Origin of the sequence: Mucilaginibacter sp. 3215, from assembly GCF_050433785.1 — a bacterium.
Taxonomy (GTDB): Bacteria; Bacteroidota; Bacteroidia; order Sphingobacteriales; family Sphingobacteriaceae; genus Mucilaginibacter.
Genome location: NZ_JBNPWO010000003.1, coordinates 345,466 through 460,808 on the forward strand (window position 1 = coordinate 345,466; position 115,343 = coordinate 460,808).

Annotated in this window: 66 protein-coding genes and 1 riboswitch (2 of these 67 only partly in view); of the genes, 12 read left to right on the forward strand and 54 right to left on the reverse strand. The window is 44.5% G+C overall.

Features of this window, described 5'->3' with window-relative positions; translation table 11 throughout:
- The 12 genes from ABIC84_RS07955 to ABIC84_RS08010 all read right to left on the reverse strand — a co-directional run.
- On the reverse strand, positions 1 to 1,676 hold the 5' portion of the coding sequence (locus tag ABIC84_RS07955) for a prolyl oligopeptidase family serine peptidase (protein WP_426581051.1). It extends 622 nt beyond the left edge of the window; the window shows 1,676 of its 2,298 coding nt (coding positions 1-1,676); its start codon is at positions 1,674 to 1,676; its stop codon lies beyond the left edge, outside the window.
- Between the two features lie 677 nt (positions 1,677 to 2,353).
- The gene (locus ABIC84_RS07960; RefSeq protein WP_426581053.1) at positions 2,354 to 3,757 is read right to left on the reverse strand and encodes an aminopeptidase P family protein; all 1,404 of its coding nucleotides are present in this window, start codon (positions 3,755 to 3,757) and stop codon (positions 2,354 to 2,356) included.
- 90 nt (positions 3,758 to 3,847) lie between these two features.
- A complete protein-coding gene (locus tag ABIC84_RS07965; protein WP_429263229.1) occupies positions 3,848 to 5,332 on the reverse strand; it encodes an aldehyde dehydrogenase (NADP(+)) in 1,485 nt (494 codons plus the stop codon).
- A gap of 196 nt (positions 5,333 to 5,528) precedes the next feature.
- Complete coding sequence (locus ABIC84_RS07970; RefSeq protein ID WP_429263230.1) at positions 5,529 to 7,751, reverse strand: putative Ig domain-containing protein; 2,223 nt, start codon at positions 7,749 to 7,751, stop codon at positions 5,529 to 5,531.
- A 26-nt stretch (positions 7,752 to 7,777) separates the two neighbouring features.
- Positions 7,778 to 9,211: an APC family permease gene (locus tag ABIC84_RS07975; RefSeq protein ID WP_429263231.1), complete on the reverse strand. Its 1,434-nt coding sequence runs from the start codon at positions 9,209 to 9,211 to the stop codon at positions 7,778 to 7,780.
- Positions 9,212 to 9,283: 72 nt separating this feature from the next.
- Positions 9,284 to 11,083 (reverse strand): DUF885 family protein, encoded by a 1,800-nt coding sequence (locus ABIC84_RS07980; RefSeq protein WP_429263232.1) that lies wholly within the window; start codon positions 11,081 to 11,083, stop codon positions 9,284 to 9,286.
- Between the two features lie 39 nt (positions 11,084 to 11,122).
- Positions 11,123 to 12,025, reverse strand: coding sequence for an AraC family transcriptional regulator (locus ABIC84_RS07985; RefSeq protein ID WP_091162996.1), 903 nt, complete (start codon positions 12,023 to 12,025; stop codon positions 11,123 to 11,125).
- Between the two features lie 428 nt (positions 12,026 to 12,453).
- Positions 12,454 to 13,698 carry an NAD(P)/FAD-dependent oxidoreductase gene (locus tag ABIC84_RS07990; protein ID WP_426581064.1) on the reverse strand — a complete coding sequence of 415 codons (1,245 nt, stop codon included), beginning with the start codon at positions 13,696 to 13,698 and terminating at the stop codon, positions 12,454 to 12,456.
- Positions 13,699 to 13,876: 178 nt separating this feature from the next.
- Entirely contained in the window at positions 13,877 to 14,878 is a 1,002-nt protein-coding gene (locus ABIC84_RS07995) for a 4-hydroxyproline epimerase (RefSeq protein WP_429263233.1), read from the reverse strand.
- A gap of 6 nt (positions 14,879 to 14,884) precedes the next feature.
- On the reverse strand, positions 14,885 to 15,823 hold the full coding sequence (locus ABIC84_RS08000; protein ID WP_426581068.1) for a dihydrodipicolinate synthase family protein: 939 nt from the start codon (positions 15,821 to 15,823) through the stop codon (positions 14,885 to 14,887).
- Positions 15,824 to 15,945: 122 nt separating this feature from the next.
- Complete coding sequence (locus ABIC84_RS08005; RefSeq protein WP_426581070.1) at positions 15,946 to 17,343, reverse strand: SusD/RagB family nutrient-binding outer membrane lipoprotein; 1,398 nt, start codon at positions 17,341 to 17,343, stop codon at positions 15,946 to 15,948.
- A gap of 25 nt (positions 17,344 to 17,368) precedes the next feature.
- The gene (locus ABIC84_RS08010; protein ID WP_426581072.1) at positions 17,369 to 20,398 is read right to left on the reverse strand and encodes a SusC/RagA family TonB-linked outer membrane protein; all 3,030 of its coding nucleotides are present in this window, start codon (positions 20,396 to 20,398) and stop codon (positions 17,369 to 17,371) included.
- Between the two features lie 347 nt (positions 20,399 to 20,745).
- Between ABIC84_RS08010 and ABIC84_RS08015 the strand changes: the two genes are divergently transcribed.
- From ABIC84_RS08015 to ABIC84_RS08035, 5 genes are all read left to right on the forward strand, one after another.
- Positions 20,746 to 23,115, forward strand: a complete 2,370-nt coding sequence (locus tag ABIC84_RS08015; protein ID WP_429263234.1) for a beta-L-arabinofuranosidase domain-containing protein — start codon at positions 20,746 to 20,748, stop codon at positions 23,113 to 23,115.
- A 27-nt stretch (positions 23,116 to 23,142) separates the two neighbouring features.
- Positions 23,143 to 25,545: a glycoside hydrolase family 127 protein gene (locus ABIC84_RS08020; RefSeq protein WP_429263235.1), complete on the forward strand. Its 2,403-nt coding sequence runs from the start codon at positions 23,143 to 23,145 to the stop codon at positions 25,543 to 25,545.
- 154 nt (positions 25,546 to 25,699) lie between these two features.
- Positions 25,700 to 25,879, forward strand: coding sequence for a histone H1 (locus tag ABIC84_RS08025; RefSeq protein ID WP_090532015.1), 180 nt, complete (start codon positions 25,700 to 25,702; stop codon positions 25,877 to 25,879).
- Between the two features lie 281 nt (positions 25,880 to 26,160).
- Positions 26,161 to 26,742 carry a cupin domain-containing protein gene (locus ABIC84_RS08030; protein ID WP_429263236.1) on the forward strand — a complete coding sequence of 194 codons (582 nt, stop codon included), beginning with the start codon at positions 26,161 to 26,163 and terminating at the stop codon, positions 26,740 to 26,742.
- Between the two features lie 68 nt (positions 26,743 to 26,810).
- Entirely contained in the window at positions 26,811 to 27,653 is an 843-nt protein-coding gene (locus tag ABIC84_RS08035; RefSeq protein WP_426581080.1) for a hypothetical protein, read from the forward strand.
- A gap of 81 nt (positions 27,654 to 27,734) precedes the next feature.
- Here the strand turns inward: ABIC84_RS08035 and ABIC84_RS08040 are convergent, their stop codons facing one another.
- The 21 genes from ABIC84_RS08040 to fbp all read right to left on the reverse strand — a co-directional run bounded on the left by ABIC84_RS08040 (position 27,735) and on the right by fbp (position 66,956).
- On the reverse strand, positions 27,735 to 29,573 hold the full coding sequence (locus ABIC84_RS08040; protein ID WP_429263237.1) for a beta-galactosidase: 1,839 nt from the start codon (positions 29,571 to 29,573) through the stop codon (positions 27,735 to 27,737).
- Positions 29,574 to 29,622: 49 nt separating this feature from the next.
- Positions 29,623 to 32,055: a glycoside hydrolase family 2 TIM barrel-domain containing protein gene (locus ABIC84_RS08045; protein WP_429263238.1), complete on the reverse strand. Its 2,433-nt coding sequence runs from the start codon at positions 32,053 to 32,055 to the stop codon at positions 29,623 to 29,625.
- A 19-nt stretch (positions 32,056 to 32,074) separates the two neighbouring features.
- Positions 32,075 to 33,580, reverse strand: coding sequence for a glycoside hydrolase (locus ABIC84_RS08050; RefSeq protein ID WP_429263239.1), 1,506 nt, complete (start codon positions 33,578 to 33,580; stop codon positions 32,075 to 32,077).
- 84 nt (positions 33,581 to 33,664) lie between these two features.
- Complete coding sequence (locus ABIC84_RS08055; protein WP_429263240.1) at positions 33,665 to 35,167, reverse strand: RICIN domain-containing protein; 1,503 nt, start codon at positions 35,165 to 35,167, stop codon at positions 33,665 to 33,667.
- Positions 35,168 to 35,235: 68 nt separating this feature from the next.
- On the reverse strand, positions 35,236 to 36,936 hold the full coding sequence (locus ABIC84_RS08060) for a RagB/SusD family nutrient uptake outer membrane protein (protein WP_429263241.1): 1,701 nt from the start codon (positions 36,934 to 36,936) through the stop codon (positions 35,236 to 35,238).
- A gap of 9 nt (positions 36,937 to 36,945) precedes the next feature.
- Complete coding sequence (locus ABIC84_RS08065) at positions 36,946 to 40,128, reverse strand: SusC/RagA family TonB-linked outer membrane protein (protein ID WP_429263242.1); 3,183 nt, start codon at positions 40,126 to 40,128, stop codon at positions 36,946 to 36,948.
- A gap of 463 nt (positions 40,129 to 40,591) precedes the next feature.
- A complete protein-coding gene (locus ABIC84_RS08070) occupies positions 40,592 to 44,779 on the reverse strand; it encodes a hybrid sensor histidine kinase/response regulator transcription factor (protein ID WP_429263243.1) in 4,188 nt (1,395 codons plus the stop codon).
- A gap of 173 nt (positions 44,780 to 44,952) precedes the next feature.
- Complete coding sequence (gene idi / locus ABIC84_RS08075) at positions 44,953 to 45,495, reverse strand: isopentenyl-diphosphate Delta-isomerase (protein WP_429263244.1); 543 nt, start codon at positions 45,493 to 45,495, stop codon at positions 44,953 to 44,955.
- 179 nt (positions 45,496 to 45,674) lie between these two features.
- Positions 45,675 to 47,111: a SusD/RagB family nutrient-binding outer membrane lipoprotein gene (locus ABIC84_RS08080; RefSeq protein WP_429263245.1), complete on the reverse strand. Its 1,437-nt coding sequence runs from the start codon at positions 47,109 to 47,111 to the stop codon at positions 45,675 to 45,677.
- Between the two features lie 6 nt (positions 47,112 to 47,117).
- On the reverse strand, positions 47,118 to 50,300 hold the full coding sequence (locus ABIC84_RS08085) for a SusC/RagA family TonB-linked outer membrane protein (RefSeq protein ID WP_429263246.1): 3,183 nt from the start codon (positions 50,298 to 50,300) through the stop codon (positions 47,118 to 47,120).
- Between the two features lie 334 nt (positions 50,301 to 50,634).
- The gene (locus ABIC84_RS08090; protein WP_429263247.1) at positions 50,635 to 51,204 is read right to left on the reverse strand and encodes a TlpA family protein disulfide reductase; all 570 of its coding nucleotides are present in this window, start codon (positions 51,202 to 51,204) and stop codon (positions 50,635 to 50,637) included.
- Positions 51,205 to 51,322: 118 nt separating this feature from the next.
- A riboswitch (SAM riboswitch) is annotated at positions 51,323 to 51,436 on the reverse strand.
- Positions 51,437 to 51,765: 329 nt separating this feature from the next.
- Positions 51,766 to 52,554, reverse strand: a complete 789-nt coding sequence (locus ABIC84_RS08095) for an isocitrate lyase/PEP mutase family protein (RefSeq protein ID WP_429263248.1) — start codon at positions 52,552 to 52,554, stop codon at positions 51,766 to 51,768.
- Between the two features lie 180 nt (positions 52,555 to 52,734).
- On the reverse strand, positions 52,735 to 53,115 hold the full coding sequence (locus ABIC84_RS08100) for a YybH family protein (RefSeq protein WP_429263249.1): 381 nt from the start codon (positions 53,113 to 53,115) through the stop codon (positions 52,735 to 52,737).
- A 71-nt stretch (positions 53,116 to 53,186) separates the two neighbouring features.
- Positions 53,187 to 54,002, reverse strand: a complete 816-nt coding sequence (locus ABIC84_RS08105) for a DUF6597 domain-containing transcriptional factor (RefSeq protein ID WP_429263250.1) — start codon at positions 54,000 to 54,002, stop codon at positions 53,187 to 53,189.
- A 238-nt stretch (positions 54,003 to 54,240) separates the two neighbouring features.
- On the reverse strand, positions 54,241 to 56,382 hold the full coding sequence (locus tag ABIC84_RS08110; RefSeq protein ID WP_429263251.1) for a family 43 glycosylhydrolase: 2,142 nt from the start codon (positions 56,380 to 56,382) through the stop codon (positions 54,241 to 54,243).
- Positions 56,383 to 56,418: 36 nt separating this feature from the next.
- Complete coding sequence (locus ABIC84_RS08115) at positions 56,419 to 58,401, reverse strand: alpha-L-arabinofuranosidase C-terminal domain-containing protein (RefSeq protein WP_429263252.1); 1,983 nt, start codon at positions 58,399 to 58,401, stop codon at positions 56,419 to 56,421.
- 14 nt (positions 58,402 to 58,415) lie between these two features.
- The gene (locus ABIC84_RS08120; protein ID WP_429263253.1) at positions 58,416 to 59,306 is read right to left on the reverse strand and encodes a family 43 glycosylhydrolase; all 891 of its coding nucleotides are present in this window, start codon (positions 59,304 to 59,306) and stop codon (positions 58,416 to 58,418) included.
- Between the two features lie 339 nt (positions 59,307 to 59,645).
- Positions 59,646 to 60,818, reverse strand: a complete 1,173-nt coding sequence (locus tag ABIC84_RS08125) for an acyltransferase family protein (protein WP_429263254.1) — start codon at positions 60,816 to 60,818, stop codon at positions 59,646 to 59,648.
- Positions 60,818 to 63,031: an alpha-N-acetylglucosaminidase gene (locus tag ABIC84_RS08130; protein WP_274989788.1), complete on the reverse strand. Its 2,214-nt coding sequence runs from the start codon at positions 63,029 to 63,031 to the stop codon at positions 60,818 to 60,820. The genes ABIC84_RS08125 and ABIC84_RS08130 overlap by 1 nt, the downstream gene beginning before the upstream one ends.
- A gap of 277 nt (positions 63,032 to 63,308) precedes the next feature.
- Positions 63,309 to 65,786 carry a TonB-dependent receptor gene (locus ABIC84_RS08135; RefSeq protein ID WP_429263255.1) on the reverse strand — a complete coding sequence of 826 codons (2,478 nt, stop codon included), beginning with the start codon at positions 65,784 to 65,786 and terminating at the stop codon, positions 63,309 to 63,311.
- A 126-nt stretch (positions 65,787 to 65,912) separates the two neighbouring features.
- Positions 65,913 to 66,956 (reverse strand): class 1 fructose-bisphosphatase, encoded by a 1,044-nt coding sequence (gene fbp / locus ABIC84_RS08140; protein ID WP_426581118.1) that lies wholly within the window; start codon positions 66,954 to 66,956, stop codon positions 65,913 to 65,915.
- A gap of 417 nt (positions 66,957 to 67,373) precedes the next feature.
- Between fbp and ABIC84_RS08145 the strand changes: the two genes are divergently transcribed.
- Genes ABIC84_RS08145 through ABIC84_RS08175 form a run of 7 tightly spaced genes read left to right on the forward strand, consistent with a single transcriptional unit; the run spans position 67,374 to position 76,995 of the window.
- A complete protein-coding gene (locus ABIC84_RS08145; protein ID WP_426581120.1) occupies positions 67,374 to 68,540 on the forward strand; it encodes an iron-containing alcohol dehydrogenase in 1,167 nt (388 codons plus the stop codon).
- A gap of 7 nt (positions 68,541 to 68,547) precedes the next feature.
- Entirely contained in the window at positions 68,548 to 69,480 is a 933-nt protein-coding gene (locus ABIC84_RS08150) for a dihydrodipicolinate synthase family protein (RefSeq protein WP_426581122.1), read from the forward strand.
- Entirely contained in the window at positions 69,477 to 70,517 is a 1,041-nt protein-coding gene (gene pdxA / locus ABIC84_RS08155; protein ID WP_426581124.1) for a 4-hydroxythreonine-4-phosphate dehydrogenase PdxA, read from the forward strand. Before ABIC84_RS08150 ends, pdxA begins: the two co-directional genes overlap by 4 nt.
- Positions 70,518 to 70,520: 3 nt before the next feature.
- A complete protein-coding gene (locus ABIC84_RS08160) occupies positions 70,521 to 71,687 on the forward strand; it encodes a four-carbon acid sugar kinase family protein (RefSeq protein ID WP_426581126.1) in 1,167 nt (388 codons plus the stop codon).
- A complete protein-coding gene (locus ABIC84_RS08165) occupies positions 71,684 to 73,249 on the forward strand; it encodes a sodium:solute symporter (RefSeq protein WP_426581128.1) in 1,566 nt (521 codons plus the stop codon). Before ABIC84_RS08160 ends, ABIC84_RS08165 begins: the two co-directional genes overlap by 4 nt.
- Positions 73,250 to 73,258: 9 nt before the next feature.
- Entirely contained in the window at positions 73,259 to 74,680 is a 1,422-nt protein-coding gene (locus ABIC84_RS08170) for a sialate O-acetylesterase (protein WP_429263256.1), read from the forward strand.
- A 2-nt stretch (positions 74,681 to 74,682) separates the two neighbouring features.
- Entirely contained in the window at positions 74,683 to 76,995 is a 2,313-nt protein-coding gene (locus ABIC84_RS08175; protein ID WP_429263257.1) for a DUF5703 domain-containing protein, read from the forward strand.
- Positions 76,996 to 77,633: 638 nt separating this feature from the next.
- Here the strand turns inward: ABIC84_RS08175 and ABIC84_RS08180 are convergent.
- From ABIC84_RS08180 to ABIC84_RS08280, 21 genes are all read right to left on the reverse strand, one after another.
- Positions 77,634 to 79,676 carry an aceric acid hydrolase gene (locus ABIC84_RS08180; protein WP_429263258.1) on the reverse strand — a complete coding sequence of 681 codons (2,043 nt, stop codon included), beginning with the start codon at positions 79,674 to 79,676 and terminating at the stop codon, positions 77,634 to 77,636.
- Between the two features lie 4 nt (positions 79,677 to 79,680).
- Positions 79,681 to 83,022 (reverse strand): glycosyl hydrolase, encoded by a 3,342-nt coding sequence (locus ABIC84_RS08185; RefSeq protein ID WP_429263259.1) that lies wholly within the window; start codon positions 83,020 to 83,022, stop codon positions 79,681 to 79,683.
- The gene (locus ABIC84_RS08190; RefSeq protein WP_429263260.1) at positions 83,019 to 86,327 is read right to left on the reverse strand and encodes a glycoside hydrolase family 2 TIM barrel-domain containing protein; all 3,309 of its coding nucleotides are present in this window, start codon (positions 86,325 to 86,327) and stop codon (positions 83,019 to 83,021) included. Before ABIC84_RS08190 ends, ABIC84_RS08185 begins: the two co-directional genes overlap by 4 nt.
- A complete protein-coding gene (locus ABIC84_RS08195; RefSeq protein ID WP_429263261.1) occupies positions 86,324 to 88,522 on the reverse strand; it encodes an alpha-L-rhamnosidase C-terminal domain-containing protein in 2,199 nt (732 codons plus the stop codon). The genes ABIC84_RS08190 and ABIC84_RS08195 overlap by 4 nt, the downstream gene beginning before the upstream one ends.
- A 2-nt stretch (positions 88,523 to 88,524) precedes the next feature.
- Positions 88,525 to 90,114 carry a sodium:solute symporter family transporter gene (locus ABIC84_RS08200; RefSeq protein WP_429263262.1) on the reverse strand — a complete coding sequence of 530 codons (1,590 nt, stop codon included), beginning with the start codon at positions 90,112 to 90,114 and terminating at the stop codon, positions 88,525 to 88,527.
- Between the two features lie 8 nt (positions 90,115 to 90,122).
- Positions 90,123 to 91,202 (reverse strand): Gfo/Idh/MocA family protein, encoded by a 1,080-nt coding sequence (locus ABIC84_RS08205; protein ID WP_426581144.1) that lies wholly within the window; start codon positions 91,200 to 91,202, stop codon positions 90,123 to 90,125.
- 2 nt (positions 91,203 to 91,204) lie between these two features.
- Positions 91,205 to 91,918, reverse strand: a complete 714-nt coding sequence (locus ABIC84_RS08210) for an L-rhamnose mutarotase (protein ID WP_429263263.1) — start codon at positions 91,916 to 91,918, stop codon at positions 91,205 to 91,207.
- Positions 91,915 to 93,837: a hypothetical protein gene (locus tag ABIC84_RS08215; protein WP_429263264.1), complete on the reverse strand. Its 1,923-nt coding sequence runs from the start codon at positions 93,835 to 93,837 to the stop codon at positions 91,915 to 91,917. Before ABIC84_RS08215 ends, ABIC84_RS08210 begins: the two co-directional genes overlap by 4 nt.
- A gap of 9 nt (positions 93,838 to 93,846) precedes the next feature.
- Positions 93,847 to 94,731: a sugar phosphate isomerase/epimerase family protein gene (locus tag ABIC84_RS08220; protein ID WP_429263265.1), complete on the reverse strand. Its 885-nt coding sequence runs from the start codon at positions 94,729 to 94,731 to the stop codon at positions 93,847 to 93,849.
- A 3-nt stretch (positions 94,732 to 94,734) separates the two neighbouring features.
- A complete protein-coding gene (locus ABIC84_RS08225; RefSeq protein WP_429263266.1) occupies positions 94,735 to 96,135 on the reverse strand; it encodes an acetylxylan esterase in 1,401 nt (466 codons plus the stop codon).
- Between the two features lie 298 nt (positions 96,136 to 96,433).
- The gene (locus tag ABIC84_RS08230) at positions 96,434 to 97,564 is read right to left on the reverse strand and encodes a sialidase family protein (protein ID WP_429263267.1); all 1,131 of its coding nucleotides are present in this window, start codon (positions 97,562 to 97,564) and stop codon (positions 96,434 to 96,436) included.
- A 7-nt stretch (positions 97,565 to 97,571) separates the two neighbouring features.
- Positions 97,572 to 98,297, reverse strand: a complete 726-nt coding sequence (locus ABIC84_RS08235; RefSeq protein WP_429263268.1) for a DUF3826 domain-containing protein — start codon at positions 98,295 to 98,297, stop codon at positions 97,572 to 97,574.
- Positions 98,298 to 98,310: 13 nt separating this feature from the next.
- Positions 98,311 to 101,067, reverse strand: a complete 2,757-nt coding sequence (locus ABIC84_RS08240; protein WP_429263269.1) for a family 78 glycoside hydrolase catalytic domain — start codon at positions 101,065 to 101,067, stop codon at positions 98,311 to 98,313.
- Positions 101,068 to 101,070: 3 nt separating this feature from the next.
- Positions 101,071 to 103,857 (reverse strand): glycoside hydrolase family 2 protein, encoded by a 2,787-nt coding sequence (locus ABIC84_RS08245; protein ID WP_429263270.1) that lies wholly within the window; start codon positions 103,855 to 103,857, stop codon positions 101,071 to 101,073.
- Positions 103,858 to 103,865: 8 nt separating this feature from the next.
- Positions 103,866 to 105,293, reverse strand: coding sequence for a sialate O-acetylesterase (locus tag ABIC84_RS08250; protein ID WP_429263271.1), 1,428 nt, complete (start codon positions 105,291 to 105,293; stop codon positions 103,866 to 103,868).
- Between the two features lie 26 nt (positions 105,294 to 105,319).
- Positions 105,320 to 107,155, reverse strand: coding sequence for a six-hairpin glycosidase (locus ABIC84_RS08255; RefSeq protein WP_429263272.1), 1,836 nt, complete (start codon positions 107,153 to 107,155; stop codon positions 105,320 to 105,322).
- Positions 107,148 to 108,098, reverse strand: coding sequence for a glycoside hydrolase family 43 protein (locus ABIC84_RS08260; RefSeq protein WP_429263273.1), 951 nt, complete (start codon positions 108,096 to 108,098; stop codon positions 107,148 to 107,150). Before ABIC84_RS08260 ends, ABIC84_RS08255 begins: the two co-directional genes overlap by 8 nt.
- A complete protein-coding gene (locus tag ABIC84_RS08265) occupies positions 108,099 to 109,481 on the reverse strand; it encodes a glycoside hydrolase family 140 protein (RefSeq protein WP_429263274.1) in 1,383 nt (460 codons plus the stop codon).
- 469 nt (positions 109,482 to 109,950) lie between these two features.
- On the reverse strand, positions 109,951 to 113,043 hold the full coding sequence (locus tag ABIC84_RS08270; protein WP_429263275.1) for a DUF6298 domain-containing protein: 3,093 nt from the start codon (positions 113,041 to 113,043) through the stop codon (positions 109,951 to 109,953).
- A gap of 272 nt (positions 113,044 to 113,315) precedes the next feature.
- The gene (locus ABIC84_RS08275; RefSeq protein WP_429263276.1) at positions 113,316 to 114,977 is read right to left on the reverse strand and encodes a polysaccharide lyase; all 1,662 of its coding nucleotides are present in this window, start codon (positions 114,975 to 114,977) and stop codon (positions 113,316 to 113,318) included.
- A 62-nt stretch (positions 114,978 to 115,039) separates the two neighbouring features.
- Positions 115,040 to 115,343, reverse strand: partial view of a RagB/SusD family nutrient uptake outer membrane protein gene (locus ABIC84_RS08280; protein ID WP_429263277.1) — the 3' end only. The gene runs 1,505 nt beyond the window's last position; 304 of the gene's 1,809 nt are visible here — the last part of the coding sequence; the start codon falls outside the window, past its right edge; it ends in the stop codon at positions 115,040 to 115,042.

A 115,343-nucleotide genomic window follows, 5' to 3' on the forward strand; every position in this document is an offset into this window, starting at 1 on the left:
ATTTCGTTAACAACCGAAAAGCTTTTAGGAACAAATGAATCCTGCGGACCGGCATAAATGTTTTCAATTACCGGATAGCTTTTGTTAGGATCCATATTTGCCGGGCGATATACCACGCCCCAGATATCCGTCTTTCCATCCCTTGCCTTGGCAACAAACACTTCAGGGAGTTTGACGCCGGCAGCTAAAAGACCGGTCAAATCGGCATGTTCAAGCGCCATAACCGTTTTCAGGTCGGCAGTGTTTTTGATCACAATGCGGGGAGCTATATTAACTTCCGAATACGTATCGATGTAATATTTTCTATCGGGCGAAAAGCTTAGGCTATGGTTGCCCTTTTCGGGCGTTAGGTCAACAAGGTTTTTACCATCAAAACCAATGCGGTAATAGTGCATGAAATAAGGATCTTCACCTGCATTTTTACCGCTTCCCTTAAACCAGATCTGCCTTTTCTTAACGTCAACGCTGTCAATATCACGTACTACCCAATCGCCTTTGGTTACCAGCTTTTCTTTGCCGCTCAATTCATCAACCAGGTAAATATGACGCCATCCGTCCTTCTCGGTGATCCACACAATCTCATGCATTTTCGAGGCATAATAAGTGTAGATCCTTTGTTCATAAATAAAAGTATTTGTTTTTTCATCAATGATGCTGCGGGTTTTGCCGGTAGTAATATCTACCTCAATAACCCTGAAACGCTGGTGGCCCCGATCTGCTTTTTCATAGGTAAAATAACGGCTGTCGCCATCGCGCCAATGCAATCGAGGCGCACCAAAAAAATCTATCTTTTCAGCATCGGTTTTTATCGCGCTTTTATCGGTGATATTGAATATATACTGCTGATACGCGGTAAACTCATCGCCCGGCTGGTCATACTCGTGCGATTTCAGTACCGCCCGCGTAGTCCCCGGCACCGAACTGAGCAGGTAATAAACTTCTTTTGTTTTTTTTGGGTCGATACGATAGCCGACAATGTGCTTACTATCCGGCGACCAGCTCAATTCGCCGTAAGGTTTATCTAAATTACCATCAGTAGTTAACTTGATTTCAGTTGCGTTCTTTAACGACTTAACAATAATGTTTCCGCCTTTTACAAAGGCTGTCCATTGCTTATCGGGCGATACAGAATCGGTAGTAGCATTTTCCCAACGGTAATGGCGCTCCTGCAGCGGTTTCTCGTTATCATAACTTTGGTGTACGGTGTCGGTAGTTTTGTTACATTGCAGTGTGCTCAGATCGCACTTAAGCCAGGTATTATTTGTTTTAAAGGTAGCCTGCTTTTTATCAGCGCTAAAAAACATATCGTCAATTTTAAAGTTACTATCCTTTATGGTTTTGCCTGTTATTTTGCTTACCTCCGGGCTTAGCTGGCTGCTTTCAAAAATGGTTTTCTTAGTCCCTTTTTCAGGATCAACCAAAACATAAGCGGTTTGGTTGCCTGCTATTCTTTTGCCGTACCAGAACTGATTACCATCCACCTGCCAATTGGGTTTAACGTTGGCAACATAGGGGATCTTTTTTAAGGCAGAATCAAGCGCATCGGCCGCTTTGTAGTTTTGCAGTACTTCTGCGTGGGTGGGGTAATATGGAGTAGCTTTTTGTTGAGCTTCGGCTGATTGACCTGCAGCCCCTAAAAAAATGGTTAACAGTAAATATTGGTGGTACCTTGTCATAAGTTATAGTGTTAGGTAAAGTTACTCAACACCAAACGATTTGTATTTCCATAAATTAACACATCATAGCAGGCATTTAACAAATCGGCCCGCACCTTCCGGATGCGGCCCGATTTGTTTGGTTAATCCCTTTTTGCAAGTTCAAGCGCCCTTCGCTTAAATTATAAAATAACTAAACGTCCACGGCAAAGCCGGTAAGGCAGTCGAGGGGGTTAACAGGGTTAACAAAAATTCGATTTTTACATTATAAAAATCTGAAAATCAATTTATTAATCAACAGACAGGGTTACCCCTAAATCCACCGCTTAGTTGAAGCTGGGTGGCCGACAGCTTAAGAGATTAAACAAACAAAGGATTTAAAAAATCTTATGCAAGTTCAAGCGTCCTTCGCTTGAATTAAAATTTAAGGTAAGCGTCCACGCTTACTTATTTTAACGTTTTACTTAAGCGTAGACGCTCAATCAAAGCAAACGACCAAGCGTGGACGCTTGACCGTGCGGGTAGTATTCATTGCCGTTGGTTTTAACCAACGGAACATAAGCAATCAAATAAAAGGCTTTAGTAAAATCCAATTGAAGAGTTTGGGGCTAAAGCCCGGGTCGTTTATTCTTTTTCACCGTTGGTTAAAACCAACGGCAATGAATAACAGATATAGATTTACCGATTAGCAGATTTCTCTATCCTCTTAAAGCCTCAATTTCTTCCCGTGTTTTAGGCAAATATTTACCTAATAACTGGCTACATGTATCCGTTATTAAAAAGTTATCCTCGATACGGATACCGCCGAAATCACGATAGGTATTCAACACATCGTAATTAATAAACTCAGCGAATTTCTTTTCGGCCTGCCAACGATCTATCAGTTCGGGGATGATATAGATACCCGGCTCTACGGTAAGCACATAACCTGCTTCCAGTTCGCGGCCTAACCTCAATGATTTTAGACCGAAAACAGCAGTTTCCTTTTTCAAGGTATCGGTATAGCCAACGTATTGCTCGCCTAAATCTTCCATATCGTGGGTATCCATACCCAGCATGTGACCTAAGCCGCATTGAAAAAACATAGCATGTGCCCCGGCAGCAACAGCCTCTGCAGGATCACCTTTCATCAGGTTTACCGCTTTCAGGCCCTCGGTCAGTTTCTGACAAGCTTGTATATGCACATCTTTGTACCGTACGCCCGGTTTCAGCATACTGATGGCATGATCCATTGAATTTAAAACCACATCATACAACTCCCTTTGGCGGGTACTGAACTGCTTGCCTACCGGGAAGGTACGCGTTAAGTCTCCACCGTAGTGCATGGCGTTTTCGGCACCGATATCGCTTAATACCATATCGCCCTCTTCCAGGATATTGCCGTAGTAATGCGTATGCAACGTTTGACCGTGTTTAGTGATGATAGCCGGGTAACCTAAGCGTGAATCATTGGCTATGGCCACTTCATGCGCTTTGGCAACCAGTTCATACTCCCTGATACCCGGACGGGCATATTTCATTACTGCCAGTTCCATGTCAACGCTTATGGATACGGCTTTCTCTATCTCGGCAACCTCAAGCGGGGTTTTGATCACCCTTTGGGCTATTACGGCTTTCACCAGTTGCAATGAAACGCGACCAGCCACATCTTCCAGACTGGTATTTAACCAATCGGCCAGTTTGATTTTATTTTCCGGGCGATAAAGCGGCAGGATATGAACCGGGCGGCTACCAGTAACCGCCTTGTGGATATAATGCTTTACATCGGCATAAGGCCTTGTTTGAGAAACGCCAACCAGCGCGGCCATTTCACTAACAGATGGCAAAGTACCTGTCCAGACGATATCATCAATGGTAAGGTCGTTTCCAAATATCACTTCCTCACCTGTATCGGTGTCAATGATAGCTGCTAAACCCGCTACATCAAGCCCGAAGTAATATAAAAAGCTGCTATCCTGCCTAAACAGGTAGGTATTGTCTTTATAGTTCATGCTGCTATCCTCGTTTCCTAACAAAACGAGGATGCCGTTAGCGCCCATGCTTTGTTTTAAAACATTGCGGCGCTGTACGTAAACCTGCTGATCAAAAAGTTGAAGTTTCATAATGCAAAATTAAACATGCCGGCTCTGTTCAGGAACCGGCATGTGCAAGTATAATTTAAATTTGATTATCTGATGATGATTAACGGCTCACTATTTCTTCCATTCGCCATCACACAAGCGCCAGATATTTGTTGGGTTGGCCTGTTGTAAAGCTAAAGGCAATAATGAATCCGGGCAGTTTTGGTAGCAAACCGGGCGAACCCATCGCTTAGCAGCATTGACACCTACGGCAGTGAAACGGCTATCGGTAGTGGCCGGGAACGGACCACCATGCACCATACTGGCACAAACTTCAACACCTGTTGGTACGCCGTTAAACAATACCCTGCCCGCTATGGTCGGCAATAATTGCAATAGGTTGGAGTGGCCCGCAAAATCCTCATCGGTGCCCATTACAGTGGTAGTGAGTTGACCTGATACTGATTTTAATACTTTGATCAGTTCCTGCTCATCTTTGCAAACTACCATTAATGAATATGGCCCGAACACCTCTTCGTGCAATAAATGATTTTCAAGGAAAGTTTCGGCGCTTACGAGGGCGATGGTTGGCTGAGCCTCAATGTCAATAGCTTCAGTAGCTGATTTTACTACGCTCGTTATGCCTTCCTGCTCCAAAGCAGCATGGCTCTTTTTTTCGTAAGCAGAATGGATGCCGGCATGCAGCATCTTGGCTGGTTTAATACCTTCGATACCATTACCCAACGACTTATAAAAATTATCAAGGCCTTCACCTTCAATAGCAAGCATTAAGCCCGGATTGGTACAAAACTGACCAACACCTAAAGTAATGGAACCTGCATATTGTGCAGCCAGATCGGCGGCATTTTTATTTAGAGTATCCGGTAAAAATATAACCGGGTTTATGCTGCCCATTTCTGAAAATACCGGGATAGGCTTTTTGCGTTCTGATGAATATTGCAGCAATGCCAGTCCGCCAACAGTTGAACCTGTAAAGCCAACGGCAGCGGTATCATCTGCCTGAACCAATGCTTTACCGCTTTCAAACGAAGTGCCGTGCACATGTTGAAAAACATGCTTGGGCATATTGCTGCTCGCTATCGCTTTTTTAATAGCCTGGTAAACCATTTCAGACGTTTCGGCATGGGCAGGGTGGGCTTTTACCACTACCGAACAACCTGCACCCAGCGCGCTTGCAGTATCGCCACCGGCGGTTGAATAAGCGAATGGGAAATTACTTGCACCAAAAACAACTACCGGCCCCAGCGGAACAAGCATTTTTCGGAGATCCGGGCGTGGCAATGGTTTTCTATCAGGTAAGGCGGTATCAATACTCGCCTCAACCCAGCTGCCTTCGCGCAGCATCCCTGCAAACATGCGCAGCTGACCGGTGGTACGGGCACGCTCGCCGGTTAAACGGGGTAGCGGGAGGTTGGTTTCTTCGGATGCTTTTTGCAGCAGGGCGTCGCCTACTGCTTCTATTTCATCAGCAATAGCTTCTAAAAACAGGGCCTTTTGTTCGGCGCTTGTTTTTTGGTAAGCCTCAAACGCGCTTTGCGATTGCTGCATGATGATATTTATTTCTTCGGTGCTTTCTTCTTTAAAGTTGTTAGCCATGCCAGATATTTTAGTAAAAAACGAGGGCTTACGCCACTATTTTGCGCAAGCAAATATATTTAACCTTTTTATGATGTGCACTGAACATTCCTAACCAGTTATAGCAGGATTTTATCTTATTTACACATCGCAATCTCAAAACAGATTAAAAAACGGTCAAGACGTCCGGTATTCAACAAGCAGATAATAGTCTTGTTTACATCAATTTATAAAACCTTACCCCATGCGCGGGGATATTACATGATATAGCGGTAATATTTTTGGCGAGATCCTTTTGCTGCCAGAGATCCCGCACTATTTTAACCTTGCCCATATGGATTTTCTTAAAATCAAGCGTATACTTCGCGTATTTTTCACCAAGATTGAAAACACCTATAGCCTTGCTGCCATCTGCCAGTTGTTTAACCCAAACCTGAATTTGCTTATCATTAATCATGCGTACGGCCTGATTGCCTGCCACATCCTGATCAATGGCAATTACCTCTCGATTTTTTAACAGGTTGAGGGTAAACTCATCAAGCTTATCCATGTCACAGCCAATAAGCAGGGGTGCCGATAAAAGGCTCCATAAGCTCATGTGGGTATATTGCTCATAAGGGGTCAGATTGGTTTGGTGCAGATTTTCGCCCCAACCCACCCTGCCTAAAATAAGCATATCGGGGTCGTTCCAGCCTCCCGGCCCGGCATAGGCCGCGTTATTGGTTTGGCTAAAACCGATGCCGTAAAGGCTTTCCCAGGTATCGGTAATGTCCTCGGTTGTACGCCATAGGTTGCCATTCATTTTTGTGCCCCACTTCCAAACATCTTTGATACCGTACTGGCAAATGCTGTAAATAATATCCCGTGGTTGCTTTGCCAGTTCATCGCGCATGACCATGTATGGCTTTTGCTGGACGAACAGCGTTGTGTCACCTGCCGTTTGGTCGGAATAGCTGCACAGATCGTATTTTAGATAATCTACGCCCCAATTAAAATAGGTGGCAGCATCCTGCCCTTCATGCCCTAACGAGCCCAGGTATCCACCACAGGTTTTAGCACCTGGCGATGAATAAATACCAAACTTTAATCCCTGTTGATGAAGGTATGTACCAAGGGCTTTCATATCCTGAAATTTTTCATTTGCGGCTATTTCTCCGTCTGGCTTTCTTGCAGGCGCCTGCCAGCCATCATCCACATTAATCGAGTTCCACCCGTAATCGGTAAGACCTTTATCAACCATGGCTTTCGCCGATAGCCTCACCTTTACGTCGCTCACATTTAATCCCCAGCAATTCCAGCTGTTCCAGCCCATGGGTGGGGTAAGAGCCAATAACTTGCCCGATTTAATAGTTAGTGTCCGTTCACTTCTTCCTAAAGTATTGCTTACGGAAACTGAGACTTTGTAATCTCCTGATTTTGGTGCAGTACCGGTTATAATTCCCGTTTTATCATCCAACGATAAACCTTGAGGCAAATTCTTAACCATATATTTCAACGGCTTTTGCCCGCTTGCTGCAATTTTATAAAGTACCGGCGAGCTGGGATGAACGCCTAAAACCGAAGATCCATTAATCATTGGCTTTAAGGATGCTTTAGGAGTAAGTAAATACGGCGCTATTTCGGCAAAGGCTTTGGTCTTGCCCGATGCTGCTTCGGTAAACTCGTAAAACAGTTTAATGCCTTCACGATGCGGGAAGGTAAGCGTATAGGTTTCCTTACCCAACGACGGCAGATTTGCATTTACAGTTTTTTCAGCGATTGTTTTTTCAGTAACCTCATCGATTATCTTATAGTGAAACTTGCCTGTGATATTGGTTTTAAAGCTATTGACTACAGTTAATTTTCGTACCGACTGTGCATTTGGTAAAAAGCTAATGTCTGTTTGGGTAAAAACAATACCGTCAAATTTTTCCAACATATCAATGTAAGGATTTCCCATAAAAATACCCCCCGAGCCGCCGCCGTCATATACTTTAATGGCTATGATATTTTCTCCGTCCCATTTAATAGCCGCGTCATTTGCAGCAACGCAATAATTACGCACGGCAGGCCATTTACTTACATAACCGCCCTTATCCTCGGGAAAAGCTCCGGTTTTGCCGATCAGTTTGCCGTTAAAGTAAGTTTCATCGGCATCGTTAACATGGGCAAGGAATACCCGCAAGCTATCGGCCCACACGGCCTGCTTTTTTAATGAAGATGGAATTACCACATGAATGCGGTACCAGGCAAAGCCATGATAATCCGGGTAGCCCTGCTCCTGCCATACGTCGCCAACTTTAATATTTTTCCAATTGGTATCGCTGGAGCCGGCTTCTTTCCAGGCGGCATCATTCCCGGTAGAGAACTTTGCAGTGCTCAGCTTAATAAAATTTCCGTTTTGAGCATGAACTGCTATGGCAATAGTTATAAGCCATAGCAGCGATAAGATCTTTTTCATGAATTGATATAGTGAATGTTCCTGATCTATACACTTTCAACCGGGAGTTCGGCGCTTTTGCGTTGTTTACTGCCACTTATCAGGTAGTAAACCGGGATGCCCGTTAAAGTAATGATTAAGCCAGGGTACGTATAAGCAGGCTTATATTTGATCAATAACAGGCAAAAAGCAATACCCATGATGATATAAATAACGGGGAGTACCGGGTAGCCAAATGCTTTATAAGGCCGCTCGGCATTGGGCATTTTTTTGCGGAGGATAAAGATCCCGATGATGGTAAGCACGTAAAAAACAACCACCACAAACGAGATCATATCCAGTAAATCACCGTACTTGCCGCTCAGGCTCCACAGGCAGGCAAAAACACACTGCAACCACAAACCAAAACCCGGTACCGAGTTTTTATTAAGCGTACCCACTTTTTTGAAGAAAAGCCTGTCTTTAGCCATGGAGTAGTAAACCCTCGCTCCCGACATGATAAGCCCGTTATTACAACCAAAGGTTGATACCATGATGAGCAAGGCAATGATCACCGTGCCCGAACTGCCAAAAATATGCTGCGAAGCAACTACGCCTACCCTATCCTTATCGGCACTGGCAATGTCATGCAGGGAAAGTACGCCGGTATACATCACATTGGTTAAAATGTAGATCACCGTTACGATCAACGTACCCAGCGCCAGACTTAAACCGATATTCCTTTTCGGGTTTTTGATCTCGCCGGCAATAAAAGTAACGTTGTTCCAGGAATCGCTGCTGAATATGGAGCCCACCATGGCCGATGCTATTGCGCCCAGAGCAGCAATGGTGGTGTACGAAGCAATAGAACCATTTGCGCTGAGGCTATGCATGCTCCAGGCATTTTTCCAGTTCTCGTTCCATACCGAAGCTTTTAAAGAAAACAGACCAAACACAATTAAACCCAGCAAGCTCAGCAGCTTGGCCATGGTGAAAATAGTTTGCACAATTTTGCCGCTATTAACACCCCGGGTATTAATATAAGTTAAAAATACGATCACTAAAATGGAAAGCAGTTGCGCCGGTGATATGGTAACGAAACCCAGATCAATAGCAACAAGGCTTTCACTCAATTGGGGGATGAGATAAGCTGTAAACTTGGCAAAGGCCACGCCCACGGCCGCAATAGTAGCCGTCTGGATCACCGTGAAAAAACTCCATCCGTATAAAAAACCAACTAACGGACTGTAAGCTTCCTTCAGGTAAACATACTGGCCGCCCGCCCTTGGGAACATCGCACTCAATTCGCCATAACTTAAGGCAGCAGTGAGGGTCATAAAACCGGTGATAAGCCACACAAATAGCAGCCAGCCTGCACTGCCCACATTGCGGGTAATATCCGCGCTCACAATAAAAATACCGGAACCTATCATACTGCCCGCCACCAGCATGGTGGCATCCATTAACCGCAACGAAGGCTTAAAAGAAGTGCTGTTCTCCATATGTTTTATATAAAAGCTTAAAGCTAAAGGCACAAGGCTTAAAGCTGATAACCTTATTAATAGTTTTTGTGATTATTTAGCTCCGAAATCGTAGAACTTCCAGCTTGTTGTAAAATCTTTAGTTAATGCCTGGTTAGTTAACGTTGCACGAAGCATCTCAACCGGGATCAGGTTTTCTTTAATTGTGGCATCATGAAATTGCTTGTAAGTCATCTTACCGCTGTCAACCAGTTCTTTCCTCAATTCTGTCAACTGTAAACCACCCAGTAGGTAGGCTACCTGGTAAAGCGGACTATAGCCGCCTTCAAACGAGCGCCTTACCTCGCCCGCAGCGTTGGCACGTTCATGTCCCACACGGTCAACCAAAAAGTCGATACATTGCTGCGGTGTCCAGTTGCCTAAATGGTAGTTGAGCGAAAATATGATCCTCGCGCAACGGTGCATGCGCCAGAATAGCATACCAACACGTTCTTCGGGGGTTTTAGCAAAACCTTTATCATATAACAACAGCTCCCAGTACAACGCCCAGCCTTCAACCGCAAATGGGGTACCGAAATCCTGACGATAGGCTTTGTAGCGGCTGTTCATAAAATATTGCAGGTTATGACCGGGGATCAATTCATGCTGCACAGTTCCTCTTGAAAAATATGGATTGTTGCCGCGCATGCTCATCAGTCTGTCGTCATATTGCATGGTATTGGTTGGGTACGAGATACTGATTTCCTTTCCGCCTGTAAAAAACGGGTTAACCAATTGCCTTTGCGGCGACATCATTACCATGCCCCAGGTTTCTTCGGCCAGTGGCGGTATCGTGATCAAGTCGCGCTCTTTGATAAAGCTTAGCGCATCGTTATATAATTTAACAATTAGTTCGGGCTGATGGCCTACCGGTACGTAGCTGTTCTTTACTTTTTCGAGGGCTTTCTTCCAGTCGCTGCCAAAACCCATTTCCTGAGATGCTTTCAGCATTTCCTTATCGCACCAGGCAAACTCCTTGTTGGCAAGCTTGATAAGCTCTTCGGGCGTGTAAGGGATCATTTCGGCTTGCAGCTGGTTAATCAGCTCTTGCCTGCCAATGGGTACGCCTTTGATACCGCTGCTATCGCTTTTTTGGCTGGTGTTCAGCTTTCCTTTACTAATGGCTAACTCGCTGTACCTTTCCAGCGCATTATCAACGGCCCTATACGGCTCAGGTACCCACCAGGTAAACCATGGATCGTATTTATTATAAAAACCAAAAAAGTCCTTTAAACGACCTTTTAAGCCCACTAATGCAGCTTTGGTCATTTTTGCTACAGGCATATCTACCGAAGGAAGTTTATGATACGCCGTCGTATCTGCTTTAAGTTCTTTCAAGATCTTATTTAGATCGCCTGCAACCTTTTCGCCATCCACAAACGTTCCGCGGCGGCGTTTTTGTTCAAGCGCGTAGATCTCATTGGCGAATGAAATGTATTTTGCAGCCTGGCTGTACAGGTCATCTTCTTTCTTCAGATCTTTCAGATCAAAGTTGATGCGTTTTTTCAGCAGGATATAATCAACCTTGCCATAAATACTCAGGGCGTTAAAATCGGTTTGATCAAGTTGTTTCAGATAATCATTATCAACTTCAGTTAATCTTTTACGTTGTTCGGGCGAATTAAGCACATCCTGCTTATACTGATCTTCACCGCGCTCATTAACGTTGTAGGGTGAATAGAAGTCGCGAATGGCATTTATATCCTGCCCATATCTGATAATGGTACCGGCAATTTCGCTGGTTTGTTCATACAAATTGCTTGCCGGGGTTGTCTGCGCATTTGCAGTCAGAGCAGCAAAAGTAAGGGCATAAAAAGCCAAACCTTTTATGGTTGTTTTAGTATTAATTAGCACGATATATTTTGGTTTGAGGTAAGAAAATTAAAGCAGCTATTAGCTTGCAGCCCTGTTCAGGCTGATGAGGTTGTTGTTATATGAATCGAGATAGCCGCGTGGCGAATTACCAATTACGCATTTAAACACCCGGTTAAAGTTGGTTATACTTTTAAAACCACACTTATAAGCTACCGTATTGATGCTTTCAAATTTATGTGCGATCAATTTTTTGCAGGCCTCATTGATCCTGATCTCGTTCAGGAACGAAATAAAAGTATGACCGGTATGCTTTTTAAAATATCTGCAAAACGACTCCGGCGTCATATAGGCTACCTTAGCAACATCCTCAAGCGTAATAGGCTCGCTGTAGTGCTGCATGATGTAGTTATAGATATTACCAATCCTGATCCCCTCGTTTTCTGTGATGCCCGGCAGGTTACCATATGTTGATAAAGGATCCAACTTGCTCTTGATATTGGTAAGCCCTTTGAGCAGATGAAAAAACTGGATCAGCTGATCGGGACCTGAAGCCTTTTGCAGCGCGATCATAATCTGCGATACTTTGTCAACAACAGAATGCGGCAATTTAAACCCCTGCTGGTGCTGCTGCATAAATATCAGGCTTGGCTTTAACTCAGGTAAATTAAACAGCGGCGCCAAAGCCCCTTCCGGGTTAAAAAATATGGTAAGCGCTTCTATTTGTTTGTTGGCATTGGGCGCAAAGTATTCGGGGTTACTTTTAAACACATGCGGCAGGTTAGCCCCTATTAAAAACAAATCGCCTGCAGAGTAATCATGCATGTTATTTCCTGCAATCAAAGTCCCCTCACCCTGTTGGATCCAGGTAAGCTGAATTTCTTTATGACGGTGCAGGTAGGGGTAATGGTAAGGCAAGCTAACCTTTTCTGCTATCACACTTTTATCGTGCGGAACCGGGATAGTAAATTGTAAAACTTTCATCTGCTACTTGATTATCACTTGTTGAATTTACAATTACTTAACTTAATTTGCTAATAAATGAAGTTAAAAGGATAAAATACGGGCAATATTTGATAATTTATGGTTGATACAGGTGCCAAAATTGACCGAGAAACCGCTTTTTATCCAACAAATAGAAAGTAAATTAAATGTTATATAAACAATTAAAATCAAAATTATAGGCACCACAGCCACTATTTGGCCGAATAAAATATTTTTAATTGTACAGAATACAACTATTGTACATTCTACACTAACTATGCATTTTACGCAGAAAACCCATTTTTTAACCTGTTTTTTATGATGCAGGTAATAAAACAAGCTCCTGTTAACGCAAAAAAACCGCTCATCAGGGGTGAATGAGCGGTTCCGTTTTCCGGCAAAACCGGAAGGGTAATCAATTGTTTAAATTAAGATCTTTCAGGGGCAAATTCTTTAATATCGATAGAGCTTGGTTTGCCCGAAATAATTTCATTTGCCAGCAATCCGGTTGCTGCCCCCAGGCTAAGCCCCATCATACCATGACCGGTAGCCACAGTAAGGTTGCTATATTGTTTGCTCCTGCCGATGTATGGTAATCCATCGGCAGATGAAGGCCGGAAACCGAACCAAATGTCCTTTTGTTCGGGAACAGCAGGTTTTAAACCAGGAAAGTATTTTGGCACCGATTCAACAATACCTTTAACACGGTTCATGTTGATACGGTCGTTGATCTTGTCAAGTTCCATAGTACCACCATAGCGTAAACCACCATTCATTGGGGTGATGGCAACCCTGGCTTCGGCCAGCAGTGCGGGGATGTGCATGGTGTCGCTATCGTCTTTTACGTTAAATGAATAACCTTTGCCCGGCATCAGCAATATTTTTAAACCCAACAATCTGCCAATGGCCGGCGACCATGAGCCGCCTGCAATAATATATTCATCTGCTGTAAATTCTTCATTTCCTGCCAATACCTTACTTACTTTACCAACTTTGGTTTCAATTTTAGTAACCTCTTTATTGGTAAGCAATTTTACGCCAACAGCTTTCAGATGTTTGATCAACGCAGCCATCAGTTTATTTGGCGAAAGATGGGCATCGCAACGGTAATGTACCGCGCCCAACACATCAAGCTCAAGCTTTGGTTGCAGTTTTTTACAATCATCAACACTAAGCACGGCCATATCCAAACCTAATTCCCTGCCCTTTTCGGCCATATGCGCCTCTTCCTCGCCGGCTTTTTCGGTTTTGTAAAACATCAGGATACCTTTTTTAACCAGGTCAAAATCAAAGCCTGGCTCTTTGCTCAGATCTTCATAAAGCTTTTTGCTGAGCAGGGAAAGCTCCGTTAAAGGAACAGCCGATTTTTCAACGTGCGCGGCATTCGCTTTCTTTAAAAATTTTAATCCCCATGACATCAGTTCAGGGTTTAAAGATGGCTTTACGTAGAACGGACTTTTGCTGTTAAACATCCACTTAATGCCCTGCGAAACCATACCCGGAGTTGCCAGCGGAATAAAATGGCTCGGCACTATCATTCCCGCGTTACCATATGAGCAACTGTCTGTCATGTCGCCTTTATCAAGCACAGTAACCTCATGCCCGGCCTTTTGTAAATAATAAGCCGAACTAAGCCCTACTATCCCACCTCCTATTATCAGCACCTTTGCCATTTTTATTTTAAGCTGAAAGCTTAAGGCGAAAAGCCGAAAGCTTTTATTTAGAAAATTATTAATTAAAAGAGTTAAACACCAACGTCATTGCGAGGAACGAAGCAATCCCCGAACTATACAGGACGGACCTGCTAATCGGGGATTGCTTCGTTCCTCGTAATGACGCTTTGGCATATCGCTATATCACATGGAAACCATGAGCATACGGATCGTCATCATCTATTTTGATGGTATTGTAGCCATAAACTTTAGCCCAGCCTTCTACACTTGGTATAATGGCGTCGATATCATTGATCTTCACCACGTCCTCAACCCTGCCGGTAAATTTACTGCCTATGATGCTTTCATGAATAAAAGACTCACCTACTTTCAATTTACCTTTGGCAAACCACTGCGCCATACGGGCCGAAGTACCGGTTCCGCAAGGCGACCTGTCGATAGCTTTATCACCGTAAAACACGGCGTTACGTGCAGTAGCATCTTCAGATAGTGTAGCACCCGCCCAAAGGATATGTGTACAGGTATTAATTGTAGGATCCTGTGGATGCACAAACTGGTATTTTTCGTTAATACGTTTACGCAACACCTGGCTCCAGGCAATCAGTTGACCAGCTGTATAATGCTCGATGCCTTTAAAATTAGGCTGAGGATCAACAATGGCGTAATAGTTACCACCATACGAAACGTCGATAGTAAGTGTGCCAAGGTCAGGGCACTCAACCTCTAAATCAGTCGCAGCAAGATATGCGGCCACATTTCTGAGTTTTACCGAAGTTACCTTTTTGCCCTCCTGCTTGTACTCAATCAATACAAGCCCGGCAGGTGCTTCCATGCGTACAATACCCGGAGTTTTAGGTTGGATCAACCCTTCCTCAATAGCTATGGTAATTGTGCCGATAGTTCCGTGACCGCACATTGGCAAACAGCCGCTTGTTTCGATAAACAAAACAGCAATGTCATTTTCCGGGTCATGAGGCGGATACAGGATACTGCCCGACATCATATCATGACCGCGGGGTTCAAACATCAGGCCCGTCCTGATCCAGTCGTACTCCTTTAAAAAGTGCTGACGTTTCTGGCTCATGTTGTCGCCTTTTAGCGTTGGGCCGCCGCCGGCCACCAACCTTACGGGATTACCGCAGGTGTGTGCATCAACACAAAAGAAAGTTTTACTTGCCATATGCAATTATAACGCTACCTCAGTCAATTTACCCCAGCTTCCAACAGGCAATTCGGGCCTTGCAGCAAGTGCATCATTAATAATTTTTTGAACTTTTTCGCGCTCAGCACCAATTAACGGCAAACGTGGCGCACGTACATTTTCGGTACCTATACCGGTTGCAACCTCGGCCAGTTTAATGTATTGCACCAATTTAGGGTGGATATCCAGCTCAAGCACAGGTAAAAACCAACGGTAAATGGCCAAAGCCTCATCATACCTTTTTGCTTTAACCAAACGGTAAATAGCAACAGTTTCTTTAGGGAAAGCGTCAACCAAACCGGCAACCCAACCATCAGCGCCCATCACAAGACTTTCCATAGCCAGGGGATCAACACCGGTAAAGATCTTGAACCTTTCGCCAAAACGGTTGATCATACGGGTAACGTTTGATACATCGCGGGTTGATTCTTTTACCGCCTGGATATTATCATAAGCAGCAAGTTGTTCAAACATATCTAAAGTAACCTCAATCTTATAATCAACAGGGTTATTGTAGATCATGATCGGCAGTTCGGTACTTTTTGCAATAGTTGTAAGGTAAGCAACGGTTTCGCGGGCTTCGCTATTATAACGCATAGGCGGCAGCAACATCAGGCCGTCGGCACCTTTATCAAATGCTTTTTGAGCATAAGCAACAGCCGCTTTAGTGGTTTGCTCGGCTATGTTTAATATAACCGGAACTTTTCCTTTAACAAACTCAACGGTGTGGGCAAGCAGCGCGAATTTTTCGTCGTCGCTTAAAACGCTTGCTTCGCCTAATGAGCCGCCTAATATAAATCCGTCAACACCGGCCTCAAGCTGGGCGTTCAAGTTTATATCAAAAGCATCAAAATCAAGTTCGTCATTATCTGTAAATTTAGTAGTTACTGCAGGGAGTACGCCTTTCCAATCAAAAGTTATCATTGTATATTATTTTTCACAAAATTAAGATAGTACTTATTATCGTTTATTTAACAATTTAGCAGACACTAACCGTATTTTAACCTATAATGTCACTTACCGGCAAAGTGCCTGCTAAATAATGCCTATTGTGCATCCCACCAAACCCTGTCGGTAAGCTTAGCGCTTTGTACCGGCTGCGGGTTTGAGGTCATTTCCGACTGCGGATACAACACCCTGCGCGGAATATCCGACAATGCATTTTTTACTTTGGTTAAGGCCGGATAGCCTGTACGCCTCCAATCGGTATAGTTCTCCATCGACAGGAAGTTAGCTATAACCTTTTCTTCAATAATAAGCTGCATGGCATTGGCACTGGTCAATGTTCCTCTTGAAGCTAAATAAGTATTTACATCAGCATCAGCAATACCCAATTTTGACATGTGCGATTTAACAGCAAGCAAATAAACCGGTTGCGCCGCAGTTGCTCCTGATAATACAAATGTAGCTTCGGCTTTTAAAAATAACGCTTCGGAGTAAGTAACAATATAGTTATTTGAGCTTGCGCTTGCATAAAAAGCCCCACCCAAAGAGTATGATTCCAAACTGCCAATATCTTCTGAGCCAATTACCCTTCCGGTATATAACCCACCTTCAATTGCCGGAGCTACCATTTTTGATACGCGGGGATCTTTCCGGGCTGCAAAACCATCAACAAATGTTGAAGCTAATACAAGTGTTGAGCCAGGCAGGAAGTTCTGCTGCCATGGGTTTTCGGCGCCAGCACCGCCGGTAAAAGGCATTTTCATATCATCATCATTACTTACCATGCCATTTTCAAGAGCAGTAAGCGCCAGCTGTGCCTGTGCAGCAGCTGTATGCCCCGGAGCTTTGGTTAGGTGCATGTAATAACGTGCCTTTAAGGTATAAGCTGCCTTTTTCCATTTGCTCATATCGCCTGCATAGTAAAAGTCATCACCTGTAGGTACGGTGGTAGTGTTTTTGGCAATATCGGCAATGGCGTTATCAAGCAGGGTTTGGATTTGTGCATACACAGATTCCTGGCTGTCATAAGTTGGGGTAAGGTTACTTACACCCTGAAAACCTTTTGAAAACGGAACATCGCCCCAAACATCAGTAGCTGAACCAAGTGTATAAGCCAGCAGGATCTTTGATATGCCTGCGTAATTTGCATTACCATCGGCCTCAGCTTTTTTATTTAGCAAAACAAGATTGTTCATTACCTGCGTATAAAAGTTGTACCAATCGCTGTCCATGTCCTGGTGGTACATGAGGTAGGTACCAAAGTTTGGCGGTACCTGGTTTAAAGCTATTACCTGCAGGTATTGCTGCAATACTATAGCAAGGTTGGCGCCGCCCGCGGCAGTAATATTTTGTGATATGGCAGCTTCAACGGGTGCAAGGATCAGAGATTCTTTAACATCTATAGGCCTGTTAGGATCGTGGTTTACATCAATGTATTTTTTACAACCCGTAAAACTTACCAACGCGCATGTTACTAACGTGATATATTTATTTTTCATGACAATTTCTTATTAATGATTTAAATTATAGGGTAACTTTCAGACTAAAATCAACAGACTTTGAGGTTGGGGTTGAGAATGAATAGATACCCTGTGAGCCGTTTGCTGCGCCAAATGAGCTAACTTCGGGATCACCGCCGGTAAAGTGTGGTGCGTGGATCCAAAGGTTACGGCCGGTTACACTAAATGTTGCCGATTTGAAAGGGCTTTTACTTAACCATGATGGATTTAAAGTATAGCCTAAGCTAATATTACGCAGTTTAACATAGCTGCCATCCTGAATAACTGACTCTAATACGCTATTTGCGCGCTGATAGTAGGCCTGGCCGTTTACAGCTATTGTATTAGGCTGACCTGTAGTTGCGTTTACACCGTCAACCACGCGGGGACCGCGGTTTTCTGTAACTTTTGGTGTTCCGTAAAAGTAGCCGTAGCCATCAACATTGTTCTGGATGTCGCCGCCTCGCTTGATATCAAAGAAAAAACTAAAGTTGAATTGTTTATACCTGAAATTATTATTGATACCACCAAGCCAGTTAGGGTTAATATTACCTACTATGCCCTGGCTATCATCAGCGTATGGCAAGCCCGACTCATCAATTAATAATTTTCCTGCCGCATTACGTGCATAACGTGTACCGTAAATAACGCCGTAAGGCTGCCCAACTATAACATTGGTAAAGCCATTGCCAATTAATTTCAGGTCTTGATAAATAGACAACACTTTGTTCCTGTTACGGGTAAAGTTTAAAGTGAGGTCCCAGTTAAAGTCGCGGCTTTTTATAGGCGTAACATTTAATAGTATCTCAATCCCCCTGTTACGCATCACAGCTGAATTTACACTGGTTGCAGAATAACCGGTTGACGGGGCAAGTGCTACGTTAGGTATAATACCATCAATGGTTTTTTTGCTGTAGAATGAAGCCTCAAGGCTGATCCTGTTATTAAAGAATCCTGCTTCAAAACCGGCTTCAAATTCGTTGATACGCTCGTTTTTAAGATTGGGGTTGCCAAGCACATCGCTGATTAAAAAACCAGCCTGCTGGCTGTAAGGGAAAGTAAGGTTCCGGATGGTGGCTTTGTTATAAGGCGTTTGCAAACTATATGCACCAATGCTGCCATCATTACCTACCGTACCATATGAAACCCTCACTTTACCCAGGTTCATAACTTTTGAAAGTTCAGGGCTAAAAAACTCTGAAAATATAAAACTGCCCGCGGCAGAACCATATGGGTAAAAGCTATGATCTATTGAAAGTACCGAGTTACCATCATACCTGCCGGTTAATGATAATAACAGAAACCGCTTATATTCAATATTTGATTGCAGGTAAAAACCAACTTTTCGCTGCAATGATGATCCCTCACTATAGCTAACTGTTGATGCAGAAGCCATATTATACAAACCTGGTACAGTTAACCCAACACCATTTGCGTAAGTGTTTTCATTATAGGTGGAGATAAGGTTATTACCCAAAACAACATCTACATTGAAATTGCCAAACTGCTTGTTAGCACTGATCAATAAATCATTATTGTACTGGCGATAAGTAAGATTCTGATCAACCAACCTGCCATTAGGATTTGATACCGATTGAGTTGACTCATGGTACCGGTCCATTTCGGTATAAACGTCAGCACCGAACCTTTCAGTAATAGTTAGCCATGATAAGGGCTTATAGTCGGCAGTGAAGGTTGGTAAAAACCTGTTAACACCAGAGTGGTTTTTGATATTGTCCAAAACCCAATATGGATTATTACGTGAAAAACGGTAAAGGCGCTGTGTACCATCGGCATTTAAATAAGGTTGCAGATTGTATGATACCGGCGCAGTAAAAATTGTCCAAACAGGGCTTTCCAGTGCATAGCCCTCAGGCATTCTGTCGTTTTGCGAATTAGAGTAATTTAACTGAAACGTTGTATTAAGATTTTTAAGCACCTGTGTGCTATATTTTGCAAAGAACGTATTACGTAAAAATTTGGTTGTTGGCACCGTGCCCTGCTGGTTAAAATTAGAGTATGATACCAGGTAGGTTGAATTACTACCGCCACCGCCTATGTTTACAGTATTATTGTAGGTGTGCCCCGTTTTAAAAAACAAATCGGACTGATTATAAACTTTTGCAGGCTGTCCGTTTATTTTTAAGGTATCCATACGTGCGCCCCATGATGTACTTGTTTTGTTACTACCCTCGCCGTTAAAGTAAGTTCCATTTGTACCTAATGAATATTTATTTTGGATTTGTGGCAGTAAAGGATTTTCATAAGAAAAATCAGAAGAAAAAGTTATCAGCGGTTTTTTATTCAAGGCGCCGTTTTTAGTAGTAATGATAACAACCCCATTAGCGCCCTTTGAACCATATAAGGCTGTCGCTGCCGCGCCCTTCAACACGTTCATGCTGGCAATTATTGATGGATCAATATCGGCTATCCTGCTTGTACCAGGACCAGTATTAAGGTTACCTGTTTCTGAGTTATCAACAGGCACGCCATCAATAACCATCAAGGGCTCATTAGTACCATAAATTGAAGATCCGCCCCTGATTACGATCCTTGCCGAACTACCAGGTGTACCAGATGAGCTTGTAACCTGAACACCGGCAACCTTACCAGCTATCGCGTTTACCAGGTTTGGCTCTTTTGATTGTGTTATCGATTCTGCCTTTACCTCTTGTGAGCTATAAGTTAAGATCCTTTTGTCGCGTTTTATACCAAGTGCAGTTACAACTACTTCGTTCAGCACTTTGTTATCTTCGGCCAAAGCTATGTTAATCTGCGCCTGGCCTGTAAGTTTAACTTCCTGTGTAGTAAAACCAATTGCAGTAACAATTAATGTCCCCTGCCCGGTATAGTTAAGGTTAAACATACCGCTGCCATTGGTAACAGCGCCTGCGCTTGTATTTTTTATTTTAACGGAAGCGCCAACTATAGGCTCGCCCTTCCCGTCGGTTACCTTTCCTTTTAATGTTACCGTTTGCGCGTATGTACTGTAACAAAACACAAACACACTTAGTAAAGGCAAAATGAACCTCTTTAGTAATTGTTTAAACTTCATAAATTAAATTTTGGGGTTAAAAACTATATATTACATGCTGTATTTCAGACACGTAAAACTATCCGCGAGCCGCCCCTTGTTTTTTTATGAAATTTGCCAATACTGCCCGTATCTTAACATTACTGTTACAATAGCATTAATTTGATATTATATTTATATAAAAAGCCATTAAAACGTTAATATATTGATAGTTAATTCGCAATAACACTAATAAACTTACTGTAAATAATCCGCACGTTAAAAAAACGGATAAAATCCTGCTATCAACTGCAAAATATTATTCAAAATAATTGTGCAAAGCACACTAATTTAGTTGAAAGTTATTCTTACCGTTACACAAACATATCATGCTAATAAAAAAGTGGTTTAAATTGAACTTATGCCTCGTAGCCTGCTTAGCAGGGGCACAAACTATCCAGGCACAATCCTACGTACCCGAATTGAACGATACCCGGGTAAAGATAAAACCGGTAGTTCCGGTTAAAGCCTATTCTTTTAATTTAAAGGACGTTCAATTACTGGAAAGCCCTTTTAAGAAAGCGATGGAGGTTGATGCTGCTTACTTATTATCTATAGAACCAAACAGGCTGCTTTCGGCCTTCCGTTCGCACTCAGGACTTACACCTAAAGGTAAAATGTACGAAGGCTGGGAATCATCAGGTCTGGCTGGCCACACCTTGGGGCATTACCTGTCGGCTATTTCCATGCATTACGCGTCAACCCGCGATCCTGAATTTTTAAAGCGCGTAAATTATATAGTTAAAGAACTTGATGAATGCCAGATAGCCCGTAAAACCGGGTACGTGGGTGCTATCCCTAAAGAAGACACCATTTGGGCAGAAGTTGCCAAGGGCGATATCCGTTCACGGGGTTTCGATTTAAACGGTGGCTGGTCGCCCTGGTATACCGTGCATAAGATTATGGCCGGTTTGCTCGATGCCTATTTATATTGCAATAATGCCGAAGCCTTAAAAGTATGCAAAGGTATGGCCAACTGGACAGGCGAAACCATCAAAAACCTTGATGACGAGAAACTGCAAAAAATGCTGCTGTGTGAATATGGAGGTATGGCAGAAACATTAACTAACCTTTACGCTATCAATGGCGATAAAAAATACCTGGAACTATCGTACAAATTTTATGATAAAAAGATCCTCGATCCGTTATCTCAAAAACAGGATATACTGCCGGGCAAGCATTCAAACACCCAAATCCCTAAGATAATAGCCAGTGCACGCAGATATGAGCTTACCGGCGATAAAAAAGATAAGGCCATAGCCGATTTTTTTTGGGAAACCATTGTTAACCACCATTCCTATGCAACAGGAGGTAACAGCAATTATGAATACCTGAGCGACGCAGACAAGCTTAATGATAAACTAACAGAAAACACTACCGAAACCTGCAATACCTACAACATGCTGAAATTAACCCGGCATTTGTTTGCGGTTGAGCCTTCGGCCATGCTGATGGATTACTACGAGAAAGCGCTGTATAACCACGTCCTCGCCTCGCAAAACCACACTGATGGTATGATGTGCTACTTTGTACCACTGCGTATGGGTGGCACCAAGCATTACAGCACTCCGTTTGATGATTTTACCTGCTGCGTTGGTTCGGGCATGGAAAACCATGTTAAATACAACGAAAGCATTTATTTTAAAGGTGCCGATGGCAGCTTATATGTAAACCTGTTTATACCCTCAGTACTTAACTGGGAATCAAAAGGTTTATCGGTGAAGCAGCAAAGCAGTTTCCCTAATGACGATCACATCACATTTACGGTGAACACCAAAAAGCCGCTTACCATGGCTATCCGCATCCGTAAACCAAAATGGACTGCCAACCCAACCATCAGCATTAACGGAAAAACTCAAAATGCAACAACTGATGATCAAGGATATATTGTGTTACACCGCAAATGGAGCAACAACGATAAAATTGAGTTTGCCACGCCCGAAAAGCTTTATACCGAAGCCATGCCCGATAATGCCAACAGGCGCGCCGTGTTTTACGGCCCGGTATTACTTGCCGGTGTTTTAGGTAATACTGAGCCTGATCCGCTAAAAGGCGTTCCGGTGTTTGTGACAAGCGAAACTGATCCTAACCAATGGCTGCAAATGGTTGATAAAAAACAGTTGAGCTTTCGCACGGTAAATATTTCAAAACCTGAGGAAGTTACTTTGATTCCTTTTAATCAAACCCAAAATCAATACTATTCTGTTTATTGGGACGTATTTACACCACAGGCCTGGATTGTACAGCAAAAAGCTTATGATGAGCAAAGGAAAAAACAACAGGAACTGGAAGCCCGCACCATGGACATTTTACGTGTAGGCGAAATGCAGCCCGAGCGCGATCATAACTTCAGCAGTGAAAACGCCACTACCGGCGAAGATCACCAAAAGAAATGGCGGTCGACAGAGAACGGAGGCTTTCTGCAATACGAAATGAAGGTTGACGCCAATGCACAAAATACGCTGATTAACAGCTACTGGGGCATGGACAACCGCGGCAGAAAATTTGATATCCTAATTGATGGCGTTAAATTGGCTTCTGAAGATTTGAACCAATATAAAGAGAGCCGTTTTTACGATATCAGCTACAACTTGCCTATTGAACTGACAAAAGGCAAACAAAAAGTAACTGTAAAACTGCTGCCGCAAAAAGAAAACAGTGCAGGCCCGGTTTACGGCAGCCGGATGGTTAAAAACTAATTTTAAAAGTAAAAGAACTTGAATATCATGATCAATAAACAAAAGGCCGCCGGTGTGCTTGCCCTTTCATGGGCAGCACTTACAAGCCCGGTATTGGCACAGCAAAAAGATTACCCCATCCAACCGGTTGCCTTTACCAGCGTACACGTGAACGACAACTTCTGGCAGCCCAAGATGGAAGTAAATGCCACCGTTACCATTCCGTATGTACTGGCGCAATGCAAAGCCAATGGGCGTATGGATAACTTTTTACGTGCGGCAAAAAAATTGGATGGCGACAAGTTAAGTGAATTTCCGTTTGATGATACAGACGTATATAAGGCCATTGAAGGTGCATCCTATTCCATGCAGAATAAAAGGAACCCGCAGCTTGATAAATCCATTGATAGCCTTATCTCCATTATCGGCGCGGCCCAGGAGCCGGATGGCTATCTATACACTTTCAGGACTGTTAACGCTAAAAAGCCTCATGAGTGGATAGGTTCCAAACGCTGGGAAAAGGAAGAAGACCTAAGTCATGAGCTATATAACGCAGGCCACCTTTATGAAGCCGCTGTAGCACATTACCAGGCAACCGGTAAGCGCACACTGCTCAACATTGCCATAAAAAATGCTGACCTGCTGGTTAAAACTTTTGGACCGGGCAAAATTGAGGAATATCCGGGCCACCAGATTGTGGAGATCGGCTTATCAAAAATGTACCGGGTTACCGGCAACAAGCAATACCTTGACCTGGCCAAATTCTTTTTAGATGTACGCGGGCCAAAAGGCGATGCTTACAACCAGGCCGATAAAAAAGTGGTTGACCAGCATGAAGCCGAAGGCCACGCGGTAAGGGCTGCTTATATGTACACCGGTATGGCCGATATAGCCGCACTAACAGGTAATACCAAATATCTGGCGGCCATTGACGATATCTGGAGTGATGTAGTAACCAAGAAATTATACATCACCGGCGGCATCGGGGCAACCGGAGCAGGTGAGGCTTTTGGGGAAGCATATCAATTGCCTAATATGTCGGCCTATGCCGAAACCTGCGCGGCTATTGGTAACGTTTACTGGAATAACAGGATGTTTTTGCTGCATGGCGATTCAAAATACATCGACGTGTTGGAACGTACACTTTACAATGGTTTATTATCAGGCGTATCATTAAGCGGTAACAGGTTCTTTTATCCCAACCCGCTCGCTTCCATGTTCCAGCATCAACGAAGCGCATGGATCAGTTGTGCCTGTTGTATCAGCAACATGACCCGCTTTTTACCCTCATTGCCGGGTTACGTTTATGCCAAAAATAAAAACGACCTCTACATTAACCTGTTCATGAGCAACTCAAGTAATATCAAACTTACTGAGGGCAATGTAAACATTGTACAACAAACCGATTACCCCTGGAAAGGCAGGGTTGACATTACCGTTAACCCCGATAAAGCCGGCGAATTTACTTTAAGGGTACGCATTCCGGGCTGGGCAAAACAACAACCTGTACCAGGCGATCTGTATACCTTCATGGATAAGAAGTCTTTCCCGCTTACATTGATGATCAACGGGCAGGCAAAATCATTTGAAACAGAAAAAGGCTACGCCGTGTTAAAACGCACCTGGAAAAAAGGTGATAAGGTTTCACTTTTATTACCGATGGAAACCGAAAAGGTATTGGCCAATCAACAGGTTAAAGATGACCGCGGCAGATTTGCCTTCGAGCGCGGCCCTATTGTTTATTGCCTTGAAGGCCCTGATAATAAGGACAGCCTGGTACAAAACATATTGATTGATAAAAATGCCATCGCCGATGCCAACTATCACGCAGATCTGCTCAATGGCGTTGATGTAATCAGTGCCGAAGGAAAAAGCGCCAAACGCCAGCTAAAAACCGACAGCATTTTACAAACCGACCAGATGGTGAAGGCTATCCCCTACTATGCCTGGGCCAATCGCGGGCCAAGCGAAATGACCGTTTGGATTCCATATGAAGCTTCGGCAGTGCGCCCAAAACCTGCGCCTACCATTGCCAGCACCAGCAAAGTAAGCGCTTCGTTAAAAAATGTACGGATGTTTGCTGCCATAAAAGACCAGTATGAACCTGCCGATTCCAAAGATACCAACTACCCCTACCTGCACTGGTGGCCGGCCAAAAACACCAATGAGTTTGTACAGTATGATTTTGATACTGAACACACCGTTAGTGAATCAAAAGTTTACTGGTACGATGACGGCCCATGGGGTGGCTGCCGCATCCCGGTATCGTACAAAATCCTGTATAAAAAAGATGGCCAGTGGGTTCCGGTGAAAAACACCACACCTTATACCATAAGTAAAGACAGTTTTAACGTGGTTACATTTGAACCGGTTGCCACCACAGCTTTACGGATGGAAATCCAGTTACCGGTCGATAATTCTTCCGGGATCCATGAATGGGCGGTTAAATAACCTCCCGTTATCCATAATAACAGTAAAGCCTTTCCGTTTATGCGAAAGGCTTTACTATTTTAATTACACCGCAACGGAATACTTTAAGTATGAAAAAGCCCATTTTACCTATAAACTTATATTCCCTACATTTGCGGCCTTAAAAAATAAAAAAATGATAAATTTCGAAAAAGTGAAAGAAGTAATCGCAGCAGCTGAAGCTGATGCGGCAAGCTTTTATGAAAAAGGCAACAAAGCTGCCGGTACAAGGTTGCGTAACGCTATGCAACAGTTAAAAGTATTAGCTACGGATATCCGTAAAGAAGTTACTGAAAAGAAAAACGCAGCAGCTTAATCACTGTTAAAAATGTTTTTAGATAAAGCGGGGCTGGTTTTCCATGTACCCGCTTTTTTTTTCGATGCCACTGCCATTTCAATCACTCGCTTGGGTTTTTCCACGCCGGCGAACTGCCTAAAGCACAACAAGGCATAGCAAGTACTACCTACTGCCCGACACACAGGTTTAAAATGTAACGAACCAGAAAGTATTTGTAACAAACTCAAAAGTATTTTCACTCCCGCCGATCTTTCTTTGTAAACCTTCTGAAAAAACATTCATAATCAAAACAACCCGATATGAAACGGAATACATTTGTACGCGCTTTGATGGGCGCTGCCACATTTTTAGCCATTCCATTTGATGGAGTTGCCAATAACCTATTCAAAACCAGGGAAAAGAAAGGCTGTAAAACCGATGCAGGAGCTGATCGCGCTCAAAATCCAATGCACTTATTTGATGGCGATACTTTCTATACCAAAGTTTCAACCAGGGATACTGATGGTGATATGTATGTTTATGAATCAACCCGGGTTAAAAAAGGCGGGCCTAACCTGCATGTACATTATGAACAGGACGAATGGTGGTATATTTTAGAAGGTGAATTTCAAATTAAAGTAGGCGATCAGCTATTTCACACCAAACCCGGCGACAGTGTATTTGGACCGCGGGGCGTTCCGCATACTTTTACTAAAATAGGAGATGGCGCGCCGGCTAAAATGCTGATTACCTTTCAGCCGGCCGGTAAAATGGAAGCGTGTTTCCAGGCACTGAGCGATGGTTTGATGAAAGGTAAATCCGAAGCCGAGCTTGATGCATTCAGAAAGCAACATGGCTTTGAACGTGTAGGCCCCCCGCTTGATTACTATAAAAAGTTTTAGCCGGCCCAACCATCATTTTTACCAAATAATTTATTTCTGATGTTAATTTATATACCTTTTTACTTATCATGAAGTGGCTTGCTTTTAAACAAAAACTGAGCCTGGTTTACTTATGCCTTATACCTTTGGCAGTGGTAGCTATAGGATTTGGGATAGGCCATGTGAGTTATAAAATTTATTTGCCAATCTGGGTTGTTAACGCCTGTTTAATGGTAGCAGCAACGTGGCATTTAGGTGGCTATCAACTCCGAAACAATAACCAGGAGATAAAGAAGCAGGTAATCACAGCTTTATTACTATTTGCACCCTGGCTATTATTTTCCATTTTCGCGGGGATGGGGCCACCTCCTGCAACCTTGCAAGGTTGGGTTAATTCAGCTGCCGAGCAGCAGATCCGGTATACTATACTCATTGCCGGCGGTATTTTATTCGCGCTGGGTTCTGCATTATTGAAAGTAAAATTACAGGCGGCAGGCGAAAATCTATATTCGGTAATGGCCTCGGCAGCGATCAATCTTGCAGTGCCGCTATTTATTATTAATATGGCATTTTGGGGATATTACTTCACAGACGCATTCAGGGTTTTCATAAAATTAGGCGGCACAAAACGTCCTGACTTGCATGGACCGATAAAAAGTTTATTTTATGTGATCAGTATAGCCGAAGTATTACTGATGTACCTTGGCACCGTATTTTTTGCCGTTTCACTTAAAGTCGCCGGGCTTTTTAATCCGGTTGCCTGCCGGTATTATATCATCTTCGGTTTAATCGGCATGGTGCTGGTTTTATTACCATCCTACTGGCCCGAGCCATTCGGCACCGCCGGTTTTCTTGTTGCTATACCCGCCATTCCTTTTATAATGCCATACCTCATTGGTATACACCTGTTAAAGCATGCTAAAGCTGATTAGCTAAATTGTAATATAAAAAAAGGGAGCTGCTACTTTTTCTCTAAAGTAACAGCCCCTTCTTTTTAATTGACTACCCCGACCCTATTTCCCTAAAACATCCAGAATAGGGTGATCAATAGCATTCAATGTATTTTCTGATGGTTTTATCAGTTCAAGTACGGTAATTTCATTGTTACCTTTTTTGAGCCATTCAACCGGCACATACAGGGTTTGCTGAGGACCGCAATTCCAATAGCGGCCTAAGTTGTGTCCGTTGAGCCAAACAATACCCTTACCCCATGTACTCATATCAAGATAGGTATCAGCCAATTTATCAACCTTGAAAACTGTTTTTTTCAATTGCGGTGTGTTGTTAGCTGCAACCTTTTTAATTGCCGGATTTGTTTTCACTTTATTGATATCATCAAAAGGCAGTGAATACATTTTCCAGTTTTTCAGCTCAGTACCGGCAAAAAGTACTTTTTCGGTAATACCCTTTTTGTTTTTAAGCAGATAAGGCCCAAAATTGATGCGGCCAAGGTTTTCAACCAAAATATCCAGTGTCACCTTACCTTTTGGTAAGCTGATCATCAAGCTGTCCTGGTACTTGCACCTGTCGAGTATCCCTACACGTTTACCGTTTACGAAGATCACGCCATAATCACGCAGGTCTTTAAGTTTAAGCAGACCAGATTTGCCGCCGTTAATGGTTGTACGATACAATACAAAACCGTAAGCCTGGTTCAGATCTTCAAAAGTAAGCGGAGTACTGTTGGTCTTTGCGAGCGGCAACACATTAAACAAACTGGTTGATTTAGTAAATTTAATTGCCGGCAGACCCATAGCAGGTTTAGCAGCCGGAACTTCGGGCAGGGTTACGCCTGCCGGAAGGTGTTTACTAATCACCTCTCTAAACTTCATGAACTTGTCGGTAGCGTTACCTGCCTCATCAAGCGGGGCATCATAATCATAACTACTGATTTGCGGTTCATAAGGATTTTGATCATTATAGTTTGCACCGTTCATGAAGCCGCGTGTTGTACCGCCATGAAACATATACATGTTAATGGAGATACCCGCTGCCAATACCGAATCAAGCTTTGGTATAAATTTAGCCGCCGGTACAGTATGATGCGCAGTTCCCCACCAGTCGAACCAGGCCGGGTACCATTCGGCAATAAAATAAGGGCCCTTGCCATTATAATTTTCGCCAATCAATTTTTTAACTTTTGCCACATCATCAACGCCGTTTATAGCAGGCAGCAAGCCCGGTAAATGACCATCCTTTATAGCCGGTTCAGGATCGCAGGTGTAAAGCTGGCCATCAAAACCGGCGTCTATAAACATTTTGCGGTTAAGGGCCAGGTAATCTTTATCGCTTCCGTACGAGCCGTATTCATTCTCTATCTGTACCATTAAAATATTGCCGCCGTGGTTCACCAGCAGGGGTGACAGCTGCTTACCTACCTGGGTAAGATATTTTTTATAAGCTTCCAGGTATTTAGGCTCCTTGCTGCGTACCACTAAGCCCTGCTCTTTTTCAAGCCAGTATGGGTAGCCGCCAAACTCCCATTCGGCGCAAACGTACGGGCTTGGGCGCAGTATCACCCAAAGGCCTTCCTCCTTTGCTATTTTAACAAACTCAGCAATATCATGATTGCCTGTAAAATCATAATGCCCTTTTTGTGGTTCGTGAACATTCCAGAAAACATAGGTACCAATAGTATTTAAACCCATTGCTTTGGCCATTTTCATACGCTGGCGCCAGGCCTCGCGCGGAACGCGGGTATAGTGCATTTCGCCTGAAATGATCTGCAGCGGTTTACCATCAAGCAGAAATGTGGTATCGCCAAGAGCAAAAGTATGCTTGGCATTTTGCGCCTGCAGCTTTGCGGATGCAAACAGGATAACAAAGAGGAACAGTAGTTTTATAAGTTTCATAAATGGAAAAAATGCAGGGTTTTAGTTTTTATTTGTATAAGGGGGTTGACTATTTTACGGTTAATGTTATAGTTGACGATTTAAGATTACTGGCACTAAACTGAACCTGTACAACGCCAGGTTTACCTGTAGTTTGCACATAGGCCAATAAACGCCCATGCAATGCTTTACGTTTATTTGATTGGTAGCTTTCATGGCTGCTGTTGCTGCCACTTTCAAGGCCTAATAGTTTAGCCGTGCCGTTAATTGTTACTGTTATCTCATCGGTAGCAGTAAATACAGGGATGCCGTTTTTATCGGTAATGTAAACCTCAATTTGGCTCAAGCCTTTTGTGTTATAGCTAAATAGGGTATTATCAGCTACCGCTTTAAGTTGATAAGCATCGCCGGCTGTTTTTATATTGTTAGTGCATACTTCAATGCCGTTGTTGTAACCTTTAACAACAAGCTCGCCGGGCTCATAGTCAACCTGCCATGATGGAACTTGCCCTCTTACAGTGGCACGTGTTTGTCTACCAAGGGATTTGCCGTTCAGGAACAATTCTGTTTCCTGGCAATTGGTAAAGCAATCAACTTTTACTTTACTGCCAGATTGCCAATTCCAAACAGGCTCGGCAGTACGGTGGCTCCAGATCCCTTTGTCATCGGTCCCGGTTATAGGGCGTGCACCTATATAAGCCATGGGCTTGTCCGACCAAAGACTTTGCCTGAAGAAATATTCCGGCTTTTTAAAGCCGGCCAGGTCAATAAGTCCTGCTCCATTGCTACGCTGTGGCCATTTGCCGGCCTCACCCAGGTAATCTATGCCAGTCCACAGGTATTGGGCCGAAATATATTCGTTACTGTCAACAGCGTTCCAGGCTTGTTTTTGCATGCCGTTCTCACTGCCGTAAATGATACGGTTGGGATATTTTTCATGATCTTCAGGATACCTATATTCCTGGTAATTATAGCCCACAACATCCAATACATCAGGGTAGCCGACTTCGTTCGACATCACCACACCGGCCAGCGCGGCCGTTACCGGGCGGGTTTGATCAACGGCTTTTACAGCTTTAACTAATTGTTTGGCTATCGGTGTTAGCCCGCTTGCCGCTGGATGATCAGGCAGGTAGCCCTTACCATAGATCTGCGGGTTGCGGCCCGTGTTTAACACCTCATGGGTATATGGGTCGTTGGGGTAATCTATTTCGTTACCAATGCTCCACATAATGATAGATGGATGGTTACGCGCTCGCAGTACCATATCAGCTACATCCCGGTCTGCCCATTCTTTAAAATATTCGTGGTATCCGTTTTTGGATGGCGTACCAACATTCCAGCCTGCCACCCATTTGTTTTTACCAACCTCCCATTCGTCAAAAGCTTCGTCCATTACTAAAAAGCCCATCTTATCGCACAAATCGTACAGATAATCGGCATGGGGGTTATGGCTTAACCTGAGCGAGTTTACTCCTGCATCCTTCAATAATTTCAACCTGCGTACCCAAACCTCCTGCGGAACGGCTACACCCAGGGCACCGGCATCATCATGAATACATACGCCTTTAAGTTTGGTGCTTTTATCATTTAAAAAGAAACCCTTATCCCTATCGAAACGGATACTGCGGATCCCTACAGATTGCGTTACCTCATCAAATGCCCTACCACTGCGGTTAAGAGAAATCTTCAGCTTATAAAGATTAGGCTCTTCGGTATCCCATAGTTTGGGGGACGATAATTCTTTCTCAAACTCAACCTCGTGTACTCCCGGTTTTGCTTTTATTTGTTTTTGGAGGGCAATAGCCGCTTTTCCTTTCCCATCAAGCAGGTTTACTTTCACTAATACAGAAGCATCAACCTTGTCGCTGTTGGTAACACTCACCTTAACTTTTACGGTAGCTTTCTCTGCCGAAACATCGGGCGTTGTAAATGCTACATCCCAGGGAGCAATGTGTACAGGATCTTTAACTATCAGGTATACATTACGATAAATACCCGAGCCGGTATACCACCTTGAATCAGCGAACTCGCTGTGATCTACCCTTACAGCTATCGTATTTTTTTCAGTTAAATTTAGATACTTGGTCAGCTCATACTGAAATGAAATAAAACCATTTGGGCGCTTGCCCAGCGAATGCCCATTGATCCAAACTTCGCTGTTTTTATATACCCCATCAAAATAAATATATACCTGCTTTCCTTTCCAGGCCGCATTCCCAGCGAAAGTCTTTTTATACCAGCCAATCCCACCGGGCAAATAACCGGTAGCACTTGCCCATTCATCGCTAAAAGGCCCTTCAATACTCCAGTCATGCGGCAGATCGACAGTTCTCCATTGCGTTTCGGTAGCGATCCCGCTGATCCCCGTACTGATGTCGCCCTTATGAAAGCCCCAGGCCGAATTAAACAATGCAGGTTTGCCTATACCCTGTGCTTTAAGCAAGCCGGGCAGTAATGCCATACTGATTAAAAGAAGAAATGAATAGGTTTTATTTTTCATTACGATAGAAATAAAAATGCTACTTGACGGTACCCGTTAAGGTGACGATGGAACGGGCAGGGATAACATTTTTACCCCCTGTTATTTTAGATGCTTTAAGCTCATCAACCTGCGACGTTAAATAGGATGATGTAAACTGAACTTTAGCATTATCTATACGAAATGCCGCGCTTACCTCATTAGCACCCTGGTTAATTATAACCACGGTTAAGTTTTTTCCATTTTTAAATGCCGATACCAGCAAGGGTTTTCCCTCGGATGCTGATGAAACTTCGGCATCAACCCTCACATCTCCGGGTTTAACAAATCTGCTGTAGTTACCCATGGCCCAAAGCATTTTACTGCCGTAAAAATTGCCGTCGGTTTTATTTTTGTCGATGTAGATGAGGCCATCCTTATAATCATAGGCCGAAATAGCTGTCCACCATTGCCAGGCCGACGCGTTGGCCGCTGTAAGATCGGTATGAATCACCGATGCTAAATATAGCGCGGCATCAATACCCAGGTCACGCTTGTTACCGTCTATCTCACCCGCATTATCGCCTAAGATGCAATACTCCGATTGCCAGAAATCAAGACCATTAATAGTCGCAATACTATCGGCCAATGCCCTGCGAGCTTTTACTGACGATGTCATTGGCGACGTAGTGAAATAGCTGTGCGCCGCGATACTTTTGGTTACAGAAGGCAGGTCGCCTATGTAATTGGCCGATCCCGGCTTGAAAAAATCGGTTATCTGGCTGCCTTTACCCGGCTTATCACCTTTAGTAAATAAATAGTTGATGCTCCCGGCCTCGCCAACCAAAATTTTCGAGCTAATCTTATTATTGATAAATTCTTTATTAATGGCCTGTATCAATCCTGCTACCTCGGCATTATGATATGGGGCTCCCTCCTGCCCTCCGTCGCTCCAATCCCACTGAGGTTCGTTTACCGGGCTTATGTAATCAAATTTTACTTTGCTTACCTGCTCAACTCCCTTTACAACTTTAGCCAGGAACACGGCATAAGCATCATATTTATCGGGTGCTATATTAACTTTGCCTCCACTGGCGTACGCTTTTCCGTTAATGGTAAACTGCACCGGCGGACTATTATTAAAACCTAAAAATTGTTTAACCCCGCGCTTTTTGGCAGCCTCAAGAAACCACAATTGCCCGGCCTGGTTTTGCCAGTTATAGCTGCCGTCGTTATTTAAAAATGATTCGGCACGACGCCATTCGTCTTTAATGCCGCTTTCGTTCCCCTGCTGTGTACTACCTGCGCCAATATTAAACCTCCATAACGATAAGCCTATCCCCTTTGGCGAGCCATCGGCATTGTTATCCCGACTAAAAAGCAGGTCGGCAATTTTATTGCGCTTCTCATCGGGCCAGTTACCCACAAACTGGCATGACCACGCGTCCGAAGCACCAAAATTGCTGATGGTTTGATACGTTTTTAAAAAATTGATATCAATAGTAACTTCTTTATTCTGACTGCTTGCAAAAGGAATATTAAGCCCCAAAGCGGTGGCAGCCAGCATTATTGTTTTTATGGTAGTTTTTATTATCATCACATTTAAATCAACAAATAAAACAGCACTAAACAGTGCTGTTTTATTGCAATATTATTGTTGCACTATTTGCCATTGCTGGTTAGTAGCGCCGCTATAAGGCCACTGAATGATGCCTGCACCATTTGTGGTTGAAGCACCGTTAACATCAAGCGCAAGCCCGCTGTTACGGTTAATTACTTTATAAATACCATCGCTGGTTGCGGTAAGCTGCCATTGCTGGTTGTTGCCTCCGTTCCAGGGCCATTGTATAATACCCGCGCCATTGGCTGTTGAACTCATGTTCACATCAAGCGCCTGTGTGCTGTTACGGTTAGTTATTTTGTAATAGCCACCGCCGTTATTTGTGATAACCCATTGCTGATTATTGCCGCCGTTTTGAGGCCATTGTATGATGCCCGCGCCGTTGGTGGTTGAGCCGCCGTTAACGTCAAGCGCCTGGCCGCTGTTAATATTTAAAAACCTGTAGTAAGCGCCTGTGTAAAAAGTGTCGGTACCGCCTGCGCCTACTCCCCAGGCATATTTGATCCGGCTTAAGCCCGATGCATTTGTTGTTGATACGGTAAGGCTGGTGCCAGTCCCGTTTAGTTGTTGAATAGCATAGCTATCGCCCGTACGTACGCCAGGCCAGTAAACTGCTCCCATGCCATAAGCGCGCGCCTGATTGGTTAAGCCCTGCAGATATGCTATTTCCTGGTCACCGCCTATAGCACCGGTATAATTTTTCCCACCCGTCATCGGGATCCCAAACTCGGTAAGTACCGCGCGGCTGCTGTAAGCGCCGATGTTGCCTTTCAAACGGTTTTCCCATTGCAGCGCGGTTGTAAGTGTGCCATTGCTGAAAAAGGTATAATCATGTATCGACAATAAACAACCTGAAAAACGACTGTCGGCTCCAACGCCGGTAATGTCCTGCGAATAGGAAGTACCGCTGATCAGGATCCTGCCCTGCGGAACAGAAGGATAATTACTTAACCACTGGGCGCAAATGGTTGTCCAGTCGGTTAGCGTGTAGCCATGCGGCTCGTTAAATATTTCAAAGTACACGTGGGCATTGCTGCCGTATTTGGTAACAATGGTTTGCCACATCGACCAAAATTCGGTCGTGTTATCTATCTTCCCATCTTCGGATGATTTGGCTTCCCAATAACCCAGTATCACGTTCATCCCTTTGCTCAGTGCCTTATCAATAACACCGGTGTATGAGTTCCACCAGGTTTGTGATACGGTTGAATAGTTTACAGGTAGTCTTAGCGTGTTGGCCCCTGTATTGGTTTGGATCCCTGTTAATACAGCATCGGCTTTGGCTGATACCGTTGCATAACTATCGGCAGATGTTAAACCACTTAATACAAGGATTCCATCACTAAAATTGTCCCCATCGGCAGCCCAGTTCACGCCCTTCAGCGCGCTTGCCGGTGTTGAATCTGTAGTTACTGTTTTATCTCCTGTTTTTACTTCATCCTGGTTTGATGATTTTTTTACTGATACGATATCCTTTTTACACCCGGCCGCCAAACAACACATCGCTAATAATGCAATACTCAAGTTCTTCATAATTTGTTATAGGTTAGAATTGGGAGAAAAAAGGGGGAAGAAAGAAGCTCTTCCCCCGGAATATTTTGTTAGTAACCAGCGTTTTGTTGCAATTGGCCACCAGACGCCTGGATCTCGGCCCTTGGTATCGGCAACCAGTAATGTTTGGTTGCAAAAGAACGGCCATCCAAGGCTACTTTTGGTGTATAAGCAAAGCTGCCATCAGCGTTTTTGGTGATGATCACCCCACCCGCCGGTTTATTTTCGGTAACATCAGCAATTTTCCAGCGGCGTACATCGTAAAAACGGTGTTCTTCAAATGCCAGCTCAACACGACGCTCGTAACGTACGGCATCACGCATCTGTGATTGCGACATACCTGAAGCCAAAGCCGGCATATTAACACTTGGACGAGAACGGATCAGATTAATCGCTGTACGTGCAGATAAGGTTGAACCCGAAGGGATCACATCCGGTCCGTAAGCTTCGTTAGCCGCTTCAGCAAAGTTCAACAGGATCTCAGCATAACGGAAATAGATCCATGGCTGGAAGCCCGCGTTACCCCACGGATTTTGAAGCGGATATGCATCATTCATATATTTTTTGAGGTAATAACCTGTTTTGGTAGTATTCCAGTTATCTGCTCCGTCTTTGCTATCCTTACCACCTGGAATAAAAGATTCAATAGCCCGGCCCCTGTACATCGCACCATTGTATAATACAGTAGCTGCAAACCTTGGGTCGCGGTGGTCATAAGGGTGTGTCGGATCATAACCTGATGTTGGATCGGTAATAGCTTTACCATTATCCATTTCGTAATCATCAACCAAATTTTGCAGCGGTGTATTACCTGCCCAGCCGCCATAGCCGTTCGGCCCGTTGGCTATTTCAAGGTGCGTATGGTTTGCATTTTTAGTATATAAACGTTCAAAAATGGTTTCGTTGGTTTCGTTAACTAAAAACAGATTACTATAGCCACCAGTGTAGATACCATATTTATTCAAACTGATAACCGCCTGTGCGGCGGTAACAGCATCGGCCCAGGTGCCAGCAGTATATAATGGGCTTGCAGCATATAATTTTAATCTTGATTTTAAAGCCAGCGCTGCACCTTTTGTGGCACGACCCAAAAGCCAGCTACCATCATTGTTCAACGGCAATTTTGAAGCTGCGTCATCAAGCTGAGCAGTAGTGTAATCGATACTCTCTTTGATTGAAGCGCGTTTAAATAGCGATGGATCCTGCAAATTATCGGTAAGCTGGGTAACCTTATCGCCTATCAAAACAACACCACCGTAGTTACGAATCAAATCCTGGTAACGGAAGGCCCTGATAAATTTAAGCTCACCTTCAATAAGTGTTTTATGTCCGGCACTCATTGCTATTTTCGGCAATATACTCAAAGCATAGTTACATTCTCTGATACTACGGTAGCTGCGGGCCCAAAGTACACCTGCACCACCTAAGTTTTCGGGAGCAAGCTGACCTCTTTGAATAAGCCAGGTAGCATCATCATTATTATAGATCGATTCATCGGTTAAAGAGCTCCACATACTGTACTCAAAACCGCGGCCAAAACCAGGGTTTGATCCGTCACCTTCCTTGTCCTGAAGCTTAGCGCCGATATAGCGATTAGTTACATAAGCCTCAAACACGGCTGTATCCGATTCAATGGCAGATGTAGCAATCCTGTCGGTAGGTTGTACATCTAAAAGGCTCTTTTTACATGCCGTAAAGCCCATCATACCGCATACCATTAAATATAGCGGGGTTTTATATTGTAGTTTCATGTCGTCTGATTAAAATTTCACGTTAACACCTAAGTTCAAAATTCTCTGCTGCGGATAAAATTGTCCGCTGCCACTGGTTCCTTCGGGATCATAATCCTTCACTTTGGTAATGGTAAACAGGTTAAATGCACTTGCATAGACCCTTAAACCTCCAATTTTAAGTTTCGACAGGAAAGGTGCGTTGAAATTGTAGCCTAACTGCACATTCTTTAACCTCAGGAACGAGGCATCATTAAGCCAGAAGGTATTGTTATATAACCCCCCACTGATGGCGTTTGATGCACGGTCGGTTACACGCGGATAGGTTCCGTTAGTGTTCGTAGCACTAAACCTGTTATCGGCCCAGCTGCTGTAGAAGTTACCTATGCTACCTGCCTCAGGCAAAACATACTGGCTAACCTGTGCCTGGCCTGCAAACAATACTGCAAGGTCAAACCCTTTGTATGCTGCGTTAAGGCTAAAGCCATAGGTGATTTGCGGAATATTACCGTATTTGGTACGGGTTTGGTCATCAGCAGTGATTTTGCCGTCGTTGTTGTAATCCAGATATTTCAGATCACCTACTTTGGCTCCGGTTACATGCGGATAAGCATCAAGATCTGCCTGGGTACGGAAGATACCAATGGCATCATAAAGCAGTGAAGTACCCAATGGCCGACCAGTTTGGCGCTGATAACTTAAAGTACCGCTGGCTTCGTCAATAAAAATGATCTTACTTTTAGCGTAGGTAATATTACCGCTCACACCCCAGCTAAATTCATGGCCGGTATGGTTATAGCCCAACGTAGCTTCAAAACCGTTGCTGTTTACTTTACCAATGTTTTCAGATGGCACTAATGGGTCGGAACCGTAAGGGTTTACGATACCTGATGTACCTGGCAATGATGCATTCCTGGCAGCAAGGATATCAGACCTTTTTTGCTGGAAATAGATAGCTTCAATTGTGAAGTTATGTAAAAACGTAGCGTTGATACCGATATCCAGTTTCTTTGCAACTTCCCAGGTAATGTTAGGATTTGCAAGCTTTACCAGGTTTACGTTTGGCTGAATAGTATTTGAGCCGCTGCCCGGAGCACTGGCTACAAAGCCATTATTAACGAGCACATAGTTATCAAAATACTGGAAACCGTTCACGTTATCATTACCCAGCGAACCGTAAGAGGCCCTCAGTTTCAAATCATCGATAAAGGTAACGCTGTTTTTGAAAAAGTTTTCTTTCGAAATTCTCCATCCAACTGAAGCTGACGGGAAGTAGCCCCATTGTTTTCCTGATGGAAATATCGAGCTACCATCTGCACGTAACTGGCCTTCAAACAAATATTTTTCGTCATAAGCATAAGCTAAACGGCTGATCACACTGCGACGGTTGTAGTTTGAACTGTAGCCCGAGTTAAGGTAATCAGTAGCTGCGCTACCACCTTGTGAAAGTTCGGGCAGTTGTGATGAAAGATAATTATAACGCGTAGCATCAAAATACTCAAGGTGATTTTTACTTTGCTCATAACCAACAAAGGCATTGATATCATGCAAACCAAATTTCCTCACATAATTCAACTTTATATTTGAGGTAATAAGCGATTGATTATTTTGCGATTCGAACAATGTTGGCTTGCTGTTATTACCACCAACAACTACCGGAGTATATACTTTTGTAGTTGAGTTATAACTGTAAAGATTATACGGCTTACTGAAGTTTTTATCAAAAGCATTAGACTTATCTACTGAAAAGAAACCATCTAATGAAAGGCCTTCGATACCCGGAATGGAGTAGCTGCCTCTCAAAATGCCATTGAAAACCTGTGTTGGATTATTGTTGATACCACCAATATCGGTTACCTGCACTGCAGGGTTATTATTTTCGATACCTGTTGTTGGCAACCCGTTAGGATAATATGCTGCTACAATAGGTTTAGCCCTGTACACAGAACGGAAAAGATCACCGGCACCTGTTACCGGGAACTGCCTGTCTTCCTGGCGGCCAGATAATGATAAACCTACCTTTAAGCGCTTGGTAACATTTGCGTCAATGTTTGAGCGGAAATTATATTGGTGATACTTGGTAACACCGCTTTTGTAAATACCATCCTGGTAAAGTGTACCTAATGATACAAAGTATTTTACATCCTCGCCGCCGCCAGAAACCGAAAGACTATGTTGGTTTTGCAATGCCGAACCTTTAAGCGTTTGCTTTTCCCAATCAGTATTTGGATAGTTTAACGGGTCTGATCCGTCCTTGAATTTCTGGATCTGATCGGCAGTGTAAGACTGGTTCGGGCCACCGTTCGGATTTGAATCGAGGTTAATCTCGTTCATGATCTGAGCATAAGTTGCTGCATCAGCCATTTTTGGCAAACGGGTTGGTGAAGCAAAGCCCTGGTTGAAGCTGTAATTGATGGTCGGCTTACCGCTTTTACCACGCTTGGTGGTGATGAGGATAACACCGTTTGCAGCACGGTTACCGTAAATAGCAGCCGACGCATCCTTCAATACCGACATGCTTTCGATATCGTTCGGATCAAGCCTTTCCAAACCACCTATTTGGCCCGGGATACCGTCAACTACGATAAGTACGTTGTTGCTACCGGTTGTTGCCAAACCACGTACGGTAATATTTGAACCGTCATAACCAGGCTCACCGCTGCGATTATTAACAATAACGCCCGAGAAACGACCGGCGATTGAGTTAGATAAGTTAGGTTGAGGGCTTTTTACCAGTTCGGCACCTTTTACCTGCGAAATGGAACCTGTTAAGGTTGCCTTTTTCTGAGTACCGTAACCTACAACTACCACCTCATTCAATGATTTTGAGTCGGCTGTTAATTGTACATTGATTATAGTTTGTCCGTTAAGAACAACCTCCTGAGATGTGTAGCCAATGTAGCTAAACACCAGTGTGCCCGATGAAGCGTTTGGAACATTAAGGCTAAAGTTACCTTTAATATCGGTCACCACGCCGGTTGAAGTCCCTTTTAAGGATACACTTACACCTGGTAATGTTTCACCTTTTTCGTCGGTTACTTTACCGCTAATTCTGGCATCAGGTAAGCGCTGCTCATTAATGGTACTCGCAAAAGCCATTACCGGCATTTGGACTGTAGCGAAACAAGCAACGGCCATGCTGGCCGCAACTACGAAAAAGCGGGGTGATCTTTTCCGATGGGGAGAATCCTTTTCGAGTAAATTTGGTTTCATATGGTTTTAAAAAATTGGTTTTTTAATCGGCTTAAACCTTGCAAAGCGAGGCGCATAAAAACAAGGAAGTGGATTCGGCATCGATAAACTACCGTCCCATTTTGACCTTATTATTTATACACAGTACAAAAGTTTGGTTTAAACCTTGGTTATTGGTAGGGCTAAATTGCGTTTTAAAGCAAAAATGAGTGAGGGGTAAATTCTGAATAAGACAGGGGGTATTTCATAAAAAAGCGCTTAAAAACAACATTTTGGGCACTTTTTAGAGAGGGGGTAAATCAATACTGGCAGGGGGACAAAAATAAGTTGTAGTATTTAGCCCCCAAACATTGCTGCGCTTGTCGTTACTTTGTAAAGAAGGGCCACAAAAACCACTCTTAGCTCTTTGCTATGAAACTGAAGGCGAAGGGAAGTTGGTCCGACGAAGCACGAACCAGGTGAATCGACCAACCGATAAACAAGATTAATTCTCTTTAATCACATCCCGGTTCACGTTGTAATTGTTGTGAAATGGCTTACGATATTTCTTAATGTAATCGGACGGATTTATACCGAACAGCTTGTTGAATTGTTCTCTAAAGTATTTGAGGTCATTTAAGCCCACTTTATAGGCCGTTTCGTAAACTGTGCTATCGGTTGTCAGCAAGATCTCGGCCGCCTTACGCAAGCGGATAAAACGGATAAAACTATTTGCAGATTGCCCGGAAATAGATTTGATCCGCTTGTATAAGTTAGAGTGGCTCATGCCTATTTCGGCAGCCAGTGTTTTGATGCTGAAATCCGGGTCGGTTAAGTGCTGCTCAACTATCTGCAAACATTTTTCTAAAAATTCCTTGTACTCCTGCGAAATCTTGAGATCATTTGATTTGTTAAGGGTTATTTCATTATAGAAATACTTCTGCAGGTTGTTCCTGCTTTTCAGGATCCCGTTAACACGGGCCACCAGGATCTCTTTTTCAAAAGGCTTGCTGATATAATCATCCGCCCCTCCTTCAATACCTTTAAGCTTTATTTCGGGCGAGGAACTGGCGGTAAGCAATATCACGGGGATGTGGTTCAGCACAGGATCTTCCTTAATACGGCTACATACCTCAATACCGCTTAACCCCTGCATCATTACGTCGCTTATTACAATATCGGGCACCAGGTGATAAGCAAGTTCAAGTCCATCTGTACCATTATCGGCTTCAAAAACCTCAAATTCGCCTGTAAAAATTTGTTTAAGGTAAGTACGGATCTGTTGATTGTCATCAATCAGCAGCATGGTTTTGGTATCGGAGCTTAAAGCCTCAGAATTTTTGGCTGCGACGGCGTTTTCAGTCTCAACGGCGGCTAATTCACCCTTATTCTCCATTAGCTCATCCAGGAACACCGAAGTTTCGGCAACGTCTTCAAACACAAACTGCTGCCCAAAATGCTCCCGGCCTTTTAACAACGATACATGAAACACCGTGCCCTGCCCCTGCTGGCTGGTATAACCGATGCTGCCTTTATGGTTTTCAATAAACGCTTTAACCAGGTATAGCCCAATGCCAAACCCGCCTGCCATTGGCGCCGAATTTTGCAACTGGTAAAACTTACCGAATAACTGATCGCCGGTACCCTCGGCTATTCCACAGCCGCTATCCTTTATCTCGATGGTAATTTTATCGTTAAACTCGGCTATTGTACAAGTTACTATGCCATACTCCGGTGTAAACTTCAACGCATTCGAGATGAGGTTAAACAGGGCTATTTCCATTTTTTCCCTGTCGGCATAAATCTCTATCGCATCCCTTTGACTTACAAATTCAAACTGAATATGCTTGGTACGTGCCTGGTGATTAAAACATAAAAACACCTCATGACAAAGCGATACGATATTGAGCCTTACTATTTTAAGCTTATCGGTATCGCTTTCGGCTTTTCTGAACAGTAAAAGCTGGTCAACCAAACTCAAAAGACGCCGTGCGTTGCGATAAATGATATGCAAATTACCGGCATCATCAGTAGCCTCGCCCTTCCCGAACAACATATCCTTTACTGGGTTGATGATGAGCGTTAGCGGCGTGCGGAACTCATGTGAGATATTGGTAAAAAACGAAAGTTTACGTTCATTAAGCTCTTTATCTTTTTCGGCCGAAAGCTGGGCTACTTTAACCTCATATTTAAGCCTTGTTTGGCGGGTTCTGTAAAGTATATAGTAATAAGTTACAACCCCTGCTGCTGCTATATAAATTAAATAAGCCCACCAGGTTTTATACCAGGGCGGCAGGATCTTAACCTGTAATGTGGCATAATTATCAAACCACAAGCCATCCTGGTTGGATGCTTTTACCCTGAACGTATATTCTCCGGGTTCAAGGTAACGGTAAGTCGCCAGCCGCTGATCGCCAACATAGTTCCAGGTTTTATCAAGGCCATCCAGTTTATAAGCAAACTCACCTTTATCCGGATAGGTATAATTTAACGAGGCATACTGGATAGAAAATACCGACTGATCGGGCTGTAATGTGATCTGCCTTGCCTGGTTAATGGCTTCGGGCAATACGGTGTGGTCCTTATCAAGCTCACCAACCTCAACCTGCTTACCAAAAATTTGTAATCCCGTTATAATAACTTTTGGTTTATAGTCGCTTTGATTTACTTTTTCAGGGTCAAAAAAGTTAAGCCCTTCTGTTCCCCCAAAATACATCAATCCATAAGCAGAATCAAACAAAACTGACCCCGCGTTAAACTGCCCGGCCTGTAACCCATCCGACTGATCATAATTTAATATCTTGTTATTCTGTACATCAAGGTTTGATAAGCCTTTATTGGTACTTAGCCATAATGAACCATCGGATGATTCGGTAATGGCCGATACCGTATTATTAGCGAGACCATTAGTTTCATTAAACTTTTTAAAAACCCGGTTTTGAAGATCGTATGAAATTAATCCATCGCCCTCGGTTCCTATCCATAACCTGTGTTGTTTGTCGGGATGAAGTGAAAATATCACCTGGCCGGGTAAATTGTTTTTTTCATCAACAGGTTTAAAATACCTGCTGAATTTCTTTTGTCCGGCGTTATAAAAATCAAGTCCCCCGCCATAAGTACCAACCCATAAATTACCATTACTGTCTTCGGCAATTGATCTTACATCGTATGAAGTAAGGCCGCTATTGGCTGGTGTATAGTTGGTGAAAGACTTTGTAACGGCATTAAACAGGCACAAGCCGCCGCCATTGGTGCCAATCCATAAATTTTTATGCTTGTCCTGGTAGATAACCCGTACGTCGTTACCCCCCAGGCTTTTGTTATTTGCCGGGCTGTGTACGTAGTTGACAAACGAATCCGTTTTCTTGTTATATTGCAAAAGCCCCTTTGCATAAGTACCAAACCATAAATTACCATCCTGATCGGTATAGCCGAATAAAATGGCGTTGTCGGTAATGCTGCCGGGCTGCCCATCTGCTTTGTATTGCTTTATCAGGGTGCCATTGTGGCTGGTTTTGTAAATCCCCTCGCCATCAGTGCCCAGCCATAAAAAGCCGTCGCGATCCTGGCACAGGCCATAAAACCTAACCAAGCTTTCGCCGCTGGCGCCATATCGCTTTTTAGCAATCTTTGAAAATTTCTCCTTGATGCTGCTCACCATGTAAATGCCATCACCATAGGTACCCACCCAAACATTTTTATCTTTATCTATATAAAGCGTTTGAACAGAGCGCTGTGTAAGGTAATATCCGTCATCGCCGGTTACCGGCTGAAGAAAAAAGTTATTAATGTTGTAGCTGGGACTTGTGCCAATGTTAACTTTAAACAAACCGCCATCCTGCAGGCCTACAAGCAATTGTTTATCACTATCCTCAATAACTGATATGTATCGTTTACTTTTAATACCTTGCTGGCCGGTTTGCAGCAAGGTAAATTTATTTGATTGCCTGTTGTAGTAGCCGAGCCCGCTTCCGGTTGCTATCCACATGTTGTGAAAATGATCTTCAAAAATGTCATTGATGCGGATACCCGGCAGGTTGGCTATTGGAGGGCCTATGCCCGCAAGGTTGGCTATTACACCATCCTTATGACTAAAAACATTGATGCTGCCTTCCTGCGTACCCACCCATACCAAGCCCCTTGAATCTTCGTACAAAGAGAGCACCCTGTTACTTGACAACCGGGATAAATTGGCTTGGGTGTAATTAACAACCTTTGCTGACTTGGTATTGAAATAAGAAAATCCCTGCCCATAAGATGTGATCCATAAATTACCATCATGGCTTTGAATGATATTACTGATATCGTTTTTGACGGCCCTGTTAGAGGTGAATTTATAATGGATAAACTTTTCTGTACGGCTATCAAATTTGCTGAGGCCGTTTCTTGACGATACCCAGATGCTACCATGAACATCGCACAAAACCTTTTGTACATAGTTACTGGCCAGTGCAGTTGAATCGCCCAGGCGCGATTTAAAAATCTTAAAAGTTGTACCGTCAAAACGATTGAGCCCATCATTGGTGGCAAACCACATAAAACCCTTATCATCCTGTGTAATGCTATTTACAATACCAAAAGAAAGACCATTTTTTAAAGAATAGTTGAGGATCTTATTTTTGATGGGCGACTGCGCATGGGCCGAAGAAATGATCAAAAAAAGAACAAAACAGACAAAGGATCCCTTTTTCATTAACACGTTGCAGGCTGTGAATTACACAAATAATTGGAAGATTAAAGCTACCTAATTAATTGTAAAGTAAACAATAATATTACAAAAATGTAAAATACCCGTTACAATAAGGGAAGATTTGCTTATTCGGGCTACATAGCAAATTATCAGTCCGGCGTTATTTACGACGACGATCACAGCCCATCAGCGATCTGTAATTGCTGATAATGATCCATTACCTCGTCGAAACATATGGCGAGCCACCTGGTATAATCGCCTGGGTTCTCTTTCAGGTGGGCCGCCAGCCGGGCCATCGTTATGTATTTAAATGAGGAGACCTCATCATGGTCAGGGATCGGCAAAGCATCAGTGATGCCAAAAAACACATGATCGTATTCATTTTCAACCAGGTCATCCTGGATAGCTGCACAGTATACAAAAGAAAATACAAAGTTAAGTTCAGCGGCTATTCCCATCTCTTCCTGTAACCTGCGATGTGCTGCTGAAAGTGTGGGTTCGCCTGGCCTTGGATGGCTGCAACAGGTGTTTGTCCATTTACCACCTGAGTGGTATTTGCCTTCGGCGCGTTGCTGTAATAGTAGCTCTCCTTTTTTATTAAAAATAAAAACTGAAAAGGCACGGTGCAGGCTCCCCTGAAGATGCGCTTCCATTTTTTCCATAGTACCTATTTCCTGATCATCGCGATCAACCAATATCACGGTTTCTTCTATCTTCACTCGCTATAATTTGTTGTTAACTTCCTGATGAGAAACGCCGATCTCCGGAATTTTGTATTATTTTTTTATTAATCCCGTAACAAGGTCATATTGCAAATTTCAGTTTTATTTTCAATAAAAAACGGATTTCCTTTTAAAGAAATCCGTTTGCGGTTTTATTATATAAATTATACCCGTATCTAATTCACATCAAACCAAAGTTTGGTGGTAAGCGCATCGGCTCCCTGTGTCGCCACTGCCGATTGGTAGTTAGTTTTGTTGAGCGATTGTTCGGTTCCCGGATAAATAAACCTTACAGGTATTTTACCATTCAGGGTGCCGGCAACTGCAGGTTGTAATTGCGGATAATCAAGCCTGCGCCATTCGGTCCAGCTTTCCAATCCCTGCCCAAACAGGGCTAACCATTTTTGCTCGCCTATTGATTTTTTATAGTTAGAGGCATCGTACTTAACTTCCGGCTGCGCCAAATAGGTAGTAATATCCGGCGAAGCGATACTGTATTGCGCCAATGCAGCGGCAACAGCCTGACCATATAGCGAGGCAGCATCTTCGGTGGTAAAACCACGTGCAGCAGCCTCTGCCCTATCAAACAAGCTCTCCGCATAGCTTAATATTACAGCAGGGGCATGCGGTGCACGAAAATAAGTGCCAGGTTTTGAGGTTTTGGTAAAGCCGTAGCTGCTGGCATCGCCCACCAACAAACCATTTGGCAGGCCAACATAGCTCTGAGGGGTGGCATCCTGTGTTTTAGCGGCATATATAGATAAGCGTGGATCATTAAGCGCAAACAGCTTATCTACTATGGTTTTGCTGATGCGATAATCATCACGGGTGTCAAACAGGTTGCTTACCGGATTTTGGTTAGGCGAATCTAAATAAACCAATTGTGCGGTTTCAGCATTCGAACTGATGTATGAGCCGCCTTCGGCCTGGATATCTGCCAGTACCTGTTTGGCTTTGGCCGGTTCCCTATCAGCTATGCGTAAAGCTATGCGAAGCCTTAACGAGTTGGCAAACTTTTTCCATGAGGCAATATTGTTGCTATAGATCACATCTCCCGCTATAGCTTTGCCTGAAGGATCAAGCGCCGTTTGAGCGGCTTTCAAATCATCTAACAAAGCAAAATAAACATCTTTTTGAGTATCATATGCGGGGGTTAAATACTGATCGATATTGGTTGCCTGCTTGTAAGGAATGTTACCGTAAGCCTCTGTTAATAAACTGAATGTCCACGAACGTAGCACCAGTGCGACACCTTTATAGTTAGTATTACCCTGTGCATCTGCAATTTTTATGATCTGGTTAAGGTTTACAATGCTTTTTGAATAGCCGGTGCTCCAAAGCTCCTCAAACGCACTGCTGGCATAAATATACCTGTCGGGGTCCGTATACTGAATTTTAGACCAGTATTGCACAAAAAGCAGACTGGCATCCATGTTATTAGCTACGCCCCAATAGGTATCTGCAGTTGCTTTGGTGGCAGCTGTTAATAGATAGTCGGGCTGTGCTGTTTGTGAGCCGTTAGGGTTTTGGTTGATCTTTAACAGATCCTTTTTGCATGATGTTACCGATAGTACAACCGCGGCGGATAATATGCTGATATATTTAAGTTTCATGATGTTTTAAAATTTAAGGTTTACGTTAAAACCGATGTTGCGCACGGTAGGCAGGGTAAGGTCTTCGAGGCCCTGACCATTGCCTGCATTAAAGGCTGTTTCCGGATCGATGTTCGGCGCATTTTTATGAATGATCCAAAGGTTACGGCCAACTACTGAAAATGTAGCGCCCTGAAAACCTATTTTATTCACCCATTTAGCCGGTAAAGAGTATCCCAGCTTTACTTCACGAAGCTTGATATATGAGGCATCATAAACAAATGCTTCGTCAATATTGGTAAAGCCTTTATAGTACGATTGCGCAGGGATAATGGTGGTGTTTGGCGAACCGTCGGCCTTTACACCTTTAAATATCATACCATCATTATAAACAGTTACACCTGCAGGCGCTGAGCCGGTTACCTGCACGGCGGCGGCTGAAGTGTTGTTGCCCGGATAATAGTAACTTAAACCGCCGTTTGCAGCCCCACGGCCCGGTAAGGTAGAAGCCAGTACGCCGGTATAAGTACCTGTGCGATTTGTGTTTGAATAAATGGATCCGCCAAAGCGCGCATCAACCAAAAAGCTCAGGTTAATGCCTTTGTAGGTAAAGCTGTTATTGATGCTTCCCAGCCAATTTGGCGTGAATTTACCCAAATAACGTTTGGTAGTATTAAATACAGGTGTACCATTAGCATCGATAACGATCTGACCTGAAGCATCACGTGTGTATGCAGTACCATACAGCGCGCCATAAGGCTGACCAAGAGCTGCTAAAACCTGCACGGTACGATCCGTTCCAAGTACTACACTTTGCAATCGGCCATCAGCATCAAGCGAAGCTACTTTACTGCGATTTAATGAATAATTGGTGGTAATATCCCAGGTAAAGCTTTTTGATTTAATTGGCGTAAGGCCTAACTGAACCTCAATGCCTTTGTTATTAAGACGACCGCCATTTATTACTTTTTGGCTGAAACCGGTTGATGAACTTACCTGCACGGTTAGGATCTGGTTAATACTGTTGGTGTTATAAGCACTTACATCTAAATGTACGCGATCATGGAAAAAGCCTAATTCAAAACCGGCCTCTGCCGATGTGGTGGTTTCAGGCTTAAGATGATCGTTCAGATCAATAGTAGATATACTCTGTTGCGGATTTGAGCCAAAGAGGTTTGAAGATGTATAAACGTTAATTAATTGAAATGGATCTGTCGCCTTGCCTACTTTTGACCACCCACCTCTTAATTTAGCATAACTAAGCACATCGCTTTTAATGTCTAATGCTTCAGATAATATTAAACTGCCATTTACGGAGGGATAGAAATATGACAAGGCATCTGCCGGTAAACTTGACGACCAATCATTACGGGTTGTGAAGTTGATGAACGCGTAATTTCTGAAACCAAGCTGTGCCGAACCAAAATAGCTATAGGTTTTAAGTTTTCCATAGTAATTTGTAGAGACCAACGGATCACGGGAGTTGCTCAGCGTGTACAAGCCAGCAACTGCAAGTTTCGGAGCCAACTGATCATTATTTTCGGTTGTCCTCACAGCTATGTTACCACCACCAAATACATCAAGCGAGAAATCATTGTTCAGCTTTTTGGTGTATTGTAATCTGGCTTCGGTATTGTTTTCATTTACACTGTAGGCATCCTCTTCGTACGAGCCGAAGGGTGTTCCGTTAGTGCCGTAGGCTACTTTGATCTTACGGCGGTCGTTATAATAATCAGTTCCGGTACGGAAGTTTGCTGATAAGCCATCGATGATCTTATAATTCAATTCGATACTGCCTATCAGGTGGTTCTTATGCTGCCCAACAGTGTTTTCATAAGCCAGCCAGTAAGGGTTGCTATAGTAACTGTTATTCCAGTTAAAGGTATTACCATTGGCATCCTTGTAATTTTTAAGCCTGTTGATATCAACCTGGCGGCCAAACCATGTAAACTGCAGCATGGTGCTGGTTGCACGTTTTCCATATGCACCAGGCAGGTTATCAGCATCATCTTTACTGTAATCAACAATTGTATTAACGGTTAATTTATTGTTGATACGATAGCTTGAGTTTAAAGCAAAAGAGTTACGCCCTTGTGAAGTATTAGGTACAATACCGGTTTGGTGCAGGTTGTTGTATGATAACCTGAAATCACTTTTATCGCTGCTGCTCGCAATACCAATGCCATTATTGAGTGTTACACCGGTTTTAAAAAAATCTTTTACGTTATCTGGGTGTGCCACGAAAGGTACAGCCTGGCCGTTAGAATAAAATTGCGGGATCAGCGAACCATCCAACGCAGGTCCCCAGCTTTCGTCAACACCATCGTTAACGCCGCCGCCTTTACCATCTACATAGCTAAATTTCCCATTTGAGCCTTGACCATATTGATTTTGATATTCGGGCAATACCTGTACGTTTGAAAAGCTGGTATTGGAGTTTATAGTAACGCCTAATCCTTTCGCGCCCTTACCTGTTTTAGTACGGATAAGGATAACGCCCGCTGCTGCACGTGAACCATAAAGCGCTGCTGCATTCGGGCCCTTCAATACACTTACCGATTCAATATCTTCAGAGTTAAGATCAGAAATAGCATTAGCAAAATCTCTCGATCCGTTATTTCCTAAAAACTGGCTGTTATCAACTATAACCCCGTCAACCACAAATAAAGGCTGGTTATTGCCAGAGATAGAGGTTTCACCACGGATAATGATACGTGATGAACCCATATCGCCCTGGCTGTTGGTAACCTGCACACCGGCAATTTTACCCGAGAGCGCATTAACAAAGTTGGTTTCTTTGGCTTCAGAGATATCTTTCGATTTAAGCCCTTGTACCGCATATCCAAGCGATTTTTTATCCTTTGAGATATTGAGGGCCGTTATCACTACCTCATTCAGCGAATTTGGTGCTTCAACCAAAACCACGTTTAAGGTAGTTGTGCTTTGCAAAACCGGGATCTCCTGTGTTGTAAAGCCTATGTAGCTAACCCTGAGCACATCATTCACATTGGCGTTGATGATAAACTTACCATCGACATTAGTTTGCGCACCCGTGGTTTTACCTTTAACAGATATGCTAACGCCTGGCAGCGGCAGCCCATCAGACTTGGCGGTTACCACCCCGCTAATTTTAACGGATTGCGCGGCAACCGTTTGGACGAGAATAAAAGGCAATATAATTGCCAGTAATAGCTTGTAAATTTTTAACATGATAATTAATAATTGAGATTAATTTTGATGCCTTTACCTGTACAAAAAACATGGCTATCGCCTTGACAGGCATAAATTTGCCCGGCTTATAAACCTATTGTAACTGTAAAGAATTGATTAGGGGATGGTAATTATTAAGCTAAGACAAGCTGCAGCAAGCCCGCATTTAAATACCATGTATGCTGTAAATGATTAACAGCAACAATGCATGCTTTGCATATTGAGACAGAAGGATTTGCAGATTGATTGGCTTTCTGAAACGAAAGTTTTCTTGTGTAAAAAAGTAGATTCTGTTTTCATAAAACGGTATTAAATAAGTACTGATAGATTCTTTTTAATTGATAGACGCTGTTTTGTTGTTTACCAAAGCGTCCACAGCTTTTAACATGGATGCAAATTCCTGCTGATCATACAAACGGGTGAGGTAAACAATTTTCCCATCCCGATCGATAACCACATTGCGGGTAACACCGCTCTTTTTGCTGGCAAACCGGCCAAAAATATCAGCACCAGGGTCAAGCGCCAGTGGGTAACTGATATTCATAACCTGATGAAACCCTTTTACTTTGTTGAGCGGTTCATCGCGGTCAACGCCTATTAAAACAAGGCCTTTATCTTTATAAGCCTGCCAGATCTCTTTTTCCAAATGCGGCATTTCTTCTCGGCATACGCTGCACCAGCTTGCGGTAAACTGCAGGATAACCACCTTACCACGCAACTTCGTTAAAGAAGTTTTTGCACCATTAGTTAATACCAGCTCAAAATCGGCAGGAGCCCAATCGCCCGTTTTTACAATGTAACCGCGGTCGTCAGCAGTCGGATCAATAGCCTTAGTGGTCTGCGCAACAGCCAGCAGTGTTGATATTAAAAGCGAGCAGGTAAAAAGTAAATGTTTAATGTTCATTGCTATACATGTTAAACCCTAATTTCATCCCGGTGATATTTCAATACTTTTAGCAAGAAAAATGAAGAGGGAAAAGGAAGTATACAATACCTTGCATTATGCAAGGCAATAGCATATTTCATTATCTTTTCTACCCTATTTTGGGCAGACAGGAATTAGCACCTTTATAACAGTGGGCTTACAGGTTGCTAAGACATCACAGGGCCTTTCCCTCAGTCTTTCTTGATAATTAAAATATTCAAAGAACCGATTTGACGATGCAAATATATACATATTCTACTAAAACCATAGACTTTATATAATTATTGCAATAAAATGAATTAACAGCTTCAAATTGTGCAGGCTTACTAACAGAAATTTGTTTACCGATTGGATTAGCTGAAACTTTTTGAAGGTAGTTCCGTAAAACTAAAAAGTCCCTGACGCTCTCCGCAGGGACTTTTAACCTAAACTTATTTTGTAGATTATTAAACTACCTTACAATAGCTTAAAACAAGGCAATTAGGTTTTTAATTATTTACAACTTATAGTTGATACTTATTTAACACTTTCATTCGCCTGTTAACTGGCAACCCCATTAAACAGGGCTGCAAAGCTATTTTCAGCTGCTATCTTTTCAATTAAATTTTCCAGCGACTGGTAAATGTTCATGTTTAAAAACGGACCTGCACTGATCCTTTTAACACCGGCATTTTGTAACGCTTTAAAATCCGGAAGTCCGGGCATGCACATTACGCTAACCGGAAGGCGCGATAAGGCTGTTATTTGTTCAATATCTGTTGTTTGGGTGATACAGGGAAAAAACAAACCATGCACACCTGTATCCTGGTAAAGCTTAGTGCGGGTTAAAGCATCTTCCAACGCGTTAGGTAAACCAAGCAGGAAGGAATCGGCCCTTACATTTATAAATACCTGTACATCTGCCTTAGTCAACAATTCGGTGATCTGTTTAAGTTTCATGGCAAACTCATTTGCATCAACGATACTTCGCTTGGCATCCACCACTATCGAATCCTCTATATTAATACCCCCAACGCCGATATCATATAGCTTTGTGATATTATCGCAGATTACTTCCGCTGTATCACCATAACCTCCCTCCAGGTCCACAGTTAACATGGCCGATGATGTTGCCGCTATCCTTTTGATTACAAACAGGTAATCATCAAAACTCATTTCTTCGCCATCTGCAAAGCCTAATGAGCTTGCTACAGCGGCACTTGACGTGCCAATTGCCTCAAAGTTTAACTTATCATAAACCTGCGCGCTTTGAGCGTTCCATACATTGCCAATCTGCAAAGGTTCGGTTTTATGATGCAGCGCTAAAAATTCATTGAATCTATTTTTCATGTTCTTGTGTTTATTTTATGCTCAAAATTAGCTTGAGCATTTTTCTAAAAATTGTATAAAACGGAAGAGATTAGTGAAAGGTGAAAGGTGAAAGGTGAAAGGTGAAAGGTGAAAGGTGAAAGGTGAAAGGTGAAACAATAATGGCCGGGTAAACCGGCCATTATTGTTTCTGAATTTAAATCAGGCTACGAGATTAGCTTCGGCTCCGAATGCGTGATCGATGACAATTTTCCAGCTGCCGTCGGGTTGCTGTTTCATTAGCTCTATCCCCTTTGCGGCAACCTGTGTTTTGCCATTGTCGGTAACGCTCCACTCCGACCGGCCGACCGCTACATCGCCCGATTGCAGACAGTAAACGGTTTTGATTTCCATTACTCCCGGAACCGCGCAGATACTTTTAACGGCTTCCTCAAATTGAGCCATTCCCGACACTTCTTTTCCCGGCTCAGGAAAAATAATGCCGTTGGCATCGTACACATTCATAACTACATTTACATCTTTGGTGTTAAAAGCGGCTGCAAGTACCGCGTGCACTTCCTGTGGTGTTTTTGCTGATTTCATTTTGTTGTTTTTTTTATATCAGCAAAACTATGTGGCTCGAATAGCCCAAAATTGTATAAAACGGAAGAGTATTAACTGCCCGCTAACGCCTGGTTTATAGGCGATGCCTGAGCGGCAAAGGAATTAGGCGTAAAACCTGTAAAAAGTTTAAATTCCTTTATGAAGTGTGCCTGGTCAAAATAACCGGCGCTGTAGGCCACATTGGTCAGCTTTTCTTCGTTGGCGCTAACCAGGCCAAGGCTATGCTGAAAGCGGTTTATTTTATAAAATAATTTGGGCGGCAAACCTGTGTACTGCGAAAAAAGTGTATTCAAATGCCGCGAGGAAATGTTGTAACGGCTGGAAATTGACAGGATATTATCATCACTGTAGTTCTTTTTAAGATTGCTGACAATATCTCCGATAAATTTGATCTTCGAATGTTTCTTCTCCGATGTTGATAAACGGCTCCACAAATAATCTTCAATCATGGCCACCTTCGCGTTCAGGTCGACGGTTTCCAATAATTTTAAATAAAGCGTTCTTAATTTAGGGCCGAATACGTGCGTGGCATCAACAATTTCATTATTAAATTCTGACACGTTTTCATCAAAGAAATAAGCAGCCGAATGCGGGTAAAAACGGAAACCCAGCATAATATTTCGCCCTACAGATTGTATTGCTAACGGCTTGGTGATCTGTCCCCAAAGTTCAACAGGAGGAGTGGTGAAAAATGTATCGCCTTTTTTTGATTTCCAGTTTCCGGTGCCGAGGTTAAAGATCACTTCCATGGTACCGCTCGGAAACACGATATCATCATAGCTTCTGTCCGAATCAGATTCATACAGATAGAAGCACTTGATATAAGGCTGTAGCCTTGGTTCCGGAAGCATCTCTTTGAAAACCATTATTACAAATATAGGGTACAACCAAGTCCTCAAATTGTAAAAAAAGGAAGAAATTTTTTTATAAACTGTTTAAAAACATATAAAATCCGCCATTGCAAGGCACGAAGCAATCCCCAACTTTACAGGGTAGATTTGCTTAGTCGATCTACCTATTGGGGATTGCTTCGTGCCTCGCAATGACGTTGGGAATACATTGGTTTTGATGAACCGTTTTTAAACAGTGTTTCAGAACCCGCATTTACTTTTTCACATGTACCGGTTTTATACCTTCATGTGTAGGGGTTACCTGTTTGATCAATCCTTTATTATCAAATTCCATTTTATCAATACATACCTCACGGTTGTAGCCTGCGGCATCCCCCATGGTAATCCCTTTGGGATAGTTGAACCTGTGATAAACAATATACCATTCATCTGTACCAGGGATCTGGATCACTGAGTTATGGCCGGTACCGTAAATACCTTTTGCTGCATCTTTCGCAATAACCGTGTTTTGCTGAGGAATCTCTATTGGCCCCAGCGGAGATTTTGCAGTGCCGTAATGCACACTATAATTAGGACTCCGGGTATCATTTTCAGACCACATGAAGTAATAAATTCCATTGCGATAAAACACATAGGTGCCTTCGTTGTAATGCGAGTAAGGCGTGAGTATCTTGGTAGTACCTGGTTTTAATGAAATCATATCATCGTTTAACTCGGCCACGGCCATATAACCATTGCCCCAGTACAAATAGTTTTTACCTGTTTGCGGGTCTGCAAAAACATCGGCATCAATCTGTTGCCCGCCTTTAACACCTTCAGGCAATTGTGCTATCAAAGGCTTACCCGAATCGGTAAATGGTCCTGCCGGATCATTTGCTGTTGCCACTCCTATTTTTTGTGCAGCAGCGAAATAGTAAAAGTATTTATAATCGTCACCAAGCTTTTTTTCGATAATACAGGGTGCCCAGGCATTCTTCTTCGCCCAGCTTACATCCTGCGGCAAATCAAGAATCTTACCCTCATCTTTCCAGTTAACCATATCATCCGAAGAAAAAGCCTTGAAATACTTACCCGACCAGCCATCGAAACCATCACTGGTTGGATAGATATAAAATTTGCCTGTTTTTTCAGCATACAGGATCTCCGGATCGGCATAATATCCCGCTATAGCCGGGTTATGGGTTTCCTGAGCGGTAACCTCATAAACCTGAGCTTTTTTACCCGCTATGGTTACCGAATATTTAACCGGCCCTTTGGTAAAGTCCTGCGCCTTTGCCGGGCTGATAGTAACACCTGGAAATAAGGTAAACTGAGGATCAAATGATTTTAAACTTGTACCCGCTTTTACAGGCAGGTGAACCTTATGGTTCGCAGTATCCAAAACGATATTAAAGGTTTTAATCTGCTTGTTTATCGGTGAAAGTATGACATCTTCCGGCGTTTCCCATTTAGCAGTCAGTGCAGCGGCTTCCTTTGAAGTTATTGGCATCACCGTACCGTGGCGCGGATGGAAATTCATGGATACCTCATCGTCAATCAGTTTGAAATTTTCAAGATCGGTTGTCCTGGTAAACTGGTATTTACCTTGTGTATACATATCATACATTAAAATATAACCGCTGCCATCGTTTAATTTAAAGGTGCCAGCCCCTTCTACCGGATCTTTGGTTTGCTGTACGTATTTATCCCGCAATACATAGCCAGAAGTTAGCTTATCCGATACGGCTATTTTGATCCCCGCTCCTGATCCTTCTGTTTTGAAAAACAGGTAATATTTATTGTTTTTATAAACAATATCCCCGTCGATACAGGCGCCGCCATCGGGCTTAAAGAAAAGCTGTTTAGGTTCGGTTTCAAGACCTGTAAAATCCTTATTAGTATAGGCATAATAGATCTTATCAGCCTCTTCGCCAAAACGCATCGACCAGTAGATCATATATTTTTTTTCCTGCGGATCATAAATGGTTTGCGGTGCCCATACCCTGTTCACGCCTGCAAACTTTTCAAAGGTTTTGGCGATGTCAATAGTCTTAGAACTCCAGTGTACCAGGTCGGTTGATTTGAGCAATACCATAGAATAATCCGGTCCCCAGCCATATTTTTCGGTGTTCATGTCTGTGGCAACCATATAAAATGTTTTACCGTCGGCAGCTCGCATAATATGCGGATCCCGAACACCGCCGGTAGCACTGATATCGGCCGAATTTAAAACCGGAAGATTGTTATTCAGCGCGCGGAAATGATAACCGTCATTGCTTAAGGCAAAACGAATTTCTTCGCCGCCTTTACCGCCTGTAAAATAAGTAAACAGGTAGGCGCTGAACTTTTGCTGCGGCTGCGCTATGGCCGCCGTGTAAAAGCTGACTAAAACGCCCAGTAAAACTATTTTTTTCATGTATAATGATTTGTTTTTTTCGAATATTCAGGATAATTATTTGTGCTTTTCTATCTCTCTGCCGCTAATTCTGACAACCGTCAATGAATAGGCAGGTACGGTGAAAGCCCACTTCTTTTGCAATTTTATTACTGATGATTGTGGGACGATGGCTTGCGAATTGTCGGCAGAATTCTTTACCTCCGGATTGCCTGTAATAACAGTAAGTGTTGCCGATTTGGGTAGTTGACCAATTTTTGACAGGTCCGCCTCTCCTGAAACAGGAGTATTACCGGCATTGGCTATTTTCAGAATCAGATCTCCTGTTGCTGAGTCGCGTACGGTTGAAACACCCGCGGTAGTGTCAATAACCGCTTTTTCACCTTTAAGCTTTATTACACCCGGCAAATACTCATTGCCCGAATTAGCAGCAAACTGCTGCTGAATGTAATAGTTAACCGTTGGAAAAACCTTATTGCCATTAAAATATATCAAATTTGGATTCCATGAAGTATGGCCAATCCTGGCAATAAGCGGTGCGTATGACGCCATCCTAACCACATCTCCGTTGCGTTCTAAACTGGTCATGTAAACCGCTTCTGATAAGGCATTAAACAGGGTATTACCCCACGAAGCATATTCGCCTATATAAACTTTTGACCTAAGCCTGTTGTATGCATCATAACGTTGGGTATTTTTTAAAAACCATTGCGGCTTTTCATAGTAATGTTCATCAACAATACCAACCGAAAGCTGATCGGCCAGTTTCCAGCCTTTCTCAAAGTCCTCGCCGCTGGGGCTCGGGCCTACCGTACCGATGATTTTAATTTCGGGATGGGCCTTGTGCACGGCATCATAGATCATCCTGAAACGCTCTTCAAATACGCCGGTGATCTTATCTTCATTACCTATACCAAGGTATTCCAGGTTAAAAGGTGCCGGATGACCCGCCGCGGCACGTTTTGCGCCCCAGGTAGATGTAACCGGCCCGTTGGCATATTCTACCAAATCGAGTACATCCTGTACATAGGCTTTCATTTCTTCCATCGGGATACCTTTTTGCCCGGTAGAACCTATCCTCCACGTACCGCCAGAGTTTTGACAACTCACTCCTGCTGCAAGTACAGGAACAGGCTTTGCACCGATATCCTCGCAAAACTGAAAATATTCAAAATAACCCAAACCTACTGTTTGGTGATAGTTCCAGATATTACGTTGCTCCACCCTTTGTTCAACCGGGCCTATGGTATTTTTCCAGCGATAAATATTGGCTATGCCATCGCCATGAGTAAGACAACCGCCCGGGAAACGCATAAATTTTGGTTTTATATCGGCAATAACCTGCGCCAAATCAGCCCTCAATCCATTTTTATGATTTTTAAAAGTTTCTTCCGGAAACAGAGACACCATATCGATCCCGATTTTTCCTTTTGCTTTAATCAGCAATACCAGTTTAGCACTATCGTTATCAAAATTCACATGAATCTGTTCGGCGTATTTTTTCCAGCCTTTATCAGATGTTGTAAATGAGGAAGAACCCAATTCTTTACCCTTGCGGTCAACAAGAGCTACTTTTACAGGTAAAGATTGATCTGAAATTGCATTTAAAAAAACTGAAAAATTATAGTTTTTACCGGCCTTTACAGGGATTCCATCAAACCCTGAATTTTCGAGCCCCACTCCTTTTTGCCCTTCATCCTGAATATCAAGTAAAATGTAGTGCGGGTTATTGGGATGTACCGGGGCAGCCGTTTCTACAGAAATGGTACCATAACCAAACCCATCTGTTTGGTATTTCCAGGCGGTCATCGAATTCCAGTCGCGGTTATCGGCCGGGTTATATTCAAATGAGCGGTTCTGGATAAGTTCGGCATAAAGGCCTCCATCGGCGGCATAACTTAAATCCTCAAAAAAGATCCCGAAAAGGTCAGGACTGATCTTTTTAGGTTTTGTGGCATCGCCTTTTTGCTGTGCAGAGGCTCCAAACCAAGTAAATGCCAATGTTAATAACAGCACTGTGCAGGCTATTTTTTTCATCATAACAGGTTATAAGATTAATTGAACTTTTGTATTCCTTTGGTGCTTACCTTTTTGATGCTGCTATCCGCATCAAAATTTAAACTGTCAAGACACAGCTGCCGCAGCACAAATGATTCCTTTTGCGGAAAAATGCGGTGATATAAAATATAGCGCTGTCCTTTTTCAACAAAGGTGGTATGGTGGCCGGGGCCAATCACTGTACTATCGGCAGAGGTGTTCAATATAACCCTGTGCTCATCCTCATAAAAAGGGCCCAGCGGACTTTTTCCTTTAGCGTAACCCACCTGGTAAGTGGCATCAATGGCTTTACCCTCTGAAAACATGAGGTAATAGGTTTGATTGCGTTTAACCATATGAGCACCTTCAAAAAAATGAGGGGTAGTGATGTCTTTAGGCGCTCCATCAAACGAAATCATATCATCTTTTAGCTTTACAGCCATACAATGCCCGTTAATCCATTTATACCCAGATCCCCAATAAAGATATATGCTGCCATCGGTATCAATAAAGCAATCCGGGTCGATATTATGCACCTGCGGGTAATCTGTAGATTTTACCATAGGCGTATTGTCGGCCTTTAAGTTTTTCCAGGGGCCAAGCGGCGTATTGCTAACCCCTCCCCAAACCTCGCCGCCTACGGCTACGTACATGTAAAACTTATTATCCTTTCCTTTCACTACAGATGGCGCCCAAACCATTTCATTGAGCGAGGTTGGACTGGTACAGGCTTGTTTGGTAGGCCAGTTGATATGGTGCCGGGTAAATTTGATAAAGTCGGTTGTTTCCAATACAGCCAGTTCCTTATCACCCCAGGGATCAATTGTGGCATAAATAAAATAATGGCCCTTATCTTTTATGATAGTCGGATCGGCAAAATATCCTCCGGTTATTGGATTTGGTATCATTTGTTTTTGCGCACGCAAAGCGGTGCCAGCCAAAACAAAGACAAAAAGGAAAAACAGGCGCTTGGTCATAATGAAGGTAAAAACAATTCAATATTAAGTGTTATTTTAACAATTAACGAATTTAATACGATTTATCTCAATTATTTTTTCCTAATTCGCTTCGCAACTAAAAGTGATTCTAAGTAACTGGTTAATTTGGTTTAAAAATATTTTATGTAGAGACGCATAATTGCGTCTCCCACAGGACAAGCCGCTTCGCAAGGGAGTAAATCGCCCTACCTTGCATGCGGGAGACGCAATTATGCGTCTCTACATTCAAAACATAAACTATTTTATAATCTATATTTTCAGGAAGATCTTATTTCGGTATAAAAAGTACAACAGCGCAAGCTGTACAATTACAATAGATATTGCTGCCCACACAGATTGCCAGCTTTGTGCGAGATGGCTAATAATCCCCCCGAAGAAAAAATTGGCGGTATGCTGAAAATCAACCATCCCTTCGGATGCCAGGTAGATCAGGATAGAGTTTACCCCGATGAGCACAAAAGGAAAAGCCCACTTCCGGTAACCAGCAACATCAATCACCAGGTAAAATACAGACAGGAAAATCAGGCTCCATCCACCTACAAATAATACAAAAGAGCTGGTCCATAAGCGTTTATTTATCGGGAAAGCAAAATTCCAAAGCATCCCTAACCCGATAAATAAAATACCGGCTGCTAATAAACAAATACCTTTTTTCCACATCGGCCATTTGGCAGATTCCAACTTCAGGAACTGGCCTGTAAAAATCCCCAGCATGGCGGTGCCAATAGCCGGAATGGTAGATAATATACCTTCTGGATCATGTACCTTATCGTGCAGGCGACCGGGAAGTAATAAACGATCAATATAAGATTCCAGGCTGCCATTCATTGTTAAAACCCCTGCCCCGTAACCCGGAACCGGGATTAGTTCCATTGCTGCCCAATAGCCAAACAGCAAAATACCAAACCATAAAATTTGCCCCCGGGTACCGAAATTCAGATAAATTACACCTGCAAAAAACCAGGCCAATCCAATACGCCCCAGCACACTTGCAAAGCGGGTATTCTCCAATCCGTTAAACTTAAACAAGCCGTTAACAACCACCCCTAAAAATAACAGGATAATGGTACGCCTGATCATGGAACGATAAATTTCGCCTTTGGATGAGGAGGGCAACAGATAGGGATAAACTACCCCATACTTAGCAACTTTATTGCCCGTTGAATAAGGCATGGAAACGCCGGCAATAAACAAAAACAAGGGAAAAATCATATCATAAAAGGTAATGCCATTCCATTCGGTATGATGCAGCTGCCCCGACATCCATACCATGAGCGGCCAGCCCGTAGCTTTCGCAAGTGCGTGCACTACTCCTTCCCCACTCATGATCCAAAACATATCAAACCCACGAAGGGCGTCTAACGACAATAACCTTGCCGGCTTTACAATGGTAGTTGTAGATTTAGCTGTCGATGTATCCATTACTTAAGATCGTTACCCATGTTTGTCCTGTATTTTTCATAAAGCTGTTTTGCAACTGCAGCGCTGCTTCCGGCAGGAGCAACCGGGTAAGTTTTGGACGAATTAACCCATTGCCATTCCCAATTGCTTATTGATTTGTCAAATTGTTTAAAATCGGGCTCTTTACCTGTTTTAAGTGATCCTTTCAATAAGTCAAAGAATTTTTGCCAGCGTACTTTATAAAAGTCATTGAGCAAACCGCTCCACTGTCTACAGGAGTATTCATGCAGCGGACTATTGGCATCGCCCCAAAGCGTTATCAGGTTACGGGCATTTTTTTCATAAAGCGCTTTTTCGTTGGGATTAGTCCCCCAGCTACGGGCATCGGCTATCCAGGGCCCCAGCATAAAATCTTTACGGGTGGCAAGCAACCTGTCCATATCGGTTATCAGGTTAAGGTATTCGGCCGTATACTTATCAAAAGCCTTTTCATCTTTATCATGATATGCCTTGATCCATTTCAGCTGGATTGGCCTGCCGTAGTTAGCCAATATTTGTCGCGTTACATCAACCAGGTCATAGTTAAAACCACTGCTTTGTTTGCACGCAGGGATGGCGGTAATCATTTTATCCCAGGCAGGCAGCAGGTCTTTCCGGTTGTAGTTTAAACGGGTGCGTGTCCATATAGCGGCCGAATCAAGCGTTGGCCTGCCGGTGATGATCGATTCGGCACCATCACGAATATCCTTTCCGTTAAAAACGGTAGTCCTGAGTGTTTGCCAGGCATCAAGCGCATCTTTGCTTTTTACACCATAGCGGTTAAACAAGTACTCCGGCAGCCATTGATCAAGGTCAATTGGCTTATTTTGCCAGGTATGTTGTGTCATCAGCTCGTAAAGCACAGGGGTTTGTTCAATGGCTTCCATGGTTAAACCAATACCCACCATTTTTCCTGATTTAGGGTCGTTAAGAGCCTGCGCGGGTTGGGTTGCGACGGCCTCTATCCTACCAAACAAGCTATTGTTACCGCCATAGTTATGCAGCATATTCCAGATCCAGGGTTTGCCGTAAAATGCTTCGGTGCGCTTCCATATCGGTTCATAATCGGTATTGAGGTCAAGCACTATCATATGATCATCGGGCACGGCATTCAGCAATGCCTTGATCTGCTCATTTTGCCAGAACTTGCGGTCGCTGAAAAACAACCAGCCCTGCATTACCCAAACAGCTTTCGGATCGGCCCCTTTCATACCATCATAAACCCGCGCGCTTAGTTCCGAAAGGAATTTAGGATCATTTGATGGAGGCTCATTCTCATTAAAAGTATCGGCAGAATATAAATGATCCGTGCCATAAACCTTGGTTTGTTCCTGTATAAACTTTTTACCGATCTCTGCAAATAGCGGATCTTCCGAATCCAGGATATAAGTATCGGCAAAACCGTTATTCCAGTTGGTTTGCTTTAGTTTAGCATTAGGGAAATGTTTTTTAAACGATGCCGGCACATGACCAGTAAACGCCGGAAGCACCGGTTTTATACCAAGTTCGCGCTCACGCTGCAATATTTTGATCTGCAAATCCCGGTGACTGGTTATCCAGCTTGCGGGCAGCGGGCCGTCCCATTTATCTATATTGCCCATATAAAACCAGCCAAAATATGCGGGACCGGTAAAAAAGTCCTGCATATCTTTATTGCTAAAGCCCATGCCTTTGTAAACTTTGTCCCAAACGTACTCCTGCCCGGTTATGGCCAGCGGCATATTGATGCCGTGAAGGGCCATCCAGTCAATTTCCTTTTCCCATCGTTTCCAGTCCCACCAGCTCATGCTATAGCTATAGGTACAATAGTTAAGATAATACCGGTATTGGTAAGGCGTAGTTTTATGAACCTTTTGGGTTGGGATAGGCAACTTTGCGGGAAGGTTCAGATTTGTACCATTCCATGTGATCTGGCAATGGGCGTATTCGGTAAGGTAATAATATAAGGCTGATGCCACCGCAATGCCATTATTGCCCCTTAATATAATTTTGCCTTTAGCGCCATCTACCTCAAAAACGTCTTTGGCTTCATTTTCAGAAAGTGGTTGAACAATAAAATTTTGTGCATAACCTGGCACCACCCGTTTAATTAAAGCATAAGAAGCCGGTATATGCAACTGTGCCTTAGCGCCCATCATTCCACCGCATATGCCACACAGCAGCACACAAATGAAAACCTTTGTTTTATAAACCATTTACTTTAGATGTTTTTATGATTGTTGACTTTTAAGCACATCGGCCGATAAAATTTTGAATTATTTTACGTCCCCCTCATGAGGTTCAACCGCATTCTGTATTTCTACAAGAGCATTCGCAACGGCGAATTTGCCCGGCGTATACATCAGGGTCCTCTGCGAGAAACCATGATGGGACGTTAATCAATGAATTTCAAAGTTATCATCGCACACTTACATGATGTGCATAAACTCAAGGCAATAAAAACAAAAAAAGGCATATTTCATTAAAAATAAATCAAAAAGGGAAAATCGCTTTAAAACTGATATTCCGCCCGATATTATAAATACCCAGGTGCCCGTTTGGCGACGACCGGTAATACTCAAAATACTTTAAACGGTTAAGGTTGGATTGATAGGCTTTATCAAACAAATTATCAACCTGCAAAAAAAGCTCACAGATGGTTTTGTCCAATTTGTTTTTGATAGTAGTACCGGTTCCTATATTAAACAGCGTATAGCCGGGCGTAGCCGTTTCGGTATTATCTAAAGCATAAAAGCGGTTTTGTGTGGTATAAGCATCCATTTCGGCCTTAAAGTAAATCCTGGAAAAAGCACCATACGCTTTCTGCAAGCTCGCCTTAAACTCCGACCGGACGTGCAACGGCGGAATAAATGGCAAATATTTAGCTGCCCCATTGGATTCATCAACAAGCTGTTTATTGCCGTTGATTCCTGTTACATAAGCCAGGCTGTTGTTAAAAGCCAGCCATTTTACATTTTGCGGATGCACATTTAGCGTGAACTCGGCTCCATACAACCGGGCACTGCTTTGCTGATATTGATAAGTGCTGTTACCCGGCACAATCACCACAGGATTACCATTGGCATCGGTTAGTTTGGCCTGGTAAATGTAATTGTTGATGTGGTTATTAAACAGCTCAGCAATCAGGTCAACATCTTTAAGATAAGCGATGAACCCCAGGTCCTCCTGTAAACTAAATTCGGGATTAAAGCTGCGGTTGCCTAAATAAACAATATGCGCGCCGGGGTCGAGCCCGTTTGATCCTATTTCGGTGATATTGGGCGCCCGGTATCCACGGGCAACATTAGCCTTAAACAATAAGCGTTCGCTGATATTGTAGGTTATACCCAAACTCCCCGAAACACCCTGATATACATGTTTAAAAGCCGGAAACTGTAAATGAGCACCTGCTGTATCCGGTAATTTCACATGCTGCTCAAAGCCGTTTTTAGAGTTCGGTCCTACGTAAAAATTATTCCAGCGGATATGCCGGTTATCATACCTGATGCCGCCAGAGATATCGACTTTTCCGATAGTTTTCTTGGCGAACAGGAAAGTCCCGGCATCAAACAGGTTATAATCCGGAATTGGAAAATCCGTTGCAGCCTTGCTGCGGTTAGTCTGGTACATCCCGTTTACACCGAGCGTACTTTCTATACCTCCTATAGTTGGTAAATTGTATTTCAGATCGTAATTAAGTGTGTTAAGCACTACGTACAAACCCGGCTGATCTGCCAATGTAGGGTGATTATATTCCCTGCGGATGCTTTGCTGCAGCCCGAGCGAAGCATTGATACTGCTTCCTTCGCCCAACTTAAATTCATTATGCGAGTAAATTCGATAATGCTGAATGCGCTGATGTAGTGGCGTTATGCTGTATGATCTTAACTCATCGTTACTAACAATTGGCCGGTTCCTGATATTGTCTGTACTACTTTCGGCTATTTGTTTGGTAAACTGCCTCGTAAGCGAATCCCTGCTACCGTCAGGAATTTCCTGCCGATTATCATAAACTGTAGCGGCAATTTGCGAGTACCCCCAGTTTTTATCAACCCTCGCCATGCCCGATAGATTAAACTCGCGGAAACCTGTATTATATACATAACCATCAACGCTGTTATGATAATCATGTGCGGCTTTTGCGGTAGCCCGAAAGGCGTACCGCCAGTCGTTCTTCTTATAAGATAAACCCAATGAGGTACCGATCATGCCATTGTTGGTATGGTAATCGGCAGTATAGTCACCCTTCAAAACATTGTTTTCGCCAGCCGGCAGATAAGGGATCATGTTGATCACTCCCGCCAGTGCATCCGAGCCGTAGGTTAAACTTGCCGGTCCTTTCACTACTTCTGCGCGACCAATACCGTACTGGTCTATCTCAATACCGTGTTCATCGCCCCATTGCTGTCCTTCCTGTCGCACACCATCATACAAAGTTAAAACTCGATTGTAGCCCAATCCCCTGATAAATGGCTTGGAGATATTAGGTCCGGTAGTAACCGCATTAACCCCCGGCACCCCTTTTACTATAGCATCAATAATGTTGTTATTTACATTCTGATCCATCTCTTTCCGGGTCATTACCGCGATTGGTATAGGATTACTTCTTAATTCTGTTTTCCGGGATACCCCGGTTACGGTTACTTCACTCAACTTAGAACTGCTCTCCTGGAGATTACCATTCAATACGGTAGCTTCCTCCGGTTTTACGCTTACATTGTAACGCCCGGTTACATACCCGACATTAGAAAACACAACCGTGTATGTACCTGCCGGAACGTTTTTCAAATGGTAATAACCCTTATCATTTGTTGTACCCCCAATAGAAGTTCCGAAAAGGGCAACGGTAGCAAAAGAAAGCGGTTCACTACCCGCGGTAAGCTTTCCCCTGAGGGAACCATGCTGGGCAAAAACCACTACCGGCATTAACAAAAGAGACAGTAAAAACAACACCTTCATTCGCTTTGGCATATTGTAAACAATATACAAAACAAATAAAAAAAATTAGTCTTACCTAATTTTTATATCAAAGCGCATAAAATAACTTCATTTATCAGCCCGATAATAACCAAACTGTAAACAGAAGCTCTTTGCTAACTAAATAACCTGTTTATGTTGGGTTATGGCTGACTGTTGCGAAGAAAAGGCCAGCATAAAATCTTCGGCCCGCTTAACCATATTTTCTGAACCGATAAAAATAGCCGAGCGCTGGTGAAGTTCATTAACATCCAAATCAAGGATCCGCTCATAACCTGTAGACGCTAAACCACCCGCCTGCTCAATAATAAAGGCCATCGGGTTGCATTCATAAACCAGTCTTAATTTGCCATTTGGATATTGCGCGGTAGTTGGATATAAAAAGATTCCGCCTTTAATCAGGTTGCGATGGATATCCGCAATCATTGAACCTGTGTACCTTGAAGTGTACGGACGGTTGGTAGCGATATCTTCAACCTGGCAATATTTAATATATTTTTTTACGCCTAAAGGGAAATGGGTATAATACCCCTCATTAATAGAATAAATATAGCCATCCTTAGGCATTTTAATATCAGCGTGCGACAGGCAAAACTCGCCTATTGAAGGATCAAGGGTAAAGCCGTTGACCCCTTTTCCCGTAGTATAAACCAGCATGGTTGAGGATCCGTAAATTACATAACCGGCCGCTACCTGCTCGGTGCCCTTTTGTAATACATCTTCCAGTTTAGCTGCACCTTCGGTTGATTTACGGCGATAGATAGAAAATATAGTGCCCACGCTCACATTCACATCAATATTTGATGATCCATCCAGAGGATCAATAGCCACGATATATTTTGCGTGTTTTGAGATCTCCGATTCTATCAGGATATGCTCGTCATTTTCTTCAGAAGCTACAACACAGCATTCGCCGCCACTACGCAATGCCGAAATGAATTGCTCATTGGCATAAACATCCATCTTTTTTTGACGTTCCCCGTGTGAGTTTACAGAATCCGTTTCGCCTATGATATCAATAAGCCCCGCTTTACTGATTTCGCGGTTTACGATTTTAGCAGCAATGCCAATATCCCGCAAAAGCCTCGACAGTTCGCCTTTAGCGAATGGAAAATCCGCTTGTTTCTCTATAATAAATTGTCCTAAGGTTTTTACTGTTTTCATAAGGGTGCATATTTAATTGGTTAACAGAAATATTAAAAATACCGGAGTTTAGCCGGATGATTTATAATTAGGACGCGATGGTTTAACCACCGACGAATAAAAGCATTAAAAGATAAACAGTCCTTATAAACTTGGCCCTATATCCTCATATTCAACTTTTTGCTAAGTTACCGACCTTTAATTGCCGAACTGTCATGCCCCGTCTCCTTGTATTTTCACGATTATTTACTGCCATAACTACCTGTAAAAGCTAATTATAGCCGGATAATATCATAACTGCTTAGCACCCCGCGCCCCTTTTGATAATATCGTATAATAATTGGATAACGGTTGGATAAAAATGGGAGGCGGCATTATCCATCTTTGTTTTATATCAAAACCAATTAACCAGGGCCAGTTATTATAATATATAAGTATATGCCGCAAACTGAACATCCTTATCGCGACATCACTATCCGGTTTCCGGGCCAGGTAATTGTTGGCAAAAACTCGCTTTTAAAACTAACTGACGAGGTTACCGGTCGTGGCTATAAATCAGCTTTGATCATTACCATCAGGCCACTATCAACTAAACTTGAACCGCTTTTAGCTCAGTTTAAAGAAGCGGGCATCGCTGTTCACGTGGATACATCGATAGTAAAAGAGCCTTCGTTCGGGGATTTTGAAGATCTGCTTGCATCTGTAAAACATACTGAAGCAGATGTGATCATAGGCATTGGCGGCGGCAGTGTGCTTGATGTGGCTAAGCTCATAGCTGCACAGATTGACAATAATCAAACATTGGCAGATATAACAGGAATCTGTCTGCTTAAAAATCGCAATAAAAAACTCATTTGCGTACCTACAACAGCGGGTACAGGCAGCGAAGCATCACCCAACGCTATATTGATAGATGATGCGGATAACCAGAAGAAAGGCATTATAAGCCCTCACCTGGTTCCGGATGTGGTGATCATTGATCCGGCATTGATGATAAGTCTCCCAACAGAGGTTACCGCGGCCACAGGACTTGACGCGTTAACCCATTGCCTTGAAGCTTATACCAATCTATACGCGCATCCATTCATTGATATGTACGCGCTTGAGGGGATCAGGCTTATAGCCGACAATCTCGTTAAAGCTGTAAATGATGGTGCCAATGAAGATGCCCGTACGCAATTAGCCATTGGCAGTTTAATGGGTGGCTTTTGTTTAGGGCCGGTAAATACGGCTGGAGTGCATGCACTCTCCTACCCATTGGGCAGCCTATACCATATAGCCCATGGATTGTCAAACGCTTTACTGCTCCCCTTTGTAATGGAATACAACATTCCGGCAGCACCTGAGCGATATGCTGCCGTTGCCCGTGCATTGGGTTGTAACAGCAGCATCAACGATTTTGAAACGGCTCATGCCGGTGTTGAAAAGATCAGGCAACTGATTAAGGACTGCGGAATCCCCGCAAGCTTGAAAGAAATAGACATAGATAAAAACACCATACCCCAAATGGCCGCCGATGCCATGAAAATTACGCGCTTGCTTAAAAACAACCCGCGACCGATGAACATAGATGACGCTGTTAGCATTTACGAGGCCGCTTATTAAAACACTAATGAAATCAAAAAAGAAATATAATGGCCTGGTAGTGCCATCAATTACGCCACTTACTCACAACTACAAACTTGACCACGAAGCGGTTGAAAAAATATTCGACAATATTTTCAACTACGGCGGTGTGCCGTTCATATTGGGTACTACAGGTGAATCAGCTTCGCTATCATACGAGCTTAAGCTTGATTTCATTAAACTTGCTGCCTCAATAAGGCAGCCCGGCCGACTGCTATATGCCGGTATCTCATCAAACTGCCTGGCCGATTCAATTGACCTGGCCAAACGTTGCGCCGATGAAGGTATTGACGTTGCGGTAGCCCATTTACCTGCATATTTCACTTTAACCGAATACGAAATCAAAACGTACTTTGAAACGCTGGCAAACGAAGTACCTATCCCGCTGATAGTTTACAACATCCCGGCTACAACCAACGTATCGATAAACCTAAACCTTCTCGACGAACTTAGTCACCATGAAAATATTGTTGGCACCAAAGATTCGGAACGAAACCACGAGCGTTTAAAGGATTCACTGAAGTTATGGGCGCACAGACAAGATTTCAGCCACTTTTTAGGTTGGGGCGCGCAATCTGCTCATGCGCTATTTACAGGAAGTGACGGACTTGTACCAAGTACCGGAAACCTGTTCCCCGATATTTATTACAAAATGATAGTTGCTGCCGACAATAACGACGAAGCTGCCGCGCTGCAACTGCAAAGGCATTCCAATCTGATCGGGGACATTTATCAAGGCAAACGCCTGCTGGGCGAATCATTGGCAGCATTAAAATCACTAATGCAAAGCGCCGGGTTATGCCGTACTTACATGATGCCTCCTTTATTGCAGGTTAGTGAAGCCGAAGCAGCTGATCTACAAAAGAAATTACAGCGCATGCTTAATGTTGAAAACCTTAGCTTACCGATATACCAATGATAGCCGAGAGACCGATCATAGCCATAACGATGGGCGATCCGGCCAGTATTGGCCCCGAGATAGCTGTTAAAGCACTATTAACAGAAAGATTGTACGAGATCTGTCGTCCGGTAATTATAGGTGATACCGGTGTGTTTTTTGATATCGTAAAACGCCTTGGCTTAGATGCGCGCATAAACTCCATAAAAGATATCCGCAACGCGAACTTTGAGTTTGGCAAGCCAGATGTTTTTGACCTGCAAAATGTAGATATGGAACAGCTGCGTTTTGGCGAAATCTCGGCCATGGCAGGCAATTCCTCGTTTGAAGCAGTAAAAAAAGCAATTGAACTGGCGCTCGACAACGAAGTTGATGCAACAGTAACCGGACCTATCAATAAAAAATCCATTAACGAAGCCGGGCACCACTTTGCCGGGCACACCGAAATCTACGCACATTATACCGGCACAAAAAAATATGCCATGCTGTTGGTTGAGCATAACATGAAGGTGATCCATGTATCAACCCATGTATCGCTAAGGCAAGCTTGTGACCTTGTTAAAAAAGAGCGCATCATTGAAGTAATTGAATTATTGCAGGATGGCCTTATTTCCCTGGGCGAGAAAAATCTAAAAATTGGCGTAGCCGGGCTTAACCCTCACGCAGGTGACTCGGGTTTGTTTGGCACCGAAGATGATTTTGAGATCCTTCCCGCGGTACAGGAAGCACTAAAGTTAGGTTACGATGTGGAAGGCCCTGTACCAGCCGATACTTTATTTTCCAAAGCCTCGACCGGGTACTATGGCGGCGTAGTGGCTATGTACCATGATCAGGGCCACATTCCCTTTAAGCTTACCGGCTTTAAATGGAATGCAGAAAAGCAGCAGATGGACAGCGTAAAAGGTGTTAACATCACTATGGGATTGCCTATTATCCGCACCTCGGTTGATCATGGTACAGCTTTTGAAATTGCAGGTAAGGGTGTGGCAAGCAGTGATGCCATGATACTGGCAATTGAGTCGGCGGTACAGTTGAGCAAAAACCGGATAAAAGTATAAGCTATGATCGCTGTAATTGCAGATGATTTAACAGGGGCCGCCGAGCTGGCGGGAATAGGCCTCAATCACGGGTTAAGAACCGAAGTGAGTACCACTGTTGATGAACACTGCGATGCCGACCTGTTGGTTATAGCTACCGACACCCGTTCACTCGCTGTAAATGAAGCGAAGAATATTGTTCATGATCTTACCATCCGATTACAGCGGTTAAAGCCCCGGTTTCTTTTCAAGAAGATAGATTCCGTTTTACGGGGGAACATTATTGAGGAATTGCAAAGCCAGTTAACGGCATCTCGTTTAAAAAGAGCTCTGATTGTGCCCGGCAATCCTCACCATTCAAAAAAAGTCATAGGCGATACATTTCACTACAATGGCCAACCTATTCACCTGAGTGATTTCGCCAACGACCCAACCTTCCCCGCCTTAAGCTCAAATATTATTGAATTATTGAGGGCTGATGGAAGCATCTCATTGATAAAAAAAGAAGACAGGCTACCATCGACAGGAATTATTATAGGAGCGGCCGAAGATGAAGATGATCTTAAATATTGGATCAGCCAAACAGATGGCAATATCCTTTTGGCGGGTTCGGCAAATCTGTTTACCACGCTGCTTGAATACCTAACAACTCCGCAAAAGATCGAAACCCCTGACCCGGAGACCACAGGCAGGCGATTGTTTGTATTTGGCAGTACCTTTTACCAGGGTAAGCTGAATCTTCTTGATGGTAAACACAATAATATCCCAGTACACTATGTGCCTGCGGCAACCATTTGCGCCGAAACCAGCGGCGATAATGTGCATGCTCTTTTTGCCAGTCATGTAGCATCAAGCATTGTGGCAAACAACAATGCTATTATTGCTATAAATCCGGATTTCATTAAAGATATTAAAGTTGACCCCGTGTTACTGAGCCACAAAATGGCGGCTATTGTAAAACAGGTTATTGACCACACCGATCTGCACGAATTGCTGATTGAAGGCGGCGCAACAGCCTGGGCCATACTCGAGCGTTTAAACATCAAAAAATTATATCCCTCAAAACTAATAGCTCCCGGAGTTATTCATATGCGTATAGCAGGCAATAACCAATTATGTTTAACTTTAAAACCCGGCAGCTACCCCTGGCCTGCCCCCGTTTGGGGAACCAATAACTATACCTGCATATGAAACATGAAACCCTGCACCTGGCAGATTATATTATCATAGCCCTGGCACTGGCCATTTCATTAACCATCGGTCTCAAATTTTCAAAAGGACAAAACTCTACCAAAAAATATTTCGTATCACGCGGCTCAATTCCGGCATGGGCTATAGGCATGTCGTTAATGGCAACGCTCATCAGCAGTGTAACTTTCCTGGCCTACCCTGGCGAAGGTTTTTCATCTAACTGGATCCTGCTTGTTCAAGGCTTAATGGTTCCAATAGTTTTATTGCTGATGGTTTGGTTCATAGTCCCCCTTTACCGCGAGGTAATAGGTGTAAGTACCTATGAATACTTTGAAAAGCGCTTTGGACTGTTTGCCCGCTTTTATAGCTCTATCAGTTTTGTACTTACCCACTTTTCAAAAATGGGTACTGTATTTTTTCTGCTGGCCCTGGCCCTCTCCAACATGACCAATACCAACACCTTCGCCATTATCTGGGTGATAGGATTTGTGATCATCGTTATCACGCTTATTGGCGGCATTGAGGCCGTGATCTGGGCCGATGTTGTACAGGGCTTTTTATTGATAGGCGGCGGCATTGCATCATTCATCATTCTCATCTGTTCGATAAAAGGTGGCTTTCCCGAGCTTTGGCATATCGCCAGCGTAAACCATAAAAACAACTTCGGCCCCTACTCCTGGAATTTCAAGAAACTCACATTTATCGTGATGGCTATAAATGGGGTATTTTACGCCATCCAGAAATACGGTACCGATCAAACCATGGTGCAACGTTACCTTACGGCTAAAACCGATAAGGCGGCTATCAGGGCATCGATATTAGGTGTAGCACTCACCGTACCGCTATGGGCATTATTCATGTTCATCGGCACCGCGTTATTTGCCTATTATCAGCAAAACCCATTACCGGCGGGTATTAAGGCAGATGCTGTTTTCCCCTATTTTATCATGAGCAAACTGCCTACCGGTGTTGTAGGATTGATATTGGCGGCGTTAATTTCAGCGGCTATCTCCAGCCTCGGCGCCGATCTGAATTGCCTTTCGGCCATTGGCGTAGAAGACTACTACAAAAAATTCAGGCCCAATAAATCGGATAAAGAATACCTAAAAGCAGGACGATGGATAGTAGTACTGGCCGGATTTGGCGCGATGGGCATAGCTACCCTTTACCTGCTTGCCGGCGATGAAGGTGCATTAGGCATTGTATTCACGTTGTACGCTATATTTTCGGGCGGTATTGCGGGGATCTTTTTATTAGGGCTGTTCAGCAGCCGCGCCAATCGCCAGGGGGTGAACATCGGCATTATTGCCTGCATCCTGTTTACGGGCTATGCTTTTTTAACATCAACTAAAATTGGTTTGGGTACGGACAAACACATCTTGCTTGATTTAGGCAGGTACAATTTCAATCAGCATAAATACATGCTCGGGGTGTATAGTCACCTGGTGGTAATCATAGTAGGCTATGCGGCCAGCTTGTTTTTCCCTAAACCCGAGTTGAATAAAAACCTCCTTTTCAGCGGATGGCTTGAGGCTAAGCGAGCCGGAAAGCTTACCAAATAATTTATAGCAATGAAAAAATTACTTGCATCAGGCCTGGGTTTGCTCCTATTTATATCATCGCAGGCACAAGTAAAACTGGCATCCATTTTTACCGACAACGTAGTTCTGCAGCAACAAAGTGCGGCCCCAATCTGGGGCTGGGACAAGGCAGGCTCAACGGTTACCGTTAACACCTCATGGAACAAAAAAAACTACAAAGCCAAAGTAAATGCCAATGGCAAATGGCTTGTTAAAGTAAGCACCCCGGTTTACGGCGGCCCGTACACCGTTACTATCAGCGATGGTAATACCATCAAACTAAACAACGTGCTTATTGGCGAAGTTTGGCTTTGCACCGGGCAATCAAATATGGAGATCCCTATGAAGGGGTATAAAAGCCAACCAATAAGCGGTTCTGTTGATGCTATACTTAAATCATCTAACGCCAACATCCATATTTACACCGTTCCCCACTCATCAGTAACCGAAGTACAGGACAATAGCAAACCATCAGAATGGCATGTCGCCTCCCCCGAATTTGTCTCCAACTTTAGTGCTACAGGTTATTATTTCGGCAGATTATTAAATGAGGTACTTCATGTACCTATAGGTTTAATCAGCGATTGTTACGCAGGGTCAAATGCCGAAGCCTGGATGGATCCCGATGGGTTGAAAGATTTTCCGGAGATCGAAATCCCGGCCAAAACAGACTCTATCAAAGCTGTATCACGCACGCCTACTACCCTGTTCAATGGCATGTTAAACCCGGTAATTGGTTATGGCATCAAAGGCTGTATCTGGTACCAGGGTGAATCGAACTACGACCGTCCCGATCAGTATGAGAAGCTCTTCCCGACCCTGGTAAAACGCTGGCGCGAGCTTTGGCATCAAGGTGATTTCCCTTTTTATTATGTGCAAATAGCCCCGTATGATTATGCACAGCTTCCACCTTACAATAGCGGAGGTAAATACAATTCAGCCTATCTGCGCGATGCTCAACGGAAATCACTAAAAACGATACCTAACAGCGGTATGGCCGTTTCGCTTGATGTAGGCGAGCAGGCACTCATCCATCCTCCGCGCAAAGAACCTATCGGCACAAGGTTGGCTTACCTGGCGTTAGCTCAAACCTACGGCATTAAAGGCTTTGACTATGCAAGTCCGTTGTATAAAGAAATGACGGTTGACGGTAACCGGGCCACCATCAGGTTTGAGCATGCCGAAAACGGGCTCACGTCATTCAACAAACCTATTCAAAACTTTGAAGTTGCCGGTAAAGACAAAATGTTTTACCCTGCACAGGCCATGATATCGGGAAGCGTAATTATTGTATCTTCAGCTTTGGTAAAAGAGCCTGTAGCTGTGCGTTACGCCTTTAAAGATTTTGTGGTGGGCGATCTCTTCGGCACCAACGGGCTCCCCGTTTCCTCATTCAGAACCGACGACTGGTAATTATGAAAAAACTCCTGCTGCTCTGCTTCCTGTACTGCAATATCGCGTTAGCTCAAAACAAAAGTATCGAACAATACAATGAAGTATGGATCAGCCAAAGCCAAAATTCAGGTCAATCGATGCCCTGCGGCGGTGGCGATATCGGGCTGAATGTATGGGTTGAAAAAGGCGAACTGCTTTTTTATATTGCCCGGAGCGGCACCTTTGACGAAAACAATGCCATGCTCAAACCCGGCCGTGTTAGGATCAAACTATCACCCAATCCTTTTGATGGCAATGATTTTAAACAGGAGCTGAAACTTCAGGACGGTTCGGTACTCATCAACGGAAAAAACGGCGATTTAAAAGCTCAAATAAAGCTTTGGGTTGATGTTTACCGCCCGGTGATCCACGTTAACATCAGCAGCAATAAAGCCATTAAAACCGAAGCCACTTTTGAAAGCTGGCGTTACCGTGACCGGGAAGTTAAAGGCCTCGAAAAAAATGAAGGCTCATGGAAATTTGCCCCGCGTAATGATGTCAAAACACTGAAGGACAACATCGCATTTAAAGGTAATGCCATCATGTTTTACCATCATAATCTTGACTCCACCATATTTGATGTTACGGTAAAGCAGCAAGGTATGGATGCAGTTAAGGATCAGATGTACAATCCACTTAAAAATTTAACCTTTGGCGGGCTGATGCAAGGCAAAAACCTGAAAGCAGCCGGAAACACCAAAGGACAATACCTCAACACTGATTTTGAAGGATGGAAACTGGAGAGTATTAAACCGGCCACCAACCAGGATCTTGAAATCTCCCTTTATACTCAACAAACAGCATCGGTAGATGAATGGCAGCAAGGCCTCAACAAAGTACTTAAAGAAACTGAAAGCAATAACAAAACCGCATGGCAAAAAACAGCCGACTGGTGGAAACAGTATTGGGACAGGAGTTTCATCTACATTAACACCGCCAAGCCCGACAATGATACCACAGCCTGGCAAACCGGTAAAAACTACCAGCTTTTCAGGTACATGCTTGGCTGTAATGCTTACGGACAAGCGCCTACCAAATTTAACGGCGGATTGTTTACCTACGATCCCGTTTTCGTCAACCCTCAATATGCTTTTACGCCCGATTTCCGTAACTGGGGCGGAGGCTTGATGACTGCCCAAAACCAGCGTTTGGTTTATTTCCCGATGCTCAAAAGCGGCGATATTGACATGATGAAACCGGAGTTTGATTTTTATCTCCGTTCTTTAAAAAACGCTGAATTACGCAGCAAGGTTTACTGGGGCCATAATGGCGCCTGCTTTACCGAACAGGTGGAAAATTTCGGTCTGCCCAACAGCGCCGAGTACACCTGGAAACGGCCTGCCGATTTTGACAAAGGATTAGAGTACAACGCCTGGTTGGAATATACCTGGGATACCGTTTTTGAGTTTTGCCTCATGATGCTGGAAACGGAACGGTATAACAGCAACGACATCCACCAATACATTCCCTTTATTGAAAGCTGCCTCACCTTTTTTGATGAACACTATCAATACCTCTCCCGCAAGCGCAGCGCCAAAGCATTGGATGGCAAGGGACACCTGGTACTATATCCCGGTTCATCTGCCGAAACTTTCAAAATGGCCTATAATTCCAACTCCACCATAGCGGCCCTGCAAACCATCACCAAACGGATGCTGGCACTGCCGGATAGTTACCTGAATAAAGAAGAACGTACCAAACTGGAAGGCTTTTTAAAACGTATCCCTCCTATTACATTTGCTGAGATTAACGGGCATAAAACTCTTACCCCGGCAAAATCATGGGAGCGGGTTAACAACGAGGAAAACACCCAGTTTTACCCGGTGTTTCCATGGGGGATCTTCGGATTGGGCAAACCCAGGTTGGATATTGCTTTAAACACCTGGAAACTGGATACCCTTGTAGCCAAATTCAGGAGCGGTATAGGGTGGAAACAGGATAATATTTTTGCCGCCCGTTTAGGTTTAACAGATGAGGCGGCCAAACTAACCACCTTCAAGCTCAAAAACTCCGGCAGGCGTTTCCCGGCCTTTTGGGGGCCGGGTTTCGACTGGACACCAGACCATAACTGGGGCGGCTCTGGCATGATAGGCTTGCAGGAAATGCTGATGCAGGTAGATGATAAAAAGATCCTGCTGTTCCCGGCATGGCCAAAGGATTGGGATGTACATTTTAAACTTCATGCGCCTTATAACACTACTGTTGAAGCGACATTAAAAAATGGAAAGATGGTTGATTTGAAAGTTTTGCCGGAAGATAGAAAGAAGGATATTACAATGATGTTAGCTCAATAAACCCTTCGTTCATTTGTAACAAATGGGGTGTCCCAATTTTTTGATTCTCAAAAAAAATTTAAAAAACTCACGCTGGTTCTTTTTTGTAAAAAGAGACTGTTCCATTTTTTGAGAGTGAAAACGCGGAACACCTTAAAAATAAAACACACTGACAATCAAATAGATAATAATTTACCCGAAACACCGTTAAGCAACTGATTATCAGAGACTAAAACATTAAAGAGTAAACTTCACTTATTTCAAAGACAGGTAAAAAAGCCTTTTTATTTCGTATTTTTCTAAAGGTTTTTGGGCTTTTTTGAAATTGATCATATCGATTATAAATGATACTGACAAAATAATACCACCAAAATTGCGGGAATGAACTCCGATATTTCATGCCATCCGGCTGAAGCCGGATGGTGCCGCCCGGTTACTGTCATATTGGGACAAAAAAAAACCGCCGCCGCTCGGCTCTCAGCCGAGTGGCAATTATCAGGGCGGCCTCTGGCCGTCGGGACTAACCTTTGATTAATAATAAGCTTTTACACTTGCGCTTCGGCGGCCAGAGGCCGTGTAATAGTTGCCACCCGGCTGGAGCCGAGCGGCGGCGTGGAGCTTTTTTCACCTTTTGCCTTTAACCTCCAACACACCTCAAACTATCTATCCAGCGGCATCCACGTTTCCATATCCACATGTCCCCGGTTACCCCAGGCATAATATGGGATCAGCCTTATATCAACAGCGCTTTGTTTTGGCGTGGATACTTCTTTGTATAATTGGTTACTCCAATTGTTTTCATCACGTAAATCAGCTTTGCCAACAAGGCTCATGATCTCACTGTTATCTATCCTGATCATTTCGGGTTTAAGTTGATTGTTAGCGGATATCGCTACACTGAAAACCTTTTGCCCTTTAGCCAAATCTGCCGATTCGAGGCAGTAAACCACCGGGCCGCGTTTTACCGCTACCTGGTTGCGGGTTTCCTCAACCAGTGGGTTCGCCTCCATTAGGGTCACCGGCATCGGCAGGTCGAGATCAATTGTCATTCCTTTGCGCCAAACAGCGTTAACTTGCGTATAAGTTCCTGGCGTAGTATCTAACTGCGGCACCGGCTGACCTTCGAGTTTGATACTTGCAGCCTTACACCAGCCAGGGATCCTCAAAAATACCGAGAATGCTTTATTGCCCGGTACTTCATCAAACCTGATATGGATCTTCCCATCCCAGGGGTAATTTGTAGTTTGAGTAAGTTTTACCGGGGTGCCATCTTTCAATTTAGCGGTTATGGTGTTGCTGCCGTACAGATTAAACCACAACCCTTTATCTGATGTACTGTAGGCATAATCGCTTACCTCAGCAATGGTTCGCACCACATTGGGCGGACAACAGTTAGAAAGTTTGATATACCCTATCCTATCCTTAGACCAACGCTGCTTAAACGGCAAGCTATCCGAATAAGCCAGCGGATTGGTATACAAAAAGTTACGGCCATTAAGACTGATCCCTGAAAGTACGCTGTTGTAAAGCGCCAGCTCCATTACATCGGCATATTTTGCATCACCGGTTACCTGCAGCATGCGCCAGTTCCAAAGCACATTGCCAATGTTCGCGCAGGTTTCATTGTGGGCTGTAAAGCTCGGTAATTGATAATCGCGTCCGTAAGCCTGGTGTACCTTTTGCACTTCGTTTGGATTGTAAGAAGTGCCATCTGGCGAAACACCATCATACAAGGCCCCGCAACCACCGGTAATGTACATTTTGCGGTTAACCACATCGTTCCACATCAGGTTTAAAGTGTGCATGAGTGTGGTATCTCCGGTTTCGGCATAAACATCGGCAGCACCGGCAAAAAGATAATTGGCCCTCACCGCGTGCCCCATCGCCTGTGTTTGCTGCCTGAAAGGTGTCCTGTCCTGGTTGTCGTCTGTACCATCCTTCATCAAGCCACGGATGTCTATCAGGTTTTTAGCCAGTTCCAGGTATCGTGGATCGCGGGTGGTACGGTACATCTCCACTACCCCCATGTAATGCGAGGGGCAAATAGCGTTACGCGCCAGTTCGGGCGAGGCCGTTTTATAAAACTTGTAGAGATAATCAGTGGCTTTAACAGCCACTTTCAACAAAGTAGTTTTGCCTGTAACCCGGTAATGAACGCAGGCGGCGGTCATCAGGTGACCAAGGTTATACGTTTCAAAATTAAGGCGATCGTTAAAAGCTTTTTCCTTGCCGCTGTTCTTCCGTTCTTCAATAAGGGTTGGCGTGTGGATATAGCCATCCGAGCGCTGCGCTTTGGCAATAACGGCTATCGTTTTATCCATTAGCGCATCCAGCTTAGGATCGTGTGTGTTAGCATACATGCTGGCCACAGCTTCAAACAGTTTGTAAAAATCACCATCATGAAATGGCGGGCCTTCGTGCGAACCGGTGTCTAAACCGGCGGCTATTTCAAAGTTGCGGTAGGCATGACTGATCTTCGGATCGGTATAAACACGCCACAGGTTGGGGATCATGGTATCACGGCAAACTTTGAACCTGTCGGCCCAAAAGCCGCCTGTCCACTGTACTGCGCCCATATCAAGGCTGCTTAGTTTGGCGTAACTGCTTTTACTGGTGTTTACCAGGGCTTTGTTTTGTGCCGATAGTTTTAATGTGCAGCTTAACAACAATGCTATTCCAATATATTTACAAATCCATTTCATATCATTAAGGGATATAAGTGAGCAACTTCACGGGGCTTAACAAGCCGGCCGGCAACAATGAGCGCCCTTCCAAACGGTAAGGCGCATTTGTCCATGTAATACGTTTACTTTCGGGCAGGGTATGATCCCCCATCAGGCGGTTGGCCCAGGTGTTGGTTACCTTGATTACCAGTTTATTTTCGCCTGATTTGATGGCTTTGCTGAGATCTACCCGATACGGAAATGTCCAGGCTGTGCCGCAGTTGATACTGTTTAGATATACTTCGGCCAGATTGGATACATTGCCCAGATGGAGATAGGTTTTGGCTCCTGTTTTTGCGGTAAACTGAAATGTATGATTGTAAACCGCAGTGCCCGAATAATACTTAATACTATCATTAGTATGCTGCGACCAGTCTTCAGGTTGACTGAACGTAATCTGCTTTGCGGGGCCTCCGTATTTAGGATCAAACTGTACCTGCCAGTTTGTAAAAGTTTGTACCGTTTTAAAATGAGCAGGTTTATCATTCGCATTTTTTAAAACGGAACCTCCCTTTCTGAAAACGATAAACGCAGAACCATTTGCTGCTAAATCAAGCGTAATATTTGTACGACCGGATTTGCCCACACTACTCAACTGCTTTATTTCACCGGTTAAAGGATCCCAAAGTTCAGGCACGCGGCTTGCCGTCCTCAATGACAAATTAATTGTACGATTCAAAGATTGCTGATTAGAAATAAAATAAATATCAACGCCATCGTGGCTACGATGCGTCCACGCAATGCCTTTTGCCGTTTGATTAGTTGAGTCTGTAGCTATAAGATCACGGGTTACACCTAACTCATCAAACGTATCTTTTTGATATGGGCCGATGAGTACCTTTCCTGCTGAGCCATTAGATAAAGTAGTTTTCATCCGCTCATCGCCCAATAAAACGGTAGCACCATCATTTACCAATTGCTGAAGCTTTTTTATCACTTCTGCCGATAACTGCCATGGCTGAGGCGACATCTGGCTTACACCCGGTATCACCAGCATGGCATAACTTGCCCCGCCGGGCAAAATAATCCTGCCGTTTTTTACTGTAGCCAAACGTAGTAACGCGTCTTTGTTAAAAGAATCATAGGCATAGCCTCTCAGCGGGTCTATCCAGTTTTCGGGCAGCGCCATATTAGCCGAATGGCTCGCATCCTCAATCGAATTAATGATGGGTACGCCCTTATTTGCTAAACGTTCCTCTTCCAGTTTTACCCGTTCCGTGCCGAAAATTCCCGGTAGAGTACTAACCAACCTATCTGGCAAAATAGCGCGGCGTGGCGTTTCCTCGCCGGTAAAAACAGCGATATCGGCAACCGGATGCCCTTGTTGCAGCATAGCCTGGCAACGACTGATATAATCAAACCAGGCCTTGCCCGGCTTCCACCAGGTTTGATCTCGCTGAAAAAATAGGCCGATACCATCCAGCGTCATACCCGGCTTACGGTCAAGCCAGGGGTTATGCACATTTACGTGAAAAACATAACGATTGATGCCAAGGGCAAAATTGCGGTCGGCAGCTGTTTTAAGCATTCCGGGGTGCTCGTCCCATAATAACCGCAACTCTGTAAAAGCCTCGGCCTGAATAATATTTTTACCGTAGATGTGCCCGCCCGAAATGGCATCCAGCATATCATTGGGCTTATCATGCGTAGGGCTCCTGAACCAAAATTCTCCCATCGGAATATCAGCCTTTTGGTAATGCAGCATGCCATCGCTCATCATGGTTGGGGCAACGCTTTCGGCAGTAAATGTGCAACCTTTTTCGTGCGCCAGCTTAGCCATGGTACCGTAGAAATTATCTACCAATAACTCGGCTACAGTTTGCCTTACATCTGCCAGTATTTTTTCGGATTTTTCCGCGCTCTCCATCGGCACACCGGCCATTAGCGGCAGATATGGCAGCAGGTCATATCCCCTCCGCTTCTGAAATTCAGCAGCAAAAACCGGCGACCAATTCTGGCTCCCGCATTCCCAGCTATCTATGTGAAATATCTTTAACACCCGTTTAGCCAAATCCGAGCCAACCTGCTTTACAGCCTCACCAAACCAATTATCAAACTGTATTTTGGCAGCTTGGGGATTAAACTTGTCACACTCCAAACCGATGCCACCACCACCGGTAGCATTGGTATGCCCGGTAGAAGTATGACCGATACGAATGATAGTCCAATTACCCGCCGGTACCTGCCAGTTCAGTTTGCCATCTGCCCCTAATTTATCAGTAAGGTTGATTACCTTCTTTTTATCTACACAAAGATTAGCCGGTAATTGGGCATCTGTGGTTTGTTTACTTAGACGCCATACCTCGCCGGTTTTACTTTCATATTGATGGATCCGGGACTCGCCCAACAACTCAATGCCCGACAATTTCAGCGTCGGCTTCCATTTGGCAAAATCTAAATCCTCAGCTCCTGGCTCCGAACCTTCTTTATTATAAGTAAACCTGAAATATTTTGCCGTTGTTGGGGCGATGGCATTTGTGATCTCGGCATCTCCATCCTGCCAGCCATGACGTGGAGGCTCCAACCTGCCTAACGATCGATAATTTTTACCATCATCGCTTACCTCAAGCAACAACCTTTGCGACTGATAATTACTTGCCGATGTATGGATAACAAGCGAGCGGCAGGTAAATGGCTTTTCAAATTCAAGCTGCAGCCAGCAATGCTCATTACTGGTGAAGCTTTTGGTATTTCCTTTTTCAGCGAGATATTGTACGTCGGTATTCGGTAAATTGGTGGTTACTTTCGGATGCTCGTCATAGCTACTCTGCCCCTCGCCGGGCAACGACGGATAAGCGAATATCTCGATGTCCTTGTAGTAGTTTTTATAGTGCTTTGGAACAAGCAAAGTATCATGGTAAGCTTTGCCACCCTCAACCTCAACTTTTGACCATACCACCTTTTGCATAGAAAGTTCCGGTGTTATCCACGGGCCACCGGCCAGCGCAAAACCATCGCTATCGTGTATGGCCAGTTTTAGGCCTATCCTATCCGCTTCCTGCATGGTAAATTTTACCATTGCCCACCACTCCGGGCTTAACTGATTAATTGATGGGGTAATAAACGGCGGATTAGCCGGGCCTTTGATGGGCATTAAATAAGCACCCGCTATTCCGGCCTGCTTCATAGCCTGCAGATCAGCAGTGATGCCCTCTCGGCTAACAGCACCCTGCATCCAGTACCAAAAAACCCAAGGCTTTGCAGATTCGGGCGGATGCAGGAAGGCCTCCTTCAAATCATCATTTTTAAGAGATACTTTTCGCTGCTGGGCTATACCCGGTAAAAACAGGCAGCAAAGGCAAATTATAAAAACGTATTTTCTCATGGCTTCCTGTTAAATTTGATCTGGTATGCCGTATTACCTACCGCATCCGCCTTACCCTCATAAGGTTTCAGGTAAAAGCTGTATTGATACTTTTTGGCCGGGATGCGGTATTGCTCCAATGGCTCTGCCACTTCCGACCAGCTATCGTTACCTCCTACGCCCATCTGTCTCAGATCGATATTCAACGTGATAAAACCGGCATCTTTTAGCTTATTAGTATGCTTCGCCTTTTGAATATTCTCTTCGGTATAAGGCCAGGCACTCATACTCAGCAGGCTATCGGCAGTTACTAATAAGCCTCCTGTTTTATGGTAAAGCAGCATCCAGCGTACATCGGTGCGGTTACCGTTTTCCTGCGGAACTACATAAGGTTCCATGAATTGATTAATGGCTTGCGAATAGATCCCCGCTTCTGAACCTGTACGCCTGTCGATATAGTTTTCATAAGGGCCGCGGCCATAATAGCTGATATTGCTATCGGCCTGTGCAATGCCCATTTGCATGCCAACTTTAGGCAGGTTTGGCAAAGCCGGCTTAACATCAAGAGCATAAACAACATTCAGTAAGCCATCGCCATGTATGGTGTAGTTTACCTGTACCGAAGCACTGTCATTAAGCATTGAATAGGTGCTGGTAATTACCACCGAACCATCTTCAGCTTTTTGACTCGAGATTTTTCCCAAAACAGGCACCGCCTTAAACCAGGTCGCTAATTTCTTTTCCATCTTCCAGCCGCGGTGATCATTATCGGTAACCGGTCGGGTGAAATGCGGCAATAGAGGCGCGAATACCTGCTGATTGCCTTTGTACAGGTATGAGCTTAAAGCACCGTTACTTTTACTGATGCCTATCTCAAAATCTTTACCGCTGATATGATAAGCTTTATCATCTTCAACCAGTTTTGTTTCCGGATAGTGCTTACGTTCAGCATTTCCTGTGAATGTGTTAAGTTTCGTTAGTTGAAACTGATCGCTGGCTATCTCGTAACCTTTACTCGCCCAGAGCTTATCTTCGGCAAGAGTAAAATGAATATCGGCCAGGTATTCATGGTTTGCTTTTAAATTAGGCAGGTATTGTTTAATACTAATAATAGTATCATGCCCTGCAGCAAGACTAATTCTCGGAATTTGCTTTTTTAGGATGATATTGCCATCCCCCCTAAGCTGCAAAGTAACATCATAATCGGCCAGTGAAGCTACGCTGTGCCAGTTTTTGATGTGGATAGTCGCCTTATCAGCATCAACCAGTTCACAAACCGCAGGCTGGAAAACATGCTTGCATTCGTAAATGGCAGGCTTCGGACGACCGTCGGATGCAACGATGCCTTTGATGGTGAAATTATCAAAATAACGTTCGCCATAGTCGCCGCCATAGGCATAGTATGCCTTACCTGTCGAATCATGTTTTAATAATCCCTGATCCTTAAACTCCCAGATAGCACCGCCAATAACTCTTTTGGTTGATCGCCACTGATCCCAAAACTCTTTTAAGTTTCCATTGGAATTACCCATCGCGTGAGAATACTCCACGAAAAATATCGGGCGGTTATCACCATTCTGCTGATTGGCCAGCAAAGGCGCAGTATAAATGCCGGGGTACATCCGGCTTACGATATCCACATAAGGCTGATCGATTGGGTTCTGCAACCTGTGCGAATGATCATTAGTTTTAGGATAGCGCGGATCGTTTGGGTCGATATAACCCTCGGCCTGTGGTGTGCCCTGGGCCGGTTCATAATGAACAGGACGGGTGATATCAAAATCATGGATCCAACCGGCCATTGCCGCATGGTTTGGCCCCCTGCCGGCCTCATTACCCAGGCTCCAGATAACCACACTCGGATGGTTTTTATCACGCATTACCATGCGGGTTGCCCTGTCGAGGTAAGCGCCGGTCCACATGGGGTCGTTGCTTAATTTCGATCCCAGTCCATGTGTTTCAAGATTAGCTTCGTCTATGACCAGTATCCCATATTCATCGCACAGGTCATACAGGTATGGATCCATCGGGTAATGACTGGTGCGGATACAGTTAAAATTGAAACGTTTAATGGTACGTACGTCATTCAGGATATCCTCACGGGATAGCGCTTTGCCTTTTACCGGGTCATGATCGGGGCGGTTTACGCCGTACAGGTAGGTCACTTTACCATTAATGAGTAGCTTGCTGTCTTCTTTGCTGAACTCAATACTCCTGACGCCTACTTTGCAGCTTTTAACCTCCACGGTTTGGCCCGCGCTGTCGACTAATGATAAAGTAAGTGTGTACAGGTTAGGCTTTTCATCGCTCCATTTTTCCGGGTTTTTCAGCGTGGTTTCCAGTAAGCCGAATTTCACGTTATCCAATCGCGGATAGATCTCATTGATGATACTTTCAACGCTTCGTTCCAAAGGTTTTTGTAATACTTCTTTATTATTTCTGTCGAAAAGCCTTGCTTCAATTTTATAACCGGGCACAGCCTTGCCTGTTAGGTTTTCAATCCGTGGGCGGATACTGAAAACGGCATCTTTGTATTGCTTATCCAGTTTGGCCTGCCATTGAAAATCGGCTATCCGCAATTTAGGTTCTGCCAAAAGCATTACTTCGCGATGGATGCCGCTCATGCGCCACTGGTCCTGATCTTCCAGAAAATAACCATCGCTCCAGCGGATCACCTGTACGGATACTACGTTTTCGCCAGCCTGCAGGTATGGCGTAATGTTAAACTCCGATGGTAAAAAGCTGTCCTCCCCATAACCCAAAAACTTACCGTTGAGCCAAACCTTAAAACCAGAGTTTATTCCGCCAAAATGCAGGGTAATGTTCATGTCCTTCCAGTTGGCTGGCAGGGTAAACGTACGCTGATAACTGCCAACGCCATTATAATCCTGCGGCACATGAGGCGGGTTAACCGGGCGGAACGGGTAAACCGCACTTTTATAAATGGGTTTATCATAACCCTGCATCTCAATGCTTGAGGGAACGATGATTTTTTTCCAGCCACTTACCCGGCTTCTATAAAAATCTTTCGGCGCATCGGCCGGTTTAGCAGCATAGCTAAAATCCCAGTAACCATTCAGGGATAACATCCTGCCTGATTTTTCCCTGTCGCCCGCCAGTGCATCTTTAATATTGCTGTACGAATAGGCCGTAGCGCGTGCCGCGTCCCGGTTGATGCCATCAACCAAAGGATTTTCCCAGGGTTCGGCATCATAAACCGTAGGCACGTTAGGGATGGGCGCGGGCGTTTTATCAACCAGTTGCGCGTAAAGCCCTGTTGATGAAAATGCTGTTAAAAGCAGGATAGATAAGAGCCGTTTCATCATTTTTTTGCGCTGTAATTTATGGTGTACTGTTTTTGTTTTTGGATGATAAGCTCATAAATGCCGTTTCCCTTAGCAGCTAATTCCCCCTCCTTACAAACTGGCTTTGCTGTACTGGTAAACCGCAAAAGGCCAGTTCCTGCATTACTGCTTACTTTAATTTGTTTGGTGCTGCATGATACTTTGATATCTCCATCAGCAATCGGTACACTACCCTCCATCCATTGCAGGCCACCCAATTTAGGCTCGATCACATATTGCTGATAACCCGGTGCAGTTGGTTTTACGCCGAGATAATATTTACCCAGCAGGTATATCGGACTGGCACCCCAGGCATGGCAAAGGCTTTTACCAAATGGTCGCCCGTACATGGCGTAGCGGTCGGTGCCTGTTTTAGCCGGATTGTATTCTTCCCAAAAAGAGGTTGCGCCTAAATTGAGCATCCCGCCCCAATAATCCTTCATCTCTTTAAGCACATAGCTTTGCTCGCCCATGGCGCAAAGGGCTTCCAGTTCATAAAAGCGCATGTATGGGGTGGTTATCTTCTGTATATTATCGTTCAGCAGCACGTACTTTTTTATTTCCTGCTGCTGACCAGGGTTGAGGTAGTTGAAAAATATCGAGAACATATTGGTATAGCGGGTTACATTATCGCTTTGCTTACCGTCAACCAGGCTATGCACAAAGGCATGTTTATCGCTATTCCAATACAGGGAGAAGATCTTCGATTTCAAGTCGGCCGACAGTTTTTGATATTGATCATTGCCTGTTTTATCATCCATGATATTGGCGCATAAAGCCATGGTTTCCAGGCTGCGGCAAAGCAGCAACTGTTCAAAACTTACCTCGCCTTTTTTGCTGAGTTTATCGGCCCAGTCAATAAATACCCAGTCGCCGGGGAGACCTTCCATCAATCCATTTTTATCGCGGCGCTGCAGGCAATAGCTCATCAGGCTTTGCATGCGTGGGTACATTTGTTTAATGAAACTCTTATCGCCGGTGTACTGGTAGTAATCATAAATACCCATGAACCAGTAAAAAGTATAATCCATAATGGTATTGATATGGCTGGTTACCGGGTCTTTACCGCGGAGGGCGTACAGGGTACGGGTTACCGTAGGCGAATCAAAATACAGGTAATAATTCATGAGGTAGCTTTGATAAGCATCGCCTGACCAAATCCACCTGTCACGCTTGATGCCGTCGATAAAAAACTCGCGGGTATTCAGGTGCAGTGTATATGCCGAAACATCCCAGATCTTGTTGATCAGGTCGTCCGAACATTTAAAACTCCCCCGCTGCTCCACTTGCGAATACTCATAAAGCATGGAAACATCATCGGCACTCACATTATCATTAAACAATACGTTGATGTAACGGAAAGCACGCGAACCCTCCATAGTATAATCAGCTTTCTGAGGCTGATCGATATAAACACTATCCAGCAGTTCGCAATTGGTTAAGGATAGCGCTTCTTCCTTTGACTCGCCGTAGCAGAGTTTAACACTCCCTTTGCCTTTTAAGCCGATAAGCCTGGCGTAACCAAAGGTTTCTTTCCCGAAATCAACCAAAATGGAATGCTCTTTTCGTTCAACCTTTTCAGGCTTATGCTCTTCGGTAGGCAAACGGAATGCTGAAGGCAATTTGTCCGCCGAATCAAAGTTCCAGTTACCGGCGTTCACATATTTTGTAGCCGAGATATCCGAGGTCTTACCCGATTCGTCAATCCATTCCTTATCCTCATAAGTTACCAGCCACGAAGTATCTGACACCAGTTGCTGCCCCTTAACAAATATGGCAGGGGCAGCAGCCTGGTTATAAACTTTGAGACTAAGCCTGTGCCTGCCAGCCGGCACATGAATATTTTTGGGATAGCCCACCAATGCCTTGCCATCAAGCTTTACATTGTATTGTCCTTCAACAGCCAGTTCAACGGTTTCGGGAGAGGTAAGCGTAAAATCCTTATGAAAATCAACCAATACATAATGACTGTCCAGTTTCCAAAATGGCGGGAAGAAAGTGCCCCGCTCGGTGCGGCGGTTTTGCATCCGGTTGCTGAGCCATACCTCATAATCGCCGGGATACCAGATCCAGGTAGCTTTTTGCGCTTTAGCCATATCGGCACAAAACATAAAGCTTAACAGCGCGATAAGTACACGAGGCTTATTGAATCTTATATGAGTAGTGATTTTATTCATTTTTAATGTCCGTTGAAAATGAGGTATAAAGCAATCATGACTATCGAGAGCAGCAGCCAGGCTATTTTTACACGCCGGGTGGGCTTTGCAGTATTTTCTGTTTCAGATTTATCGGCCACGTAAACAGCCGGTGTTTTGTCAAGCAGCGAGATCAAAACGGCAGATGCCGCCAGGAACACAAATATGAAAAACGACAGCATCAGATAATGCGGCCAAAAGCTGTACTTATCTGGCGGTAACACCCACAGGTAAACCACACCGGTACCCAAACTAAAAGCCGAACCCGCAGAAAGAATGATATTTACCGCCTTGCGGGTAGTGCGTTTCCAATAAACAGTAAGGAGGAAAACTACAGCCAGCGGCGGCGCAATAAAGCCCAATACCGATTGAAATACGTCGAACAAATTAAGCCCTTTGATGCTGTCGATAGCCAGCGCCATGCCTATGGCAAACAGGCATCCACCTATTACAGTGTATCGCCCTACACGGATAAGGTCTTTATTAGTGGCATTGGGGTTGATCTTTTCAGCATAAATGTCCATGGTGAACACCGTACTCAGTGAGTTGAGCGAAGAGCCGACGGTACCTATCAAAACGGCAATCAACACCACAATAACCAGCCCGTTCATCCCCGGAGGGAAAAGATTGGTAACCATAGTCATGTAAGCTAATGCCGGATCGCTCAAATACGGGAACAGGATGAAACACAAAATACCCGTGAGGATAAACAGCGGCAGCGATAATATTTTGAGCCAGCCAATAAAGTTAACTCCAAGCTGTCCCTGCTCCAGATTTTTAGCGCCCAATACCGATTGCACCATAGCCTGATCTGTACAGAAAAAAGCGACAGCCGATACCGGGTAGCCCAGCAAAATTGCATACCATGGATATTTAACATCGCTGGCCGGATGGATAAGGTTCCAGTAATTTGCGGGCGTTTGATGGAATACTGCCGATAACCCGCCCGCTTTACTTACGCCCAAAACGGTCAGAGTGAGCGATACGCCGATAAGCAGCAGCATCTGGAAAACATTCACTTTGGCAATAGCCTTTAAACCGCCGGTAAAAGCAAACAAGCCCGCAAATGACACCAACACGATAACCGATTGCCACATGGGGATGCCCAGTATCTGCCTCACTAAAAATCCACCGGCAAACAAACCTAACGATAGCCATGAGATCAGCATTTTGATAAGCGCGTACCAGGCTAGGATATTACGGGTCGAATCGCCGTAACGGTTCCCCATAAACTCGGGCATGGTTGATACTTTGGCAGCAATATATTTTGGCGCAAATACCAATGCCAGCAACATCAGAAAAACAAAAGCATACCAGTCGAAATTGACGGCCACGATGCCCGTGCTGTAACCTATACTGGCAAAGGCCAGCAACATGGAAGGCCCAACATTGGTGCCCCACATATTAAAGCCAATACTTGCCCACCCCAATGATTTATTGGCGAGGAAAAGTGTTTCGTCTGTTTTGTTTTTACCACTAAAACTGGCGCGGAACCCGATTATCATCAAGATAATCAGATAAACGGCCACAACCGAATAATCCAACAGCGTGAGGCGCGATACAATATTGCTCATGCCCAGGATCATGCGCTTAACTCGTTTACGGTTAAATTAAACTCAGTCAGGATCTCGTCAACCTTTACGGGTTTGCCGCTTTGCAATGATCTGTCCATAGCCTGGAGGAGGGCGATTGTGCCGATACCTTCCTTAATATCCGGGTAAGCGGTGTAACCTTCAGTAATGCTATCGGCAAAGTATTCGAGGTAATTTTGATACTCCCCGGCGTGGTGGCTTTTGCCCTCAAACCTGAAGTAATGTTTCAGCTTATGTTCCCAGGTGATGATGCGTTCTTCGCCGGTATTATCAGTGATGGCATAGCGCAAATCCATATAGTCGCCCTGACTGCAGCCCTCGGTGCCGCGTAAAATACAGCTCATTTCACTGTCGCGGGTAACGGGTTGCACCGGACCAGTATAGCAGCCGCTAACACGGGCAATGCGGCCATCCTTAGCTTTGAAAATAAAGTGCATGGTATCCGGGTTCTTCAAACCGCCTTTTGCACCGTTGGCACTTAGCATACCGTAGCCCATCACCTCTTCAATCTCCGGCAAATACCAGCGGATAAAATCAACCGGGTGACTTAAGCCACCGTACAGCCATTTAAAGGCCTGTTGTAGCGACCATGGCTTCTCTAAAAACCAGCGATGATCTGCATGATAATAAGCCTCCACAGTGATCAAATCCCCTATTAAACCTGCCTCGTAATCTTTACGCTGCTTTTTCATCGGTTCAAAAAAGCGTGAACTTTGACCTACAAAAACTTTTTTGCCGCTTTGCTCAACCAGTTCAAGCAGTTCGGCAGCTTTGCTCAGGTCGTCAATAAAAGGTTTTGTACATACCACATGCTTGCCATGCAATAACGCCTGTTTAACATGTTCAGCATGCAGATGATCGGGCGTATAAATGGCAATGATATCTATTTCGGCATCATTGAGCATGTCTTGGTAGCTGGTGGTATAGTTATGAAAGTTAAACTCTTCTGCGCGGTGCTTACACATTTCAATATTCATATCGCATACCATTTTCAGTTCAAGCTTTTCGCTTTTCAATACTGCCGACATGGTACTGCGCCCTTCGCCTAATCCTAATATTCCTATTTTCATTCTTATAATGATCGTTTAGTGTCGCTATTGTCCGTTACCTGTTTAAAAAACACCCAAACCTCACCTTTCCGGGTGCCGGGCACACCTTCCTGGTATTTCTTCATCAACCTGTTCCAATCATTTACCCGCGGATTATTTTCGATGGTTTTAGGATTGAGGTCCTCAAGCTTTTTTCCTTTCGGGATACTGATCACCAGCATCAATCGGCGCCCATTCCTGAACACCAGTAATTGCTGAAAACCTGCATTACAAAAACCATTGGAGACCTCGGGCCAATTTTTAAACTGCGTGGCGTGATAATCGATGTATTCGTGTTGCATGCGCTCATCAGCAACCAGGTTTGCTGTTAGTATAATATTATCCCATTGTTTGGCAATGCCCTTACCACCACAACGAAGCCTGCGGTTAAAATCATAAAACGGGTTGTTATAAACCGTAATCTGGCACGAGGGGTATGCTGCCTGGGCGTTTTTTTTGATGGATGCTGTGTTTAAATGCTTGCCATAAACAATGAGATGGTTATCCCAATGGTAAACGGCCGAAGCCGGCAGCCCCTGCTTGCGGGCGATATTCAACAACGGAGCGTAGTTGAGTTGCTTACCCTGCGGACCAGTCACTTCAACAATAGTATAAGGATTTGAAGCTGCCTTTATATTCAATGCAGGCAACAACAAGACCATTGTAAACCATACGATATATGCTCTTAATACTTTCATTCTGTTTTATGATTAATGGGCCAGTTATCCTGATTTACCTTAAGGTATTGAAACAGGTAATTATAAGTCGCTTCCAACCCCGCTGCATTCTTTACAGCAGCATCAACCTGTGGACCGTTATTTTCCCAAACATTACCGGGACCATTAGCATTTTTCAGAAACTTATCAGCCGGGCACCAATTGTTTTTGATAGTGATGTATGACGAACCCTCGTCGGTATACAGGTAAAACCAATGCTGTGGATCATGCGCGTAAGGTGCTTTGTAAATGCTATCCACATAATTATCACTGATAACCGAACCGGGCTGTGCAGATAGTGTGTAGATGGCAGCCACATCGTACATATTGCGGGCATAATGGTGTATTTTATTAGCGATGATGCGGTTATCGCTCATGGCGTTAACAGTCTTAGTCCAGCCCCAGCCCATGCTGATGCCGGTGTAGTTTACGTCGCAAACCTCGTTATGTGTTATGCTGATGCCTTTGACATAGCCCGCGCCTATGCCCACACTACCCCAGTCTTCGTTGGTAGCGTCGGTGATTAAATTGTTAGCAATGGTATCATTAGTGCAGATCTCCCGTTTATCGCCTGGATTGTAAGGCAGGTGCACTTCCTGAGCTTCGTCCGAATAAACTCCGTCGAGTACCGCGGTACCGCCAATATCTTTAAACAAGCTGCCTTTAACAACATCATGGTGTGTACCGCGTTGAAAATCCAGCCCAGTTGAGGCCATATGTTCAAAACCGCAACCATCGAAGGTAATACGTGAAGCATAAGCCACCTCAACCGCTGCCTTTGGCCGACCTACCCATGCCTGATTTTCCAATCCTTTTTTATCCGGCGTACCGGGAATTTTCAATTTGTAGGCATCCAGCATATACATCCCGGCCTGGTGCGGGACCAAGCCTTCTTTTGAGGGACGAAGCCAGCTGCTATGTTCAAAACTGATATTTTTAAAGCTGATATAGTTAACAGGGTTATCAACAGTGCCCTGCATTTTTACCAATGTTTCCAATTGCGGAACGATTACCGTGGCTGTTTGCAGATCTTCGCCCTTACGGGGGATGTAATATATTTTATTAGTTCTGCGGTCATGATACCACTCGCCGGGTTTGTTTAAAAAGCTGATAGCATTGTTGAGATAAAACGCCGAATTCCCCGTTTTTTTGGAGATCCAGGGTGCGGGCCAGGGGTGCTCTGACTGGATGCGGCTTTCGGGTTGATAAAATGATAAGCGCGCGCTATCGCCCATTACCTTAATAGTCTTAACCCGTAAAATAGCAATAGCCCACCACTGGTGGATAAACATCTCCATACCTTCAAGGTGAGATGTGTCCGCCGATGCCGACCATGGAATCACACAAGTTTGCGTTTTATGATCCCAGGAAAGGATGCGGTTCATAAACGGTGCTTCGGTATCCCGGGCTCGAATGGCCTTTTCGTTATTCACCCATAGCTGCCTGAATTGCAAAGGTTCATCGCCAATAACAGGGCCATCGGCAACCCAAACATTGCCTTTAGCTTCTGCCGGCAAACCGGGGATGGCATAATTTACTTTACGCCATCCATTTACCTTAATACCACCACTTAAAACAGTTTTACCAATGCCCTCGCTTTCAATAATGGTCGGGCTATCGGTGGTACCGGAATCTTCCGGACGAATAAATAATTGCTCATCCAGGTAATAAACTCCGGCTGCTACCCTGATATAAATACCGCCTTTTATCGATGTATAATTCAACCGCCTCAATTCACGGGCTTTCCTGATGGCCATGGCTACAGTTGCCAGCGGCTGTTCGCGGGTGCCGGTATTTGTATCGGAGCCTTTAGGTGATACCCAGATTTCGACCGCAAAGAGGCTACCTGTCAAACTAACATTTAACAGCATTAACAAAACAACTATGCGGCGAATATTCATTTACGTTAATTACTTAGCCTGAAATATTGATTTTACATAGGTGGTATTCGCGCTGAAATTCCACTTCACGTTACGTGGGTCTTTGGCATCGCGCGAGCGTTCAATCACTAACCAGCCTGTCCAGCCCATTTTATCTAAAGTGGCCTTTACATGCTCCATGTTGATTTTAGGGTCGTTTTGCAGCCAAACGCCATCATCGTTGGTACAATGGATCTGAACAATGTGTTTTTTACCCAAAATTTTCAGCTCGCTATCCAGATCGCGGCCGTTCCTGATGGCGTTTTCAAAATTGAAATAGCTTTTGATGGCAGGCGAGCCTATATCTTTCAATAGCTGCAACTCGCCTTTGGCATCCAGCGCTGTTTCAATGCCTATTACAACTCCTGCCGTTTCGGCTATTTTGCCAACCTCTTTCAGGCGGGAAACAATAGCCGGGCGCAGTTCGGGGAATTTCATCAGGTCACCTTTTATCCCCATCGGCAAAAAGCCCACTTTAACACCCATTTGTTTCATGGTGTTGATACAGTCGGTAACAGCTTTGACCGCTGTTGGCCGTTCGGCAAATGATTGGGCGAAAAAACCGGTCATGCCCATGGATGGGATTTCCAGGTTCAGCTCTTTTGCCTTGTTCAGGAATACATTTCTAATCGAATCTTTCGCCAGTTGATTATCAAATGTTTCGCGATCGCCAAGGCCTCCCATATCTACCTCTACGCCATCTGCACCAATCTCTTTAGCTAACTGAAATGCACCTAACTTTTGCCGTTTAAGGATCATCAAATCAACTACCGCTACTTTATAATGCTGCTTTGAAGTAGTTTGAGCGATCGATGGCAAACCAAAAGCACACACCATTACCCCTATCCAAAAACCTGATATCAATCTATTTTTCATAACCTATTTTTTTATTGCCCGTGCGAATACTTTTTCTAACTGATCAAAACCTTTTATAGCATTTGCGGGGAGGTTTTCGCCCTTATCACCAAATACATACATGGCAGGTTCTTTTTCGATGGTGACCTTTTTGTCATCGAAATTGCCGCTGCTGTCTTTAATTTTATTAAGATCTAAATGGAAGTTTTTAGCTACGAAAGCATATAACGCGGCCCGTTTTGATGGACCGAAATCATGCCCCTCATTAGGCAGGTGCATATTCTCTACCTTATCTGTAGCTCCGTAATAGCTATATATTTTCTGGAGGTAAGGAAAATCATGCTCGGGCATATTGGCTGTCCAGTCCTGCCCGTCGGAGATCAGGAGTTGAGGCCTTGGCGCTGCCATGGCGGCCAATTCTACATTATCTGTTCCGTTGCCGCATTGATGGATAGGCATGCCGCTTTCGCAAGGACATCCCCCGTAAAAATAAGATGACACCGACACAGCCGGGGCGCTTAGTTTGATCCGGTCATCCAGTGCCGTCATTAAAACGGTATGGCTTCCGCCTCCCGAGCCGCCGCTAATGCCAACGCGTTCCGGGTCGGTTTCTTTAAGGGATAGCACATAATCCAATATCCGGATAGCGCCCAGCGCCTGGATGGTTTGCGCCAGGCTGCGACGATGATCTTCATCCTTAAATTGCAGCAAAGATTCGCCCCAGGCAAAAAGGTCATAACTGTAAGCCATCGCCCCCATCCGCGCCAGCGATGCACAACGGATCTGGCAATCGGCACGGTAACGCTGGTGCTCCCAGTGCCCATCGGGACTTAAGATCACCGGAATCTTACCTTTTATTTTCAGTGGTTTGTACAGCGAGCCATTGATGTACAAACCAGGCAGTATTTCAATGGCGATATTCTCAACTGTGTAACCGTCAAAGATCCTTTTAGGGGTGATGATTGGTTTTGAAGCTGTTTTCGCAGGCAGGGGCGATAACTCCAAAGCTTTGTATAGCTCCGGTTTTAATATGGCCTTGCGTTGCTCCCAGGTGTCACGGTCATGATATTGGGCGGCTATCCTGTCAAGCTCCTTCCAGCCGTCGCTTACCGACCAGCGGAAGTATTCATATTCTTTGAGCTTATACCTGCCGAGGGCTTCTTTATTCACCTTCAGATCAAGTGGGGTAAGGATATTGGCCAGCGTGGTATCTACATCAGGCCTCAAACGCCATTGCGCGTAGTTAACCCATTTGCCATCAACCTGGGCAGCAGTGTATTTGATCTTTACATGATATTTGTCCTGCACCTCATCAAGCACCTCCTTCAGGGTTTTCCTGTACATGGCATCGGTAGTTTGCTGCGCATGGACAGTGAAACTCATTGCTGTGAGGCAGGTTATCAGTGTATAGATCAGTTTTTTCATCGTTTTATTTTTTTGTAGAGACGCATCACATGCGTCTTCCGTGTGCCAGTCATATTTGCTTATCCTAAAGGAGACACATGTGATGCGTCTCTACATACCGTATTTTCACCGTCCCATCAGGGTCTCTCACAGAGGACCCTGATGTATACGCCATGCAAATTCACTCTTCACACAGGGCTGTCACCCTGAGCCTGTCGAAGGGTCGCACGCAAAGGCCCGCCCACCATGCTTCGAGGGCCTCAGCATGACACCCGGTTTACTTATCAACCGAGTTGCCTAATGATACTATCCTCACTCCTTACAAATCCTTAGTCTCCCCAACCTGTACCGGCGGCATATAACCATCTACCTTAGGCCAAACGCCATCCTTTATTTCCCTCATCTCTAATTTTGCCGGATCGATAACCACATGTTTTATTTTTTGCCTGCGCCAGGTGTAGACCACATGCACCATCCCATCCGAAGTTTGGATAACCGATGGGTAAGAATACTGGCTGATTGGTGAATCCTCCAGGATCGACGCTGCGTACCAGGTAATACCATCTTTAGATACAGCGACATTTAATGGCGTGCGGGCACCTTTAGCCAGGTTTCCCGGGGGCAAAACATGGTTATAAACCAATAACTGGTGGCCATCTTTCAAGGTCACAGCATCAGTACCGGAGTTGTTATTCGGCAAACTGGTCTTTTCCAAAGGCGACCATGTTTGTCCCCCATCTTTGGACCATGTGCTCAATATCGCCCTATTCTGGCTACGGCAAAGCGCCTGTAGCCTGCCATCTTTATAAGTTAAAATACTGGGCTGTATGGCCTTCAGATCTTTACCATCGCTGATAGGGCCTATCATTGTCCAGTTTTTGCCAAAATCTTTGGTAGCTTCAAAATGCACCTGCCAAGCCTTTCCTTCCGTACTTACCGGGCTCAACAGTGTACCGTTTTTAAGCAATACCGGTTTGTTTTTGATAGGGCCTAAAAATCCTTCGGGCAAGGCTTTTTGCTCCGACCAGGTGATGCCGCCATCTTTAGATGTTTTCACAAAACCTTTCCATTTTGCGGGGCTTGGGCCTATTTTGTAGTAAAGCTGTAACTCGCCTTTGGGCACCTGGTACAACACCGGGTTCCAGCAGGCATAGCGTAAAGTATCGTTCTGGATGCCGTTGGCTACGTTGATACCTTCTGTCCATTTGCCCTTAACAAACCTGCTAACCCAGATACATACATCGGGGTTGCGTTCTTTAGTGCCGCCAAACCATGAGGCCACAAGGCCGGTTGGTGTTTCGACTATGGTTGCCGCATGGCACTCCGGGTACGGTGCTTTATCATATATAAACTCATCCTTCACAATCCCCTTGCGCCATGGATTTTGAGCAAAGGCAGTGATCATGAATAAACAGCTTACCGCACCGGCGAACAAGATTTTTTTTAACATAGTACAATTATTTTTGGTTGGCGGCTTTATCCTTTGCTGCTTTGTCAGCAGCTTTTTTCGCGATGATGGCTTTAGTATAATCACCGTATAGCTTGTGCCAGTTACGGCCGTTGCTGTTGAGGTATTGCTCGTTTTTGGTTTTGTAAATCTCAAAAATGGCCGATACCTGTTTGATATTCTTAAAATCGACAGCCTGTTCGCGGGCCTGCTTCAGGTTAGCGAGGATCGCTGCTTCTTCAACAGGTGTCAGATCCGGTACAATCGCTTTATAACCGGCCAGTGTAAAGGCTACCTTACCAATGGTGTATTTATCAAGTACGGCTTCAACCTGTTCTTCGGTAAGGTCGTTACGCAAACCAGCCATGAGGTTTTCATGTACCGATTTTGGCAGCGACGAATTAATGATAATCTGCCTGTCCATAGTGCTCAAAGCTTTGCCGGTAGCCGGATCAATACCTGCCGGTACTGACTCATACGAATGACTATTATTCCAGTCGCGGATAGCTTTGAGGTGGGTTGCTATTACATTTTTCACCCGGGTAGCCTTTGCTGTGTCCGTAAGCGATAAGGAGGCAACCCAATCCGAGGCTTTCTTATCCACTTCAGCATCTGCTTTGGCCAGTGCTTTGGGAGATGGAGCTGCTTTAGTTGCCTGTTGTTCCTGGGCCTTCAACGTGCCCGACAGCGATAATAAGACTATCAGCATGACACCCATCCTATTTAATTTTTTCATATCAAATGTTGCTTTAATATTTTACTTCAAAATCATAATCGCCCGAACCAATATTGAGCACGGCTCCGCCATTCTCCATTTTTACCTGTTTAATATCTTTTATAGCGGATACGTTCTTCCCGCCCTCAGTTACTTCATTCATATTTTTTGCCGGCACATAAACCAATGCCGAACTATTTGGCGGCACAGTAACATGCCAGCTAAAACTTCCCTTAGTATGGGTATAACTGCTTTTCACAATACCATAAGCCGTCTGGTATGAGGTATTAACACTATCTAAACCATTAATAATTGCAGGCTGCATAACCACTTGTTTAAAACCGGCATTAACTGTTTTTATCCCCGCTATGTCCTGATAAAACCATGCTATCAGATCGCCCAGCAACATGATGTGGTTACGGGAATTCATGGCCGGATTGGCAGTATCGCCATTCCATAATTCCCAAATAGTGGTTGCCCCCCTTTCGGCCATATAGCCCCAGCTTGGGTAGGTGGTGTTAGAGGCAATTTTCCAGGCCAGATCGGGTCTGCCAAATTCGGTAAGGCCGCGCATAAGCCATTGCGTGCCTATTACGCCGGTACTGATATGATCATGCGCTTCATTGATCTTAGCTACTATATTTTTGAATACTGCCTGTTTATTGGCTGTTGCCGTGATCCCAAAGTACAGTGGCAACAGGTTGGCGGTGACTGTATTGTTGCTGTACTTAGATGTGGCTTTATTAAAATACTTATCATTAAACGCCCTGGCTACATTTTGCTTCGTACTGACAAAAAACTGTGCATCAGCAGGTTTATGCAGCATTGTCGCAAACTTTTCCATCAAGCCGGATAAGTGATAGTAATAGGCTGTGGCTATCAGCTGTCCATCAGTATTCAACGATGAATCTTTGGCATGGATCAGTTCTAATGATTCGGGGGGTACACACCAGTCGCCATATTTATCTTTGGTGACGATGTTATTTTTCATGTACTTAATCCGCATATAATCCATCCATTTTTTCATGGAGACGTAATGTTTTTCAATGGGCGCTTTATCGGCAAACTGGCGGTAAAGCATATCGGCCACCAGGATATAAGTGCCGGGCCAGGTCATGTTATCGCTGTAGTAATTCCAGTAAGCCGGGGCTACATCAGGTATTGCACCATCCGGCCTTTGCGATTGCGCTATATCATCCAGCCATTTAGCATAGAAATTACCGTTGGCAAATACAAAGCTTTCGCCAAGCGAACCTACCGCCCTGTCGCCCAGCCAGGGCATGCGTTCGTTACGCTGAGGGCAATCTACAGGCATACCTTTGTAATTGCTCAGGATGCCCCAATATGCATTGTGATAGATCTTATTGACGATGGCGTTAGATGTTTCAAAATGACCGATGGTCGGCAAGGCATCGTAAACCACGTGCCCCTCAAAATCGGTTAATTCGGCTTTACCGGGATAACCGCTGATCTCTACATATCGGAATCCATGATATACAAATACCGGGTGCCAGATCTCTTCTGCTCCACCTTTAAGTGTATAAACATCAGTTACTTTAGCATCGCGAAGATTTGCAACATAAAGTTCATTGTTGGGTTGCAGTGTTTCCGCATAACGAAGGGTTACTTTATCGCCCCGGTTTCCTTTTACACGCATCTGTACCCAACCCGCCATATTTTGCCCCAGATCCAGGATCCATACATCTTTTTTAAGCTGACTGATACTGACAGGTTTAATGGTATCCATCACCCTGATCGGTTCATTCATCTGCGCGTCAAGCTTGCCACCGGGAGCCGGCACCAGCTCGGCTTTAAGCCATTGGCTGTCATCAAAACCAGCACTGTTCCATCCCGGAAATTCTTTAGTGGCATCATATTCTTCGCCATCATACTCGTTATTGGTGCGGATGGGGCCATCGGCAGTAAAATGCCAGTTGTCATCGCTTATGATGGTTTGCTTTGTCCCGTCAGTATATTCCACCTCCAGTTGCAGCAGCATTTTAGGAAACCCAAATTCTTTGATCTTTTTAGGCTTATATTTTGGCCGCATGGTAAAATAACGGCCATTGCCCAATACCGTTCCGATGGCATTATCGCCATGCCTCAGGTAGCCGGTAACATCAAAGGTATTGTACTTAACGGATTGGGTATAGTCAGTTGGCGCCTCTGCTAAAACCTGACTACCAATGGCTTTCCCATTCACATACAGCTCGTAATGTCCCAAACCAACTATATAAGCAGTAGCGCGTTTGATCCCTTTATTTAAACTAAACCCACGGCGATAATAACGTGCCGAAAGACGCGAGAACTTAGACACGCTATCCCAGGAAAAACCACGGTCGCAACCAATCCATTTAGCCTTCCAATCGGCGGGGTTTAAAAGTCCCACACTCCACTTAGCGGGCTGGCTCCAGCCGCTTGCACCATTATTTGTCCATACCCTGACTTTCCAGAAACATGTAGCACGGCCGTTCAACACTTTGCCCGCATAGTTGATCATGATAGATTCAGCAGACTTTATTCGATGCGAGTCCCACAGATCCCCCTGCCCTTCCGTTAGCTTTTCGGGAGATGAGGCCACTAAAATTTGATAGGCCACCTGGTTGGTATTCCGCGTGTCGCTGGTGATCTGCCAGCTAAGCCGGGGCTTACCGGTGCCGATGCCTAAAGGATTGTTCAGCATTTCACATTTCAGGTTTTGTAAACCGATACGGGTATCCGCATAGCAGTTGCCGAGGCAGATTAACATAACCGCCACAGCCAAACCTATATGTGTGCCTAACCTTTTCATCAATTATTTGCCCGAAAAGTCGAAATACAGGTTCAGCGAAAGTGCGTCTTCTATATTCCTGTCGTAATTAAAATATTGGTTTTTTTGCCCGCCCGGACCCAGTTTTTCAGGCTTTTGCGATTTGGTGCCTATCGGCGTTATGCCATGCATAAACGAGATATCGCCCGATGGGAAGGCCGGAGCTGTGTTGTAAACCTTTGCCGGATTTGCAGGTGTAAACAGGCGCATAAAGACATCGCGGCTGTTGCAAACAATGGTTACCGGCTGCCCGGTGGTTTGCAATTTCATCCAGTACAGGTTGGAGTAATAGCCTTTAAACTCCGGGTAAACAACTTTACCCTGCCCGGTTATGGTATTGTTGTAGGTTTTATCCCAAACCCCCAATGATGTACCTTTCGTACGGTTTTTCCATACCCTGTAAGGACCATCGCCCATGTAGGTAACACCTTTGATATCTTTTTCGGGGAAGGAAAAATTAACGCCCATTAATGTGGCATCCTCACCAATTGGCCAGTATTTAACATCAAGCTGCACCCAGCCCGATGGGTAGATCGTCCACCTCAACAAAGGCTCGGATTTTTTGGGCGGGAATACGGCTTCAACCACGAGGTTATCGCCTTCGTAATGATAGCTGAGCTTTTCAAAACCTGTTTGATCCTGCCCTTCAACTAACACAGGACCATTGTTAAAAGGGATATCGCCCTTGGCGTTTTTCACACTAACCAATATGCCCGAATTGCGGTTAAACGCCAGCTCGATCCCGTTACTGGTTTTCACCTTGTACAGCGAATCTGTTTCAGCAATTACAGCCTTGCTTCCGCCGGTTTTGGTAATGATGCGCTTAGTGATCTTATCATGATTGCTCACCGGGAAGCTCCAGGTAAACAGTTCATGCTTGTTTACGTCAAGAGCAGATACATAAAGCACATCGAAATTCTGCCAATCTTTAGGTAATTGTAGCTGCAGGTTTCCATACTGCCCCGGCGCAACATCTGGTGAAGCAATAGTACCTGTTTTATTTACTGAACTGGCTCCATTAAGTGTTGCCAGTTTATAGCTGAATGTGCATTGTTTAAGATTTGTATAGGAATATCTATTCTCTAAACGTAATGTCCCATTGAATGCCGGAGTTATTTCGCGGGGTTCGAGATAAACCGGGCTCCAGATTTCCTTAATGGTATAATAACTGCCTTCTTTTTCATGGTAAGGGCCAACAATACCATCGGGACCATGATCGCCATCGCTGTCCAATTCTCCGTTTTTATCGGTACGCACCACAGCTTCATCGGCAAAATCCCAGATAAAACCACCTGCCGAAATTGGTGTATGCCACATTTGTTTCCAGAAATCACCCAATCCGGCACCCGCGCCGCCATCGTACAAGCCGTGTAAAAACTCGGTGGGGAAAAATATATCGTGACCGTTTATACCGGTGTTGGTGCCATAATCATAATTGATATAATGCTGTGTATTCGTTCCGCGGAAGATGCCCCAGGGATGAATGAGCGGACGTTTTTGAATATCCAATTCATCAAACCAATGATCGAGGTTAAAGTTAAAACCTCCTTCGTTACCATTATCCCATAGCACGATGGATGGGTGATTGATATCTTTTTCAATAAGTTCCTTAGCTAATTTTGAACCAACTACATCGTCATAAGCATGATGCCAGCCGGTAAGCTCATCTAACACAAAAAGACCTAACGAGTCGCACACATCCAGGAAATGATCATCGGGCGGGTAGTGCGACATGCGTACGGCGTTCATGTTCATATCCTTCATCAGCCGAACATCCCCAATACTTACTTTTTTATTTAAGGCCCGGCCCGTAGTTGGCCAGAATGAATGGCGGTTTACCCCTTTAAATTTGATCTTGACGTTATTTACGTAAATGCCGTCATGCTCTCTCAATTCAACCGTACGGAAACCAATCCGTTGTTTTACCGTATGAACAGGCTTGCCATTTTCATTTAGGGCAAACACCACATTATACAGGTTAGGAAACTCCGGCGACCATAATTTAGGCGAAGCAATATGTGTGCTTAGATTGGCAACAGTATCACCCGCATTAACCTTAACAGAAAATGGGGCACCAAATTTTTGCCCCGCCAAGGTATACACCTGCCCTGTTACCGTGCCGCTTTTTACAGATACCAGCCGCAGTTGTGCTTTTAAATTCCCGTTGGCTTTGGCATCAACGGCATAATAGCTGATGTGCGATTTAGGGGCGGCCTCCAAAAATACAGGCCTGAAGATCCCGCCGAAGATCCAGAAATCACCTTTGCGCTCGGCTGCGTTTACTGATGCATTGGCGGAGTGTTTGGATACCGTTACCTCTAACAGGTTTGATTTGTCGTAGTTAAGCAACGCGCTTACATCATATTTAAAACGATAAAATGATCCCTGGTGAATTGGCCCGGCCGATTTACCGTTTAGCTTCACCTCCGTATCGGTCATCGAGCCATCAAAAACAATGTTGACAGCCTTGCCCCGCCATGATGCGGGCACATTAAATTCATATTTATATAGCCCTTGTTCCTTGCCTCTTAAACTATCCTTAGCAAGACCGTAGTTGTATTTTCCAAAACCCTGAAACTCCCAGTTTGATGGCACCGGAATGGTAGTCCATTTGCCTGAATTATTGCCAGCGGTGCAATAAAACTGCCAGTTTACAGTATGATTACTCCCCGTACCCGACAGGAACAGCTTTTGTGTTTCCTGGGCACGGCTTACCGACCAGTTAATAACAAACAGTAAAGCAATCCATATTTTAAAGCAGGCAGATCTCATTTATATATTCAGTTAGCAGTTAAAGTAAATTTCAAAGGGTTATTCGTGCGAAATGGCGCGGCAGGTAACCCCTCCTTATTATAAAAATTAGGCTGAGCCGATTCCGACCAGGCAAAGCGCGCGGCTACAGGTTTGGTAACCGATTGGGCTGATACCTCAACCGTGTTTCCTTTTATTGTGGCCGTGGCCGCGACAAAATTTCCGTCGGCACCGGCAATGGTGAAATCAGTAAGTGGTTTCCCGTCGTGGCTTACCAATCCGGTGCCCACATGATCAAACTCAAGGACGATCTTATCGCCGTTTATTTTCATGTTTTTATACACCGGGCCCGAAAAAACTACCGGCTTTTTGTAGGTATTAGCGAGCGCCTGCAGTTCCAACCTCCTGCCTATCTCCCATTTAAATGGCGGGTGGATATTTTTAAGATCATCGTTCAGATCAGTAGTGATGATCATCCCTGTATGCGGGATTTGCAGGGCGGCAGCCTGTGCTTCGCGCAATTCAGGTTCGGTAAAGGGCGTGTAAGTTACCGGGCCTTTTCCCAGGGTGTAGTAATACGGCGCTATCTGCACGTAATAGAATGGCAATGTTTTATCGGCCCAAAGCTTACGCCAGTTGTTGATGAGCGCCTCCATTTTATAGGTATAACTGATGGTTTCGCCTAAAAAGCAATTGCTTTCGCCCTGGTACCATAAAAAGCCCTTCAGCGCAAAGGGGGCAACCGGCTCAATCATTTTGGCGTAGAACTTACCGGGATCACCCTCAATTTTAATGTTGTTGGCCTTAAAATACGGAATGGCATCAAAACCCTCCTGTGATACCCAGGGCTCAATCCTGCTGCCGCTCACCGCCGATGAAATAATACCTACCGGCACTTTCAAATCATGCTGCAGGTTTTTAGCAAAGAAATACCCCGCCGCCGAAAAAGCCCTCAAAGCCGAATCTTCGGCCACACTCCATCCCGAATGGTTAGAATCGGGCTTTAACAAGTTTTTCTGCGTAACCAGGAAAATCCTGATCTGCGGGGTATGCGCGCGGTTAAGTTCATCAACAGGCGAGTTTGCGGTGCTGGTATCCGGCCTTTTCACTTTGCTGTTTTTGCGCATTTCGTACTGCATGTTCGATTGGCCGGAGCAGAGCCATACCTCGCCTACCAATATATTTTGCAGTTGGATAGTGTTGGTACCTTTTATAGTTAATGTTGATGGTTTGGCTGATGCGGGCATCGCGTCGAGCTTTACCATCCATTTACCCGCCGCATCGGCCGTAGTTGCCTTTGTTTGTTTAGCAAACTTTACTGTTACCTTTTCGCCCGGCGAGGCTGTTCCCCAAACGGGCACGGGAGCATTACGCTGCAATACCATATTGTTGCCCAATATTTTAGGCAAAACAACCTGCGCCCCTGCAAGCCCGGGGCTCAGCAGGCAGATCGTCAACCAACAATATTTTATAAAGCGCAGCATTAGTAATTACTTGTTTTAAATGATTTGATGTAGAACACGGCTTGTTTCGCAGCTTCTCCTGCGTTCGGCCGGTCGAAATCCTGATCGGTTGGGGTATCGGCGTCAGGGAACCTTCTGATATTCCCGGTACGGAACACCACCCGGTTTACGCTCAGCACCGGCGCGAAAAACAGGCCTGTAAGCACATCCTTTCCGTTTACATTCACGGTGTAAAAGCGGGTATCGGTATTTAGTTTGATCACCACATGATATTGCGTACCAGCCTCATATTTCATAAAGTTTTTGTTGCGATAGCCTGCCTTAGTCCTGAACTGCCCTGCCGAATCAAGTGTTAGCCTGATAGCAGCGGTACCTTTTTCATCCTGAAATTCGATATCCAGCATGCCGGTATTATTTTGCCCGGCAGTGATGGTGAAATCGGTCATTAATTTTTTAGAAACAGGCACAACACGTTCTGCTTTGGCAAAGTCAAATGGGTCGCTATCTTTCAGGGTTAGGGCTCGTTCGCCATCAGGTGACTTGTCGATAGCCGCAGGAGCCCATTGCGTGCTGTAAGTGTTCCACTTTTCAAGCTCTTTACCTACTGGTAATTGATTAAAGATCTCATTGGCATGTGCGTCCGCTTTCTCGGTTACCGGTACCGGGATGGATGATACCCAGATATCCTCTTTGTTCATGCTGTAGGTTACCCAAAGCTTACCATCAGGCGGGTTACCGTTTCCCTCTTCAATGCCGCGTGTATATTGCGGCCCGTATGATTTATAAGCACCGCCGTAACGCATAGTGGTGATCTCGCCGTTAACTAACAGCAGGTTGGTATAATCTAATCCGTCCTTACTAACCGATAAGGCCAGCGGCCAGCGAAATTCCGAAGGGTTGTAAACCGTGGCATATTTACCGTCGGATGTGCGCTGTCCCCAGATTTTGGCATTGGCGGTTACAAAACGCGGCGCGCGGGCGGCATTTGCTGGCCAGGTTTTGCCATTATCGGTGCTGATAGCGGTTAGCGCGTATTTCCAAAGTCCAACCACACGGCCGTCTGGCAGATGATAAAAGTTAAACGCTTTATAATCCTTATGCAGCGGGATCAGCGGATCTTTCCTATCGGTTTCCTCAACCCATTGCATCATCATCAGCGGGTTTGCCATCAGTTCATCGCAGGCCTGCACAAAACCTTTGTCCTTACTGGTTTTATAAAAAGGATATGAGGTGTTCTTTTCGTTCCATTTTGGATTATAGTGGATAAAATAGATCGGTCCGAATTTACCATTTGGCAATACTTCACGCACTACGCGACCAATGCCTAAGCCATCATTCGGGTCATCATGACCATCCAGGCAAATCCCATAAAAACCAAGCACCAGTAAGCGTTTTGATTTCGACGTATAAAAACCCATACGCTGGTGCATTACCGAATACAGGTCCTTTGCCACACCGGTGTGCCCCTCTTTGGTAGTGCCATCGGGTATTTTATACTGAGGAAAAACTACCGTAGGTTTTGACCATGCTTCACCATCTTTCGAGGTCATGAGCAGGGTTTGGCCTGGCGGCAGGCTTTCGCCTACCTTATCGCTCAGGTATTCTACATAAAAAGTATTGTTCCAGTAGGCCAGCATAGGCGCATGATTATAGGTAAAACCGAAGTCATCGGCCAGTTCCGGATGTTCACGGTTAGCCCTGAAGATCTGCTTGCTGTGCACACCTATCACCGGAGTTAATTGCCCATGATGATAATCAACGTTGGCAACGGTATTGCCGCTGTAATGCACGGTATCCTGTGCACTGGCTATCCCGGCCATCGATATAAAAAACAATATGCTGATGAACTTATTCATGTTTAGCTGCTTTGGTTTGCCCGGCTGCCTGTAAAAGCTGCGCAAGCTGTTTTTTGGTAACCTTAAGTATGGTGCCGTGCTTGTGCCCTACCGGTATGCTCACGCTATCGGCCAGGTCGGTAAAAGTTTTAAAGTCGGTTGTACGCATTGCGCCATATCTTTTTAAACGGTACGAATCATAATAAATCAGCCAGTTATCACCGGCTTTGGTCATGCTGGGGCCTTCACTGAAAGGTTCGGTAAATCGCGGAGTATAATTGCTATAAGGCCCCAGAGGATTATTACTAAAGGCCACGAGGATATTACGGTTAGGCCGGGTATTATCCTTCATCACCAGTGCATAATCATTTTTGGCCCGCTTTACGATCTCAGCATCAATTACGCTAAAACCCGGATCAAGGAAAAGCTGTGAGGGGCTGAAAGTTTTAAAATCTTTAGTTGTGGTGTAATACAGTCGGTGATTGTTATTTTCATCCTCGTGTCCCTTCGGAAAGCGGAATGGTACGGTTGAAGCCCAAACAATGATGAAATATTTGTTATCCTCGTCATAAAACAACTCCGGTGCCCAGGCATTCACCGCGGTGAGCTCATTAGCCATCACCTCAATATGCTCTTCGGCCGACCAATGGATCAGATCGCTCGAGCTGGCATAGCCTATGCCTTTGTCGTTTTTCCAGCCGGTTGTCCACACCAAATGGTAAACTCCATCGGGGCCCTGGGCTATGGATGGGTCGCGCATGATCTTGGCATCACCAACCTCCGGTTTAATGAAAATATGATCGATGGCATTCCAGTGATAGGCATCATTACTGTATAAAAAACGCAAACCCTCATTAGCAGGCTCATGAAACGAGGTAAAAAGGTACACGCTTTTACTGGCCTTGCACGAAAACATCAATGCAACGGCAAATAGTAAGATGATATGTTTAATCGCCCTTTTCATTTATATCGCATCGATAATGAGCACCCAGTCGTTACCGTTTGATATTTTGCCGGGTGGCTTAAATTTTATTGTTTTAGCTTTCGCGAAGATGCCGATAGCCGTAGTTTGCCCGTTGCGCGGGTTAAACCATGATGCTTTCAGTTTTGTGCCTTCCAGTTTACCAGCATTGATATTAATCTCACGGCCGGTATAGGTATAAACAAAAGCATAATTTTTACCGCGGGCAGCTATTAGCCTGTTATACTTTACACCGTTATTACCGGCGATCAGCGATTGATCCGGTACACGGTCAAGATATGGACGAGAAAGCACCAGTTTTTTCAGATAAACCATCTGCTTAGCGCCTGGATCATTAACCGAATTGTACCAGTAGCCTTTTGAACCATAAGCACTGCCTTTGTCGGTTGGTTTGTGCATCTGCATCACATCATTATCGCCATACGTATACCCGCAGGCCCCGGCAAAAACCGACCAGTAGCCATAGCGCCTTACATCGGCGGCAGTCCAGCGGGGCAGTTTGATATCATGTAATCCATAAGGGATTTTTTCGTACGATGGCTCGGCATCAAGCGTTGGCTTTACGGGCGACAGGTTGTAATCCGTTTCAACATAACGCCAGTTATCTTCGCCGTATTTTAAATCTTTTTTGGAGGTATCCTGCGCATAAGTACGATGGCCGGATTGAAAGCAATTGAAGCTTAACCAATCTTCATTATGAAACCATTTCGATGATTGCGTACGGCCGCGCGGATGGTAAGTTATCAGATGTGTACCATCAACATCATGCAAAGTGTTACCAATAGCTTTCCAGGTTTTCAACGAATCGGAACCGGCGATGTCACCGCCATTCATCCAGATCACGTTGGAACGGTCGCGATATCTTTTGGCTAAAAACTCAGCGTAAGTTTTTGCCTTTTCAGCACCGATATGGCTCTCTTTAACCACCGATCCCCAAACCGGCACCAGGGCTACGTATAAACCTTTTTCGGCGGCTTTGGTTATGATCCAATCGATATGATCCCAGTAATCGTATTCATTTCCTTTACCAAAAGTGCTACCCGGCGTAGTTTTTGGCAAAGCGATACTTTTATTGCTCAGGGCCGAATCGCCATAGGCATTGGTTTCTTTGATGCTATGCACCACCATTACCTGTATCACGTTAAAACCCTGTTTGGCACGGACATCAAGGTATTGCTCGGCCTCTTCTCTTTTCAGTTTAGAGAACAGCAGCCATCCTGTATCACCCAGCCAAAAAAATGGCTTATCACCAGCCATAAAATAGCGGTGGTTAGCGGATATGCTTAAACGAGGCATTACATCGTTGCTTTTGAATGAAAAAAGCAATGAAGCAATGGCAATTAATATGGTAGATTTTTTAAGCATAATTATAAATTTATCAAGTTCCCCTCTTGAGAGGGGGCGCGTTGGGTTGAGCGTTGGCAGGGGTGTGTTTCTTCGGCGTTCATTATCGCTTTGTTAAACACACCCCTCCGCCCCTCTCAAGAGGGGAATCGCACTGGCCCTTTCTTCTTTAATCCCTCTATTTTTTCAAGCTCCCCTCTTGAGAGGGGGCGCGTTTGGCTGAGCGTTGGCAGGGGTGTGTTTCGTCCGCGTTCATTATCGCTTTGTTAAACACACCCCTCCACCCCTCTCAAGAAGGGAATCGCACTGGCCCTTTCTTCTTTAATCCCTCTATTTTTTCGAGCTCCCCTCTTGAGAGGGGGCGCGTTTGGCTGAGCGTTGGCAGGGGTGTGTTTCGTTCGCGTTTATTACCGCTTTGTTAAATACACCCCTCCGCCCCTCTCGAGAGGGGAATCGTGCAAGCCCTCCGCTTTTATTTTTTCCTAACCTTTCAATTCCTGCTCAGCCACAAAATGGCGGCTTCATTGCCTTGTGCTTTAATTTCTGTATTAGCTGCTCCTTTTACCGTTTCGGTTGCAGGCAAAAGTTCACCAGTTTTAGGGTCTATCCATTGTGCTTTGTATGTGGCGTTAGCAGCCAGGTCAAGGTGAATCCCACCGCCATTACTATAAACGATATACCCTTTTGATGAAGCTAACGCCCATTGATCTTTAGGCGAACCCGGCAGCTCGGCAGGTTTCATACCGCTCGCATCGGCTAAAAAAGCTTTATTGGTATTGGCAGGAAGGACCGGCAATGATCCGCCTGCAATAAATATCGCCCAGCCAAAATGATCATAACCATCAGCAGAATAAAGCACAGCTTTATCCGGGTATTTGGTACGGTACTCATGTACCGCACGATAAACCTGCTCAAATGATGAAGCCTTGGGTTTAAAGATGCGGGCTTGCTGGCGCGGGGCCAGGCTTTGGCCGCCAATGGGTTCATAGGCCGTTCCGTTGGCCTGGTAATACCAATAACGAATATCTATAACATTGATAACCGAAGCTGTTGCCGGATTGGACAGGATAGCATCCTGCACATCTTTTGTAGCGCTTAAAGCGATAATCTGTTTCTTTTTATGTGTGGTTTCCCATTGTTTAATGGTTTCTACCCAAAATTTCATGAAATGCAGCGGACCGGTAAACTCCGCTCCAATCTGTTGGATCACCCCGGTATTACCTGCAAAATTGTCCATACATTTATTGATGTAGGCAATGTGAAGCTTACGCCTTGCCGGATCGGTTTCGTCATAAAACTGCTCAGCCATAAACTGGCGTTTGTCGCCGGCATAAGGTACAGGCTCCGGGAAACCGGTGCCGTTAATGTTATTCGCCGTGCGCCACGGAAAATCAGTATAATGCGCCCCCGCCTCAATAATATTGTGTTGAAAATAGTTTTGATGAACCAGTACCAAACCTTTCTCATCGGCCAAGTCAGCAAATTGTTTCAGGCGGTTCCAGTACCAGGTATTGTATTTTGTCAGGTCGTATTTGCTTAAGCCGTCGTAGGCCAGTTCTTTTCCGCTCCGGGCAAAAGGCAGTTCATAAAACGGAGCCCAAACATCGCCATCCATCCTGCGGATGCGCTCATGATCATCACGGCGACGATCATACCACAAGCCGTAATTATGCTCAAATACTACGACGTTATCTTTCTTCATCCAGTCGGTTACCGCATTCAGATCATCCGTTAAACCGGTTCCGGTTTGGCCAGGTACCCAGCGGCTGATGGCAGGTTTGGCTTCCTTTTCGGTATAATCAGGATGCACGGTACCGCTCCACCATGGGGTTTCAAAGTGTCTGCCTGTTAATACTACATTGCCACGGGTTAACCATCCGTTGGTAACCACCATTTTGGGTGCTAATACTGTAGGTGCAGCATTTTTATATCCTATTTCATCAATAGTCTTGGCACCAGCCGATTCTGTATTGATAACATTTCTTTTAGACGATTGATCTATCCAGTTACTGATTGTAACAGCAGGTTTGCGGGCGGCGGCCATTAATTCGGCCGCCTGTTCAACTGTTGGGCTGCTTGAAGGTTCAGTGGCCGGATACAGGATATCGGCTTGTTTACTTACATCCTTATTCAACCTGTTAGCCAGCTGTGCATAATAAAAACTTCTTGGGCTTATAGTACTGTTTGATGTGCTCCAGTAGCCATCACCGGCAAATTGCGCCCAGGTACCAAAAGCCCAGTTTTGAGCAGTTGGCGGCTGATAACAATCCACACGGGCTGCGGTACAATTCCAGAACAGGCTGTTGGCGGCGCTCCATCCGGCCCCTTGCCCGTCCTGTCCCCGGTTCATATAACTTAAGGGCTGTCCATCGATGTTGGCGATATCAAACAGAACGCCTGAAGCCCAACTGTCGATGCCACCGCTAAAACCCAGCGAACCTACCGACATACATTGCACAAAGGCGTTTGGCCCCGGCGCGCAATACCCGGTAGCAAAATCATGAAAACCCTGCTCGGAATATAAACGCTGAAAAAGGTTTTGCCCGCCCATAGTCAGGAATGTGTTACGGCGCTGCCCTCCTATTTCAGAAACGGGTGAAAGCGATTTACAATCTTCAACCGTAACGCGGTTTCCGGTAACACCAACAAATACTGCCGAACCTGCAAAATGCTCAAAGATTACCTGGCGTACCCAGGCATCGCTCACATTTCCCATCGTAATTGCCATCCAGCGGTGAGCTTCGTCTTTTGCGTTTGAAGCGTCGTAGGCTGATTGCAGTTTTAAGTTTTCGATCCCCACTTGCACAATTCTGCCGGGCCATTGGTAAGAGGCTATCAAACCACCGCCGTACGCAGTATCCAATGCTGTTGTTAAAGGCGCGTCAAGGGTAACTGTGTTACCGTCTACTGATGTTACTTTTCTATCCCAGTAAATATCCCGTTCGCCGGGTTTCCAGGCCAGGGCGGTTAAATCGCCACCAAAATGATCGGTTTTGATGGTACTGATCCAGGCCTGTGTGCTCGGGCGATGGATCAACACCATGTCGCCGGTTTTTAGGCCTGCGTCTTCAGCAATGTGCAGAGTGTTGGCATTTACCGGAACATAAGCATCGGTAATTTTAATTTCTTTGGATGTTTGCCGGTCGTTTTTACCGGTAACATGAATAAAGGTTTCCCTGTCGGTCCCGGCTGCAAATAATGTGGTGCCGTTGGCGCCCATGCCGCTACCGCGCAAAACAACGCCGGATGCGTTAATTTTGAGGCTACCATTAACCTGGTACACCCCTTTGTTAAGCAATACCGCTCCCCGAAAGCCATCTTTATCTGCAGGTAAACCAGCTACGTAATCTAAGGCAGCCTGGATCCTCAGCGTGGCATCGCCTGCTTTTACAGGCACTACAACTTTTACAGGCACCAAAGGGATTGGCTTTTCGGAGGCCATATATCCGCAATATGAAAAATCAGGAATGCGGTCGCCGTTGGGAGCAACCACATAATTTAGCTTGCCGTTTTTATCGGCAGCAACAGGCGGTTGGGGTTTAGGGGCTTTTTTCTTATCCTGTGCAAATAAGGGGGAATGCATAAGCATCCCCCCAGTCATTAAACCAACCCAAAAATAAATCCTTATAAACCTCAATCCCCGCATTATTAGCAGTTGTTAAAAATGTAATTTATTCATTGCCGTTGGTTTTAACCAACGGTAGCAGAAGCTGAAGAACCTGGGCTTTAGCCTAATTATGCAAGTGGCATTTGGGCTAAAGCCCTCTTTAATCCATTTTATTATCCGTTGGTTAAAACCAACGGCAATGATCTTACACAAATGGAACAAATGGTTTTAATATTTCTGATATATCTTTATTTTAACGAAGCAAGCTTCTTTTCGCCTTTAGCGGCTACTGTATTTAAATATACTTCGATATTGGTATAACCGCCACCATTTTTTGCAGGCAGGGCCGAGTCGTTACCATCTTTAGGGTTTAGGCCATGAGCTGTTTCCCAACTATCGGGCAAGCCATCATTATCCGAGTCTTTATACGGCGTGCCTTTATATTCAGGATAGCCACCCACCTGCCATGGGGCAGTGATGATACCCAGTTTGTACGAGTCCTTAGGTAATTTACGCACTTTAAACTGGTAAGCAGTATCGGTTTTCATTTCTTTATAAGTGATTTTACCGGTACGCACCTGCTCGGTGATGCGCACATCAACCGGATCGCGTTTTGGCAGTGTTGCGCCGGCATTTGCTATAACAAATTTAAAGGCGTCTTTTGCCGATAGGATAGTCATCGGAGGCATAGGGAACGGAACATCCGATTTCATGTAATCCTTGTATTGGCCGGCGTCAGGCAATTCTTTGCCACCAGGGCCTTCAACCTGGATGCCACCGTTCCACGCATCTTTAGTTACTTCGGGATAACCTTCCATAATGTTACCTGATGCATAAACGCGACCGAATACTTTTTCTTTCAGCTTGCTCCTGCCCGATTCCGGTTTCAGGATACGGTGACCAACCGGCTCATCTTTAGGTGTAACCGGACCAGGTTTAAAGTAGTTATTGATCACGTTGTAATTGGTGGTATAATCGCCGCCGTCCATTGAGCGGTGGTGCCAGTTAAATACCACATTGTTTACAAAGTTGTATACGCCATTCCAGCCAACAGATGGGTTACGACCGGTATTATCTGCCCAAAGGTTACGCATTAATGAGCTGTTTTCGCCGCCTGTTGTTGAGCCGAAAGCGTGGTTCCAGTAATCCAATGATTCTGAATAAATACAATTCTGGATAGTGATATTTACGGTACCCAGCTTCTCTTCTTTCGAGCCATCGCCGGGATCAAACATGTGACGGTACATGGAAAAGTTTTCATCCAGGCCCCAGCTTGCAGATACGTGATCGGCAATGATGTTACCTACCGGGTTGCCACCCAAAGCATCATCACGGCGGCCAACATTAGTTTCGCCACGACGGAAACGCATATAACGGATCACAACGTCATGTGTATTCACCCAAAATGATTCGCCTGCAATACAAACGCCATCACCCGGAGCAGTTTGGCCTTCAATAGTAATATACGGAGCCCTCACGATAATCGGTGTTTTGATGCGGATAATGCCCGCAACATTAAATACCACAATACGCGCGCCGCCTTTTTCGCAGGCCTCGCGCAAAGTGCCGGGACCGCTATCTGCTAAACTGGTAACTACATATACCTTACCACCGCGGCCCCCAAAAGTAAATTTGCCACCGCCCTCGGCACCCGGGAATGCCGGGATCTTGGCCTGCGGCAAATCTGTTGGGCGTGCGGCCCATGGTACGTATACTTTGCCACGGCGCTGATCGGCCTGGATAATGGGCAGGGCAACCGCCCATGCTGAATCTGAACGACGGGTAGCCTCTTTCATCAAAGCCTCACTCTCTGCTTTAACCTTTTCTGGTATTTCCGGGTATTGGGCAAAAGCCGGTTTAGCTAAACCCAATGCCGCTGCTACTAAAAATAAAGCTGTGTGTTTTTTCATATCTGTATTCGTAATCTTCTTTTGTTAAATGGTTAGCAGGCACCCATCGTTCAATTAATTTATTATTGAAGCGGATCAAACGGCCCACCCCAGGTGTTATTTTGCTGTAAATTGATATTATTTAACAATGCCGCCGAAGGGATCCCGAAAAAGTAATCGCCCGACTGAACCGCAATGTTATAAGAATCCATAGTTTTAGTTTTAACGGTGAAAGATGTGCTGTACAGGGCATCCAATGATGCAGCTGCTAAAGCATCTCTTGTACCGGTAAGATAATCTTTACCGCTTGCGTTGTTATTAAGGGTAACTGTAAGCCCCGTTCTCTTTTTACCGTTCAATGTACTTTCGAGCAGTTTACGGCGACGA

What these genes read in the sequence shown, in the direction of transcription:
- ABIC84_RS07960 (WP_426581053.1), bottom strand. Translation starts at nt 3,757, where the DNA reads ATGAAACTTCAACTTTTTGATCAGCAGGTTTACGTACAGCGCCGCAAT.
- ABIC84_RS07965 (WP_429263229.1), bottom strand. Translation starts at nt 5,332, where the DNA reads ATGGCTAACAACTTTAAAGAAGAAAGCACCGAAGAAATAAATATCATC.
- ABIC84_RS07970 (WP_429263230.1), bottom strand. Translation starts at nt 7,751, where the DNA reads ATGAAAAAGATCTTATCGCTGCTATGGCTTATAACTATTGCCATAGCA.
- ABIC84_RS07975 (WP_429263231.1), bottom strand. Translation starts at nt 9,211, where the DNA reads ATGGAGAACAGCACTTCTTTTAAGCCTTCGTTGCGGTTAATGGATGCC.
- ABIC84_RS07985 (WP_091162996.1), bottom strand. Translation starts at nt 12,025, where the DNA reads ATGAAAGTTTTACAATTTACTATCCCGGTTCCGCACGATAAAAGTGTG.
- ABIC84_RS07990 (WP_426581064.1), bottom strand. Translation starts at nt 13,698, where the DNA reads ATGGCAAAGGTGCTGATAATAGGAGGTGGGATAGTAGGGCTTAGTTCG.
- ABIC84_RS07995 (WP_429263233.1), bottom strand. Translation starts at nt 14,878, where the DNA reads ATGGCAAGTAAAACTTTCTTTTGTGTTGATGCACACACCTGCGGTAAT.
- ABIC84_RS08000 (WP_426581068.1), bottom strand. Translation starts at nt 15,823, where the DNA reads ATGATAACTTTTGATTGGAAAGGCGTACTCCCTGCAGTAACTACTAAA.
- ABIC84_RS08005 (WP_426581070.1), bottom strand. Translation starts at nt 17,343, where the DNA reads ATGAAAAATAAATATATCACGTTAGTAACATGCGCGTTGGTAAGTTTT.
- ABIC84_RS08010 (WP_426581072.1), bottom strand. Translation starts at nt 20,398, where the DNA reads ATGAAGTTTAAACAATTACTAAAGAGGTTCATTTTGCCTTTACTAAGT.
- ABIC84_RS08015 (WP_429263234.1), top strand. Translation starts at nt 20,746, where the DNA reads ATGCTAATAAAAAAGTGGTTTAAATTGAACTTATGCCTCGTAGCCTGC.
- ABIC84_RS08020 (WP_429263235.1), top strand. Translation starts at nt 23,143, where the DNA reads ATGATCAATAAACAAAAGGCCGCCGGTGTGCTTGCCCTTTCATGGGCA.
- ABIC84_RS08025 (WP_090532015.1), top strand. Translation starts at nt 25,700, where the DNA reads ATGATAAATTTCGAAAAAGTGAAAGAAGTAATCGCAGCAGCTGAAGCT.
- ABIC84_RS08030 (WP_429263236.1), top strand. Translation starts at nt 26,161, where the DNA reads ATGAAACGGAATACATTTGTACGCGCTTTGATGGGCGCTGCCACATTT.
- ABIC84_RS08035 (WP_426581080.1), top strand. Translation starts at nt 26,811, where the DNA reads ATGAAGTGGCTTGCTTTTAAACAAAAACTGAGCCTGGTTTACTTATGC.
- ABIC84_RS08040 (WP_429263237.1), bottom strand. Translation starts at nt 29,573, where the DNA reads ATGAAACTTATAAAACTACTGTTCCTCTTTGTTATCCTGTTTGCATCC.
- ABIC84_RS08045 (WP_429263238.1), bottom strand. Translation starts at nt 32,055, where the DNA reads ATGAAAAATAAAACCTATTCATTTCTTCTTTTAATCAGTATGGCATTA.
- ABIC84_RS08050 (WP_429263239.1), bottom strand. Translation starts at nt 33,580, where the DNA reads ATGCTGGCTGCCACCGCTTTGGGGCTTAATATTCCTTTTGCAAGCAGT.
- ABIC84_RS08055 (WP_429263240.1), bottom strand. Translation starts at nt 35,167, where the DNA reads ATGAAGAACTTGAGTATTGCATTATTAGCGATGTGTTGTTTGGCGGCC.
- ABIC84_RS08060 (WP_429263241.1), bottom strand. Translation starts at nt 36,936, where the DNA reads ATGAAACTACAATATAAAACCCCGCTATATTTAATGGTATGCGGTATG.
- ABIC84_RS08065 (WP_429263242.1), bottom strand. Translation starts at nt 40,128, where the DNA reads ATGAAACCAAATTTACTCGAAAAGGATTCTCCCCATCGGAAAAGATCA.
- ABIC84_RS08070 (WP_429263243.1), bottom strand. Translation starts at nt 44,779, where the DNA reads ATGAAAAAGGGATCCTTTGTCTGTTTTGTTCTTTTTTTGATCATTTCT.
- ABIC84_RS08080 (WP_429263245.1), bottom strand. Translation starts at nt 47,111, where the DNA reads ATGAAACTTAAATATATCAGCATATTATCCGCCGCGGTTGTACTATCG.
- ABIC84_RS08085 (WP_429263246.1), bottom strand. Translation starts at nt 50,300, where the DNA reads ATGTTAAAAATTTACAAGCTATTACTGGCAATTATATTGCCTTTTATT.
- ABIC84_RS08090 (WP_429263247.1), bottom strand. Translation starts at nt 51,204, where the DNA reads ATGAACATTAAACATTTACTTTTTACCTGCTCGCTTTTAATATCAACA.
- ABIC84_RS08095 (WP_429263248.1), bottom strand. Translation starts at nt 52,554, where the DNA reads ATGAAAAATAGATTCAATGAATTTTTAGCGCTGCATCATAAAACCGAA.
- ABIC84_RS08100 (WP_429263249.1), bottom strand. Translation starts at nt 53,115, where the DNA reads ATGAAATCAGCAAAAACACCACAGGAAGTGCACGCGGTACTTGCAGCC.
- ABIC84_RS08105 (WP_429263250.1), bottom strand. Translation starts at nt 54,002, where the DNA reads ATGGTTTTCAAAGAGATGCTTCCGGAACCAAGGCTACAGCCTTATATC.
- ABIC84_RS08110 (WP_429263251.1), bottom strand. Translation starts at nt 56,382, where the DNA reads ATGAAAAAAATAGTTTTACTGGGCGTTTTAGTCAGCTTTTACACGGCG.
- ABIC84_RS08115 (WP_429263252.1), bottom strand. Translation starts at nt 58,401, where the DNA reads ATGATGAAAAAAATAGCCTGCACAGTGCTGTTATTAACATTGGCATTT.
- ABIC84_RS08120 (WP_429263253.1), bottom strand. Translation starts at nt 59,306, where the DNA reads ATGATACCAAATCCAATAACCGGAGGATATTTTGCCGATCCGACTATC.
- ABIC84_RS08125 (WP_429263254.1), bottom strand. Translation starts at nt 60,818, where the DNA reads ATGGATACATCGACAGCTAAATCTACAACTACCATTGTAAAGCCGGCA.
- ABIC84_RS08130 (WP_274989788.1), bottom strand. Translation starts at nt 63,031, where the DNA reads ATGGTTTATAAAACAAAGGTTTTCATTTGTGTGCTGCTGTGTGGCATA.
- ABIC84_RS08135 (WP_429263255.1), bottom strand. Translation starts at nt 65,786, where the DNA reads ATGCCAAAGCGAATGAAGGTGTTGTTTTTACTGTCTCTTTTGTTAATG.
- fbp (WP_426581118.1), bottom strand. Translation starts at nt 66,956, where the DNA reads ATGAAAACAGTAAAAACCTTAGGACAATTTATTATAGAGAAACAAGCG.
- ABIC84_RS08145 (WP_426581120.1), top strand. Translation starts at nt 67,374, where the DNA reads ATGCCGCAAACTGAACATCCTTATCGCGACATCACTATCCGGTTTCCG.
- ABIC84_RS08150 (WP_426581122.1), top strand. Translation starts at nt 68,548, where the DNA reads ATGAAATCAAAAAAGAAATATAATGGCCTGGTAGTGCCATCAATTACG.
- pdxA (WP_426581124.1), top strand. Translation starts at nt 69,477, where the DNA reads ATGATAGCCGAGAGACCGATCATAGCCATAACGATGGGCGATCCGGCC.
- ABIC84_RS08160 (WP_426581126.1), top strand. Translation starts at nt 70,521, where the DNA reads ATGATCGCTGTAATTGCAGATGATTTAACAGGGGCCGCCGAGCTGGCG.
- ABIC84_RS08165 (WP_426581128.1), top strand. Translation starts at nt 71,684, where the DNA reads ATGAAACATGAAACCCTGCACCTGGCAGATTATATTATCATAGCCCTG.
- ABIC84_RS08170 (WP_429263256.1), top strand. Translation starts at nt 73,259, where the DNA reads ATGAAAAAATTACTTGCATCAGGCCTGGGTTTGCTCCTATTTATATCA.
- ABIC84_RS08175 (WP_429263257.1), top strand. Translation starts at nt 74,683, where the DNA reads ATGAAAAAACTCCTGCTGCTCTGCTTCCTGTACTGCAATATCGCGTTA.
- ABIC84_RS08180 (WP_429263258.1), bottom strand. Translation starts at nt 79,676, where the DNA reads ATGAAATGGATTTGTAAATATATTGGAATAGCATTGTTGTTAAGCTGC.
- ABIC84_RS08185 (WP_429263259.1), bottom strand. Translation starts at nt 83,022, where the DNA reads ATGAGAAAATACGTTTTTATAATTTGCCTTTGCTGCCTGTTTTTACCG.
- ABIC84_RS08190 (WP_429263260.1), bottom strand. Translation starts at nt 86,327, where the DNA reads ATGATGAAACGGCTCTTATCTATCCTGCTTTTAACAGCATTTTCATCA.
- ABIC84_RS08195 (WP_429263261.1), bottom strand. Translation starts at nt 88,522, where the DNA reads ATGAATAAAATCACTACTCATATAAGATTCAATAAGCCTCGTGTACTT.
- ABIC84_RS08200 (WP_429263262.1), bottom strand. Translation starts at nt 90,114, where the DNA reads ATGAGCAATATTGTATCGCGCCTCACGCTGTTGGATTATTCGGTTGTG.
- ABIC84_RS08205 (WP_426581144.1), bottom strand. Translation starts at nt 91,202, where the DNA reads ATGAAAATAGGAATATTAGGATTAGGCGAAGGGCGCAGTACCATGTCG.
- ABIC84_RS08210 (WP_429263263.1), bottom strand. Translation starts at nt 91,918, where the DNA reads ATGAAAGTATTAAGAGCATATATCGTATGGTTTACAATGGTCTTGTTG.
- ABIC84_RS08215 (WP_429263264.1), bottom strand. Translation starts at nt 93,837, where the DNA reads ATGAATATTCGCCGCATAGTTGTTTTGTTAATGCTGTTAAATGTTAGT.
- ABIC84_RS08220 (WP_429263265.1), bottom strand. Translation starts at nt 94,731, where the DNA reads ATGAAAAATAGATTGATATCAGGTTTTTGGATAGGGGTAATGGTGTGT.
- ABIC84_RS08225 (WP_429263266.1), bottom strand. Translation starts at nt 96,135, where the DNA reads ATGAAAAAACTGATCTATACACTGATAACCTGCCTCACAGCAATGAGT.
- ABIC84_RS08230 (WP_429263267.1), bottom strand. Translation starts at nt 97,564, where the DNA reads ATGTTAAAAAAAATCTTGTTCGCCGGTGCGGTAAGCTGTTTATTCATG.
- ABIC84_RS08235 (WP_429263268.1), bottom strand. Translation starts at nt 98,297, where the DNA reads ATGAAAAAATTAAATAGGATGGGTGTCATGCTGATAGTCTTATTATCG.
- ABIC84_RS08240 (WP_429263269.1), bottom strand. Translation starts at nt 101,067, where the DNA reads ATGAAAAGGTTAGGCACACATATAGGTTTGGCTGTGGCGGTTATGTTA.
- ABIC84_RS08245 (WP_429263270.1), bottom strand. Translation starts at nt 103,857, where the DNA reads ATGAGATCTGCCTGCTTTAAAATATGGATTGCTTTACTGTTTGTTATT.
- ABIC84_RS08255 (WP_429263272.1), bottom strand. Translation starts at nt 107,155, where the DNA reads ATGAATAAGTTCATCAGCATATTGTTTTTTATATCGATGGCCGGGATA.
- ABIC84_RS08260 (WP_429263273.1), bottom strand. Translation starts at nt 108,098, where the DNA reads ATGAAAAGGGCGATTAAACATATCATCTTACTATTTGCCGTTGCATTG.
- ABIC84_RS08265 (WP_429263274.1), bottom strand. Translation starts at nt 109,481, where the DNA reads ATGCTTAAAAAATCTACCATATTAATTGCCATTGCTTCATTGCTTTTT.
- ABIC84_RS08270 (WP_429263275.1), bottom strand. Translation starts at nt 113,043, where the DNA reads ATGCATTCCCCCTTATTTGCACAGGATAAGAAAAAAGCCCCTAAACCC.
- ABIC84_RS08275 (WP_429263276.1), bottom strand. Translation starts at nt 114,977, where the DNA reads ATGAAAAAACACACAGCTTTATTTTTAGTAGCAGCGGCATTGGGTTTA.